The organism is Faecalibacterium sp. An77 (genome assembly GCF_002161315.1).
GTDB lineage: Bacteria > Bacillota > Clostridia > Oscillospirales > Ruminococcaceae > Faecalibacterium.
On the sequence record NZ_NFHK01000009.1, the window covers coordinates 1 to 85,117 of the forward strand.

At 60.3% G+C, this 85,117-nt stretch carries 71 protein-coding genes, 1 tRNA gene and 1 other annotated feature; of the genes, 49 read left to right on the forward strand and 23 right to left on the reverse strand.

The window, feature by feature from the left end; all coding sequences use genetic code 11:
- Positions 1 to 676: 676 nt before the first annotated feature.
- From B5G28_RS04870 to B5G28_RS04890, 6 genes are all read left to right on the forward strand, one after another.
- Complete coding sequence (locus B5G28_RS04870) at positions 677 to 925, forward strand: hypothetical protein (protein WP_087246601.1); 249 nt, start codon at positions 677 to 679, stop codon at positions 923 to 925.
- Positions 903 to 1,817: a hypothetical protein gene (locus B5G28_RS04875; RefSeq protein ID WP_087246602.1), complete on the forward strand. Its 915-nt coding sequence runs from the start codon at positions 903 to 905 to the stop codon at positions 1,815 to 1,817. Before B5G28_RS04870 ends, B5G28_RS04875 begins: the two co-directional genes overlap by 23 nt.
- A complete protein-coding gene (locus B5G28_RS04880) occupies positions 1,814 to 2,713 on the forward strand; it encodes a DUF6551 family protein (protein WP_158099580.1) in 900 nt (299 codons plus the stop codon). The genes B5G28_RS04875 and B5G28_RS04880 overlap by 4 nt, the downstream gene beginning before the upstream one ends.
- Positions 2,714 to 2,804: 91 nt before the next feature.
- Positions 2,805 to 3,164, forward strand: a complete 360-nt coding sequence (locus B5G28_RS04885; RefSeq protein WP_087246604.1) for a type II toxin-antitoxin system PemK/MazF family toxin — start codon at positions 2,805 to 2,807, stop codon at positions 3,162 to 3,164.
- 17 nt (positions 3,165 to 3,181) lie between these two features.
- Complete coding sequence (locus tag B5G28_RS14805) at positions 3,182 to 3,334, forward strand: hypothetical protein (protein ID WP_204228816.1); 153 nt, start codon at positions 3,182 to 3,184, stop codon at positions 3,332 to 3,334.
- A 128-nt stretch (positions 3,335 to 3,462) separates the two neighbouring features.
- Positions 3,463 to 5,193, forward strand: coding sequence for a recombinase family protein (locus B5G28_RS04890; RefSeq protein ID WP_087246605.1), 1,731 nt, complete (start codon positions 3,463 to 3,465; stop codon positions 5,191 to 5,193).
- Positions 5,194 to 5,250: 57 nt separating this feature from the next.
- Here the strand turns inward: B5G28_RS04890 and B5G28_RS04895 are convergent.
- The 4 genes from B5G28_RS04895 to B5G28_RS04910 form a co-directional block, all read right to left on the reverse strand.
- A tRNA-Ala gene (locus tag B5G28_RS04895) sits at positions 5,251 to 5,326 on the reverse strand.
- Positions 5,327 to 5,601: 275 nt separating this feature from the next.
- A complete protein-coding gene (locus B5G28_RS04900) occupies positions 5,602 to 6,486 on the reverse strand; it encodes a HAMP domain-containing sensor histidine kinase (RefSeq protein ID WP_158099581.1) in 885 nt (294 codons plus the stop codon).
- A complete protein-coding gene (locus B5G28_RS04905; RefSeq protein ID WP_158099582.1) occupies positions 6,461 to 7,294 on the reverse strand; it encodes a sporulation initiation factor Spo0A C-terminal domain-containing protein in 834 nt (277 codons plus the stop codon). The genes B5G28_RS04900 and B5G28_RS04905 overlap by 26 nt, the downstream gene beginning before the upstream one ends.
- Positions 7,291 to 7,587 carry a hypothetical protein gene (locus tag B5G28_RS04910; RefSeq protein ID WP_242956684.1) on the reverse strand — a complete coding sequence of 99 codons (297 nt, stop codon included), beginning with the start codon at positions 7,585 to 7,587 and terminating at the stop codon, positions 7,291 to 7,293. Before B5G28_RS04910 ends, B5G28_RS04905 begins: the two co-directional genes overlap by 4 nt.
- A 460-nt stretch (positions 7,588 to 8,047) precedes the next feature.
- Between B5G28_RS04910 and B5G28_RS04915 the strand changes: the two genes are divergently transcribed.
- Positions 8,048 to 11,017, forward strand: coding sequence for an acyl-CoA dehydratase activase (locus B5G28_RS04915; RefSeq protein WP_087246609.1), 2,970 nt, complete (start codon positions 8,048 to 8,050; stop codon positions 11,015 to 11,017).
- Between the two features lie 15 nt (positions 11,018 to 11,032).
- On the forward strand, positions 11,033 to 12,358 hold the full coding sequence (locus tag B5G28_RS15235) for a 2-hydroxyacyl-CoA dehydratase (protein ID WP_087246610.1): 1,326 nt from the start codon (positions 11,033 to 11,035) through the stop codon (positions 12,356 to 12,358).
- Between the two features lie 85 nt (positions 12,359 to 12,443).
- Here B5G28_RS15235 and B5G28_RS04925 read toward each other — a convergent pair whose 3' ends face one another.
- Positions 12,444 to 13,667, reverse strand: coding sequence for a 6-phosphofructokinase (locus B5G28_RS04925; RefSeq protein ID WP_087246611.1), 1,224 nt, complete (start codon positions 13,665 to 13,667; stop codon positions 12,444 to 12,446).
- A gap of 120 nt (positions 13,668 to 13,787) precedes the next feature.
- Positions 13,788 to 15,011 carry a 6-phosphofructokinase gene (locus B5G28_RS04930; RefSeq protein ID WP_087246612.1) on the reverse strand — a complete coding sequence of 408 codons (1,224 nt, stop codon included), beginning with the start codon at positions 15,009 to 15,011 and terminating at the stop codon, positions 13,788 to 13,790.
- A gap of 400 nt (positions 15,012 to 15,411) precedes the next feature.
- On the opposite strand from B5G28_RS04930, the gene B5G28_RS04935 reads away from it, so the two are divergent.
- Entirely contained in the window at positions 15,412 to 16,389 is a 978-nt protein-coding gene (locus B5G28_RS04935; protein ID WP_087246613.1) for a GDSL-type esterase/lipase family protein, read from the forward strand.
- A gap of 135 nt (positions 16,390 to 16,524) precedes the next feature.
- Here B5G28_RS04935 and typA read toward each other — a convergent pair whose 3' ends face one another.
- Positions 16,525 to 18,348, reverse strand: a complete 1,824-nt coding sequence (gene typA, locus B5G28_RS04940) for a translational GTPase TypA (RefSeq protein WP_087246614.1) — start codon at positions 18,346 to 18,348, stop codon at positions 16,525 to 16,527.
- 334 nt (positions 18,349 to 18,682) lie between these two features.
- Between typA and B5G28_RS04945 the strand changes: the two genes are divergently transcribed.
- On the forward strand, positions 18,683 to 20,293 hold the full coding sequence (locus B5G28_RS04945; RefSeq protein ID WP_087246615.1) for an MBL fold metallo-hydrolase: 1,611 nt from the start codon (positions 18,683 to 18,685) through the stop codon (positions 20,291 to 20,293).
- A gap of 108 nt (positions 20,294 to 20,401) precedes the next feature.
- Here the strand turns inward: B5G28_RS04945 and yfbR are convergent, their stop codons facing one another.
- A complete protein-coding gene (yfbR, locus tag B5G28_RS04950; RefSeq protein WP_087246616.1) occupies positions 20,402 to 20,992 on the reverse strand; it encodes a 5'-deoxynucleotidase in 591 nt (196 codons plus the stop codon).
- 194 nt (positions 20,993 to 21,186) lie between these two features.
- Between yfbR and B5G28_RS04955 the strand changes: the two genes are divergently transcribed.
- On the forward strand, positions 21,187 to 23,583 hold the full coding sequence (locus B5G28_RS04955; RefSeq protein ID WP_087246617.1) for a YfhO family protein: 2,397 nt from the start codon (positions 21,187 to 21,189) through the stop codon (positions 23,581 to 23,583).
- A gap of 78 nt (positions 23,584 to 23,661) precedes the next feature.
- Here the strand turns inward: B5G28_RS04955 and B5G28_RS04960 are convergent, their stop codons facing one another.
- A complete protein-coding gene (locus tag B5G28_RS04960) occupies positions 23,662 to 24,984 on the reverse strand; it encodes an MATE family efflux transporter (protein WP_087246618.1) in 1,323 nt (440 codons plus the stop codon).
- 91 nt (positions 24,985 to 25,075) lie between these two features.
- On the opposite strand from B5G28_RS04960, the gene B5G28_RS04965 reads away from it, so the two are divergent.
- The 4 genes from B5G28_RS04965 (at position 25,076) to B5G28_RS04980 (ending at position 29,153) form a co-directional block, all read left to right on the forward strand.
- Positions 25,076 to 25,846 (forward strand): MerR family transcriptional regulator, encoded by a 771-nt coding sequence (locus B5G28_RS04965; RefSeq protein WP_087246619.1) that lies wholly within the window; start codon positions 25,076 to 25,078, stop codon positions 25,844 to 25,846.
- Between the two features lie 406 nt (positions 25,847 to 26,252).
- Positions 26,253 to 27,335: an ABC transporter substrate-binding protein gene (locus tag B5G28_RS04970; RefSeq protein WP_087246620.1), complete on the forward strand. Its 1,083-nt coding sequence runs from the start codon at positions 26,253 to 26,255 to the stop codon at positions 27,333 to 27,335.
- A gap of 46 nt (positions 27,336 to 27,381) precedes the next feature.
- Positions 27,382 to 28,332 (forward strand): ABC transporter permease, encoded by a 951-nt coding sequence (locus tag B5G28_RS04975; protein ID WP_087246621.1) that lies wholly within the window; start codon positions 27,382 to 27,384, stop codon positions 28,330 to 28,332.
- A 5-nt stretch (positions 28,333 to 28,337) separates the two neighbouring features.
- Entirely contained in the window at positions 28,338 to 29,153 is an 816-nt protein-coding gene (locus tag B5G28_RS04980) for an ATP-binding cassette domain-containing protein (RefSeq protein ID WP_164488774.1), read from the forward strand.
- Between the two features lie 81 nt (positions 29,154 to 29,234).
- Here B5G28_RS04980 and B5G28_RS04985 read toward each other — a convergent pair whose 3' ends face one another.
- From B5G28_RS04985 to B5G28_RS05025, 10 genes are all read right to left on the reverse strand, one after another.
- Positions 29,235 to 29,468: a methylenetetrahydrofolate dehydrogenase gene (locus tag B5G28_RS04985; protein ID WP_087246623.1), complete on the reverse strand. Its 234-nt coding sequence runs from the start codon at positions 29,466 to 29,468 to the stop codon at positions 29,235 to 29,237.
- A 71-nt stretch (positions 29,469 to 29,539) separates the two neighbouring features.
- The gene (locus tag B5G28_RS04990; RefSeq protein ID WP_087246624.1) at positions 29,540 to 30,373 is read right to left on the reverse strand and encodes a TatD family hydrolase; all 834 of its coding nucleotides are present in this window, start codon (positions 30,371 to 30,373) and stop codon (positions 29,540 to 29,542) included.
- On the reverse strand, positions 30,370 to 31,320 hold the full coding sequence (locus B5G28_RS04995) for a DMT family transporter (RefSeq protein WP_087246664.1): 951 nt from the start codon (positions 31,318 to 31,320) through the stop codon (positions 30,370 to 30,372). Before B5G28_RS04995 ends, B5G28_RS04990 begins: the two co-directional genes overlap by 4 nt.
- Before the next feature lie 17 nt (positions 31,321 to 31,337).
- On the reverse strand, positions 31,338 to 33,332 hold the full coding sequence (gene metG, locus B5G28_RS05000) for a methionine--tRNA ligase (protein WP_087246625.1): 1,995 nt from the start codon (positions 33,330 to 33,332) through the stop codon (positions 31,338 to 31,340).
- Between the two features lie 109 nt (positions 33,333 to 33,441).
- Positions 33,442 to 33,703: a binding site (T-box leader), on the reverse strand.
- Positions 33,704 to 33,842: 139 nt separating this feature from the next.
- A complete protein-coding gene (locus tag B5G28_RS05005) occupies positions 33,843 to 34,337 on the reverse strand; it encodes a hypothetical protein (protein ID WP_204228817.1) in 495 nt (164 codons plus the stop codon).
- 539 nt (positions 34,338 to 34,876) lie between these two features.
- Positions 34,877 to 35,095 (reverse strand): hypothetical protein, encoded by a 219-nt coding sequence (locus B5G28_RS14400; RefSeq protein WP_144265480.1) that lies wholly within the window; start codon positions 35,093 to 35,095, stop codon positions 34,877 to 34,879.
- Between the two features lie 657 nt (positions 35,096 to 35,752).
- Complete coding sequence (gene argS, locus B5G28_RS05010; protein WP_087246626.1) at positions 35,753 to 37,567, reverse strand: arginine--tRNA ligase; 1,815 nt, start codon at positions 37,565 to 37,567, stop codon at positions 35,753 to 35,755.
- 72 nt (positions 37,568 to 37,639) lie between these two features.
- Positions 37,640 to 38,083 (reverse strand): DUF1934 domain-containing protein, encoded by a 444-nt coding sequence (locus tag B5G28_RS05015; RefSeq protein ID WP_242956685.1) that lies wholly within the window; start codon positions 38,081 to 38,083, stop codon positions 37,640 to 37,642.
- 13 nt (positions 38,084 to 38,096) lie between these two features.
- Positions 38,097 to 38,921 carry a glutamate racemase gene (gene murI / locus B5G28_RS05020; protein WP_087246628.1) on the reverse strand — a complete coding sequence of 275 codons (825 nt, stop codon included), beginning with the start codon at positions 38,919 to 38,921 and terminating at the stop codon, positions 38,097 to 38,099.
- The gene (locus B5G28_RS05025; protein WP_087246629.1) at positions 38,914 to 40,023 is read right to left on the reverse strand and encodes a D-alanine--D-alanine ligase family protein; all 1,110 of its coding nucleotides are present in this window, start codon (positions 40,021 to 40,023) and stop codon (positions 38,914 to 38,916) included. The genes murI and B5G28_RS05025 overlap by 8 nt, the downstream gene beginning before the upstream one ends.
- A gap of 364 nt (positions 40,024 to 40,387) precedes the next feature.
- Between B5G28_RS05025 and rpmG the strand changes: the two genes are divergently transcribed.
- The 9 genes from rpmG (at position 40,388) to B5G28_RS05070 (ending at position 45,283) form a co-directional block, all read left to right on the forward strand.
- Complete coding sequence (gene rpmG, locus B5G28_RS05030; protein WP_005920501.1) at positions 40,388 to 40,537, forward strand: 50S ribosomal protein L33; 150 nt, start codon at positions 40,388 to 40,390, stop codon at positions 40,535 to 40,537.
- Positions 40,538 to 40,552: 15 nt separating this feature from the next.
- Positions 40,553 to 40,804: a preprotein translocase subunit SecE gene (secE, locus tag B5G28_RS05035; RefSeq protein ID WP_087246630.1), complete on the forward strand. Its 252-nt coding sequence runs from the start codon at positions 40,553 to 40,555 to the stop codon at positions 40,802 to 40,804.
- 34 nt (positions 40,805 to 40,838) lie between these two features.
- Positions 40,839 to 41,369: a transcription termination/antitermination protein NusG gene (gene nusG / locus B5G28_RS05040; protein WP_087246631.1), complete on the forward strand. Its 531-nt coding sequence runs from the start codon at positions 40,839 to 40,841 to the stop codon at positions 41,367 to 41,369.
- A gap of 137 nt (positions 41,370 to 41,506) precedes the next feature.
- A complete protein-coding gene (rplK, locus tag B5G28_RS05045) occupies positions 41,507 to 41,932 on the forward strand; it encodes a 50S ribosomal protein L11 (RefSeq protein WP_087246632.1) in 426 nt (141 codons plus the stop codon).
- A gap of 54 nt (positions 41,933 to 41,986) precedes the next feature.
- Positions 41,987 to 42,679, forward strand: coding sequence for a 50S ribosomal protein L1 (rplA, locus tag B5G28_RS05050; RefSeq protein ID WP_087246633.1), 693 nt, complete (start codon positions 41,987 to 41,989; stop codon positions 42,677 to 42,679).
- Between the two features lie 228 nt (positions 42,680 to 42,907).
- Positions 42,908 to 43,423, forward strand: a complete 516-nt coding sequence (gene rplJ, locus B5G28_RS05055; protein WP_087246634.1) for a 50S ribosomal protein L10 — start codon at positions 42,908 to 42,910, stop codon at positions 43,421 to 43,423.
- Positions 43,424 to 43,511: 88 nt separating this feature from the next.
- Complete coding sequence (rplL, locus tag B5G28_RS05060; protein ID WP_087246635.1) at positions 43,512 to 43,886, forward strand: 50S ribosomal protein L7/L12; 375 nt, start codon at positions 43,512 to 43,514, stop codon at positions 43,884 to 43,886.
- 174 nt (positions 43,887 to 44,060) lie between these two features.
- Positions 44,061 to 45,083 carry an SPFH domain-containing protein gene (locus tag B5G28_RS05065; protein WP_087246636.1) on the forward strand — a complete coding sequence of 341 codons (1,023 nt, stop codon included), beginning with the start codon at positions 44,061 to 44,063 and terminating at the stop codon, positions 45,081 to 45,083.
- On the forward strand, positions 45,083 to 45,283 hold the full coding sequence (locus tag B5G28_RS05070) for a PTS ascorbate transporter subunit IIC (RefSeq protein WP_087246637.1): 201 nt from the start codon (positions 45,083 to 45,085) through the stop codon (positions 45,281 to 45,283). The genes B5G28_RS05065 and B5G28_RS05070 overlap by 1 nt, the downstream gene beginning before the upstream one ends.
- A gap of 77 nt (positions 45,284 to 45,360) precedes the next feature.
- Here B5G28_RS05070 and B5G28_RS05075 read toward each other — a convergent pair whose 3' ends face one another.
- Positions 45,361 to 46,710, reverse strand: coding sequence for a D-alanyl-D-alanine carboxypeptidase (locus B5G28_RS05075; protein WP_087246638.1), 1,350 nt, complete (start codon positions 46,708 to 46,710; stop codon positions 45,361 to 45,363).
- Positions 46,711 to 46,996: 286 nt separating this feature from the next.
- On the opposite strand from B5G28_RS05075, the gene B5G28_RS05080 reads away from it, so the two are divergent.
- Positions 46,997 to 47,689, forward strand: coding sequence for a metallophosphoesterase (locus tag B5G28_RS05080; RefSeq protein WP_087246639.1), 693 nt, complete (start codon positions 46,997 to 46,999; stop codon positions 47,687 to 47,689).
- A 91-nt stretch (positions 47,690 to 47,780) separates the two neighbouring features.
- Here B5G28_RS05080 and B5G28_RS05085 read toward each other — a convergent pair whose 3' ends face one another.
- Positions 47,781 to 48,644 carry a MurR/RpiR family transcriptional regulator gene (locus tag B5G28_RS05085; RefSeq protein WP_087246640.1) on the reverse strand — a complete coding sequence of 288 codons (864 nt, stop codon included), beginning with the start codon at positions 48,642 to 48,644 and terminating at the stop codon, positions 47,781 to 47,783.
- Between the two features lie 219 nt (positions 48,645 to 48,863).
- On the opposite strand from B5G28_RS05085, the gene murQ reads away from it, so the two are divergent.
- From murQ to B5G28_RS05110, 5 genes are all read left to right on the forward strand, one after another.
- Entirely contained in the window at positions 48,864 to 49,763 is a 900-nt protein-coding gene (gene murQ / locus B5G28_RS05090) for an N-acetylmuramic acid 6-phosphate etherase (RefSeq protein ID WP_144265481.1), read from the forward strand.
- Between the two features lie 64 nt (positions 49,764 to 49,827).
- A complete protein-coding gene (locus B5G28_RS05095; protein ID WP_087246641.1) occupies positions 49,828 to 51,270 on the forward strand; it encodes a PTS transporter subunit EIIC in 1,443 nt (480 codons plus the stop codon).
- Positions 51,263 to 52,324, forward strand: a complete 1,062-nt coding sequence (locus B5G28_RS05100) for a MupG family TIM beta-alpha barrel fold protein (RefSeq protein ID WP_087246642.1) — start codon at positions 51,263 to 51,265, stop codon at positions 52,322 to 52,324. The genes B5G28_RS05095 and B5G28_RS05100 overlap by 8 nt, the downstream gene beginning before the upstream one ends.
- Before the next feature lie 2 nt (positions 52,325 to 52,326).
- The gene (locus tag B5G28_RS05105) at positions 52,327 to 53,154 is read left to right on the forward strand and encodes an HAD family hydrolase (RefSeq protein ID WP_087246643.1); all 828 of its coding nucleotides are present in this window, start codon (positions 52,327 to 52,329) and stop codon (positions 53,152 to 53,154) included.
- 177 nt (positions 53,155 to 53,331) lie between these two features.
- Positions 53,332 to 54,612, forward strand: coding sequence for a putative ABC transporter permease (locus B5G28_RS05110; RefSeq protein WP_087246644.1), 1,281 nt, complete (start codon positions 53,332 to 53,334; stop codon positions 54,610 to 54,612).
- 69 nt (positions 54,613 to 54,681) lie between these two features.
- On the opposite strand, the gene B5G28_RS05115 is transcribed toward B5G28_RS05110, so the two are convergent.
- Together B5G28_RS05115 and B5G28_RS05120 are read right to left on the reverse strand one after the other, a co-directional pair.
- Positions 54,682 to 55,932, reverse strand: a complete 1,251-nt coding sequence (locus tag B5G28_RS05115; RefSeq protein ID WP_242967467.1) for an AI-2E family transporter — start codon at positions 55,930 to 55,932, stop codon at positions 54,682 to 54,684.
- A 48-nt stretch (positions 55,933 to 55,980) separates the two neighbouring features.
- A complete protein-coding gene (locus B5G28_RS05120) occupies positions 55,981 to 57,327 on the reverse strand; it encodes a butyryl-CoA:acetate CoA-transferase (protein WP_087246645.1) in 1,347 nt (448 codons plus the stop codon).
- Between the two features lie 695 nt (positions 57,328 to 58,022).
- Here B5G28_RS05120 and coaD point away from each other — a divergent pair.
- The 19 genes from coaD (at position 58,023) to guaA (ending at position 84,871) form a co-directional block, all read left to right on the forward strand.
- Positions 58,023 to 58,526 (forward strand): pantetheine-phosphate adenylyltransferase, encoded by a 504-nt coding sequence (coaD, locus tag B5G28_RS05125; RefSeq protein ID WP_087246646.1) that lies wholly within the window; start codon positions 58,023 to 58,025, stop codon positions 58,524 to 58,526.
- A gap of 107 nt (positions 58,527 to 58,633) precedes the next feature.
- Positions 58,634 to 59,821, forward strand: a complete 1,188-nt coding sequence (locus B5G28_RS05130) for an acetyl-CoA C-acetyltransferase (RefSeq protein WP_087246647.1) — start codon at positions 58,634 to 58,636, stop codon at positions 59,819 to 59,821.
- A gap of 100 nt (positions 59,822 to 59,921) precedes the next feature.
- Complete coding sequence (locus B5G28_RS05135) at positions 59,922 to 60,707, forward strand: enoyl-CoA hydratase-related protein (protein WP_087246648.1); 786 nt, start codon at positions 59,922 to 59,924, stop codon at positions 60,705 to 60,707.
- 52 nt (positions 60,708 to 60,759) lie between these two features.
- Complete coding sequence (locus tag B5G28_RS05140; protein WP_087246649.1) at positions 60,760 to 61,632, forward strand: 3-hydroxyacyl-CoA dehydrogenase NAD-binding domain-containing protein; 873 nt, start codon at positions 60,760 to 60,762, stop codon at positions 61,630 to 61,632.
- A gap of 116 nt (positions 61,633 to 61,748) precedes the next feature.
- On the forward strand, positions 61,749 to 62,918 hold the full coding sequence (locus tag B5G28_RS05145) for an acyl-CoA dehydrogenase family protein (protein ID WP_087246650.1): 1,170 nt from the start codon (positions 61,749 to 61,751) through the stop codon (positions 62,916 to 62,918).
- Between the two features lie 16 nt (positions 62,919 to 62,934).
- A complete protein-coding gene (gene acrB, locus B5G28_RS05150) occupies positions 62,935 to 63,729 on the forward strand; it encodes an acryloyl-CoA reductase electron transfer subunit gamma (RefSeq protein WP_087246651.1) in 795 nt (264 codons plus the stop codon).
- Positions 63,730 to 63,748: 19 nt separating this feature from the next.
- A complete protein-coding gene (gene acrA / locus B5G28_RS05155; protein WP_087246652.1) occupies positions 63,749 to 64,843 on the forward strand; it encodes an acryloyl-CoA reductase electron transfer subunit beta in 1,095 nt (364 codons plus the stop codon).
- 292 nt (positions 64,844 to 65,135) lie between these two features.
- The gene (locus B5G28_RS05160; RefSeq protein ID WP_087246653.1) at positions 65,136 to 65,756 is read left to right on the forward strand and encodes a YigZ family protein; all 621 of its coding nucleotides are present in this window, start codon (positions 65,136 to 65,138) and stop codon (positions 65,754 to 65,756) included.
- A gap of 110 nt (positions 65,757 to 65,866) precedes the next feature.
- The gene (locus B5G28_RS05165) at positions 65,867 to 66,868 is read left to right on the forward strand and encodes a deoxyguanosinetriphosphate triphosphohydrolase (RefSeq protein ID WP_087246654.1); all 1,002 of its coding nucleotides are present in this window, start codon (positions 65,867 to 65,869) and stop codon (positions 66,866 to 66,868) included.
- 57 nt (positions 66,869 to 66,925) lie between these two features.
- Positions 66,926 to 68,701, forward strand: a complete 1,776-nt coding sequence (gene dnaG / locus B5G28_RS05170; RefSeq protein ID WP_087246655.1) for a DNA primase — start codon at positions 66,926 to 66,928, stop codon at positions 68,699 to 68,701.
- Between the two features lie 47 nt (positions 68,702 to 68,748).
- The gene (gene rpoD, locus B5G28_RS05175; protein ID WP_087246656.1) at positions 68,749 to 69,825 is read left to right on the forward strand and encodes an RNA polymerase sigma factor RpoD; all 1,077 of its coding nucleotides are present in this window, start codon (positions 68,749 to 68,751) and stop codon (positions 69,823 to 69,825) included.
- 454 nt (positions 69,826 to 70,279) lie between these two features.
- Positions 70,280 to 74,107, forward strand: coding sequence for a DNA-directed RNA polymerase subunit beta (locus B5G28_RS05180; protein ID WP_087246657.1), 3,828 nt, complete (start codon positions 70,280 to 70,282; stop codon positions 74,105 to 74,107).
- A gap of 55 nt (positions 74,108 to 74,162) precedes the next feature.
- Positions 74,163 to 77,735, forward strand: coding sequence for a DNA-directed RNA polymerase subunit beta' (gene rpoC, locus B5G28_RS05185; RefSeq protein WP_087246658.1), 3,573 nt, complete (start codon positions 74,163 to 74,165; stop codon positions 77,733 to 77,735).
- Positions 77,736 to 77,979: 244 nt separating this feature from the next.
- Positions 77,980 to 78,408 carry a 30S ribosomal protein S12 gene (rpsL, locus tag B5G28_RS05190; RefSeq protein ID WP_087230386.1) on the forward strand — a complete coding sequence of 143 codons (429 nt, stop codon included), beginning with the start codon at positions 77,980 to 77,982 and terminating at the stop codon, positions 78,406 to 78,408.
- 164 nt (positions 78,409 to 78,572) lie between these two features.
- A complete protein-coding gene (gene rpsG / locus B5G28_RS05195; protein WP_087246659.1) occupies positions 78,573 to 79,043 on the forward strand; it encodes a 30S ribosomal protein S7 in 471 nt (156 codons plus the stop codon).
- Between the two features lie 18 nt (positions 79,044 to 79,061).
- A complete protein-coding gene (gene fusA / locus B5G28_RS05200; RefSeq protein WP_087246660.1) occupies positions 79,062 to 81,188 on the forward strand; it encodes an elongation factor G in 2,127 nt (708 codons plus the stop codon).
- Positions 81,189 to 81,347: 159 nt separating this feature from the next.
- Positions 81,348 to 82,553 carry an elongation factor Tu gene (tuf, locus tag B5G28_RS05205; RefSeq protein ID WP_087246661.1) on the forward strand — a complete coding sequence of 402 codons (1,206 nt, stop codon included), beginning with the start codon at positions 81,348 to 81,350 and terminating at the stop codon, positions 82,551 to 82,553.
- Positions 82,554 to 82,656: 103 nt separating this feature from the next.
- The gene (locus tag B5G28_RS05210; protein WP_087246662.1) at positions 82,657 to 83,163 is read left to right on the forward strand and encodes an AAA family ATPase; all 507 of its coding nucleotides are present in this window, start codon (positions 82,657 to 82,659) and stop codon (positions 83,161 to 83,163) included.
- 160 nt (positions 83,164 to 83,323) lie between these two features.
- A complete protein-coding gene (gene guaA, locus B5G28_RS05215) occupies positions 83,324 to 84,871 on the forward strand; it encodes a glutamine-hydrolyzing GMP synthase (protein ID WP_087246663.1) in 1,548 nt (515 codons plus the stop codon).
- Positions 84,872 to 85,117: the final 246 nt, after the last annotated feature.

Sequence of the window (85,117 nt, forward strand, 5' to 3'; positions counted from 1 at the left end):
CCCTTGTTTTCTGCTTAGCGTAAGTGGCTGACAGGGTCAAGAGCGGCGAAGCGGTGGTGAAAACCATCTACTCTTGACCCTGTTGGCCACTTATGCTATTGACTTTGCTTAATTGGTCTATATCGTTCTGGGGATTACGGCATCAGAAAGAGAACAGGCTATGCAGAAACAACTCCAGGAAACGCGTAGAGCATTAAAAGAAATGCAACAGCATATCCAAAAGATGCTTGAACTGTTGGGGGAGCCTGCCTAAATGAACTTCACTGTAATAAACCGGAACTACCAGCACCGGTAAAAATCGAAAAACCGGAACTACCAGCTCCTGTTGGAGCGTTCAATTTTCAGGTACACTATAGCCACCAGCAAGGACCTCCCCCAAAAAGGGAGGACAAGCCCAAAGCTGGCGGACCTTGAAAATTGAATAAGCAGCCTCCTGGTACTTCCAGACAATGATACTTCCGTAACTCGCGGCCCGGCCATAAAGAAGGCGGGGCGGCCGAAAGGCCGATGGAGCGGTGCAAATCCGCCGCCAGAAGGTTCCCAACCCTCCCCGGGATGTCGAGGACAAATGGGGGAGGAACCCAAAAACAATTTCAGCCCACCGCCCAGGATCGCAAGACCCAAGACGGTGGGCTTTTTACATACTAAATCTTTCAACACAAAGGAGGAAAACCCTATGAGCCGTAGTTACGCACGCAATGCCAATACCGCATCCCTTATGACTCTGTGCCCGGTCTGCCTGCACGCCTTCCAGGATGCCAGGAAGGCATTCCTGCGCCGGGCAGATATTCACCAGCAGACCAAGGAGGTCTGTACTTACTGCCAGACCCGCTATGGTTTCGACTATTACGTCCAACCTGCTGCGGCTCACCGAGACACCATCCGTCGAAAGGTAAGAACCTATGTTGCAGCATCTCACCATTGACCCGGAGTTCGCGAGCAAGATTCCGCCGCTTCGTGAGGAAGAGATGAAACAACTGGAGGAAAACATTCTGGCAGACGGGGTGGTTATCAATCCGCTGATCGTCTGGAACGGCGTGATCGTGGATGGTCACAACCGCTACCACATTCTTCAGAAGTACCCGGAAATCCAGTTCACCACCTATGAGAAGCAGTTTTCCGACCGGTACGCAGCCATCGCTTGGATCTGCAAGAATCAGCTCGGGCGGCGAAACCTGACACAAGAACAGTACAAATACCTCATAGGCGAACGATATGAGGCGGAAAAGAGAACGGAGTCTTTTTATGGGAACCGATTCACTTTAGCGGACAAAAGTAGCCGGATTCAAAATGAATCCGGCTACAGCGGTGAACGTACTCGTGAGAAAATTGCTCGTGAGAACAACATCAGCGTCAGTTATGTACAGCGTGCCGGGAAATTTGCCCAAGGTGTAGATGCTGCAGAAGAAGTTGCTCCCGGTATCAAGCAGGAAATCCTGACCGGCAGCATCAAGCCCACAGAGAAGGCCGTGGCAGCCGTTGCCAAGGCCCCGCCGGAGGAAAGGCCCGCTCTGGTTCAGCAGCTCCGGCAGGCTAAAGAACCTGAAAAAGCCGAAGAAAAGCCGAAGCCCAAACGCAGCGCCGCAGAAACCTTACAAGCCATTCAGGATATCTCAGACAATATGCTGCAGTCCAACGGGGAAATCGACGCAGACGATATCTGCGCAGAATTGGAAGACGCCCTGGACACCATGATTTTTCGCTGGGATACCTGCCTGGAAAACAACAGGGAACAACGCAGTGCCTGCCGGGACGGCATCAGAAGCCTTACACAGAAGGGGATTCAGTACCTGCAAAAGATGAGGAGGACTGCATGAGAATGAACAATACCAGCGCCTATCAGGAAATGATGATCAACAGCAAGTTTCTGGAAGTCCCCCGTGGCAGCTACCAGCGGGAGCTGAACATCCACCGGGTGCGCAAGATCGCAGCAGCGTTTGACCCCCGGCTGCTCAACCCGCCCAAGGTCAGCTACCGCAGCGGCCGCTACTATGTGTTCGACGGCCAGCACACCATCGCAGTCCTCAAGTTGCTCAATGGCGGCAAGGATTTGATGGTCCGCTGCATCGTGTACACAGGCATGACCGAGAGCGAAGAAGCCCTGCTCTTTGCCCAGCAGGCCGGCGAATCCGCCCCGCTGACACCCGGCGATAAGATGCGTGCAAAGATCTACGGAGGCGACCCGGAGTGCATGGCCTTCCTCAAGGCCACTGAATCGGTTGGCTTGAATTTGGACTACACCCAGCGGCGTGGAAAGCTGCGTATCGGCTGCATTGGCACCACCTTTGAAGAATTCAAACGGGTGGGAGCCGACCTTTATAAGGAAGCTCTGTCTCTGATTGTGGCCGCCTGGCAGCTGAGCCGACCGCATCCGGTGGATGAAACAGGGAGGCGAAGCTGGCGCCGCGCTCCGGTTTTTGCAAGGGAGCTCCGCCGACCGTCGCAAAAATCGGCTAAGCGCAAGAGGGATGGGGACCCCGAGTCCCTGCGGGCAGAAACGATCCAGAGCGTAACCCGCTTCATCGAGCTGTACCGCGATGAATATGACCCCCGGCGTCTGGTCACACGACTGCACAAGACCGATCCCCTGACCATCTACCGGGAGGGGCGGGCCATGGGCGTCAACATGGCCGGGTACAAGAAATACCTCTACCAGGTCTTCTGCATCTACAACGGCAGCAGCAAGAAGAAGGTGCTGCCTATGAAGTTCTAACCTGCCATTTCATCCCCCTTTTTGCACAGAAGCCGCCTGCAAACCAACAGGCGGCTTCTTACATAATGAAGCACAAGGGGGTGCATAGCCTATGATTCCCAAGAACTGGCGATACAGCCGGGGTGACATCTACTACGCCAACATGGACCCCAATGTTGGCTCCGAGCAGGGCGGGGAGAGGCCGGTAGTGGTGTTGCAAAATGACGCGGGTAATAAACATTCGCCCACACTCATTATTGCCACCCTTACATCCAGAGTGGACAAGAAGCGTCATCTGCCCACCCACGTCTTGCTGGACCACAACCCAGGACTGAAAGTCCCATCTATCGTACAGCTGGAGCAAATCTTCACTATCGACAAGCGCCGCGTACAGCGGTTCGCCGGTCAGACCAGTGAAGAAGAGATGAAGCAGATCGAGACGGCCATAAAGATCAGCCTGGGGATGAGCTGAGAGGAGGAAAAAGCCAGATGAAAGAGCAAAGCAATTTGGGCAAACAAGAAACTGTTAAAGTCAATGGTTGTACTGTGCGAATCACATATGCATCGGGCGGCGAAGGGATGGAGTCTATCCATCAAGTCATTCAGGACACGCTGCGCAGCAGTACGAAACTCGGCCCCTGATTCAACATCCTTGCTCCATTGGCCATGATGCATTAAAATGACGATAGGATGATGTGAAAGTCATCCGGCCTGTACCTTGAAAAACGAATAATCGTTGTTTTTGCATCCTAGAAAAGGAGAAAACAACTATGAAAAAACGAGTCTATACATTGTACCGCGTTTCGACACTGGGACAGGTCGAGAAGGACGACATCCCGATGCAAAAGGAAGCCTGCAGGACTTTCGCCAGGGAACATGGTTGGAACATCGTGAAGGAATTCTCCGAGAAAGGTGTCTCCGGCTTTAAAAAGTCAGCCAAGCAGCGTGATCAGCTCCAGCAAATCCAGAATGCAGCTATGGCTGGGGAATTCGATATTCTGCTGGTGTTCATGTTCGACCGTCTTGGCCGCCGCGATGACGAAACTCCCTTTGTGGTGGAATGGTTTGTCAAGCAGGGGATCGAGGTTTGGAGTACCCAGGAAGGTCAGCAGCGATTTGACAATCATGTGGACAAGCTGATGAACTACATCCGGTACTGGCAGGCATCGGGAGAGAGCATCAAAACCTCCGTTCGAACCAGAACTCGGATGGAACAGCTGACCGAAGAAGGACACTACACAGGCGGCATTGTAGCTTTTGGCTACCGCCGGGTCAAAAACGGCCGGGTGAATAAACGTAACCAGGAAGTGTGCGATTTGGAAATCGACGAACAGGAGGCGGCAGTTGTCCGCTTGATCTTCCAGAAATACGTTTATGAAGGCTATGGAGCACAGCGCCTGTGCAACTACCTCTGTGAGCACAACATCATGGGCCGCGACGGAAAGAACATTCCCAATGTCAGCATCGTCCGTATGATTAAGAATAAGAGTTATACCGGTTATCTTATCAACGGAAAAGTTGAAACTGAGTGCCCGCAGTTGCGAATCATTGAGCCGGAATTATTTGAGCGGGCGCAGGAAATGCGTAAGGCTCGAAAACGGGAAAAGGGGAGCACACCCCTCAAACACAGCAGTCGGGCACTTCTATGCGGAAAGGTTTTCTGTGCACATTGCGGTAACCGACTGACGCTTACATCCAGCGGACGTACCCGGACCCGTGCAGACGGATCGGAAGTTCACGAAACACGAGCCCGGTACAGCTGCCATTACAAAGTCCGGCATCCCGGCCAGTGTGATGGTCAGTCCGGCTACGGAGTTACCAAGCTGGACGGAATCGTCGAAAGCGTTGTCCGTATGAAATTTGCGGAGGTTCGGGAGTGTTCCAAACAGAAGCTTCTGGAAGAGATGCAGGCTGAGAACCTGGATCAAGCCAGAAAGCAGGTCGAAAAACTGGAACGCGATCTTCAGACCCGCAGACAGGAACAGGATGTTCTGAAAGAGGAAACCATCCTGGTCATCCAGGGCAAGAGTGCTTTGGATCGGAATATGCTGGCCGATTTGGTGGCTGAAAATAAAGCGGCCGTTGCTCAGGCCCACGAGGCTCTGAAGATGGCAAAGATTGAGCTGCAGGAAATAGAAACATCCATCCAAAAAGCCAAACAGACTTGTGACGATCTGTTCACCTGGGCCAACGTTTATGAGGATGCCGACTTCGGCCAAAGACAGGCGATCCTGCATCAGTTCATTAAAGAAATCCGAGTCGGACGGGATTACGATGTGGAGATCATCCTCAATGTGTCGCTGGATGAATTTGAGGAGTTCAAGGCCCATGCGTGGTTTCCGGAGGATGCAAAAAAGGGTCAAATGGAGCGTAAACAAGCACCCAAAAACGTGTCCAGCGGCTCGAATGCCAGCATCGTCGTAATGGATGAAATCAGCGGCCAATCTTTGAGCATTATGCCGAAAACCATTGCACACGCTTCGATAACCTATGGCGGCTAATTTGTCTAAAGAAATTGCAAAAAAATAAGCCGTAGCGCCAAAAACGCTACGGCAATTTGGTGGACCTAGTGGGATTCGAACCCATGACCTCTCGGATGCGAACCGAACGCTCTCCCAGCTGAGCTATAGGCCCATAAAATTAACACTTTGATCGAATGGGGTACCAAATGAGATACGGGCCCAAAAAGGTGAGGAGCATTTACAGTTCAAATGCTCTCCCAGACTGAGCTATAGGCCCATGAAAAAGCCCCCATCAACAGATGGGCAAGAATTTGAGATACAGGCCATCAGAGCAGGGGGCTGATTCAAGGATCGAATGCACTCCCAACTGAGCTATAGGCCCATAACAGAAGCCCGATCAATCGGAACTCTGCGACTTCACTACTATACCGCTTTTTGGGAGAGTTGTCAAGTGAATTCTGCCGGGAGGTCGAACTTGACGGTCTCCATGCCGGGGACGCAGTTGAGCTCAAAAACAAGGGCAAACCAGAGGCGGCGCTGGGCGTGCAGAGCGTCCTCCTCGCTGACAGAACGGAGGATGGGGGAGGAGTCGGTGCCGGATTTCGGCGGGATGGTCAGCAGGGCTTCGGTGCCGCTGCCGGAGGCGCAGGGACGCAGCTCCAGCGTCCAGCCGGTGAGTTTGCAGTATTCCTGACACAGCAAAAGGCCGCTCTTGGTGGTGCCCAGGAAGCGGCTGCGATTGTTTTGCTGGCTGCGGAAACTGCAGTCGGGCAGACCGCAGCCGGTGTCGGAGATGGACAGCACCGCGCCGCCCGAACCGTCGTCACGAAGGGTCAGGGTAATGGTGCCGCCGTCGGGGGTACAGGCCCGCAGGGCATTGGAGAGAAGCTGCAGGCAGATGCAGGTCAGGTATCGGACGTCTGCATGGACGTAGAGCTCGGTCAGGCCGCCGCAGTCCAGCACCAGGCGGGTGCCCAGGGCCTGCTGGATCTGAGCCTGTTCCGAGCAGATGGCCGCGACAAAAGAACACAGTTCCACCGGCTCCCAATAGGGCTTTTCGGCGTGCTGCATGCAGTGGAGCAGGGCCAGCATGTTGCTCAGGTTCCGGTCCAGACGGCCGGTGGCGACAGCAAGGTCCGACAAGGTCTGGCGCATCTCGTGGGAGTCGGGGTCCTCTTTCTCCGAGACAAAATGCGTCATGTACCGCTGGCACAGTTCGATCATTTCCAGCGAGCGCTGGCACTCGCTCTCAAAGGCATGAACAGGCAAGCGCTCCAAAAGCTCTTCTTGGGCGCCGGGCGTTAGCTCATACGGGCTGGAACTCTCGTTCATGGGTCTGCAGATCTCCTTCCGACAGGGGCTGTTCCGCCGGGTCCTGCGGCGGCATAAGCAGCTCATCCCTGACTGCATAGATGAATTTACCGGTGGTGAGGTGCTGATGCGGAGAACAGTGCCGCCGCTTGAACGACTGCCAGGCGGGTTTGTTCAGCGCATTCAGGGAGCGAATCAGACGGCGGATGCCGCTGTCCACCGCCGTGACCGAGACCTTGTGCCGCTCGCCGACCACCATCAGGACATCCTTCCGTATCGCAAAATGAGGGTCACACCGCAATGCCTGAGCAATGCATTCCCGCAGATACTGGGAGCCCAGCGCTCCCGGCGCTTCGCCCCAGCAGATCAGCAGACGCACCAGGGCGGCGTCGCTGTCGGTGGGAGCGGCCTGCGACTGAAGCATGGACTGCAGATCAAACAGCAGGCTGTTCAGGCTGGACAGCTTCATTTTGTGGACGGTATCGGATTCCGGCTGCTGGCCGCCCTCCTCGCGGATGAACCTGCACAGTTCATCCACGTCGCAGGCGGGAACCAGCAACAGCCACGGCCGGCAGTTGGGCGACATCTGCTGCAGCTGGCTGCAGAAGGCAGGCGCATCCATGTCGGACAGAGCGTTGTCCAGCAGGACCGCGCGGTAGGGAAAACCGCGCTCCAGTGCGGCCAACAGCTCTTTTCCCGACTGATAGATGTCGCAGCGAAATGCGTCCCGGTCCAGGCAGGAAATATAGTTCTGGCAGATGCGGAAAAACCGTGCGTCATAGCTGGCAATGGCAATCCGCAAACAGCCTCTGGAAGATTCGTCGTTCACCAAAGTCCCCCGCCCTTTCTGCAAAACTGTACAGCCGCGGGATAGCACTCCGCCACCACATCCCGCCAGATTTCGGGCTGGACACAATTTTCGTACAGGTACTGCAAGATGGAATAGCAGCATTGGGGCGGCGCATCCAGGACCAGACTGTCACTGCAGGCTGTTTCTCCGGTGCGGGACACCGTCAGCCGGCAGGCGCCGTCCGACTCATCCAGCGCATAGGTCAGCAAATAAGGCTGCTGCAGCATCTCGATGGCAGAAAATTTCCTGGTCAATGGTGTATATGGTTTCATGGCTCATATTCTCCTCCTGCAAATACCCATTTTGGATTTACCGCACGATCAGGCGTGGCGAAGCTTTAATCCTATTTTAATGAGACACCCGCCCTGATGCAATGCTAAAAATGCGGCAAAATGTGTCGTCAGGGGACGGATTGCGACGGAGAAGAAAAGATCTTCACAACATCTTAAGAATACCGCGGAAACCATCCGCGCGCAAGAGGATTTTGCAAAAATAGGGAAAACAAGTCTGCATTTGTCCGAATGAAGGGGCCAAAACGGGCGGCGTTCACAGAATGTTTCCTTTTTCGCTATAGATAAACTGTTTTTTTCGTTTAAAATCAAGGTGGCTGATTGCATCCAAGGAGAAAATACGATATAATATTAGTGTATGTGAACAAACAATACTGTTAGCTGTCAAACAAAAAATGAAAGGCCCGTTTTCCCGGGCATTCCATTGCAGGAGGATCAAAACTTGAGAATTGGTCTTGATATAGGCAGCACGACCATCAAGTGTGCCGTGCTGGATGAACAGGAAAACTTGCTGTATTCGACGTATGAACGTCATTACAGCCACATTCTGGAGAAAGCACAGGAGCTTCTGCGCCGGATTGATGCAGAGCAGCTTCATGGCGCCAAGGCGCTGCTGAGCATTTCGGGCTCGGCGGGCATGGGCCTGGCCGACAGCTGCGGCGTGCCCTTTGTGCAGGAGGTGTTTTCCACCCGGGTGGCGGTCAAGCGCTTTGTCCCTGAGACCGACTGCGTGATCGAGCTGGGCGGCGAGGACGCCAAGATTCTGTTCCTCACCGGCGGCACCGAAGTGCGTATGAACGGCAGCTGTGCCGGCGGCACCGGCGCCTTCATCGACCAGATGGCGACGCTGCTGAAGATGAGCGCCGACGAGATGAACCAGGCCGCCGAAAAGGCCCAGCGCACCTATACCATCGCCTCCCGGTGCGGCGTCTTTGCCAAGAGCGACGTCCAGCCCCTCATCAACCAGGGCGCCCGGGCGGAGGACATTGCCGCCAGCATTTATAAGGCCGTGGTCAGCCAGACCATTGCGGGCCTGGCCCAGGGCCGGCCCATCCAGGGAAATATCCTGTACCTGGGCGGCCCTCTGACCTTCAGCTCGGTGCTGCGCAGCAGCTTTGACGAGGCTCTGGGCGTCACCGGCACCTGCCCCCAAAACAGCCTGCTGTATGTGGCCCTGGGCGCAGCCCTGTACGCCGACAAGGAGTTCAACCTGTCGGAGGTGGCCAACGAGCTGGACCGCTATGCGGCCACCGCCACCTACGCCAGCGAGCCGCCCCTCTTTGCCAACAAAGAGGAGTATGAGGCTTTCCACGCCCGTCATATGTCCCACAGCGTGCCCTGCGTGCCCTTTGGGGTCCAGTGCGGCCGGGTACATATCGGCATCGACTCGGGCTCCACCACCGTCAAGCTGGTGGTGGTGGACGAGCAGAGCCGGATTCTGTACACCAACTACCAGCCCAACCTGGGCAACCCGCTGCCCCTGATCCAGGAGCAGCTGCTCAAGATTTATCACGCCCACCCCGGCCTGCAGGTGGGCAGCGTCACCACCACCGGCTACGGCGAGGACCTGGTCAAGAACGCTTTCCGCTGCGACTACGGCCTGGTGGAGACGGTGGCCCACTTCACCGCCGCCAAGTATTTTATGCCCGACGTGGATTTCATCATCGACATCGGCGGCCAGGACATGAAGTGCTTCAAGATCGAGGACGGCGCCATCAGCAATATCTTCCTGAACGAGGCCTGTTCTTCGGGCTGCGGCAGCTTCCTGCAGACCTTCGCCCAGGCGCTGGGTTATGACGTCAAGCAGTTTGCCGCGCTGGGCCTCTTTGCAGACCGCCCGGTGGACCTGGGCAGCCGCTGCACCGTGTTCATGAACAGCTCGGTCAAGCAGGCCCAGAAGGACGGCGCCAGCATCGAGAACATCAGCGCCGGCCTGTCCATCAGCGTGGTCAAGAACGCCCTGTACAAGGTCATCCGCGCTTCCAGCCCCGAGGAGCTGGGCCGCAAGATTGTGGTTCAGGGCGGCACCTTCTACAATGAGGCGGTTCTGCGGGCCTTTGAGAAGGAGATGGGGGTGGAGGTCATCCGTCCCGACATCGCCGGCCTGATGGGCGCCTATGGCGCAGCCCTCTACGGCCTGCGCCGCACCGCCAAGTCGGGCCGGGCCCAGTCCTCGGTGATGAGCCAGGAGGAACTGGAAAACTTCACCCAGAAGGTGGCCAACGTCAAGTGCGGCGGCTGCGGCAACAACTGCCAGCTGACCATCAATACCTTCGCCGACGGCCGCAAGTACATTTCGGGCAACCGCTGCGACAAGCCTGTCACCGGCAAAGGGGAGGACAACACCCTCAACCTCTACGCCTACAAGCAGGAACTGCTGGCCGGCTATAAGCCGGTGCCCGGCAAGCGGGGTTCCATCGGCATTCCTCTGTGCCTGAACTTCTATGAGCTGCTGCCTTTCTGGCACACCTTCTGGACCAGGCTGGGCTTCACCGTCCATGTCAGCCCGGTGTCCAGCCGGGGCCTGTATCTGGCCGGACAGGCCACCATCCCCAGCGACACCGCCTGCTTCCCGGCCAAGCTCAGCCACGGCCATATCAAGGCCCTGTCGGCCATGCAGCTGGACGCCATCTTCTATCCCTGCCTGACCTACAACATCGACGAGGGCCTGGGCGACAACCACTACAACTGCCCGGTGGTGGCCTATTACCCCGAAGTTCTGCTGGGCAACTGCCCCGAGCTGGAGGGCAAGAAGTTCATCTGCGACTATGTGGGCATTCATCGTCCCAAGGACTTTGTGCATAAGATGGCCAGGGAGATCCTGCCCAAGTACTTCGGCGGCATCTCCCGGCGGGAGGTCCAGCAGGCCGCCGATGCGGCCTACGCCGAGTACGCCTCCCACATGGCCAAGATTCGCGCCAAGGGCGGCCAGATCATCGACGAGGCCCGCCGCCAGGGCAAGCGAATCATTGTGCTGGCAGGCCGTCCCTACCATGTGGACCCCGAGGTCAACCATGGCATCGACCGTCTGATCGTCCGCCACAATGCGGCGGTGGTCACCGAGGACAGCATTTCGGACCGGGTGGAGAAGTTCCCCACCAGCGTCCTGAACCAGTGGACCTACCACAGCCGCCTGTACGCCGCCGCCAAGTACTGCACCACCCAGCCCGATATGGACCTGGTACAGCTGGTGTCCTTCGGCTGCGGCGTGGACGCCATCACCACCGACGAAACCCGTGAGATCCTGCAGGAGGGCGGCAAGCTGTACACCCAGCTCAAGATCGACGAGATCACCAACCTGGGCGCAGTGAATATCCGGCTGCGGAGCCTGTTTGCCGCTCTGGACGAGCGGGATGAACTGGCCCGGGAAAAGGCCGAGGCCAAGGCGGAACAGCCCGCCGCGGACCGCTGAACATAGGAGGCAACCGTGGAATACAATTATCCCAAATTCACCAAGGAGATGAAGGCCACCCACACCATCCTCATCCCCAATATGGCGGTGACCCAGTTCCGGCTGCTGAAATACGCGCTGGAGCACGAGGGCTATAAGTGTGAGATTCTGGGCAACTGCGGCAGCGCCGTGGCGCAGCTGGGCCTGAAGTACGTGCACAACGACACCTGTTATCCGGCGCTGCTGGTCATCGGCCAGTTCATCGACGCCCTGAACAGCGGCAAGTATGACCTGGACCACACCGCCCTGCTGATTACCCAGACCGGCGGCGGCTGCCGCGCCTCCAACTACATCCACCTGCTGCGCAAGGCCCTGGTCAAGGCGGGTTATCCCCAGATCCCGGTGGCCAGCCTGAACTTCTCCGGCCTGGAGAAGGACAGCGGCTTCCAGATGGACCTGCCCCTGCTGCGTCAGGCGGTGGCCTGTGTGTTCTATGGCGATATGCTGAGCGCCCTGCGCAACCAGGTAGCGCCCTATGAGAATGTGCCGGGCCAGGCCGACCGTCTGGTGGATACCTGGATCGGCCGTCTGGGCCGGGCCCTGCTGGCCGGCAAGAGCTATACCGCCCGGGAAATGAAGCACACCTTCCCCCTGATCGCCAAGGAGTTCGCCGCCATTCCGGTGACCCGGGTGCCCCGGGTCAAGGTGGGCGTCGTGGGCGAGATCTACGTCAAATACAGCCCCCTGGGCAACAATGACCTGCAGAAGTTCCTGGAATCGGAGGGCTGCGAGGTCAACTTCCCGGGCCTGATGGGCTTCTGTCAGTACTGCATCTTCAACATGGGCGAGGACCACGTCCTCTATGGCGGCAAGCTGGCCACCAAGTTCACCACCGACCGTCTGCTGGACTGGCTGGACGGTATCGAGCGTGCCATGCTGAAGGCCATGTCTTCCGCCGGCTTCTACGCCCCCGGCCCCTTCAAGGAGCTGATCGAGAAGCCCGAGGGCGTCATCTCTCTGGGCGCCAAGATGGGCGAGGGCTGGCTGCTGACCGCCGAGATGATCGAGCTGGTCCAGGGCGGCTATCCCAACATCGTCTGCGCCCAGCCCTTCGGCTGCCTGCCCAACCACATTGTGGGCAAGGGCATGGTGAACAAGATCCGGGCCCTGTACCCGGTGGCCAACATCACCCCCATCGACTACGACCCCAGCGCCACCAAGGTCAACCAGGAAAACCGCATCAAGCTGATGCTGGCGGTGGCCAAGGAGCGCCTGGAAAATCCTGCCCCCGCCCAGCCCCTCACCGCAGAGGAGATCGCCGGCGGCGCCCCCACCGTGGGCCGCCACCCCATGACCGTCTGATGCGGCAGGGAACACCCCTATAAACAATCAAAGCCCCGCGCAGCTTTTCAGGCTGCGCGGGGCTTTTTGGTTCATGGGTAAAGGGTTACTTCATGTAGATGTGGTGGGGCAGGCCGGCAATGTACAGCGGGGTCAGCTCGGCCTGGATCAGGGGACGTGCGTACTCCAGGAATTCATGGGTCATCTGGGTGTGATTTTCGTTCATCCAGCTGAGGGGGACCTTCTTCTCCAGGTTGGCCACTTCGCTGATGGGGTGCAGCTCGGTGGTGCACTGGTAGGGATTGTTGGAAATCCGCTTCAGAGCCACCATCTGGCCGGTGACGCCCTCAAAGGCGGCCTTGGCGGCAGCGCCGCCCACCTGGTAGGCCTCAGTGATGTCGGTGCGGCTGGTCAGATGGCCGGCGCAGCGCTGCAGGGTGGACAGCTCGATGCAGCGGGTCTTGGTGTCCAGAGAACGGGCCACCGTGTTGGCCAGGAACCGGGCGGTGCCGGTCAGGGCCTTGTGACCGAAGGCGTCCACCGCATGGACGTCGTCGGCCAGCTCACAGACGTAGCGGCCGTCCTCCAGCTTGACGCCTTCCGAGACGGCGATGACGATGCTGGGCTTCTTCTCCTGCATGGCCCGGACCTTCTCAATGAACCGGTCCACGTGGAAGGGCACTTCGGGCAGGCAGATCATGTCCACGCCCTCGCAGTCGTCGCCCTTGGCCAGGGCGGCGGCAGCGGTCAGCCAGCCGGCGTTGCGGCCCATGATTTCCACGATGGTCACGTACTTGGTGCCGTAGACGGTGGCGTCCCGGATGATTTCCTTCATCACCACGCCGATGTACTTGGCGGCGGAGCCGTAGCCGGGGGTGTGGTCGGTGACCATCAGGTCGTTGTCGATGGTCTTGGGCACGCCCATAAACCGGATGTCGCTGCCGGTCCGTGCGCCGTAGTCAGCCAGCTTGCCGATGGTGTCCATCGAGTCGTTGCCGCCGATGTAGAAGAAATAGCCGATATCCAGCTTTTCCAGGATGTCGAACAGCTTTTTGTAGACGGCCTCGTCGGCGTGCCAGTCGGGCAGCTTGTAGCGGCAGCTGCCCAGGAAGCTGGACGGAGTCCGCTTGAGCAGTTCGATGTCCAGATCATCCTTCAGGATGGTGCTCAGGTCCACCACCCGCTCCTCCAGCAGGCCGGCCACACCGTTGCACATTCCATAGACGATTTCCGCGCCGCGGTTTTTGCAGCTCTCAAAGACACCGGCCAAACTCGCGTTGATGACGGACGTGGGACCGCCGGACTGGCCGACGATTGCGTTTTTACCCATGATCTTTTTCTCCTTTACAGTACGTCTTGTGTTGGCTCTATCTTGACTGCACAGGGGAAACCCTGGCAGGGAAGAACGTGGGGGCCGGCCATCCGGGGCGGCGGAAAACAGCGGAAAAATTTACAGGTGGACGTGGCGGGGAGTGCCGTTCACATAGATGGGGGTCAGCTCGTCCAGAATCAGGGGACGGGCGTACTCCTCAAAGCTCTCGGTCACGTGCATGCCGTCGGGGGCGATCCAGTCCAGGGGGACCTTCTTTTCCAGGTTGGCCACCTGCTGCACGTCCACCGACTCGGTGACGCACTGGTAGGGATAACCGCTCATCCGCTTGAGAGCGATCATCCGGCCGCTCTCGCCCGCAAAGGCAGCGGCGGCAGCGGCGCCGCCCACGGCATAGGCCTCGGTGACGTCGGTGCGGCTGGCCAGATGGCTGGCGCAGCGCTGCAGGGTCGAGAACTCAATGGCCCGGCTCTTGCAGCCCAGATGGGTGTGGATCAGCTCGGACAGGTAACGGCTGGTGCCGCTCAGAATGGCCTTGTGGCCGAAGGCGTCCAGCTGGCCCGCAGTGGAGACCAGATCGCACAGATAGGTGCCGTCGGCGGTGCGGACGCCCTCGCTGGCGGCGATGATGACGTTGGATTTCCGGCTCTGCAGCTCGTCCACCCGGGCCAGGAACTTCTCCTGGTCAAAGGGAACCTCGGGCAGCAGGATCAGGTCGGGACCTTCGCAGTCCTCGCCGGCGGCCAGGCAGGCCGCACCGGCCAGCCAGCCGGCATGGCGGCCCATGATCTCGGCCACCGTGACGCTGCGGATATCGTACACCGAGGAGTCCCGGATGACTTCCTTCAGAATGGTGGCGATGTACTTGGCGGCGGAGCCGTAGCCGGGGGTGTGATCGGTCAGGCACAGGTCGTTGTCAATGGTTTTGGGCACGCCGATGAACCGCACAGGGCTGCCCACCCGCTGGCCGTAGCGGCTGAGCTTGGCGATGGTGTCCATCGAGTCGTTGCCGCCGATGTAAAAAACGGCGCAGATGTCAAATTTCTCAAAGAGGGTGAACAGCTGCACAAAGGGCACACTGTCTACATCGGGGTCGGGCAGCTTGTAGCGGCAGCTGCCCAGGAAGCTGGACGGGGTCCGCTTGAGCAGCTCAATGCTCATCCGGTCCCCCAGAACAATGTCCAGGTCCACGATTTCCTCTTTCAGCAGGCCCTCGATGCCGTACTTCATGCCGTAGATTTTGTCGGCGCCCAGGCTGCGGGCCGTCTTGTAGACACCGGCAAGGCTGGAATTGATGACGGCGGTGGGGCCGCCGGACTGGCCGACGATCACGTTTTTGCTCATAATTCGCTCCTTCTTATCATGGGTGGATGGTTTGACCGGGGCGGGCCCTGCACTGCGCCGCCCTGGGCGGGGACGTTGAAACCAATGAAACCTACACAAAAAACACTTTCACTGTGAAATCGCTTGATGCAGGTTGCCGGAATTTCGTCCCAACCCTATTGTAACCGTTTTGCGTGTTGTATGCAAGACCTAAGTTGGTTGCAGAGAGAAAAATTTTATGATAGAATCAGTACATTCCTACTTTGACGCAGGAATTTTCTTTCCGGGCCGTCCTGCCGGGAGGGCAGGGGTGGTCCGAGAACGTTTTTCCGGGGGCGGCGCAGAGCCGCCGGGCCGGAATTTTTGCCGGAAAGGGGGCACAGGAGACAGCCGGTGCAGACGGCGCTCCTGAGAAAAACAAATGGGCATTTCGCATGAGTACAACCACGCATACCGCCGGGCGCGGCAGCGGGGCAAATATACCAAGCTGAAGGTGGTGGCCAGCGTGGCGGCCATTCTGGTGCTGTCCCTGGGCATCACCGCCATCCTCGAGACCGCCGAACAGGAGAACAACGCCGCCTCGGAAATCCTGCCCAGCGGCACGGTGGAGGGAATCCTGGCGCCGCTGCCCATGCAGCCCGGCGAAGCCGGGGGCCAGGCGGGGGGACAGATCCTGAACTTTGGCCCGGTGCGCCAGACCGCCGGCGCCTATACCGTCAAGGCTTATGACAGCAGCGTCATCCGCCAGCCGGCGGTGGGCCAGGTGGACCTGAGCTACTTTGCCGATGCGGCTTTCCTGGGGGACAGCCTGACGGTGGGCTTCACCGACTACGACATCAACCTGTCGGGGGCGCTCATCTGCGGCTATATCGGCGCGGGCCCCGATACCATCGTCAACCGCATGACGGTGAATCACATGACCCGCGGGGATGAGGTGGCGCTGGACGTGCTGGCGGCCGCCCAGCCCAAAAAGCTGTATATCCTGCTGGGCACCAACACCCTGACCTCGGTGGGCGCTGAGGAGAAGTTCCTGACCTACTACGGGGCCATGCTGGACACCCTGCGGGAGACGCTGGGGGAGGATTGTATCATTTATGTGCAGTCTATCCCGCCGGTGCGGCCCGAGGCGGTGACCGACCGGCCCGGCCTGGCCAGCGACAACCTGCGGGCGGTCAATGAACAGCTGGCGCTGCTGGCCGACAGCAAGAGCTGCGTCTATCTGGACCTGTGGGAGGCTCTGGCCGACGGCGAGGGCAACCTGAAAGAGGTCTGCGCCGCGCCGGACGGTGTGCACCTGTCGGCGGGCAATGGATACGGCGCCTGGGTCAATTACCTGCGCAGCCACACCCTCTATGCCGCGGACAATCCCTGGACCGCCGGCAGCACCTACGCACAGTAACCGGTTTTCTCCGGCTTCACCCACCCGTCCGTTTTGGACCGGGTGGGTTTTGTTGTTTGGGCGGCCGGGCATAAAAACACCGGGTTCCCTCGGTGGGGAACCCGGCGTTGGATAGCGGGATGAAAAAGCCGGAGCTTACTTGTTCTTGCTGCGGGCCTTCATGCGCTGCTCGTGGTTCAGGATCTGCTTGCGGATGCGCAGGCTCTTGGGGGTGACCTCCAGCAGCTCGTCGGGAGCCAGGAACTCCAGGCAGCCCTCCAGGCTCAGGCGGCTGATGGGCACCAGACGCAGAGCGTCGTCCGAGCCGGAAGCACGGGTGTTGGTCAGGTGCTTGGTCTTGCAGACGTTGACGTCCACATCCTCGCCGGTGGGGGTGTAGCCGATGACCATGCCCTCGTAGACCTTCTCGCCGGGTCCGATCAGCAGGGTGCCGCGCTGCTGCGCGTTGAACAGGCCGTAGGTGACCGAGTCGCCGGTCTCAAAGCTGACCAGAGAACCGGTGGAACGGTTGGGGATCATACCGGCCCACAGATCATAGCCGTCAAAGATCTGGTTGATGACGCCCTCGCCGTGGGTATCGGTGAGGAACTGGTTGCGGTAGCCGAACAGGCCGCGGCTGGGCATACGGAACACCAGACGGACGCGGGTGTCGCCCAGGGGGTCCATCTGCTGCAGGATGGCCTTGCGCTGGCCCAGACCGGTCATGACAGCGCCCTGGTACTGGGTGGGCACGTCGATGACCACCTGCTCCATGGGCTCGTAGGTCTTGCCGTCGATGACCTTGGTCAGAACGTGCGGGGGAGAGACCTGCAGCTCATAGCCTTCGCGGCGCATGGTCTCGATCAGGATGGACAGGTGCATCTCGCCGCGGCCCATGACCCGGAAGGAGTCGGTGGTGGCGGAGTCCTCCACCTTCAGAGCCACGTCCTTCAGCAGCTCGCGCTGCAGACGGTCGCGGATCTGGCGGCTGGTGACGTACTTGCCCTCACGGCCGGCCAGGGGGCTGTCGTTGACCGAGAAGGTCATCTCAACGGTGGGGTCGTTGATCTTGACGAAGGGCAGGGGCTCCACCTTGGAGGGAGCGCACAGGGTGTTGCCGATGGTGACATCGGGCAGGCCCGAGAAGGCCACGATGTCGCCGGCGGTGATGTTGTCGCAGGGGACGCGGCCGTTGGCCTGGAAGTCATACAGCTTGGTCAGACGGCCCTTCATGCTGACGGAGGGGTCGTGCCAGTCGCAGACCACCACTTCCTCGCCCACGCGGCAGGTGCCGTTCTGGATGCGGCCGATGCCGATGCGGCCCACGAAGTCGTTGTAGTCAATGGAGGACACCAGCATCTGGAAGGGAGCCTCGGGGTCGCCTTCGGGGGGCTGGATGGTGCTCAGCAGGGTGTCGAACAGGGGGATCAGGTCGGTGCCGGGGACGTTGGGGTCCAGGCTGGCGGTGCCGGCGCGGCCGCAGCAGTACAGGATGGGGCACTCCAGCTGCTCGTCGGAAGCGCCCAGGTCCATCAGCAGGTACAGCACCTCGTCCACAACCTCCTGGATGCGGGCATCGGGGCGGTCGATTTTGTTGATGGCCACCACCAGGCTCAGGTTCTGCTGCAGAGCCTTCTGAAGAACAAAGCGGGTCTGGGGCATGCAGCCCTCGGCGGCGTCCACCAGCAGCAGAACGCCGTTGACCATCTTCAGAACGCGCTCCACCTCGCCGCCGAAATCGGCATGGCCCGGGGTGTCGACGATGTTGATCTTGACGCCCTTGTAGTTGCAGGAGCAGTTCTTGGCCAGAATGGTGATGCCGCGCTCACGCTCGATGTCGCCGCTGTCCATGACGCGCTCGGCCACGACCTGGTTGTCGCGGAATGCGCCGCTCTGGCGAAGCATGGCGTCCACCAGGGTGGTCTTGCCATGGTCAACGTGAGCGATGATGGCTACGTTGCGCAAATCGTTACGAATCATAAAATCAAACCTCTCTATATTTGCATCGCGATATGCCGTCAGAATGGATCTGATAAGCCGGCAGCCCGGCGGCCTGTAAATCAGGGAAAACCCTGCTGCGGACTTGTCAGATCCATCCTCTAAAAGGTGATGAAAGGACTTCAACCATATAAGTTTAAAACATAGCGGGGACTTTGTCAAGATTATCTAAAATAAACTTCGTGGTTTCGGCGTTTTGACGGAATACGGGTCGTATTTTGGGCGGAAAAGAAAGACAACCTTGTGGTACAATAATACTAAAATACCACAAAGAAAGCTGTCCCGGTCCTCCGGGGCGGTATGGAGGTACATAACGATGAAGCTCACGTTTTTAGGTGCGAACCATGAGGTGACGGGCAGCTGCACCCTGCTGGAGACGGGTGGGCTGCATTTCCTGATTGACTGCGGCATGGAGCAGGGCAAAGATGTCTATGAGAACCAGCCCCTGCCGCTGGGACCGGGGGAGATCGACGGGGTATTGCTGACCCATGCCCACATTGACCACAGCGGCCACCTGCCGCTGCTGGCCAAACAGGGCTACCGGGGCAAGATTTATGCCACCCGGCCCACCTGCCAGCTCTGTGATATTATGCTGCGCGATTCGGCCCATATCCAGGAGTCGGAAGCAGAGTGGAAGAACCGCAAAAACGCCCGTGCCGGCATTCCGCCGGTGGAGCCGGACTACACCGTCCGGGACGCAGAGGAAGCCATCCGCCTGCTTGAAGGCGTGGACTACAACAAGCGGGTGGAGATTGCGCCGGGGGTGGAGGTGCGGTTCACCGATGTGGGCCACCTGCTGGGCTCGGCCAGCATCGAGATCTGGGTCACCGAAGGGGAACAGACCACCAAACTGGTCTTTTCGGGCGACATCGGCAACCTGCACCAGCCGATTCTGCGGGACCCCACCTATCTGACCGAGGCGGACTATGTCATCATGGAGTCCACCTACGGCAACCGGAACCATCCGCCCCGCCCCGACTACATCGGCCAGCTGGCCGCCATCCTGCAGCGGACTTTTGACCGGGGCGGCAACGTGGTGATTCCCAGCTTTGCGGTGGGCCGCACCCAGGAGCTGCTGTACTTCCTGCGGGAGATCAAGGAGAAAAAGCTGGTGACCGGCCACGGCAATTTCCCGGTGTATGTGGACAGCCCCCTGGCCATCGAGGCCACCCGGATTTTCCGGGACACCGACGCCAGCTGCTTTGACGACGAGACCCGGGCCCTGCTGGCGTCGGGTATCGACCCCATCACCTTTGCGGGACTGCGGGTCAGCGTCACCAGCGACGAGTCCCGGGAGATCAACGCCGACCTGACCCCCAAAGTCATCCTGTCGGCCAGCGGCATGTGCGACGCGGGCCGCATCCGCCATCACCTGAAACACAACCTCTGGCGCAAAGAGTGCACCATCCTGTTTGTGGGCTATCAGGCGGTGGGCACCCTGGGCCGGGCCCTGCTGGAGGGCATCGAAGGGGTCAAGCTGTTCGGCGAGGAGATCGAAGTCCAGGCCGAGATTGCCCAGATCGGAGGCATGTCCGGCCACGCCGACCGGGAAGGCCTGCTGAAATGGGTGAACTCCTTTGAACCCAAGCCCCGGCGGGTCTTTGTCAACCACGGCGACGACGCGGTGGAGGATGAGTTCGTCAACACCCTGCAGAGCCTGGGCTATACCGCCTGCGCCCCCTACAATGGGGCTCAGTGGGCTCTGGGCGCCGACGGGGCCGTCTGCCTCAGCGAGGGCAGCCGGGAACGCACCGTCGCCCGGGCCTCGACGCCCACCCTCAGCCGGGCGGCTGCGGTCTATCAGCGGCTGGTCAGCGCCGGCCGCCGCCTGATGCGGGTCATCGAACACAACGAGGGCGGCGCCAACAAGGACCTGGCCAAGTTTGCCGACCAGATCAACGCCCTGTGCGACAAGTGGGACCGCTGACCGTACAGTGAGCCCGGCGGGCCTGACCGCCTGCCATGGCAGCAGATAAACCAAAACCGTGCGCTTCCGGAGAACTGGGGGCGCACGGTTTTCTGTTGGGGAGCCGGCTCAGCGGATGTGGGTCAGCTCGTCCAGATTCTGGGTGTAGCAGGGGAGACAGTGCTCCATGAACCAGTCGGCCTCGGGGCAGTGCATCTCTTTCAGGGACTTTTTCTGCTGGGCCAGGGCGGCGTCAAACTCGTGGTTGCCGCTGCGGGTCTCCTCCAGACACTTGATGAGGGCCGAGAGCCGGTCGGCCGCCTTGAGCAGCTTTCGCTCGGGGGCGGTGAGCAGGTCCCCGGTGATGTAGGGGGTGATTTCCTCCTCCAGTTCGGGGGGCAGCATGGAGGCCATGGCGGCGGCGCTCTCCCGCTCGATGGCCTTGTAGGCGTCCCGCAGCACGTCGCTGCGGTACTTGACCGGGGTGGGCATGTCTCCGGTGATGATCTCGGAGGCGTCGTGGTAGAGGGCCGCCACCGTCACCGTCTTGGGCCGGCAGGGGGTGCCGGTGTACCGCCGGGCAATCAGACAGAGGGTGTGGGCGATGAGGGCGGTGTCGCAGGTGTGCTCGCTGAGGGACTCGGCCCGCACCGAGTGCATCAGGCTCCAGCGGGTGATGTACTTCATGCGGGCCAGCAGCGCATTGAAGGGGTAGATCATAGACAGAAAACCTCCCGGCCGGCGGCGCGGCGCAGTGCCGCCGGTTTTTTGATACCAAAATACCTTTGCCGGGCCCTCTTGTCAAGACAAGGGCCAAACTTCGCCCTTTTCTTGCCCGGGCAAACATGCTATACTATCGTTTGATAACCGCTCCTCCGGGGCGGGAACCTTCCGGCAGAGAAAAGAGGAAAGCTATGGACTTTGCAAATCTGTCCCGGCGCCCGGTTCTGGGGCGACAGCGGGACCGCTTCTGGCTGACGGTGGGGCTGTGCGCTCTGACGGCCGCACTGATTTTCCTTCCGTTCCAGATCGTGGACGGCGGCTTTTTCCATTATGCAGGCGACTTCAACGGCCAGCAGATTGGCTTTTACCGCTATATGAACGGCTTTGTCAAGGGCAACGGCTACCCCGACGGCCTGACCTCCGTCAACGGCCAGCAGCTGCCCACCAACACCTTCTCCTGGGCCACCGACCTGGGCAGCGGCGTGATGAATGCCTATTCGTTCTACCTGTACGGTTCGCCCTTCTTCTGGCTGTCCACCCTGTTCCCCCAGAGCTGGCTGCCCTACCTGATGTGCCCGCTGCTGGTGCTCAAGTTTGCGGTGGCGGGCGGCGGCGCCTATCTCTACCTTCGCCGCTACGTGAAAAACCTGGACTATGCGGCGCTGGGCGCCTGCCTGTACACCTTCTCCGGGTTCGGCATCTACAATATCTTTTTCAACCACTTCATTGATGTGCTGGCCCTGTTCCCCTGGATGCTCTGGGCTCTGGATGAGTGCATCTACAACCGCAGACACGGGCTGTTCGCCTTCTTTGTGGCCATCAACCTGCTGAACAACTACTTTTTCTTTGTGGGGCAGGTGGTGTTCCTCATCATCTACTTTGTCTGCAAGGTGACCACCGGGGAAATCAAGCTGCCCCCCCGGCTGTTCGCCACCCTGGCCTTTGAGAGCCTGCTGGGTGTGGCCATGGGCTGCCTGCTGGTGTGGCCGGCCTTCCTGTCTCTGATGCAGAACCCCCGCACCACCGACGTGTCCTCGGGCTGGGGCTTTTTGACCTATTCCAAGGTGCAGCAGTATTTCGCCATCCTGTTCAGCTGGCTGCTGCCCCCCGACTCGCCCTATATCGTCTCCATCTGGTCGGAGGGAACCATCAAGTGGACCAGCATGACCGCCTACCTGCCCCTGTGCAGCCTGGCGGGTGTGCTGGCCTACTGGCGGGCGCGGCAGGGAGACAGCCGGAAACGGATTGTGGCGGTCTGCGCCGTTTTCGCCCTGGTGCCGGTGCTGAACAGCGCTTTTTATGCCTTCAACGCCAGCTATTACGCCCGGTGGTACTATATGCCGGTGCTGATTCTGGCGGCCATGACCATCAACGCATGGGAGGACCCCGACACCGACCTGGAACGCCCCATCGGGGTCATTGCCTGGCTGATGATGGCCACCCTGGCCTTCGCCTTGGTGCCGGTGAACAACGGGGAGGACGGCTGGAGCATCGGCGTGCTGGAGAACCCCGACCAGTACCTGGCAGTCCTGGGCTTTGGCCTGGTAGGCCTGGTGATTTACCGCTGGGTGGTGCAGGACCGGGCCCACGAGGGCCGGTTCCGCCAGCGGATGCTGGCCGCCGTGCTGGCCTTCAGCTGCGTGTTCGGGTGCGTCCATATCGGCATCGGCAAGTTTGGCCAGTGGACCTACGACAGCGACCTGGTGGACCAGTATCAGGCCTCTCTGGACCTGCAGGAGGCTTTCCCTGAGGGGGACTGGCGGGTGGACACCTACAACGCCCACGACAATCTGGGCCTCTGGATGGACAAGAGCTGCCTGCAGTTCTTTGACAGTACGGTGGCCCCCAGCATCCTCAGCTTTTACTCCTCCCTGGGCTTCACCCGGGACGTCCGCAGCAACCCCGACGTCTATTACTACGCCCTGCGGGGGCTGCTGAGCGTCCGGTTTACGGTGATGCCGGAGGACCAGCGGGCCAACTTTGAGGAGGCCGTGGGTCAGGGCTGGACCTACTGGGACACCGTCTCGGGCATGGCGGTCTATGAAAACGACAACTATCTGCCCATGGGATTCACCTACGACTACTACGTCAACCAGGATATCCTGGACGAGATGACCACCCAGGACGCCTGCGGCCTGCTGCTGCGGGCCATCGCCCTGTCGGAGGAGGACATCGAAAAATACGGCCAGTACCTGACCCCGGCCACCGATCACATCCTGACCGACTTCTCCTATGAGCGGTACGTCCAGGACGTGGCCGAACGGCGGGAGACGGCCTGCAGCGATTTCGTGATGACCAATTCCGGTTTCAGCGCCGAAATCCAGCTGGACCGGGAGAATCTGGTGTTCTTCTCGGTGCCTTACGACGACGGCTTTACCGCCTACGTCAACGGCCAGGAGGCTGAAATCCTCCGGGTGGACAACGGGATGATGGCGGTTCTCTGCCCCGCCGGGTGGAGCAATATTGACTTTGTCTATTCGCCGGCCGGGCTGTCCCTGAGCCGGACGGTGACTCTGATTGCCATTCCCGTCTGGCTGATTTATACCGGCTGGTTCTTCTGGGAGCGGAGAAAGAGCCGCAAGCACTGATTTCCTTTCACAAAACAAACGGGCGGCCCCCTGCGGCAAAATGCAGGAGGCCGCCCTTTTTTATAGGGAGGCAGCGGGTCACCCGGCGGCGCGCCTGGAGCCAACCCGAAGGAGGACGGTGGCCAGCAGGAAGCTGAAGGGTGCGCTGAAGAAGGATGCCATGTAGAAGCCACTGTACCCCAGCGCCGGTACCAGCAGGACGCAGGCCACCAGGTCGGAGGCAGTGCCGCCGATGTTGGAGGCCAGATACAGACCCATCTGCTGGCGGCCCCGGAGACTGGCCTCCTGCAGGTGTTTCATGGCGGTGAAGGTGTAGACGATGGACTGGCGGCTGAGGAGCAGGGCACCGTAGCCGATGGCGTCCAGATCGTTGGTGAAGAGCCGCAGCAGCGGCCGGGCCAGCAGGATGCAGCTGACCGAGACCGCCAGGGCATAGACCAGCATCATGCCCCGGGCCTGACGCACGCCGTCCTGAACCCGGTCGTCCTGGTGAGCGGCGGTGTTCTGGGCGATGAAAAAGACCAGGGCCTGGGTGAAACCAAAGACCGGCATCAGCAGCAGGGTGGACATCTTGCTGGCGCAGGAGAAGCCGGCGATGGCGGCCACGCCGATGCCGCCCAGCAGGCTCTGCTTGACCATGCTGCTGACCGGCCCGCTGGCCTGCTGGATGGCGTTGGGGGCGGACAGGCGGAAGACATCCCAGCAGTACTGGCGCTCCAGCATGGAAAAGCGGAAGGGGCCCGTCAGCAGGGTGCGGCGGAGATACCACAGGATGAACACGCAGCCCACCACCTGGGAAAAGGCGGTGGCCCCGGCGGCGCCCACCACCCCGAAGGGCCCCACCAGCGCCAGATCCAGCAGGACGTTCAGCACCGAGGTGCCCAGCACCGCAAACAGCGGGGTTTTGGAGTTGCCGCAGCCCATGATGAGCTGTTTGGACAGGTCGTAGAGCATCAGGAAGGGCATGCCCGCCATATAAAAGCGGATGTAGGCCGCCGCCTGAGGCAGGATCTCGGCGGGGGTGTGGATCAGCCGCAGCAGCCATTCGGCGCTGCCCAGGCCGGCGGCAGTCAGGATCAGGCCGATGACCCCGTCAATGAACAGCAGATTGTAGATGATGGCCGACAGCTGGTCGGGGGAGGAGGTGGGCCGCCGGGCGGCCAGCAGCAGGCCGCCGCCCAGTTCCATTCCGCCGGAAATAAACATAAAGACCATCAGGGCGGTGGAGGCGTTGGAGACGGCGGCCAGGGCGTTGGCGTCCAGACACAGGCCGATGATCATGGTGTCGGCCACCGTGTAGAGCTGGGTGGCCACCATGGTCAGGATCACCGGCCCGGCAAAGCGAAGCAGGGCAGGACGTACCGGCCCGGCCAGAAGATCGCGGTTGGATGCAGCAGACATAATGGATTCCCTCCGGTTGCAAAATGTGGGGATTTCTGATATCCTGAGCCTATCATAAACTATCCAGCAGCTGGACAGTCAAGGGGGAAATATGAAAGAGAGCTATCTGCAGGCGGCGGCTTTTGCCGCCCTGGCCGGGGTCAACAAAAAGACTCTGCACTACTACGATGAAATCGGGCTGTTCCGCCCGGCCTATGTGAACGAAAAAGGCTATCGGTTTTATACGCCCTTCCAGCTGGACCGTCTGGCCCTCATCATTACCCTGCGGGACCTGGGGGTGCCGCTGCAGGTGATCCGGGAGTATCTGGGGGAGGGAGATTTGGAGCGGCTGGACCAGATTTTCACCGCCCAGCGGGAGGAGCTGGACCGGCGAATCGCCCAGCTGGAATCCCGCCGGGCGCTGCTGGAATCCCTCCAGACCACCAACCGGGATTTTCTCGCGTGGTGCGACAAGGGCCCCCAGCGCCTTTACCGGCCGGAGGAGCGGATGGCCGTCCTGATGACTCACGAGGAGATGGAGCGGGGAAGCAATATCATCGTCAATTACCTGACCGACGGCCCCGGCACCGGGATGTGTGCCGAGGGGGAGAGGCGCTTTCTCTATCAGAAACAGAAAGACGGCCCCATCCGGGTGGAGGCGGGCGACTATCTGTGCCTGTATGAGACCACCAGCGGGCCGGTGTGCTGGGAGTGGCTGGACAGCCGCCGGAAGCTGCTGCGGGAGGAAGCGGCGGCCCATGGCTGGCAGCTGGAGGACCGCGCCCTGGTGGAATTCGACGATTTGGCCGCCGCCCAGGAGGCGCCCCGGTCCATTCGGATGCGTATATGTGAAGAGAACTCAACTGAAATTAATCACAGGTAAAAATTTGTATCTTGACTTTACGCCGTTAAAGTGTATAATGCAATCAAACCGATGAGGCGAAAGAGACTCTGGTTGGTGCTCCTTCAGAGAGCCCGGAATGATGGGAACGGGTGGTGCACGACAGAAGTTATGGGTCGCCGAGGGCCAGGCGAACGGGTGATGAACCCCAGTAGCTTAGGACGGGTGTCTCCCGTTACAGGGCAGGGGAGTGTTGGCTCCCCGTGAGAGGCTCTACATGGAAGCAGAGCAAGCAAGGTGGCACCGCAGAATCGTTTTAACCGATCCTGTCCTTGTGGTCGAACACAGGGACGGGTCGTTTTGTTTTAAGAGGCCCGTTCCGCAGACAAGGCGGAGCGGGCCTTTTGTATACCGCTCCCAGCCTTCACCCACGAAAGGAGCTTATACCATGAAACACAGCAAGATGATTTCCCGCCGCAGCTTCCTCCAGGCCGCCGTCTATTCCACCGCTGCCCTGTCCGCCCTGGCCCTGACCGGCTGCGGCGCATCCTCCAGCGGGTCCTCTGCAGCCGCAGGGACTTCTTCGGCCGCCGCTTCGGGCGACGTGTACAAGGTGGGCATTGTCAACTATGTGGATGACGCCTCCCTGAATCAGATTGTGGCCTCTCTGGAGGCCCGGCTGGATGCAGTGGGCGCGGAGCGCGGCGTGACCTTCAACTATGCGGACTACTACTCCAACGCCCAGGCGGACCAGTCCAACCTGAACCAGATCGGCGCCGACCTGGTGGCAGACGACGTGGACGTGATCGTGGCAGTGGCCACTCCCTCGGCCACCACTATGCTGGCCGCCGTGGAGGACACCGATATCCCCGTCATCTACTCGGCCGTCACCGACCCGGTGGGCGCCGGCTTTGACGGGCTGGACAACATCACCGGCACCTCCGACGCCCTGGACACCAACGCCATCATGAACTTGATCCTGGCGGTCAATCCCGATATCACCCAGATCGGCCTGCTGTATGACCTGGGCCAGGATTCCTCCACCCAGGCCATCGCCGACGCCAAGGCGTTCTGCGACGCCAACGGCATCTCCTGCATCGAAAAGAACGGCACCAACACCGCCGAGGTCCAGATGGCTGTGGAAGCTCTGGCCGCCAGCGGGGTGAAGGTGGTGTTCACCCCCACCGACAATACCATCATGACCGCCGAGCTGGCCATCTATGAGACCATGATCGAGGCGGGCATCCAGCACTACACCGGTGCAGACAGCTTCGCGCTGAACGGCGCGTTCATGGGCTACGGCGTGGATTACGTCCAGCTGGGCGAGGCCACCGCCGACATGGTGGTGGAGCTGCTGTGCGACGGCAAGAGCATCGCGGAGATGCCCTACCGCACCTTTGACAACGGCACCGCCACCCTCAACACCGAGACCTGCGAGGCCCTGGGTCTGGATGTGGAGGCCGTCAAGGCCGCCTTTGAGCCCTACTGCACCAGCGTGGAGGAGATCACCACCGCTGAGGAGTTTGCCTGATCCGGCCTCTGTGCCGGGAATCTGAGTGAGGGAGTTTTGAACAAACATGCTGGCTAGTATTTTTTCCGTCAACGTCCTGCAGTCAGCGCTGGAACTGGGCTGTATTTACGCTCTGGTGGCCCTGGCGCTGTTTCTGAGCTATTCCATCCTGAACATCGCGGACCTGTCCACCGACGGCTGCTTCACACTGGGCTGCGCCGTCTGCTGCCAGGTGGCCGTCACCGGACACCCCTTCCTGGCCCTCTTTGCCGCCATGGCGGCCGGGGTGCTGTCCGGCTTCATCACAGCCTTTCTCCAAACCAAGCTGGGGGTGGAGAGCATCATGGCCGGCATCATCGTCAACACCGGCCTGTACACCATCAACCTGGCGGTGATGGGCTTCTCGTCCAACATGAGCCTGGTGAAGGTGGACACGGTCTTTTCCCTCGCCAAAGGGGCGCTGACCTTTGCGGGCGGCTGGTATCAGCTGCTGCTGGCGGCGATCGTCATTGCCGTCGCCTGTGCCCTGATGATCTGGTTCCTGGGCACCCGGCTGGGCCTGTCCATCCGGGCCACCGGCGACAATTCCGCCATGGTCCGGGCTTCCAGCATCGACCCGTCCTACACCATCATGGTGGGCCTGTGCATTTCGGGCAGCCTGACCGCCCTGTCGGGCGCTCTGCTGGCCCAGTACCAGAAGAGCTGTGACATCAATGTGGGTACCGGCATGGTGACCATCGCCCTGGCTTCGCTGATCATCGGCGAGACCCTGCTGGGCAAGCGGACCATGGTCTGCCGGGTGCTGGGCGTGGTCTTTGGCAGCTGCCTGTACCGCTTTATCGTGGCGGTGGCCCTGCGGTTCAACGTCCCCGCCGCAGCCATGAAACTGGTGTCCGCCCTGATCGTGGCGGTGGCCATCTCGATGCCCGCCATCCGCCAGAAGATCGCCTTTGAAAAGCGCAAACAGGAGGCCCGGGTCCGTCACGCCCAGACCCACGGCAAAAAGGAGGCAGTCTGATGCGGATGCTGGAAATGAAGGGTGTCCGGAAAACCTTTAACCCGGGCACCGTCAACGAAAAAGTCGCCCTGGCCGGCGTGGATCTGGCCCTGGAAAAGGGTGATTTCGCCACCATCGTGGGCTCCAACGGCGCCGGCAAATCCACCCTGTTCAACGCCATCACCGGCGGGTTCATCGCCGACGAGGGCTGCATCCTCCTGGGCGGGGAGGACATCACCTTCACCCCTGAGTTCCGGCGCAGCAAGGTGATCGGCCACCTGTTCCAGGACCCCCTCAAGGGCACCGCCCCCAACATGACCATCGAGGAAAACCTGGCCCTGGCCTATCTGCGGGCGGGCACCGCCCAGCGGGCCTATTTCTCCCGCATCTCCCGCAAGGATAAGGAGTTCTTCCGGGAGCGGCTGTCCCTGCTGGGAATGGGCCTGGAAGACCGGATGAAACAGCCGGTGGGCCTTTTGTCGGGCGGCCAGCGCCAGGCCCTGACCCTGCTGATGGCCACCCTGGTGACCCCCAAGCTGCTGCTGCTGGACGAACACACGGCGGCCCTGGACCCGGCCACCGCCGACAAGGTCCTGGAAATGACCCGCAGCATTGTGGCCGAAAAGCAGATCACCTGCCTGATGGTGACCCACAATATGCACCAGGCTCTGGAGCTGGGCAACCGCACCCTGATGATGAACGGCGGACGGATCGTCTTTGACGTTCAGGGCGAGGAGCGCAGCAAGATGACGGTGGATGACCTGCTGGAACGCTTCCGCCAGAGCGCCGGCGAGGAGCTGGACAACGACCGCATCCTGCTGAGCAAGGTGGAAAAGCAGTAAATACAGAAACAAAATTCCCCGGCGAGTGCCCCCGCAGAAAAGCGGGCGGATCATTCGCCGGGGAATTTTTGTTTGGACAGCTTACTTCACGTACTCGATGGTGTACTCGAAGCCGTACTCCTCCTGGAGCTTCTTGACCTCGGGCTCACAGTCCTCGATGAAGGTGGGAGCGTAGACCGAAGCGCCGTTGTGGGCCTTCTTGTAGTCCTCGACGATCTGGGTCAGCTTGGCCCAGCCTTCGCTGGCCTTGGCCTGATCGACGCTGTCGGGGAAGTTGATGATGAATTCGCGATGCTGCGGAATACGAGCTTTCATAAGACAATCTCCTTTGTTTCTGACAATGAAATACATCAGCAGCCGGCGGGCCGGCCGCGGGTCAGTGGGTTTCAGTCCAGGCCAAAGACCTGGCGGGCGTTGGCGGCGGTCCGGGCAAAGACCTCCTCGGGGGCAACCCCCTTGCGCTGGGCGATATAGTCGCCCACGTAGGCGATGAGGGAGCTGTCGCACCGGGTGCCCCGGACCGGCTCGGGAGCCATGTAGGGGCAGTCGGTTTCCAGCAGGAGGGCGTCCAGCGGCAGGGCGTCGATGACCTTGGCGGCCCGCTTGGCCCCACGGAAGGTAGCCGCCCCGCCCAGACCGACCCGGATGCCCTGCTTCACCAGCCAGAGGGCGTCCTCGGCGCTGCCGGAATAGCAGTGGAGAATTCCCTTGGGCTGATACTTTTTCAGCAGGGCGTAGACGTCGGCGTGAGCCTCCCGGTCGTGGACCACGATGGGCTTGTCCAGCTCCAGAGCCAGACGGATTTCCGCCTCAAAGAGGGCCAGCTGGGCGTCTTTGGGCACCGGCCAGTGGTAGTCCAGGCCGCATTCGCCCACGGCTACCACCTTGGGGTCGTCGTAGTAGGGGGCCAGGGCCCGCATTTCCGCGGCCCAGTCCCCGCCGTAGACCGAAATGGTGGGGGCGGGGGGCTGGTCGCCGCAGCGGTCGGCGGGCAGAAGGCTTTCGGGGTGGATGCCGATGGCAGCGTAAACCCAGGGGTAGCGGTGGGCCAGTTCCAGGCACCGGGGGGCGTCCCCCGAGTGGGTGGCCTGTTCGCAGATCCCCACCACGCCTTTGGCGGGCAGGCTGTCCATCAGGTCGTAACGGTCGGCGTTGAAGGCGCCGGAAGAATAGTGTGCGTGGGTGTCAAAGATGGGCCCGGCAGAGGGATAAACGCTCATGCCCTGGCCTCCTTTCCCTTGCGGTTGACCAGCCAGATGCCCACGCAGACCAGCACCAGAGCGGCCAGGTACTGCCACTCAAACAGGGGCTCGCCGTTCAGCAGGGCGGACAGCAGGACGTTCACCACCGGGTTCACCAGACCAAAGACGCTGATCCGGCTGACGGGGTTGTTCTTCATCAGCAGGGCCCACAGCACGTACCCGGCCCCCGACACGAAGGCCAGATACAGCAGCACCGGGACGCCCATGGGGCTCTGGGGATGGAGGGAGCCGCCCATGGCCAGGCCCAGCATCAGCAGGGCCAGACCGCCCACGCCCAGGTTGAGGAAGCAGACCATAAAGCTGTCGGCCTTCTTGGTGACCGACTTGTTCCAGGGGCCTGAGACGGTGAAAATCACGGTGGCGGCCATCATGCAGAAGATGCCCCAGCCGCTGCCGCTGCCGTGGTTGCCGATGGTGGCCACCAGCACTCCGGCAAAGCCCACGGCACAGCCCGCCGCTTTGGCGGGGGTCATCCGGTCAGACTGGTAGAGAAAATGGGCCAGAATCACGCCCAGAAAGCTCTGGGTGCTGTTGAGGATGCCGCCGAAGGCGCCGGTCAGCAGGGCCACGGCTGCATAGTAGAAAGCGTACTGGGTGGTGGTTTGCCACAGGCCCAGAGCGCAGCACTCAGCCAGGACCTTGCCCTTGGGCAGGGAGGGCAGATGCCCTTCCAACAGGGCGCCGGCCAGCAGAACCAGCAGGCTGCCCAGCATGAACCGCACCCCTGCAAAGCAGAGGATGGAGGCGGTGTCGGCGGAGTCAATGGCGAAGAGCCGGTACCCCATCTTGATGAAGGGGAAGGCCGAGCCCCAGAAGCAGTTGCAGAGGAAGGCAAAGATCACAGCAAAGACCGGTGTGGCGAACAATGCGTCCAGCTTGGCAGTGCGTGAGGTTTTGTCAGTCAGCAAGATGGGCCCTCCTGTTAGTGGATGCGGCTGCCGGCGGGAGCTTCATCGGGGTAGAAGGCGATGGTGCAGCCGCCGTCGGCGGTATCGGCTGCCACGATCATGCCCTCGCTGACATACTTGCCCTTCATCATGGGACGGGGGGCCAGGTTGGCCACAATGCCCACCTTCTTGCCGATCAGGTCCTCGGGGCTGTACCACTTGGCGATGCCCGAGAGGATGCAGCGCTCCCGCTCGCCGTCAAAGACGGTCAGGTGCAGCAGCTTCTTGCTCTCCTTGATGGTCTCGCAGGCCCGGATCTCAGCCACACGCATCTCCACCTTGCAGAAGTCGTCGAAGTCGATCTCAGCCTCGTGCTCAATGGCGGCGGCAGGCTGGTCGGCCTTGGCGGCGGCTGCCTCCTTGGCTTCCTTGGCCTTCTGGGCGGCTTCGGCCTTAGCCTTGCGCTTCTCGTCCTCTGCCTTCAGGTGAGCGATTTCCTTGGCCACGTCGATGCGGGGGAACAGGGGATCGCCCTTGTGGACGGTGTAGCTCTCCTGGAGACCGTAGGCGGCCTGATCCAGCTGGAGATTATCAGCCGACAGACCCAGCTGCTCCATCATTTTGGGCGCAGTGGAGGGCAGATAAGCATTCAGCAGGATGGCGCAGACCCGCAGGGCCTCGCACAGGTGATACAGGACGCAGCTCAGACGGCCCTCGTTGGCGGGGTCCTTGGCCAGGGCCCAGGGGGCGGTCTCGTCGATATACTTGTTGGCGCGCTGGACCACGGCGAAGATCTCGGTCAGAGCCTGGGGAATGGTCAGGTTGTCCATGTCCTCGGCCACCTTGGCGGGCAGAGCGTTGATCATCTGCTCCAGCTCGGCGTCCAGAGGATCGGAGGAGACCGACTTGGCCACCGTGCCGCCGAAGTACTTCTCACACATGGCCACGGTGCGGCTGAGCAGGTTGCCCAGGTCGTTGGCCAGATCGCTGTTGATACGGTTGATCAGGGCCTCGTTGGTGAACATGCCGTCGTTGCCGAAGGGGATCTCACGCAGCAGGAAGTAGCGGATGGCGTCCACGCCGTAACGGTCGCAGAGGATGACGGGGTCCACCACGTTGCCCACCGACTTGGACATCTTGCCGCCGTTCATTAGCAGCCAGCCGTGGCCAAAGACGCGCTTGGGCAGGGGCAGATCCAGAGCCATCAGCATGGCCGGCCACAGGATGGTGTGGAAACGCAGGATTTCCTTGCCCACCATGTGGAGGTCTGCGGGCCAGAACTTGTCGTAGTCGTGGTAGGTGTCGTTGCCGTAGCCCAGAGCCGAAATATAGTTGCTCAGAGCGTCCACCCAGACGTACATGGTGTGCTTGGGGTCAAAGGGAACGGGGATGCCCCACTTGACCGAAGTACGGGAGACGCAGGTGTCCTGCAGGCCCTGCTTGATGAAGGCGATCATCTCGTTCTTGCGGCTCTCGGGCTGGATGAACTGGGGGTTCTCCTCGTACAGCTTGAGCAGACGGTCGGCATACTTGCCGGTGCGGAAGAAGTAGGCTTCCTCGTGGGCGTCGTAGACCTCGCGGCCGCAGTCGGGGCACTTGCCGTCCACCAGCTGGCTGTCGGTCCAGAAGCTCTCGCAGGGCTTGCAGTAGTGGCCCACATACTCGCCCTTGTAGATGTCGCCCTGCTCATACAGCTTGGTGAAAATCTTCTGGCAGGACTCCATGTGGTAGTCGTCGGTGGTGCGGATGAAGCGGTCGTAACTGACGTCCAGCAGCTTCCACAGATCCTTGACGGTGGCCACGATCTGGTCCACGTACTCCTTGGGCTGCATGCCGGCCGAAGCGGCCTTGTCCTCGATCTTCTGGCCGTGCTCATCGGTGCCGGTCAGGAACATCACATCGTACCCCTGCATCCGCTTGAAGCGGGCCAGTGCGTCACAGGCCACGGTGGTGTAGCTGTGGCCGATGTGCAGCTTGTCGCTGGGGTAGTAGATGGGGGTGGTGATGTAGAACTTTTTCTGTTCAGACATGGTTTTGATTCTCCCTTTCCCGTTGGAACCTGCCCGCCGGCGGCGTGCAGGCCCATTGCGTGTACATTAGAGGAAGTAAAAACTCCCGTCCTCGCGGGGGCCTTTGCCCAGCAAGGACGGGAGCGGAATACTTCCGTGGTACCACCTTGGTTCGCCGGCTCCTCGCGGGGCGCGGCCTCGATGCTGCATCCCGGCCCAAAGGGCAGGTACAGCCGGACGCTGTAACGGGCGCACCCGGCACAGGCTCAGGGAATCCGTTTGCCTGTGCGGCTCCGAGACCATCTTCGGCGCCCCGATGCCTGCCCGGTTCCACCGCCGCGGGCTCTCTGAAAGGATCACTGGACGCGTACTCTTCTCTTCACAGCCGATTGTGTATCATGGCTATTATAGGAGAAGCGGGGCCGTTTGTCAACAGGGGATTTCCCCGGCGGGGTCATCTGCCTTTCCGGCAGGGCGGGGAGAGCCCCTGCCCCGGACCGCCGGAAACCGCTTTTATACCGGCGGCGCCGGTTAAAGGTTGGCTTCAACGAATTGCAGCAGGTTTTCGGCGAGAGCTTGGATTTGGTCCAGCAGGGCGGCTCCGTCCGAGAGGTTGGCCGGCTCCTTCAGCGGGGCGCGCAGGATGTAGTCGGTTTGGGCGGGGCTGCCAGTCAGCTCGAAGGGGAGGGGCTGATCCTTCCACACATCGCAATAGTGGGCCTGATACCGCCGGTTGAACCCGGAAACCCACACCTGAAACTGAAAATCCCGGTGGACAAACACCACCGCCGCTTTCAGTCCTTTTTCCTTGAGCTCTGGACTGGTGAACTGGAAATAGGAGAAGTCCATGCCGTTTTCGGTGATGCTGCCCTGAAACTTGTATTCCGGCATCCTCTTTTCGAGCTCCACGCGAACCCAGCGGAACAGGCGGATGAATTCCCGGTAGCAGGCGATCAGCCGGGTGGTTTGGAGCAGTTCCTGGTATTCGAGCAGCAAGCCTGCGTCAAAGTGCATGGTCTCGTCCATGGTTGTTCTCAGTCCTTTTCTCTCTTGTGGGACCGGTCGGGGGCCGGCGTCAGCTTCGGATGCGGCCTCTCTGCCAAAGGCAGAGGCGGGGAAGCCCGGACAAAACAAAAAAACCTGGCGGATGAGAGCGGTTGCAAGCCTCTCATCCGCCAGGATACTTACTTCTTCGGAGTCATAGCCTCTTTGCCTCACATTTACCTATTTTTCGGAGTTGACCTTGCCTTTCATAAGATTGTTGGCCTTTCCTTATGCTTAGGAAATGATAGGGTAGGGGATCGCCGATTTAACTAGTACATTGGTTTCAAGCCTCATCCGAATCGTTGGATTGCGTCTTACGAAGCATCTTCATAGAAACACATTCTTTCGATTGAATCACTCCAGGGGACAAGTTACCTAAATCATTGGAGTACTCCCTCCGTGTTACTCAAATATCTGCATCCATACAGGGACTTTCATGGGGGATCATCCTCTCGGGGGTGCTGATTTATTTGAATGACCGTTGTTCGGATAGGGGAATTATTCAGCTTTGAAAGATTACCTCAAGGGCTTCTGTTGTTTTTCAGATCTTTCAGGGAAGGGTGTTTCGCAATCGTTACGGCATCCAGTGCATTTTGCTTCGATCCGGGGATGCTTTGTTGGGGCACATCGCCGCCAATCAAGCCAATGGATCTTTTTCCTGTCTGCAATTTCCAGATGGATTCAGACTCTGAACAGCGGCTCTTACTGGAACCACCTTTTTCAGATTCCGTCTCCTCCAAATTGACACCTTACAGGGAAGAGGTCTGCCTTCCGACTATGCTTCCGGCACTTTTGATCGATCGAATGCAGGTCCAGCCTTGATTTGCTGTGCATCCTTGCCAATCTGAGGGTTTACGCCTGCCTTGAGGCCACGACTACTTAAATCATTGGAGTAGCTCCTTCCGTGCTATTCAAATACAGGTATCCGTAAAAAGGCTTTCATCATATGAATCACTTCCTGCGGATCTATTTGAATCGCCAGGGGACTTTCTCGACAGACTGTTCGTAAATCGCTTAATATATGCTAAAGACTTCGCTTTAAATCTCTTAGATTTTTACTAAATGCGGGGGAAACATCCCGTACTGGTAAGCGGCTTTTCGCTTTTTCAGCAATTCCCGACAGTCTGTCCGAACTGTGCGGGTGTCGTATCAACCATCGGTCTTCGCTCCTTTCTCCTTTTAAGTCAGCGGGATTGGATCACCTTTGATCCTCTGCTGTACTTTCTTGGTTTCTGGCTATATTATATCCGAAAGGGTGGCCGCTGTCCATTCGCAGAATCCACAAGGAATATCTTGTGATTTTGTATAGTTTTGATTTTACTTGTGGATAAAACGTTGTATAAAGTGTGAACAGACCGAAAACAAAAATCCCCGCACACGAAGTGCGGGGAAAGGGCTTACATCTTGTCGGGGACGTTGATCTTGAACATGGTCAGCACGTTGCGGATCACGTTGCGCACGCCGATGCACAGGGCGATGCGGGCCTGCTGCAGGGCGGGATCAGCGCCCTGGATGCGGCAGCTACCGTAGAACCGGTGGAAGGCGCTGGCCAGGTCGATGACAAAGCGGTTGATCCGGCTGGGATCGTACTTTTCAGCGGCCATGACGATTTCCTGGGGGAAGGCGGCCAGCATCCGGATCAGATCCAGCTCGGCGGGATCGGTCAGCAGGGTGGCGTCGGTGTTCTCTGCGCCCAGGAACTCCACGCCCTCGCTCTCCAGCTTGCGCAGGATAGAGCAGATGCGGGCGTGAGCGTACTGGACGTAGTAGACCGGGTTGTCGTTGTCGGTCTTGACGGCCTGGTCCAGATCGAAGTCGATGCTGCTGCCGGCCTCGTGCATATTAAAGAGGAAGCGGGCGCTGTCGATGGGCACCTCCTCCAGCAGGTCGGTCAGGGTGATGGCGTTGCCGGTGCGCTTGGACATGCGGACGGGCTGGCCATTCTGCATCAGGTTGACCATCTGCATCAGCACCACGTCCAGACGGCTGCCGTCCAGGCCGATGGCGTCCATGGCGCCCTTCATGCGGGCCACATGGCCGTGGTGGTCGGCGCCCCAGACGTCGATGGCCTTGTCAAAGTTGCGGTCGGCCAGCTTGTTGTAGTGGTAGGCGATGTCGGCGGCAAAGTAGGTGGGGATGCCGTTGGCGCGGACCAGGACTTCGTCCTTGTCCTCCTCGGCGCCGTCGTCGGTCTTTTTCTTGTTGGCAGCGCCGTATTTGGCAGCGTACTGGGCGCTGCGGTACATGATGGCGCCGTCCTCGGCCTTGTAGCAGGCGCCCTTCTCCAGCAGCTGGTTCACCACGTTCATGACGGCGCCCGAGTTGTGCAGGGTGCTCTCAGGGAACCAGACGTCGTACTGAATGCGGTACTTGCCCAGGTCGGTCTTGAGGGCGGCGATGTTCTTGGGCAGGGCGTAACCCACCAGAGCGTCCTTCAGGGCGGCAAAAGCCTCGCTCTCATAGAGAGCCTCGTCCTTCAGGCCGCGGCAGGGAACGGCGTACTTGTCGCCCTCCTTGGCTGCGAACTCCAGAGCCAGCAGGGTGATGTCGCCGCCCTGGTAGCACTCCTTGGGCAGGGGATACTCGTTCTCCTCGTAGTAGTGCTGCAGGTAGCGGATGGCCAGGCTCTTGCCGAACTTCTGGATCTGGTTGCCGGCGTCGTTGATATAGAACTCACGGGTGACGTCGTAGCCGGCCCACTCCAGAACAGCGGACAGGCAGTCACCCAGAGCGCCGCCGCGGGCGTTGCCCATGTGCATGGGGCCGGTGGGGTTGGCGGAAACGAATTCCACGTTGTAGCGCTTGCCCTGGCCGTAATCGGTCCGGCCATAGCGGGGGTTGGAGCAGGCAGCCAGGGCCACGCCAGCCCAGAAGGCGGGAGCCAGGAACAGGTTGATGAAGCCGGGGCCGGCGGTCTCGGCCTTGGTGAAGCAGCTTTCCGACAGAGAGGGCAGGTGGCTCAGAATGGCCTCGGCGATCATCTTGGGGGCCTTGTGCCAGGTGCGGGCGCCGGCCATGGCGATGTTGGAGGCAATATCGCCGTTCTTGGTGTCGGCGGGAACCTCCACGATGAAGGCGGGCAGCTCGGCGGCAGGCAGGTCGCCGGCCTCCATAGCGGCCTGCGCAGCCTGAGTCAGCAGGTCGCGGGCCTGGGCCAGAGCGGCCTGACGGGGGTTGTAATTCTCAAAAGCGGGGTAAGTTGCATTGCTCATAGGGTAATGATTCCTTTCTCTTGGTCCAATCAAAACAGGCGGCGGGGAGCGGCAGAAACCGCGCCGGGCTCCTCAGTTGACATGGGTGACGGTGACTTCCAGGGAGTTTTTGCTGATGAGGGTGGAGACGTCCCCGTCCAGCAGATAGCTGAATCGGGCCACGCCGCCCTTGGCGTTCAGGCCGCACTCGATGCTGTCGGCCGTCACCCCCAGGGTGACCGAGCCGTAGCCGGTCTCGTAGTGGCAGAGGTTGCGCCGGCCCTTTTCGATGATGAGCTGGCTGCTCTGGGGCCCGAAGCGCAGCATGGCCACCCGGCTGGAATCGGCCGCCAGCTTGAGGGTGGTGACACAGCCCTCATAGCCGGTGGTCTCGGTCTCCCGGTAGGTGATATAGTAGCTGCCCTCCCGCATGGTGAAGCTGCCGCGGGTCATCAGCTCCACCTGCTCGGTTTCGCCGTCCTGCTCGATTTGACTTTTAATCCGAATAATATAGTTTTCCTTTAAGGCTTTGCTCACGGTGTTGATGTCCTCAGTATTTGTCGATGCAGATTTGTTCCGCGGTGCCGCCCCGGTATTCGCCCAGGAACAGGTCGGCGGTCTGGACGAAGCTGTCGGGCACATCGCTCACAAAGAAATGGGTGGTGCCCTGGGTGCGGTTGGCCCGCAGACCCTTGCTGCTGAGCAGCTGGCTCAGATCGTCGGCGGCGGCGCTGCCCGGGTCGATGAGGGTGACCGAGGGCCCCATGTACTCGCCGATCATCCCGGCCAGCAGGGGGTAATGGGTGCAGCCCAGCACCAGGGTGTCCACCCCGGCGGCCCGGATCTCCTCTAGATACTGGGCGATGACCAGGCGGGTCACCTGCTGGCGGTCGGGGGCGGAGCCGTCCACATAGCCGTTCTCCACCAGGGGAACAAAGAGGGGACAGGGCCGTGCGGTGATCTCCGCTCCCGGCACCAGACGCCGCAGCAGCTGTTCGTAGCTGTGGGAGCGGATGGTGGCCGCAGTGCCGATGACGCCGATCTTCCGGCTGCGGGTGGCGCGGGCCGCCCGGCGGGCCGCCGCCGTCACCACCCCCAGATAGGGGACGGGGAGCTGGGCAGCTTCCTCGGCGGGGTAGGTGCTGGAAACGGTGCCGCAGGCCGCCATGATGCACTTGACGTTCTGGGACAGCAGAAACGCGATGTCCTGGCGTGCATACTGCAGGATGGTTTCATGGCTGCGGCTGCCGTAGGGCACCCGGCCGGTGTCGCCGAAATAGACGATGTCCTCGCCGGGGAGCTGCTTGCGCAGTTCCCGCACGCCGGTCAGACCGCCCAGACCGCTGTCAAAGACGCCGATGGGGCGGTTATCCATGGTGGGCCACCGCCCTTTCCATGGCAAGGGCAACAAGGCGGTCGATGAGCTGGGGCAGGGGAGTGCCCTCGTGCTCCATCAGTTTCGGATACATACTAATAGAGGTAAAGCCGGGGAAGGTGTTGATCTCGTTGATCAGCACCCGGCCGGTGCCGCGCTCCACAAAGAAGTCGCAGCGGGCCAGGCCCTCGCAGCCCACGGCGGTGTAAGCCCGGGCGGCGTAGTCCTTGACTTCGTCCAGCTTCTCCTCCGACAGACGGGCCGGGATCAGGGTCTCGCTGACGCCGTTTTTGTACTTGTCGTCGTAGGTGTAGAACTCGGCGCCGGCCAGTATCTCGCCGGGACGGGTGGAGAAGGCGGGCTCGGAACCAATGACGGCGCACTCCACTTCCTGGCCGTCCACAAAGGACTCGAACACCACCTTGCGGTCGTTTTCCAGGGCCAGCTTGATGGCGTCGGCCAGCTCAGCCGCATTGGATGCCTTGCTGATGCCCACGCTGGAGCCGGCGTTGGCCGGCTTGACAAAGATGGGCCAGCCCAGTTTTTCCTCCAGAGCGGCGCGGATGCCGTCGGGGTCGGCCTCCAGCTGGGCCCTGGTGTAGGCGGCCCAGGCACAGTGGGGGATGCCGCTGGCGGCAAAGAGGGTGTTGGCCACAGCCTTATCCATGCAGACGGCGCTGGCCAGAACGCCGCAGCCCACATAGGGGATGCCGGCCAGCTCCAGCAGGCCCTGGACGGTGCCGTCCTCGCCCCACAGGCCGTGGAGCGCCGGGATCACCACGTCGATGTGGAGCTTCTCCACATGGCCGGCGGGGGTGAACAGGATGGCGCCGTGGTCGGCGCGGTCGGGGCTGATGGCACAGGGCATGTTGCCGGGCAGTTCCTCCCAGCTGCCGTCGGCCATCTGGGCCGAGGAAGCCTCGGTGTACAGCCATCGGCCGTCCTTGGTGATGCCGATCTTGATCAGCTCATACTTTTCAGGGTCCATATTGTCTGCGAACGTGCCGGCCGATACACGGCTGACCTCGTGCTCGCTGGACAGGCCGCCGAACAGCAGTGCCACGCACAGCGGATGGGCGGCGGAATTCTCCTCGGAATACATGATTCGCATTCCCTCCTCTATCTTAATAGAAGCCCCCGGGCGGGGGCGTTCAATCATAATTACACCCATCATACCATAAAAATGCGCCGGTTTCCATACACAACGGCAAAATGCCGCCCCAAAAAGATGAAAAACCCCACTTGATAAAACAGGCCGGCCCGGCGCAACGGGGCAAAAAAGCGGTCATTTTGCCGCCGGCGTGAAAAAAATCCGAAAGATGGGCAAAATACCGCTTGACGCGGCGGGAAAAGAGTGCTAAAATGATATCACCTCTTTTGCGGGATTATTTAGTGCGCCCCTTTTTGGGACGCCGCCCGGCGAACGAGGGAGGTTCAATAACCGTTATATATGGAGGTGTCAACAAATGACAGTGAAAATCACTCTGGCCTGCACCGAGTGCAAGCAGCGCAACTACAACACCACGAAGAACAAGAAGAACAATCCTGACCGCCTGGAGATGAAGAAGTACTGCCGCTTCTGCAAGAAGCACACGGTCCATCGCGAGACCAAGTAAGAAAGGCGGAGCACAATGGCAGACAAAACCGATAAGAAGCCGGGCTTTGTGGCCAGAGCTAAGAACGCCGTGAAGAACTTTTTCACCGGAGTGGCCAAGTTCTTCCGCGATACCAAAAGCGAGCTGAAGAAGGTCGTATGGCCCAGCAGGGAAGAGACCAAGAAGAACACGATCGTGGTGCTGGTGGTGGTCATCATCGCCGCCGTGGTCCTGTTTGCATTGGACGCCGTGTTCGGCGGCATCCTGGGCCTTGTCATCGGAGGCTGACCAAATCTTGTATGGAAACGGAGGCTGACCCATAATGGAAGACCAGTCGAATGAAGCTTTGTGGTATGTCGTGCATACCTATTCCGGCTACGAAAACAAAGTCGCGACCGATCTTGCAAAGATGGTGGAAAACCGCCGCCTGCAGGATCTGATCTGCGAGATCCGGGTTCCCACCGAGATGGTGCCCGAGATCAAAGACGGCAAGGAGCGGATGGTCGAGCACAAGCTGTTCCCCGGCTATGTGCTGGTCAAGATGGTTATGAACGACGATACTTGGTACGTGGTCCGCAACACCCGCGGCTGCACCGGTTTCGTCGGTCCTGCTTCCAAGCCGGTCCCCCTGACCGCTGAGGAAGTGGAAAAGATGGGCGTGGAGGCCAAGGCCCCGCTGACGGTGGATTTCGCCGCAGGGGACAGTGTCCAGATCACGTCCGGTCCTCTGGAAGGCTTTATGGGCGTTGTAGAGGAAATCAACACCGAGACCTTCAAGGTGAAGCTCAAGGTGAACATGTTCGGCCGGGAGACCCCCGCAGAGGTGGACATCGCCCAGGTCGAGCGGCTGTAACAAGCCGCGAACGCGTACAAATCATCAAGGTAAGACCGCGTGCGGTTCTTATAGAGCGTGCCTGCTGAGGCATGCTCGTGGGAGGTTCGCAGACAGCGGGCCGCAACTCACCACAGATTTTTGGAGGTGCATTTATCATGGCACAGAAAGTAACTGGCTACATTAAGCTGCAGATCGAGGCCGGCAAGGCAACCCCGGCTCCTCCTGTTGGTCCCGCCCTGGGCCAGAAGGGCGTCAACATCATGGCCTTCACCAAGGAGTTCAACGAGCGTACCAAGAACCAGATGGGTTATGTCATCCCCGTCGTCATCACCGTGTATGCTGATCGCTCCTTCAGCTTCATCACCAAGACTCCCCCGGCTGCCGTTCTGATCAAGAAGGCCGCCGGCCTGTCCACCGCTTCCGGCAAGCCCAACAAGGAAAAGGTCGCTTCCCTGACCGCCGCTCAGGTGGAAGAGATTGCAAAGACCAAGATGCCCGACCTGAATGCTGCTTCTCTGGAAGCTGCATGCAGCATGATCCGCGGCACCTGCCGCAGCATGGGCGTCACAGTCGAAGGCTGAGACATAAACAGTGGGAGGGCGCTGCGCCCGCAAGACCACATAGGAGGATAAACAATGAAACACGGCAAGCACTATGTCGACGCTGCCAAGCAGGTCGATTCTACCAAACTGTACGATGTGAACGAGGCGCTGGAGCTGGCCTGCAAGATCGCTTCCGCCAAGTTTGATGAGACCGTTGAGCTGCACGTCCGCCTGGGCGTTGATGGCCGTCACGCTGACCAGCAGGTCCGCGGCGCCGTCGTTCTGCCCAACGGCACCGGCAAGACCGTCCGCGTCTGCGCTATCGCCAAGGGCCCCGCAGCTTCTGCTGCTGAGGCTGCCGGCGCTGATATCGTCGGTGATGACGATCTGATCGCAAAGATCCAGGGCGGCTTCATGGATTTCGACGTCGTGGTCACCACCCCCGACATGATGGGCAAGGTTGGCCGCCTCGGTAAGGTCCTCGGACCTCGCGGCCTGATGCCCAACCCCAAGGCTGGCACCGTGACCCCCGACCTGGGCAAGGCTGTTAAGGAAGCCAAGGCCGGTAAGATCGAGTACCGCCTGGACAAGCAGAACATCATCCATGTCCCCGTGGGCAAGGCATCTTTCGGCGCCGAGAAGCTGTACACCAACCTCGACACCGTTATGGACGCTATTGCCAAGGCTAAGCCCGCCGCTGCCAAGGGCACTTACTTCAAGAGCGCTACCATCGCCACCACCATGGGCCCTGGCATCCGTCTCAACACCCTGAAGTACGGTGTCTGATTTTTCTGAAAAAATTCAGAAAAACACTTGACAAAACCACGTTCGCGTGGTAAGATATTCATGCTGTTTTTAAGACAGCAGGCGCTGGAGTCCAGTGTAAAGTGTATCCGCCTGCCGAGAAACGCGTAACGTTGTTTTATGCCTCTCTCTCGGCCTGTGTGCGCGGGAGAGAGGCTTTTTTCTATGACTCCGGCTTCCGATGTAGTTTTGAAACGAGGTGAAACCGAAATGCCCAGTGCAAAGATTCTTTCTGAAAAGCAGGCTTATGTCGCTGATCTGAAGGCAAAGTTTGAGAATGCGGTTTCCGGCTGTGTGGTTGCTTACGGCGGTATCAACGTCGAGAATGACACCAAGCTGCGTAAGGAGCTGCGTGAGGCTGGCGTTGAGTATATGGTTGTCAAGAACACCATGCTCCGTCTGGCTGTCAAGGGTACCTCCATCGAGGGCCTGTCCGAGAACTTTACCGGTGACACTGCCGTCGCATTTGCCAACGCTGAGGACCCCATGGCTGCTGCCCGCATCCTGTGCAAGTACCAGGACGGCGACCGTTCCAAGAAGTTCGTCGTCAAGGGCGGCTTCATGGAGGGCAAGGTGCTGAGCGCTGCTGAGACCAACGCCATCGCCAAGCTGCCCGGCCGCGAAGGCATGCTGTCCATGTTCGCCGGCGCACTCACCAGCACCCTGTCCGGTCTGGCTGTTGCTATGCAGGCTTACGTCGACAAGCAGGAGGAGCCCGCTGCCTAAGATGGCGCCGGCTGCTGCCTGACCCAAACTGTTTTTCGATACCACAACTACCGAAACAAAAATTAACTGAAATTGGAGGGTTATTACCATGGCTTCTGAGAAGATTACTGCCATTATCGAGTCCGTTAAGGGCCTGTCCGTCCTGGAGCTGAAGGAGCTCATCGACGCTTACTGCGAGGAGTTCGGTGTTTCTGCTGTTGCTGCTGCTGCTCCCGCTGCTGCCGCTGCTGCTGCTCCCGCTGAGGAGGAGAAGACCGAGTTCGACGTCATCCTGGCTGAGGCTGGCGCTACCAAGATGCAGGTCATCAAGATCGTCAAGGAGATCACCGGTCTGGGCCTGAAGGAGGCCAAGGCTATCGTTGACGGCGCTCCCAAGGCTGTCAAGGAGAAGGCTTCCAAGGCTGACGCTGAGGACATCAAGAAGAAGCTGGAAGAGGCTGGCGCTAAGGTCGAGATTAAGTAATTTCACCTCAAACCAAACACTTCGGACAGGGGGTTCCCGCACAGGGAGCCCCCTGTTTTTTGTGTGCCTTTCCAGGCCGCCCCAAAACCCTCTTGACAAAGCAGAGATAAAATGATATGATTTTGATATCAACAAAATACAAATCACTCGGGATACGTCAGGAGGTTGATGGATATGAGTGAGAAGATTCTGCAAACCAAAAAGAACGGCATGCTGGTTCTGCTGCTGATCCTGCTGGGGTATGTGGTGGCCATTGCGGCGGTCGTGGCCGATGCCCTGGCCGGTGTGCCGGGCATTCTGGGCGGCGTAGTGATGGCTCTGGCCATTCTGTACATGATCGTGGGCCTGTTCCTGCTGCCGGGCCTGAAGGTTCTGAAGCCCCAGGAAGCCCTGGTGCTGACCCTGTTCGGCAACTACATCGGCACCCTGAAAGGGGAGGGCTTCTACTGGGTCAACCCCTTCTGCACCGCCGTCAACCCCGCTGCCGGCACCCATCTGAGCCAGAGCGGTGATGTGCAGCGCAGCCTGGTGAAGACAGAGGGCGGCAATCAGCAGGTCCAGATCAATGTGGGCGAGCTGAATTCCAAGAAGATCTCCCTCAAGCGGATGACTCTGAACAACGCCCGCCAGAAGATCAATGACTGCCTGGGCAACCCGGTGGAAATCGGCATCGCCGTCATCTGGCAGGTGAAGGACACCGCCAAGGCCGTCTTTAACGTGGACAACTACAAGGAATACCTGTCCCTGCAGTGCGACAGCGCCCTGCGGAACGTGGTGCGGATTTATCCCTACGATGTGGCCCCCAACGTGGATACCACCGGCGACGGCAAGCCCGATGACGGCAGCCTGCGGGGTTCCAGCGAAGTGGTGGCCCGTCGCATCAAGGAAGAAATCCAGGAAAAGGTGGAGGACGCCGGCCTGGAGATCGTGGACGCCCGGATCACCTACCTGGCCTATGCCCCCGAGATTGCAGCCGTGATGCTGCAGCGCCAGCAGGCCTCGGCCATCATCGACGCCCGCAAGATGATTGTGGACGGCGCCGTGGGCATGGTGGAAATGGCTCTGGAACGCCTGAACGAGAACAAAGTGGTGGAGCTGGACGATGAGCGCAAGGCGGCTATGGTCTCGAATCTGCTGGTTGTCCTGTGCGGCAACCACGATGCACAGCCCATCGTCAACTCGGGCAGCCTGTACTGATGGCCGAGCCGAAAAAACAGATTCCGCTGCGTCTGTCCGCGAAGTTGTACGACGCCATCGCCGCCTGGGCAGAGGACGACTTCCGGTCGGTCAACGGGCAGATTGAATACCTCTTGACCGAATGTGTCCGCCAGCGGAAAAAGAACGGCAAATATGTGTCGGAGGAGCTGGACGTTCCCCCCGAACTGGATATCAAATAAGTGCAGCAAAAAGGCCCGTCGTGCGGATGCACGGCGGGCTTTTGGCTTGTCGTTTGGCTGGAAAGAGGGGCGGCGGCTCAGTGGCGGCGGATGTGGCTGCCGCCCCAGCTGCGCTGTTCCCGGATGGTGTTCTGCACCCACCAGATGCCGTAGATGGCCAGCGCAATGGCGCTCAGGGCCAGGACGACTTTCAGGTACAGACTGCCCAGGAAGGCCTGGAACTGGGCGATGGCGAACAGGACCGGGTTGCGGTTCACGTCCTGCCCGGCAATGAGGTCCACCACGCCGATGGTCTCACCGGCCAGCTTGATCTCCACCGTGCCGATCAGGTCGCCCTGCTTCACCGGCGCGGCCACCGACTCGGGCAGATGGAAGAACTTCTGGGTCACCGAACTGTCGGAGGAGGAGGGGAGAATGGTCATCATCTGGTCGGCCGGATAGAGCAGCAGGGTGTCGGTTTCGGAGGAATACTTCACCGGGATCTCGGCCAGGGCCTGGTCGGGGTCCAGCGCCGCCTGGACCGAGAAGCTGCTGTATACCCAGTCAATGAGCTGGGTGGTCTCGTAGAGGGCGGGACGCCGGTTGGAATAACCATAGGTGTCCACCGTGTCGGGACTGCCCATCACACAGAAAATATAGGTCTCTCCCTCGCTGGAAGCCCAGGAGACATAGCTCTGGGTGCCCGAGTCGTTCTTGTAGGCCATGACGTCGCACATGCCGCCCTTCATGGCCGAGCGGTAGAATTTGCCGCCGCTGGATTTGTTCAGGGCCACGTTCTGGTTGGTCAGGATGAAGGATTTGGAGTGCTTTTCCTTGGCGGGCATCTCAAAGGTGGCCGACCCGGCGATCTCCACAAAGGCGTCAAATCCCATCAGGTACCGGAGAATCAGGTACATGTCCACCGCGGTGGTCACGTTGCCCGAATCCAGCCCGCAGGCGTCGGTCCAGGTGCTGTTGGTGGCGCCGATCTGCTGAGACAGGCTGTTCATCTGGCTCACCCAGCCGGACAGATCGTTCCCCGACAGCTGATAGGCCATGCCCATGGCGGCGTCGTTGGCGTTGCGCAGCAGCATGGCATAGAGCGCTTCCCGCAGGGTGAAGGTCTCGCCCGAGCGCATGTCGGCGTTGTCGGTGCCGTAGACGTAGTCCGAGATGGCGAAAGGCATCTGGAACGTGCGTGTGTCCAGCTCGTCGCCGTAGTTGGTCAGTACCAGAGCCGCACACATCAGCTTGGTGAGGCCCCCGGCCTGGACCTGGGCGGTGCTGTCTTTTTCGTAGACGATGATGTTGGTGTCGGTGTTGACGATGTAAGCGCTTTGGGCCTGCACTTCGTATACCGGGCTGGGATCAAAGAGCGCGCTGGCCGGCATCACAAAGCAGCTGACCGTCAGAATCAGGGCAGAAAAAAGTGTAAAAAGTCGTTTCATGTGGACAATTCCCTCAGAACGCGATACAATAAAAGGGTTGATAAAAGATGTGGGGCGGTGCATCGTGGGTCCGGGCCGCGTGTGCCGGAGGGATGCAGGGCGCATTGTGCGCAGAAACCGGCAGATTTTGTCGGAAAAAGCCCCTGAAGGGAACCCGCGCTGTCCGCCTGGGGCGGAGGACGGGATTTCCCGCTTTGTGTGCACAAGCACGCTTCTATAATAACAGGTTTGCGGGTGGGTGACAAGGGCTAGCTGCCCCACTTTCACAAACCAGAGGGAGACATGGATGATCTATATTACAGGCGATACCCATGGCGAGCTGGACCGCTTCAAGGGCAAGGAGCTGCGCCATCTGGGGAAAAACGATTTTCTCTTTATTCTGGGGGACTTTGGCTTTTTGTGGGACGACAGCAAGGAGGAGCGCGCCCGGCTGGACTGGCTGCGCAAGCGGCCCTATACCATCCTGTTTCTGGACGGCACCCACGAAAATTATGACCTGCTGGACGCCTACCCGGTGGAGGAGAAGTTCGGCGGCCGGGTCCAGCCCATCGGCGGGAACGTCTACCATGTCTGCCGCGGCAGCATTCTGGAGCTGGAGGGCCTGAGTTACCTGTGCTTTGGCGGCGGCGAAAGCCCCGACAAGGAGGAGCGGGAAGCCGGCGTCAACTGGTGGGCCCGGGAGATGCCCTCGAAGGAGGAATATGCCCGGTGTGAGGCCAATGTGGCGGCCCACAATCATCATGTACAGTATGTGCTGACCCATGATGCCCCAAGCAGATTTTTGGATTTCACCATCCTGGCCCCGGGGGAGAACAACCAGCTTCACGGCTTTTTTGACAAGCTGGTCCGGGAGATGACCTATGATAACTGGCTGTTTGGCTGCTATCACCGGGATACCCAGCTTTCCCCCAAGGTTCGGTGCGTCTTTCACGATGTCATTTCCATCGGAGAAAAGCGCAGCTGGTGGAAGCGGAAGTGACCCCTTTCCCGGCCCAAAATCCACATAACCCAAAAACAAGACCGCTGCACCGAGCCCCCGGGGGCTTGTGCGGCGGTCTTTTTGCGTGACGTCAGGGGGCGGAGTCCTCCGGCTCGCCGGGCTTGTAGATGTGGGTGCGGGTGAGGGCGCGGAGGGTATCCTCGTAGTGGAGGCGGGCGTAGGCGGTATAAAGGATGTCGATGACGTTCAGCTGGGCGATGCGGGAGGACATGGCGCCGTTGCGGAACAGGGACTCGTTGGCGGCAATGTACAGATTGTAGTCGGCCAGCTCCGCCACCCGGGAGGGGGAATAGCGGGTGATGGCAATGATGGGGGTACCGTTTTTCTTGAGGGCTTCCATGCAGGTGATCACCTCGACGGTCTGGCCGGAGTAGGAAAAGGCGATGGCCACGTCCTGCGGGGTGGCGTTCTGGGCCGAGATAAGCTGGGCGTGCCAGTCGTCAACGATGAGGCAGGGTTTGTTCAGCCGGAGGAACTTCAAATAGGTGTCGTGGGCCACGCAGAGGGAGGACCCCAGCCCGAACAAAAGGACGCTGCGGCACTGGTCCAGCAGATGGGCGCACTGCTCCACCGTCTCGGGGGAGAGAAGCTTCTGGGAATCGGTGAGGGACTGGATGTTCTTCTGGGTCACCTTATAGACAATGTCCCGGATGTCGTCCTCGGCGGTGATCTCCTGCTCCGAGTGGCGGCCCTTGTCGCCCAGGGCTGCCAGTTCCCCCACCAGGGCGCGGCGCAGTTCCTTGTAGCCGTCAAAGCCCACCGACCGGCAGACCCGCACCACGCTGGAAGGGGAGGTGAAGGTGCGCTGGGCCAGTTCACGGACGGTGAGGAGGGTGGCTTCCTCGGGATTCTCGGTGATGTAGCGGGCGATCTGCTGTTCGGCTGCGCTGAGGGAGGGGCTGGCCTCCCGCAGGCGGAGCAATGCGTTTTTCATAACAGGCCTCCGGATGGGTGCGGTTTTCCGCATTCTTGGTGTGTTTGTACAAAAGTTTTCATGGGTTCCGCATGGATTTTCAAAAACATCCCTTTTCTGAAACATTATACCACAAGTTTGGAAAAATGTGGACATTTTGTTTTAAAAAATCTATAATGCACTTGTAAGTGCTTTTCACGCCAGTGAAGCCAAACACAGAGAAAGGCCGGGTAGTGAGTTATGGAATTGAATCTGAACGGAATGACGACCGAGCGGCGCAATCCCCGCACCATGCAGCTGGATATGATGTCCGAGCTGGAGATCGTCACAGCAATGAACGATGAAGACGCCCGGGTGCCCCTGGCGATTGCCAAGAAGCTGCCCGAGATCGCGCAGGCCGCCCGGTGGGCGGTGGAGGCCTTTGAGCAGGGCGGCCGGCTGTTCTATATGGGCGCCGGCACCAGCGGCCGGCTGGGCGTTCTGGACGCAGCCGAGTGCCCTCCCACCTTTGGTGTGGACCCGGGCATGGTGGTGGGCCTGATCGCCGGCGGCGAAGAGGCCTTCATCAAGGCGGTGGAAGGCGCAGAGGACAGCGTCCAGCTGGCCGAGGATGACCTGCGCAGCCACAACCTGACCAGCAAGGACTTTGTGGTGGGCATTGCGGCATCGGGCCGCACCCCCTATGTGCTGGGCGGCCTGGCATATGCTAGGAGCGTGGGCTGCCGGACGGCGGCCATCGCCTGCAACCCCGGCAGCGCCGTGGGCAAGGCGGCGGACCTGGCCATCGAGGTGGAGGTCGGCCCCGAAGTGCTGACCGGCTCCACCCGTCTGAAGTCGGGCACCGCCCAGAAACTGATTCTGAATATGATCTCCACCACCTCCATGGTGCGGACGGGCAAGGCCTACCAGAACCTGATGGTGGACGTGATGCAGACCAATGAGAAGCTGCACACCCGCGCAGAAAATATTGTGATGGACGCCACCGGCGTGGAACGGGCCGAGGCGCGGGCCGCCATTGATGCGGCGGGCGGAAGCGTCAAGTGCGCCATCACCATGCTGCTGGCAAACTGCACCGCAGCCGAGGCCCAGAGCCGCCTGGATGCGGCAAACGGCCATGTGCGCACGGCCATCGGCCTGTAAGGTTGGACCTGGCGGCGCAAGCCGCAAGTCATATACGCAAGATTTGGACAAGGAGGAACAAGCAATGACCAATGAGGAACTGGTACGCCAATCGCTGGAAAAGCTGGGCGGCAGAAGCAACGTCATTTCGGCAACCAACTGCATGACGCGGCTTCGCATCGAGGTCAAGGACGACAGCAAGATCAATGAGGACGCCATCAAGAAGATCGAGGGTGTTCTGGGGCTGGTCCATGACCGTCCCGGCTACGTGGAGATCGTGGTTGGCCCCGGTAAGTGCCGCAAGTGCGCCGACATCTGCCGCCAGATGGGAATTCCCGCGGCCGGCAGCACCGATACCCAGAATGACTGGCAGGCCAACAAGGCCGCCGTCAAGGCAGGGCAGAAGCAGAGCAAGGTCAAGTCCATGCTCAAGACCTTCGGCGACATCTTTGTGCCCCTGCTGCCCGGCGTCATCGCCGCCGGCCTGTGCTCGGGTCTGGCCACCCTGCTGACCCAGGTGATGCCCAACTATGCCGAGAGCTCGTTCTGGAGCATCGTCTACAACATGTTGGCCCTCATCAATGCGTCTTTCCTGAGCTACCTGACCGCCTGGGCAGGCTACCGTGCCGCCGAGAAGTTCGGCGCTACCCCCATCCTGGGCGGCATGCTGGGCATGATCACCGGCCTGGGCAACATCGACGCCATCTCCAAGATCCTCGGCCTGTACGATGAGGTTCAGCCTCTGGACTCCATCCTCCGCGCCGGCCGCGGCGGCGTTCTGGCCGCAGTCATCGGTGTGTGGTGCCTGAGCTATGTGGAGCGCTTCATCCGCAAGCATATGCCCGAGTCTCTGGACATCATGTTCACCCCGCTGCTCACCCTGATTATCTGCCTGATCCCCTACATCTTCGTCATCATGCCCATCACCGGCTACATTTCCACCGCTCTGTGCTGGATTGTGCAGCAGGTCTGCATGAGCAGCAATCTGTTCGTCCGCATCATCGCCGGCTACATCTCCACCGCTCTGTTCCTGCCCATGGTGGCCATGGGTATGCACCACGGTCTGGTGGCTCTGTACTCGGTCCAGCTTGAGACCCTCGGTTACGTCACCCTGTATCCGGCTCTGGCCATGGCCGGCGCCGGTCAGGTGGGTGCAGCCGTTGCCATCTACCTCAAGGCCAAGAAGGTGGGCAACACCCGCATGAAGGAAGTCATCACCGGCGCTCTGCCCGCAGGCGTTCTGGGCGTTGGCGAGCCCCTGATCTACGGTGTCACCCTTCCCATGGGCCGTCCCTTCATCACGGCAGGTCTGGGCGCCGGCTTCGGCGGTGCCTTCGTCATGGCCATGCAGGTTGCTGCAACCACTTGGGGTCCCTCCGGTCTGCTGGCCATCTTCGTGATGACCGCCGGCCCCGCAGGCGCCACCACCAGCGTCCTGTGCTATGTTGTTGGCCTGCTCATCAGCTACGTCATGGGCTTCCTGGTCACCAATGCTCTGGTGAAGCCTGAGGAGGTTGCCGATGCCTGATTTTCTCGGACGGTCGGTTTACCTGACAGAGTTTGAGAAACAGAAAGCACCGCTTGCCGCTGGTTCGGCAGGCGGTGCGCCTGTTTTCATCTCTTTGCACATCGGCGAGGAATTCGCACCCGATTACCCCGACCGGGTCCGGGCGATGTGCAGCTGGCTGCGGGAACATGGCTGGCGGATTCTGGCCGATGTGTCAGAACAGACCGCCATCCAGTTTGGCTGCGGCGATATCCTCCAGCTGGCCCGGGATCTGGGCCTGTGGGGCCTGCGTCTGGACGACGGCTTTACCCTGGAAGAAGCCTGCAGCCTGGCGGCCCGGATGCCCATTGCGGTGAACGCCTCCACCGTCACCCCGGAGGAGGCCGCCGCCCTGGCTGCCGCCGGCCCCGAGGTGATCGCTATTCACAACTTTTATCCCCGCCCTGAGACCGGTCTGGACCCAGAGTTCCTGCAGGAGAGTACCCGGATGCTCCAGGCGGCCGGGCTGAAGGTTTACGCGTTCATCCCCGGGGATGACCAGCTGCGGGGGCCCCTCCATGAGGGCCTGCCCACCCTGGAAGCCCACCGGGGCACGGCTCCGCTGGCGGCCTTTGCCGACCTGGCGGTCCACTACGGCCTGGAAGGCATTTTCGCCGGGGACCCGGGTGTCAGCAGCTATGAGCTGGAACAGATTGCCAGCTTCTGCGCCGATGGAGTCCTGCCGGTGCCGGTTCACCTGAAAGCGGGGCAGGAGGGCCTGTACGGCCAGATCTTTACCTGCCGCCCCGATTCCCCCAGCTGGCTGGTGCGGTATCAGGAGTCCCGCAAATACGCCCGTCAGGGCGGCCTGGTGGAGCCGGCGGACTGCGCCGCCCGACCCCGCGGCGCCATCACCATGGACAATCTCCGGTATGGCCGCTATTCGGGGGAGATCCAGCTCATGCGTCAGGATCTGCCCGCCGACGAGCGGGTCAATGTGATCGGCCGGGTGGACCCGCGGTATCTCCTGCTGGTGGACTGCATCCGGCGGGGCAGCCGCTTTAAGATGGTCCGTCCGCCCCATGAGGAGGAATAACCATGGTACATTACAAATTGCTGGCCTTTGACCTGGACGGCACCGCTCTGGGCAGCGACCCCAACGTGTTCTCGGAGGGTCTGCCCGAAGCCGCCGCCCAGGCCGCAGCGGCGGGGTGCATTGTGGCGGCGGCCACCGGCCGTCCCGCCGGATGCCTGCCGGCAGACGTGGAGAAAAGGCCCGACTGGCTCAGCTGGCTGGTGCTCTACGATGGGGCCCAGATTCGGAACGCCCGGACCGGCGAGTGCATCTGGAGCAAGCCTTTTTCCGCCGAGGCGCTGGCGCAGGTGCAGCAGGCTGCTGCCCGGCTTGAGCTGCCGGTGGAGTACATCGACCGGGACAGCCGCTACCACATGACCGCCGGGGACTGGCAGGCGCTGAATGAATCCAGCGTCACCCAGTTCCACAAGGGGGTTCTGGCCCGGCTGGGCTGCCCACTGGAAGGTTCTGCCGCAGATCTGGCCGAGCTGGAAATTTTGAAGATCAATATGCCCGTCGCCCCGCCGGATCTCCGGGAAGCTTTCCGGGAGGCCGTGGGGGAGGGGGTCCTGGTGCTGGACTGCGGCCCCGGCGGTCTGGAACTGACCGCCCCCGGCGCAGGCAAACAGACCGCAGTGGCCTTCCTGGCCGGGAAGCTGGGTCTGGGCATGGAGGACGTGATGGCGCTGGGGGACAGCGGCAATGACGCGGCCCTCCTGTCCAGCGCAGGGCTGGGCGTGGCCATGGACAACGCCCCCGACGACGTCAAGGTTGCGGCCAAAGTCGTAACCGGCCGCAACACCGAGGGCGGCGCCGCAGAGGCGATTCGCCGCTGGCTTCTGGCGGAATAACACAATCAAACAAAAAGGCCTGCCGCTTTGGATTGCGGCGGGCCTTTTTCGGTCTTTCTGCTTGATTTATGGAACAAAATAGCGGAAATACTTGTAATTTATGTGAAAGTCTGATAGGATGGGGCCATGCGCTACAGAAGGCGCATACAATGGAAAGCATGAAAAAAGGAGGCTTTCATGGAGTTTTTATGGTATGATCTGGCGCTTTTGTACATGGTTTATTCCTTTCTGGGCTGGATCGGCGAGACACTGGTCTCGATCGCCCGGGGCAGAGGCTTCGTCAAGCGCGGCTTTGCCGCAGGACCTTTCTGCTATGTCTACGGCTTTGCGGCCGTTATCATGACCATCGGCTTTGCCGATCTGCGGTCCTCGCTGCTGTTCCTGTTTGTGGGCTGTGCGCTGACCTCCACCATGGTGGAGTGGACCGCCGCCAAAATCCTGGAGCGGCTCCATCACCGCACCTGGTGGGATTACTCCCATCACCGCTTCAACATTGACGGCTATGTCTGCCTGCCCTACTCGCTGCTGTGGGGCGTGCTGGGCTGCATCGCCCTGCTGTGGGGCAATCAGCTGCTGCTGTCTCTGTTCCATCTGCTGCCGGTCTGGCTGATGAAAACTCTGGCCTGGGTGCTGGGCGTGCTGGCCGTGCTGGATCAGCTGGGCAGTGTGGCCATTCTGGCCCACCATCCCACCCGTCTGGAAGGGCTGAACCGTGAGCTGGAAAGCCGGTCCCGGAACCTGTACGACCGGATCAGCCAGTGGATGGAGCACCGCATCGAGGGCGCTTACCCCCATGTGGCCGAGAAGGCCGCCCGCGCCGAGACGGGCATGAGCCTGTCGGATGTGGTTTGGCTGTTCACGGTGGGCTCTCTGGCGGGCGACATCGTGGAGACCATCTTCTGCCGCCTGAGCGCCGGCATCTGGATGAGCCGTTCCAGCCTGGTCTGGGGTCCTTTCAGTGTGGTGTGGGGCGCCGCCCTGGTGATGGCTTCCGCCCTGCTGCCCCGGAAAAAGGACGGCACCGAGCGGACCTCCAGCGAGCTGTTTGTTTTGGGCACCGTCATGGGCGGCGCATATGAGTACATCTGCAGCGCCCTGGGCGAGCTGGTGTTCGGCGTGGTGTTCTGGGATTACAGCAAGATCCCCTTTAACCTGGGAGGCCGCATCAACCTGCTGTACTGCTTCTTCTGGGGCTTTGCGGCGGTGGCCTGGGTCAAGCTGTGCTACCCCTATGTGTCCCGCGGAATCGACTGGATTCGCCGCCACGCTGGCCGCTGGCTGACGGTGGTTGTGGGCGTCTTTATGGTGGTGAATATGTGCATTTCGGCTCTGGCCCTGATCCGCAGCGATGCCCGCGGCAACGGCGTCCCGCCGGCCAACAGCCTGGATCTGTTCCTGGATGAACATTTCCCCGACGAGCGGATGGCGCAGGTCTATCCCAACATGATCGACCGATAAACTATACAACAAAAAGCAACCCGGACCTTCTGGCTTTCCAGTTGGGTCCGGGTTGTTTTGTTGGATGGGTTATGTTGCGGGGTGATCGGAGGAATCAGGGGCGGGACTCTCAGAGGCGACCGGGTCGTCCGGGTTGCCGAAGGCGTCGTGATAGACTTTCAGCTTGTCGTTCTGACCGTTCCGGTTGAGGCCCCAGAGGGCAAATTTCCGCACCAGATCGTACAGCACCGCAAAGAGGGGGACACCCACGATCATGCCCACAAAGCCCCACAGGCCGCCGAACAGCAGGATGGAGAACAGCACCCAGAAGCTGGACAGGCCGGTGGTGTTGCCCAGAATCTTGGGGCCGATGACGTTGCCGTCCAGCTGCTGCAGGATGAAGATGAATCCCACAAACCAGAGGGCCTTGATGGGGTCGGTGATGAGGATCAGCAGGGTGGCGGGCACCGCGCCGATGAAGGGGCCGAAGAAAGGGATGACGTTGGTGACGCCGATGATGACCGACACCAGCAGGGCGCTGGGGAAACCCACAATGACGCAGACAATATAGCACAGCACGCCGATGATGGCCGAGTCCACAATCTTGCCGATGATGAATCCGCCGAAGGTGCGGTCAATATAGGCGATCTCCTCCAGAATCAGGTCGGCCCAGTGGGAGCGGAAGATGCTGTAGAGCAGCAGCTTGCCCTGGGCTGCAAACCGTTTGCGGGTGGAGAGGAAGTACACCGCCGCGATGACGCCGATCAGGACGTTTTTCAGAACCACCAGGACGTTCAGCACGCTGACGCCCACGCCGCTGACAATCTGGCGGATGGAGGGCATCACCGAGGTGCGCAGCCAGGAGGTGAAGGTGTCCCGCAGGGTGTCGTAGGAGTCGTTCAGGAAGCGGTACACCGCCTCGTTGTCTGCAAAGAACCGGGTCAGCCAGGCCATGAACAGGTCCAGCTGGGACTGGAAGTTGATGGACAGGGTAATGATGCTGTTGATGAGCTGCGGAATGATCAGCATGAACAGGGCATACACCACCAGCAGTCCGAACAGGACGCTGGCCGCCACGGCGATGCCGTCCACCGTCTTGCGGTAGCGGGCGGGCAGGTACCGGTTGAGAAGGTCCTCGATCCGGTTGCAGAAAGGCCGCAGCAGATAGGCGATCACGCCGCCGTAGATGAAGGGCATCAGGATGCCGGTCAGCAGCGAAATACCTTTTTGCAGGCCGTTGAAGCGGTAGAACAGGAAGAAAAGTGCGATGCTCAGGCCAATGGCGCCAAAGCCGGCCAGCATGCCATAGATATAGGGTTTCAGATGGGGTTTTTTATCCACGAATCAACCTCTTTCCCCCTGCCGCAGCAGGGATGTTGGGGTGCATCATCAGCGCTTGTTGCTGCGGCGCCAGATGTGCATGTTGGCGGCGTCGGCAATCAGCTGCTCCCGGAAATCGGGGTGAGCCAGGCTGATGATGGCCTCTGCCTTCTGCCAGGTGGTCAGACCCTTGAGGTTGACGCAGCCGTACTCGGTGCACAGATAGTGGATGTTGGCGCGGGTATCGGTGACGATGCTGCCGTTGGCCAGGGTGGGGCAGATGCGGCTCTCCATCTGGCCGGTCTTGCGGTTCTTGAAGGTGGAGGACAGGCAGATGAAGCTCTTGCCGCCGTTGGACAGGTAAGCGCCCAGGACGAAGTCCAGCTGACCGCCTGCGCCCGAAATGTTGCGGATGCCGGCGCTCTCAGCGTTGACCTGACCGAACAGATCCACATCCACGGCGTTGTTGATGGAGATGAAGTTATCCAGCGCGGCGATGGTCCGCACGTCGTTGGTGTAGTCCACCGGGGCAGACATGCACTCGGGGTTGTCGTTGAGGTAGTCGTACATCTTCTGGGTGCCGGCGCCGAAGGCGTACACCTGGCGGCCCTTGTCGATCTGCTTGCGGCTGCCGTTGATCTTGCCGGCCTTGGCGATGTCCACAAAGCCGTCCACATACATCTCGGTGTGGACGCCCAGGTCCTTCAGGTCGCTCTGGGCGATCAGGCTGCCGATGGCGTTGGGCATGCCGCCGATGCCCAGCTGCAGGCAGGCGCCGTTGGGAATCTGGGGAACGATCAGGTTGGCCACGGCCAGATCCACCTCGGAGGCGGGGCCTGCGGCGGCCATCTGGCCCAGGGGCGGGTTGTCACCCTCCACAATGCCGGTTACCTGGTCGATGTGGATGCCGTTCTGGAAGCCGCCCAGGCAGCGGGGCATATTCTTGTTGACCTCAACGATGATCACCTCGGCCTTTTCGCAGACGGCGGCCAGATGGCTGGCCGAGGGACCGAAGTTGAAATAGCCGTGCTCATCCATGGGCGCAACCTGGAAGACGGCCACGTTGACAGGGTCCTTGCTCTCGCGGTAGTAGCGGGGCAGCTCGGAATAGCGGATGGGGGAGTAGAAGGAGAAGCCCTGGGCCACCGCCTTCCGCTCGATGCCGCCCATGTGCCAGCTGTTCCAGGTCATGTGGGCAGCGGGGTCCTCAATCTGGAAGATGGCAGGAACCCACATCAGGATGCCGCCGCGGAAATTGACGTCCTCCAGCTGAGGCAGACGCTTGGCCAGGGCGGCGTCCACGGCCACCGTGGTGTTCACGGCCCAGCCATAGTCCACCCAGTCGCCGCTCTTGACCATGGCGGCTGCGGCGTCGGCGGTAATGAGCTTGCGCTGATATTCAGTCCTGTAGTCCATTCTTAGATCATCCTTTCCTGGGGGTCTGAGAAGCCCCGGCCGCGGCCGGAATCGCCAGGCTTATTATAAATAGGAAAGCAGGCGCTTCCGGTTTGGCGGCCGCTCCCTGCCTGAAAGGATTGGCAGGCTGGGGCTCTCAAATCCATCCCATTTCAACGTATGCGGTGTCGGTTCCAAACTCAAAGAAAGTTAAAAGGAAGTACATACTCTGCACACCCGTTCATCACATCCGGGTGATACAGTAACCTTGTGACAGGTCAGAAGGGAAGGCCGGCAAGGTTGTGCAGCCCAGCATTCCCTACACTGATAGTTATAACATTAACGATGTCGAGAATCAATAGAAAATCACAAAAAAACTCCCTCTTGGCAAAATGTACAAAAACTTGAGAGAATGTTTTCAATTGTTTGGGTCAAGAGAGCCGAAAAAATGCTCCAAACTACTTGATAAACTTTTGACAATGTGGTTTACTAAGTGTGTCAGGAGGCGCGGGACGCCGCCTTGGACCCAAAGTCGTTACGAAATTAACGACCGGGTGCGCCTGAAACATCAAAACGCCTGCCCCGGGGCCGGGCGCCGAGCCAAAAGCCCGGCGGGCCAGGGGAGAGCAGCCGACGGCTGCAAAGGGCGTGCTTGAGATCGTGCGCCGGGCCGCCGCAGGCAGTCGGGCGCGGAAAACAGGGAGGCAGTAGTTTCCATGGCAATCGCCATTTATCCCGGTTCTTTTGACCCGGTTACCCGTGGACATCTGGATATCATCAAGCGGGCAGCCAAGATCAACGACAAATTAATCGTCGCGGTGCTCATCAACAGCGCCAAGCGCCCCCTCTTCACCATTGAGGAGCGGGTGGAGCTCTTGACCGAGTGCTGCAAGGGCATTCCCAATGTCACCGTTCAGAGCTTCGACGGCCTGACGGTGGATTTCGCCCGGAAGTGCCACGCCACCGTCATGGTGCGGGGGCTGCGGGCGGTCACCGACTTTGAGAATGAGATCCAGCTGGCCCAGACCAATCACGCTTTGATGCCCGGCATCGAGACGGTGTTCCTCTCCACCAGCATCAAGTGGAGTTACCTGTCCTCGACCATCGTCAAGGAAGCGGCACGGTACGGCAGCGACATCAGCAAATTCGTCACCCCCAACGTCGAAAAGGCGGTGCGGGAAAAGATGGAGGCGCTGCGGACCGCCGGCCAGCAGCCGTAACAAGCAAAAGTCCCCGCGGGCGTATCCCAAAGGGTTTTTGATAGAAGGTTTTATCTGCTGCAAGAAACAAAACCACACATTTCATGCGAAACAGGAGGCAATTCAACATGAAAAAGATCGTTATCGCATCTGCATGCCGCACCGCCATTGGTAAGTTTGGCGGCACCCTGTCCAACGTCCCCGCTGCCGAGCTGGGCGCTGTGGTCATCAAGGAAGCTCTCCAGCGCGCCAACGTCAAGCCCGAGCAGGTTGACCAGGTCTACATGGGCTGTGTCATCCAGGCTGGCCAGGGCCAGAACGTTGCCCGTCAGGCTTCTCTGAAGGCTGGCCTGCCCGTTGAGGTCCCCGCTGTGACCGTCAACGTGGTCTGCGGCTCCGGTCTGGAGTGCGTGAACATGGCAGCCCGCATGATCGAGGCCGGCGATGCTGACATCGTGGTTGCAGGCGGCACCGAGAACATGGATATGGCTCCCTTCGCAATGATGAAGGCCCGCTACGGCTACCGCATGGGTTCTCCCATGGGCAAGAGCGAGCTGGTGGACACCATGGTCAACGACGCTCTGTGGGATGTGTTCAACAACTACCACATGGGCATCACCGCTGAGAACGTTGCAGATCAGTGGAACCTGAGCCGTGAGGACCTGGACAACTTCGCTTACAACAGCCAGCTGAAGGCTGACGCTGCCATCAAGAGCGGCGCATTCAAGGACGAGATCGTCCCCGTCGTCATCAAGAACAAGAAGGGCGACATCGTCTTCGATACCGATGAAGGCCCCCGTCTGAGCGCTCCCGAAGTTCTGGCCAAGCTGAAGCCCGCCTTCAAGAAGGACGGCAAGGTCACCGCCGGCAACGCTTCCGCCATCAACGACGGCGCAGCTGCTGTCGTGGTTATGAGCGAGGAGAAGGCCAAGGAGCTGGGCATCACCCCGATGGCTACCTGGGTTGCAGGCGCTCTGGGCGGCGTGGATCCCTCCATCATGGGTGTGGGCCCCGTTGCAGCTACCAAGAAGGTTATGGCCAAGGCTGGCCTGACCGTCGCCGATATGGACCTGATCGAGGCCAACGAGGCTTTCGCTTCCCAGTCTCTGGCTGTGGCTCACGACCTGGGCTTTGACATGGAGAAGGTCAACGTCAACGGCGGCGCCATCGCTCTGGGCCACCCCGTCGGCGCTTCCGGCTGCCGCATCCTGGTCACCCTGCTGTACGCCATGAAGCATCGCGGCGCCAAGAAGGGCCTGGCCACCCTGTGCATCGGCGGCGGCATGGGCTGCGCCACCATCGTCGAGATGGACTAATCCATCCGGCCTGCTGAATTGATTTGATCCGGGCGCGCCGGCGCGGGAACCTCCCCGCGCCGGCAGCGCGCCCGCCTTTGATAGGCTGAAAGGAAACACTATGGCTTTTGTAAAGACTGAAGTGCAGGGCGCTGTCGAGATCATTACCATCGACCGTCCCAAGGCACTGAACGCACTGAACCCCGAGGTTCTGGCTGATCTGAAGGCCGCTTTTGAGGCTGTGGATCAGAACACCATCCGCTGCATCGTCCTGACCGGCGAAGGGGATAAGAGCTTCGTGGCCGGCGCCGACATCGGCTCCATGAGCACCATGACCAAGGCAGAAGGCGAGGCCTTCGGCAAGCTGGGCAACGACATCTTCCTGATGATCGAGAGCTTCCCCATCCCCGTCATCGCAGCCGTCAACGGCTTCGCTCTGGGCGGCGGCAATGAGCTGGCTATGAGCTGCGACATCCGCCTGTGCTCCGACAACGCCGTCTTCGGCCAGCCCGAAGTGGGCCTGGGCATCACCCCGGGCTTCGGCGGCACCCAGCGCCTGGCCCGTCTGGTGGGCCTGGGCATGGCCAAGCAGCTGGTCTACTCGGCTCTGAACATCAAGGCCGACGAGGCTCTGCGGATCGGTCTGGTGAACGCTGTGTATCCCCAGGCTGAGCTGATGGAGAACGCCCTGAAGCTGGCCGGCAAGATCGCCAAGAACGCCCCCATCGCAGTCCGCAACTGCAAGAAGGCCATGAACGAGGGCATTTCGCTGCCCATCGAGAAGGCCGTCGAGGTGGAGGAGAAGCTGTTCGGCGACTGCTTCGAGACCCACGACCAGGTGGAGGGCATGGCTTGCTTCCTCTCCCGTGAGAAACCCAAGCCCAAGGCTGTCTTTACCAACAACTAAGTATTTGCAATCCATTCAATTATAATTCAGATTATAAAAAGGAGAAATTGCTATGAAAATCGGTGTTATCGGCGCTGGCACCATGGGCCAGGGCATCGCAAAGGCATTTGCTCAGGTTGAGGGCAACACCGTTGCTCTGTGCGATATCAAGCAGGAGTGGGCTGAGAATGGCAAGGCCAAGATCGCCAAGGGCTATGACCGTCTGGTCGCCAAGGGCAAGATGACCAAGGCCAAGGCTGACGAGATCTGCGCAGCCATCACCCCGGGCGTCAAGGAAGATCTGTGCGCTGACTGCGATCTGATCGTTGAGGCCGCTTTCGAGGATATGAAGGTCAAGCAGGACACCTTCGCCGCTCTGGACAAGATCTGCAAGCCCGAGTGCATCTTCGCTTCCAACACCTCGTCCCTGTCCATCACCGAGATCGGCAAGGGCCTGAGCCGTCCTCTGGTGGGTATGCACTTCTTCAACCCCGCCGACCGCATGAAGCTGATCGAGGTCATCGCTGGCTGCAACACCCCCAACGAGACCGTTGAGAAGATCAAGGAGATCTCTGTTGCCATCGGCAAGCAGCCGGTTCAGGTCAACGAGGCTGCCGGCTTCGTGGTCAACCGCATCCTGATCCCCATGATCAACGAGGCTGCCTTCATCAAGATGGAGGGCGTTTCGGACATCGAGGGCATCGACGCCGCTATGAAGCTGGGCGCCAACCACCCCATGGGACCCCTGGAGCTGGGCGACTTCATCGGCCTGGACATCTGCCTGGCCATCATGGACGTCCTGTACAAGGAGACCGGCGACTCCAAGTATCGTGCATGCCCCCTGCTGCGCAAGATGGTTCGCGGCGGCAACCTGGGCTGCAAGGCCGGCAAGGGCTTCTATGTCTACAACGCTGACCGCACCAAGACCCCGGTCGACAAGCTGTAAGATGCCGCAAGGGGTAATCCGGGCGTAACGGGTCGCTCCCCGCAGGTGAATAGCTCCTGCGGGGAGCGGTTTTGCCCGGCCCCATAATACTATGATTTCCAAGGGAGGAAGCAGTGATGGATTTTACTCTGTCCAAGCAGCAGCTCATGGCGCAGAAGATGTACCGCGAGTTCGCTGAGAACGAAGTCAAACCCCTGGCAAAACAGGTGGATGCAGAAGAATACTTCCCCAAAGAGACCGTCGAGAAGATGGGTAAGCTCGGTATGATGGGCATCTACTTCCCGACCGCTGTGGGCGGAGCCGGCGGCGACGTGCTGAGCTACGTCATGGCCGTTGAGGAAATGAGCAAGGTCTGCGGCACGACGGGCGTTATCCTGTCGGCCCACACCTCTCTGTGCGCCGCTCCCATCTACGAGAACGGCACCCCCGAGCAGAAGGCAAAGTACCTGCCCAAGCTGTGCAGCGGCGAGTGGCTGGGTGCTTTCGGCCTGACCGAGCCGGGCGCCGGCACCGACGCCCAGGGTCAGCAGACCTTCGCTGTGGAGCGTGAGGACGGCTGGCTGCTGAACGGCTCCAAGATCTTCATCACCAACGCAGGCTACGCCGATGTGTTCATCATCATCGCTGTCACCGGCACCGTGGTGGACAAGCGCGGCCGCAAGAGCAAAGAGATTTCCGCTTTCATCGTGGAGCGCACCGATCCCGGCTTCAAGGTCGGCAAGCCCGAGGACAAGATGGGCATCCGTGGTTCCTCCACCTGCGAGCTGATCATGGAAGATTGCCTGATTCCCAAGGATCGTCTGCTGGGCGTCAAGGGCAAGGGCTTCCAGCTGGCCATGGCTACCCTGGACGGCGGCCGTATCGGCATCGCCGCACAGGCTCTGGGCATCGCTGAGGGCGCCATCGACGAGACTGTCGCTTACGTCAAGGAGCGCAAGCAGTTCGGCCGCAGCATCGCTCAGTTCCAGAACACCCAGTTCGAGCTGGCCGAGATGAAGGCCCGCGTGGACGCTGCCAAGTATCTGGTGTACGCTGCTGCACTCAAGAAGCAGGACGCCATGAACGGCCAGAAGGTCCGCTACAGCGTGGAGGCTGCCGAGGCCAAGCTGATCGCTTCCCGCACGGCCAGCGACGTGACCCGCCGCTGCCTGCAGCTCTTCGGCGGTTACGGCTATACCCGCGACTATCCGATCGAGCGGATGATGCGCGACGCCAAGATCACCGAGATCTACGAGGGCACCAGCGAAGTGCAGATGATGGTCATCTCGGGCGCGCTGCTGAAGTAAGGAGGGCAATGTTACAATGAAAGCGATTGTTTGTGTCAAGCAGGTTCCCGATACCTCCGGCAAGGTTGCAGTCAAGCCGGACGGAACCCTCGACCGTGCCTCTATGGCAACCATCACCAACCCCGATGACCTGAACGCCCTGGAGGCCGCCCTCAAGCTGAAGGACGCCACCGGCTGCGAAGTCGTCGTCGTGACCATGGGCCCCCCGCCGGCCGAAGGCATGCTGCGCGAGCTGCTGGCCCGCGGCGCTGACCGTGCCGTTCTGGTTTCGGGCCGTGAGTTCGGCGGTTCCGATACCTTCGCCACCAGCCAGATCCTGGCTGCTGCCGTCAACAAGATCGGCGTCGGCCCCGAGGATATCGTCTTCTGCGGCCGTCAGGCCATCGACGGCGATACCGCCCAGGTCGGTCCCCAGATCGCTGAGAAGCTGCACCTGCCTCAGGTCACCTACGCTGCCGACATCCAGAAGGATGGCGACACCCTGGTGGTCAAGCGCATGCTGGAAGACGGCTACATGATGATCCGGGTCAAGACCCCCTGCCTGATCACCTGCATCAAGGAGCTGAACCAGCCCCGTTACATGAACATCAACGGCATCTTCACCTGCTACGACAAGCCGATGGAAGTCTTTGACTACGAGGCTCTGAAAGATGATCCCCTGATCGAGGTGGACACCATCGGTCTGAAGGGCTCGCCCACCAACGTCTTTAAGTCCTTCACTCCTCCCCAGAAGGGTGCAGGCACCATGCTCACCGGTGACGACGTGGCTGCTCAGCTGGCGTCTGTCCTGGCCGGCAAGCATCTGATCTGACGAAAGGAGCAGGATTACAATGGCTGATTTTAACGAATACAAGGGCGTGTGGGTCTTCTGCGAGCAGCGGCAGGGCACACTGATGTCCACCGACTTCGAGCTGGTGAGCGAGGCCCGCAAGCTGGCCGACGAGCTGGGCTGCGAAGTCACTGGCCTGCTGCTGGGCGATCAGGTTGAGTCCATCGCCAAGGAGCTGGGCGGCTACGGCGCTGACAAGGTCATCGTCTGCGAGAGCCCGCTGCTCAAGGATTACACCACCGACGCATACGCCAAGGTCGTCTGCGATATGGTCAACGAGTTCAAGCCTGAGGTTCTGCTGATCGGCGCAACCAACATCGGCCGTGACCTCGGCCCCCGCTGCGCAGCCCGTCTGCACACCGGTCTGACCGCCGACGCCACCCACCTGGACATCGACACCAAGAAGTACGTGGAATTCCTGGCTGAGAGCTCCACCATCGACCTGTCCAAGCAGACCTTCGACTATGAGGACCGCAACCTGAAGATGACCCGTCCTGCATTCGGCGGTCACCTGATGGCTACCATTATCTGCCCCCGGTTCCGTCCCCAGATGTCCACCGTCCGTCCCGGCGTCATGAAGAAGGCTCCCTTCGATCAGGCCAAGGCAGATGCCTGCCAGATCGTTAAGCCCGCTTTCAGCCTGACCACCGACGACATCAAGACCGAGGTCCTGAGCGTGGAGAAGGCCGCCACCAAGCTGGTTGACCTGATCGGCGCTGACGTCATCGTCTCTGTGGGCCGCGGCATCTCCAAGGATGTGGAGAAGGGCATTGCTCTGGCCGAGCAGCTGGCTGCTGCTCTGGGCGGCGGCGTTGTGGGTGCTTCCCGTGCCGTCACCGACGCAGGCTGGATGAGCGCTGACCACCAGGTTGGCCAGACCGGCAAGACCGTCCATCCCAAGATCTACGTCGCTCTGGGTATCTCCGGCGCCATCCAGCACGTGGCTGGCATGCAGGATTCCGAGCTGATCATTGCCGTGAACAAGAACGAGACCGCCCCCATCTTCGGCGTCGCTGATTACGGCATCGTGGGCGACCTGTTCAAGGTCGTGCCCGATCTGATCAAGGAGATCGAGGCCGCCAAGGCTGCAAAGTAAGTCTACTTTACACCTAAAACACTCGTAAAATCGCAACAAAAGCGCTCTGCCTTCGGGCAGGGCGCTTTTTGCATGCCGGGACATCCGATGAGGCGGGCAAGATCCCGTGGCATCAGGAGAGCCGGTGCATGCACTTTTTGGGGCCAGCGGTTTGCCGGCCAAGGCCGCCTGAAAACCGTATTTTGGATGCTCCGTCTTTGGACGGAGCATTTTTTGCGCCTGGATGTGCGCCCTTGCGCAAATGTCGATTTATGCTATACTCTAATAAAGACATAAAGGGGAGGACCGAATTTTGGAAGAATACCGCACCATCCGGGGCACCGCATCCGGGGAATATGAGGAGAAGAAGAGCCGCTTTCTGGCGTCTGCTGCCCACGTCGAGAGCGAAGAGGAGGCCGTGGCCTTTCTGGAACAGATCCGGGCGGCCAACCGGACCGCACGCCACAACGTCTACGCCTATAAACTCCGGGCCGGCAACCGGGAGCGCTATTCCGATGACGGCGAGCCTGCCAAGACCGCCGGCACCCCGGTGCTGGAAGTCATCGGCCACAGCGGCCTGACCGATTTGATCGTGGTGGTAACCCGGTATTTCGGCGGGATTCTGCTGGGGACCGGCGGCCTGGTTCGGGCCTACACCAGCGCGGCGTCCAGTGCATTGGAAGCCGCCGAAAAGGTGACGGTTCAGCCGGTGGTCCGCCTCTCCACCACGGTGGACTATTCCCTGTATGAGCGGGTGACCCTTCTGGTGGCCGCCGCCGGGGGCCGCCTGGCTGCCCCGGAGTTTACCGACCGGGTGTCTCTGCAGTGGCAGATGCGGGCCGGTACCCAGGGAGAACTGCTGGAACAGCTGCGGGAGCTGACCCGCGGACAGGGGAAAGTGGAGGTGTCCGAGCCCTTCTACGGGCCGGTCTGAATTGGAAAATTTTTCCATATTCCAGAATTCTTCCCCTTGTGACATGTCCTCTGTGCTAGAATAACCAAGGCGGACCTTGGGCCCGTGATGTTGAAAGTGAGGTATAGCCTATGGATGTACGTCTGCGAACCGAAGAAATTGAGCGCCTGACCTTTGCGTCCTGGGCCAGTTTTTCCGATCAGAGCCGCGGCCGGGCCCGGCCCGAGCCCCAGGACCCCATCCGTCCCGTCTATCAGCGGGACCGGGACCGCATCATCCACTGTAAAGCGTTCCGCCGCCTCAAGCAGAAAACCCAGGTCTTTCTCTCGCCGGAGGGGGACCTGTACCGCACCCGCCTGACCCATACTCTGGAGGTTTCCCAGATTGCCCGGACCATTGCCCGGGCCCTCCGCCTCAACGAGGACCTCACCGAGGCCATCGCGCTGGCCCACGATCTGGGGCATACCCCCTTTGGCCATGCAGGGGAGCGGGCGCTGAACCGGCTTCATCCCGGGGGCTTCAAGCACTATGAGCAGAGCCTGCGGGTGGTGGACCGCCTGGAAAAGGACGGCAGCGGCCTGAACCTGACCTGGGAGGTCCGCAACGGCATCGTCACCCACACCAAGGGAACCTGGGCGGCTACGCCGGAAGGACGGATTGTCCGGATGGCCGATCAGATCGCCTATGTCAACCACGACATCGAGGATGCGGTGCGGGCCGGGGTCCTGGACCCGGCCGTCCTGCCCAGAGAAGCCACCGATGTGCTGGGTCAGACCAAGTCGGCGCGGATTACCGCCATGATCAACAGCATCCTGCTTCATACTGAGCCGGGGAACATCCAGGCCGGTCCGGTGGAAGATGAGGCATTCCGGGTGCTGAAGGCCTTCATGTACAGCACCGTCTACGTGGACAAGGTGGCCAAGCACGAGGAACAGAAGGTGGAAAAGGTCATCGAGTCGCTGTATGAGCACTATATGGCCCACACCGAACAGATGTCCACCCTCTATCAGCAGATTGCAGAGGAGGAAGGGGACGACCGGGCGGTGGCCGACTATATCAGCGGGATGAGCGATGATTTTGCTATCCGCGCCTTTGAGGAGCTCTATGTGCCCAAGCGCTGGCATGTGCTGTAAGGGCCGGCGGCAGAATGACCGGGAAAACAAAAATCAGATGTTAGGGAAGTTCATTGCATGATATCGCACGAATACGTTGAAGAGCTGATCCGCCGCAACGATGTTGTGGATGTGGTGGGCAGTTATGTTCAGCTCAAGCACAAAGGCCGGCTGTACAGCGGGCTGTGTCCCTTCCACAACGAAAAGACGCCGTCCTTTTACGTCTACCCTGAAACCCAGAGCTTCTACTGCTTTGGCTGCGGGGCGGGCGGCGACGTCATTACCTTTGTAAAAAAGATCAGCTCCCTCAGTTATCCCGAGGCGGTCAAGCTGCTGGCCGAGCGGTCCGGCATGCCCGAGCCGGAGGAGGACGACGGCACCGGCCGGATGCGCAGCCGGATTCTTTCCATGAACAAGGAGGCGGCCCGGTTCTTCCATGCCTGCCTGAATTCCAGTGTGGACGAGGCCGCCCAGGCCCGGGCCTACTGGCGGCGGCGTGGTCTGGATGACCGGACCATTGCCCGGTTCGGCCTGGGTTATGCCCCCAACGATGGACAGGCTTTGTACCACCATCTGCGGGACAAGGGCTATACCCAGGCGGAAATGGATGCCAGCGGCCTGTTCAAGCGGAGCCAGTCGGGGCGGATCTACTGCCTGTTCTGGCGGCGGGTCATCACCCCCATCTTTGACCTGCGGGGGAATGTGATCGCCTTTGGCGGCCGCGTTCTGGATGACTCCAAGCCCAAGTACGTCAACAGCCCCGAGACGCTGGTGTATCACAAGTCGGAGACGGTGTTCGCCCTCCAGATCGCCAAAAAGAGCGCCTCCCGGCGGTATGTCCTCTGCGAGGGCTACATGGATGTCATCAGCATGCAGCAGGCGGGGGTGGACACGGCGGTCTGCGCCTGCGGCACCGCCCTGACCCAGGCCCAGGTCCGTCTGCTCAGCGAATACGCCGACGAGGTGATTCTGAGCTACGACTCGGACGAGGCGGGCCAGAAGGCTACCCTGCGCTCCCTGGAATTGTTCCGCAACAGTCCGGTTCAGGTGGGGGTGCTGAACATCCCCAACGCCAAGGACCCCGACGAGTACATCAAGAAGTTTGGCGCTGAGCGGTTCCGCCAGCTGTTGGACGGCGCCGGCAACGCGCTGGATTTCCGGCTGGCCCGCGCCCGGGCCAAGTATGACCTGTCCCAGGACAACCAGCGTCTGGGTTACATCCAGGAGGCGGTGGAGATCCTGGCCAACGGTTCCACCCCCACCGAAAAAGAACTGTACGCTGGCCGCCTGGCCGAAGAGACCAACATCGCCAAAAACGCCATCCTGGCCCAGGTGGAGGACGTCGCCCGCAAGCTGGGGGCCAAGCGCCGCTCGGCCCGGCGGAAAGAAATCCTGCACTCGGGGGAGATGGACACCATCAAAGTCCCCTATGACAAGAGCGGTCCCGGTGCCATCGGGGTGGCGTCCTCCCAGCGGCGGCTGGTGGCGGCCGCCCTGCGTCAGCCCGACTACCTGAAGAAGATCGCCCCGGCCCTGCGGCCCGAGACCATCCTGAATCCCGAGCTGCGGGAGGGGTATGAGGCCATTCTCCGGTGTTATCAGGAGGGGCACGAGGTGAGTCTGGGCGCAGTGGCAACGGTGATCAGCGAAAAGGCCATGAATGAACTGAGCGGCGCCGCGGCAGAATACAGTGATGTGAGCTGCACGCCGCAGGATATTGAAATGTATCTGGAACGGATCGCGCGGGGGGAGCCTCTCTCCGCCCGGGCGGCCGATAAGAGCGCCCAGGAGCTGAAAGACTACCTGGCGCAGATAAGCCGGCGCAAAGGGGGCGGCCAGCCGGAGGAAGAATAATCCTGCCGCCCTGGACTTTGGTTCACCGAAAGGAGAGACGCCCGTTTATGTCCCCAGAAATGCTTGCAGATTCTCTGGCCCGCAAGGCCCGCCGCCGCCCGCTGACGCCCGAGCAGCTGAGCCGCGCCATGGAGGCGGAGGACTTTGACCTGTCGGGTCTGGATGCGCTGTATGAGGCCCTCAAGGCCAAAGGGGTGAATCTGGCGCCCGAGGACGAGGAAGAACCCGACCTGCCCGCGCTGGACGAGGAGCAGATCGGCAGTTTGGAGAAAGAGCTGTCTCCCTCGGGGGTGACCCTGGACGACCCGGTCAAAGCCTATTTAAAGGAGATCGGCGCCGTTCCGTTGCTGGGGGCAGAGGAGGAGGCCGCCCTGGCCGCCGCCGCCCGGGCGGGGGATGCCCAGGCCCGCCGCCGCCTCTGCGAGGCCAACCTGCGTCTGGTGGTGTCGGTGGCCAAGCGGTACGCCGGCCGTGGTCTGCCCTTTCTGGACCTGATCCAGGAGGGAAACCTGGGCCTGATGAAGGCGGCCGAGAAGTTTGAGCCGGAACGGGGCTTCAAGTTCTCCACCTATGCCACCTGGTGGATTCGCCAGGCCATCACCCGGGCCATTGCCGACCAGGGCCGCACCATCCGGATTCCGGTCCATCTGGTGGAGAGCATCAACCGGGTGAAAAAGACTTCCTCCGAGCTGCTGCATCAGAATGGCCGGGAACCCACCCCCGCCGAGATCGCGGTCCGCCTCTCCCTGGAGCCGGACCGGGTCAGCCAGCTGCTGCAGCTGTCTCAGGAACCGGTGAGCCTGGAGGCGCCGGTGGGGGAGGAGGAAGACGCCCACATCGAGGACTTTGTCCAGGACGACACCGCGGGCATCCCCGCCGATGAGGCGGGCCGCCAGATGCTTCACCGGGAACTGGTGTCGGTGCTGGCCAGCCTGACCCCCCGGGAACAGCGGGTGCTCTCGCTCCGGTTTGGCCTGGAAGACGGCCAGCCCCACACCCTGGAAGAACTGGGCCAGGAATTCAACGTCACCCGGGAGCGGGTGCGGCAGATCGAGGCCAAAGCCCTCCGCAAACTGCGCCATCCCAGCCGCGCCAAGCGCCTGCGGGATTATCTGGAAGAATAAAACGGCCCCTGCTTTTCCTTTTGGGAAGGGCAGGGGATTTTTGTTTGGGCCCTAGCACGCGGGGCGCAAATTGCAAGAGACAAGATAGACAAAATCACCAAAGCCTTTTTTGGATGGAACGTGAAAAACCGAAAATGCAAGCCCTAAAAGCAACATTTGTAACACGCCTCCGTGTGTGCGAAGCGATTTGCGCGCAGAAAAAATTTTTGACTGAAAGCTGTAAAATGGCTTGACAACAGGGCTTTTTTGCGCTATACTGCAGTAGTATCACAAAATGGAATACTGCGCGAAAAATGGGGTTTCGCAGCTCGCTTGAAACGAAAAGTTTGTGAAAAACGACGAACCCGTTCGGCCTGCGCAGGGGCTGTTTCTGTGAGTCTGCCAGAAATCGGGCGGTTTCGCACCGCCTTGTTATCACGTCCGTGGAGTATAAAAGTAAGGAGTGGTCGATTTTATGATGAAAGTCAAGCCCGTAAAACTCGGCAAAACCGAGCGGATGAGCTTCTCCCACATCGACGAAGTCATTGAGATGCCCAACCTGATCGAGGTCCAGAAGAATTCCTATCAGTGGTTCCTGGACGAAGGTCTGCGGGAGGTATTTCATGATATCGGCGTCATTGAGGATTACACCGGCAACCTCGCGCTGAGCTTCGTGGATTACCGCCTCGACAAAGAGCCCAAGTACAGCATCAAGGAGTGCAAGAGCCGCGACGTCACCTACGCAGCACCCCTGCGCGTCACGGCCCGCCTGCTGAACAAGGAGACCGGCGAGGTCAAGGATCAGGAGATCTTCATGGGAGACTTCCCCCTGATGACCGATGCGGGCACCTTCGTCATCAACGGCGCCGAGCGCGTCATCGTCAGCCAGCTGGTTCGTTCCCCGGGCGTGTTCTATGGCGCCGCCAAGGACAAGGTGGGCAACGACCTGTTCAGCGCCACCATGAACCCCAACCGCGGCGCATGGCTGGAGTATGAGACCGACGCCTCCGACGTCTTCTACGTCCGCATCGATAAGAACCGCAAGCTGCCCGTCACCGTCCTGTGCCGTGCACTGGGCCTGTCCAGCAATGAGGACATCCTGAACTACTTCGGCGAGGATGAGCGCATCCTGGCCACCCTGGAGAAGGATACCACCAAGAACACCGAGGAAGGCCTGCTGGAAGTTTACCGCAAGCTGCGCCCCGGCGAGCCTCCCACGGTGGAGTCCGCCACCAGCCAGATCAACATGCTCTTCTTTGACCCCCGCCGGTACGATCTGTCCCGGTTCGGCCGTTATAAGATGAACAAGAAGCTGGCTCTGGCCCGCCGCATCATCGGCCAGGTCGCCGCTGAGAACGTGGTGGACCCTCTGACCGGTGAGCTGCTGATCGAGGCAGGGGAGAAGATCACCCGCGCCAAGGCCGAGCAGGCCGACGCCGCCGGCGTCAACCTGGTCACCCTGATGATCGACGACAAGCCGGTGAAGGTCATCACCAACGGCTGCGTGGACGCACAGGGCTTCTTCTCCTTCGACGTGAAGGAGTGCGGCATCAACGAGCGCTGCTCCTTTGAAGAGCTGCGCAAGATCCTGGACACCACCAGCGATGCCGAGGAGCAGAAGGAACTGCTCCGCCGCAACCATGACCTGCTGATCGGCCGCACCCTGACCGTCACCGATATCCTGGCCTCCATCAACTACCTGAATGGCCTGGCCCACGGCATCGGCACCACCGACGATATCGACCACCTGGGCAACCGCCGTATCCGCAGCGTGGGCGAGCTGCTCCAGAACCAGTTCCGGATCGGCTTCTCCCGCATGGAGCGCGTCATCCGTGAGCGCATGACCCTGCAGAGCCAGGATCAGAGCACTCTGACCCCCCAGGCCCTGATTAATATCCGTCCTGTGGTGGCCGCCATCAAGGAGTTCTTCGGTTCTTCGCCTCTGTCCCAGTTCATGGATCAGAACAACCCCCTGGCTGAGCTGACCCACAAGCGCCGTCTGTCGGCCCTGGGCCCCGGCGGTCTGAGCCGTGACCGCGCAGGCTTCGAAGTCCGCGACGTTCACTACAGCCACTACGGCCGCATGTGCCCCATTGAGACCCCCGAAGGTCCCAACATCGGTCTGATTTCCTACCTGGCATCTTATGCCAAGATCAATGAGTACGGCTTCATCGAGGCTCCCTACCGCCGCGTCGAAAAGACCTACGACGAGAAGGGCCGCGTCATCGACCAGGTGGTCACCGACGATGTGGTCTATATGACCGCCGACGTCGAGGACGAGTACGTGGTCGCTCAGGCCAACGAGCCTCTGGACGAGGGCCGTCACTTCAAGCGTCAGCGCGTTTCGGCCCGCCGCCGGGATGAGATTCTGGAAATCGATGCCGAAAAGGTGGACTTCGTGGACGTTTCTCCCCGGATGATGGTTTCTGTGGCTACCGCCATGATTCCCTTCCTGGAGAACGATGACTGTAACCGTGCTCTGATGGGCTCCAACATGCAGCGTCAGGCCGTGCCTCTGATGGTCACCCAGCAGCCGCTGGTGGCCACCGGTATGGAGTACAAGGCCGCCACCGACTCGGGCGTCGCAGTCCTGGCCAACAGAGACGGCGTGGTCGAGCGTGTGGATGCCGACCACGTGGTGGTCCGCAACGATCAGGGCGGTGTGGATGATTACAGCCTCATCAAGTTCGCCCGCTCCAACGCAGGCACCTGCATCAACCAGCGTCCCATCGTGGCCGTGGGCGAGACCGTCAAGAAGGGCCAGGTCCTGGCCGACGGCCCCGCTATGCGCAACGGCGAAATCTCTCTGGGCAAGAACGCTCTGATCGGCTTCATGACCTGGGAGGGCTACAACTACGAGGACGCCGTTTTGCTGAACGAGAAGATCGTCCGTGAGGACGTGTACACCTCGATCCACATCGAGGAATATGAGACCGAGTCCCGCGACACCAAGCTGGGACCCGAGGAAATCACCCGCGACATCCCCAACGTCTCGGAGGACGCCCTGAAGGATCTGGACGAGCGCGGCATCATCCGCATCGGCGCCGAGGTCAAGAGCGGCGACATCCTGGTCGGTAAGGTCACCCCCAAGGGCGAGACCGAGCTGACCGCCGAGGAGCGCCTGCTGCGCGCCATCTTCGGTGAGAAGGCCCGCGAAGTCCGCGACACCTCTCTGCGCGTGCCCCACGGCGAGTACGGCATCATCGTGGATGTCAAGGTCTTTACCCCCGAGAACAGCGACGAGCTGCAGCCCGGCGTCCGTGAAGTGGTCCGCTGCTATATCGCCCAGAAGCGCAAGATCAGCGTCGGCGACAAGATGGCAGGCCGTCACGGCAACAAGGGTGTTGTCTCCCGCATTCTGCCTCAGGAAGATATGCCCTACCTGCCCGACGGCACCCCGCTGGACATCGTGCTGAACCCCCTGGGCGTTCCTTCCCGTATGAACATCGGTCAGGTCCTGGAAGTCAACCTGGGCTATGCAGCCAAGGCCTGCGGCATCAAGGTCATGACCCCCGTCTTCGACTCCGCCCGTGAGAACGACATCGGCGACACCTTCGACACCGCCCGCGAGAAGTGGCACGGCGAGAATGCCCCCGAGTATCCCACCAAGCTGCCCAAGATCATGGGCGAGCAGGGCCACATCATCGACTTCTCCAAGATCGAGCTGGACCGCGACGGCAAGACCACCGTGTACGACGGCCGCACCGGCGAGAAGTTCGATAACCGCGTCACCGTGGGTTATATGTACTACCTCAAGCTGCATCACCTGGTCGACGATAAGATCCACGCCCGTTCCACCGGTCCCTACTCTCTGGTTACCCAGCAGCCTCTGGGCGGCAAGGCCCAGTTCGGCGGCCAGCGTTTCGGCGAGATGGAAGTCTGGGCCCTGGAGGCTTACGGTGCAGCCTACACCCTGCAGGAGATCCTGACCGTCAAGTCGGACGACGTGGAGGGCCGTGTCAAGACCTACGAGGCCATCGTCAAGGGCGAGCCGGTGCCTCAGCCCGGCATCCCCGAATCCTTCCGCGTCATGCTCAAGGAACTGCAGTCTCTGGGTCTGGACGTCATCGTCCAGGACAAGGACGGCAACGAGATCGATATGCGCCAGAACTTCGACGAGGAGGAGACTGGCTTCGATATGCGTGAGGTCGCCGGCGTGGAGAACGTAGTGCAGGAGAGCGAGCTGCTCAACGACTACACCATCAAGGATGCCGACGCAGGCTTTGACGATGCCGCTTCCCTGGAGGACAGCCCCGCAGCCGACGCAGGCCAGCCGGCGGACGAAGTTGACTTCGACGAATAAAAACAGCCGGTTTCGCATCGGAACTTGTTATAGAGATTAAGGAAGGGTTCGATTCATGGAAAACACCGTTTTCGATTCGATCAAGATCGGTCTTGCCTCTCCCGACCAGATCCGTAAATGGAGCTACGGCGAGGTGAAGAAGCCCGAGACCATCAACTACCGCACCCTGAAGCCCGAGCGGGACGGCCTGTTCTGCGAGCGCATCTTTGGACCCACCAAGGACTGGGAGTGCCACTGCGGCAAATATAAGCGTATCCGTTATAAGGGCAAGATCTGCGAGCGCTGCGGCGTCGAGGTCACCAAGGCCAAGGTCCGCCGTGAGCGGATGGGCCACATCGAGCTGGCCGCCCCTGTCAGCCACATCTGGTACTTCAAGGGCATCCCCAGCCGCATCGGCCTGATGCTGGACATCAGCCCCCGCCTGCTGGAGAAGGTTCTGTACTTTGCCAGCTATATCGTTGTGGATCCCGGCCTGACCCCGCTGGAGAAGAAGCAGCTCCTGACCGAGAAGGAGTACCGGGAGATGCAGGAGCGCTACGGCGACGAGTTCAACGCACAGATGGGCGCTGAGGCCATCCAGGCCCTGCTGGCCGAGATCGATCTGGACCAGCTGTCCGCCGAGCTGACCGCCGAGGTGGAGAAGGCCAGCGGCCAGAAGCGGATTCGCATTCTGAAGCGTCTGGAAGTGGTGGAGGCATTCCGCATTTCGGGCAACCGTCCTGAGTGGATGATCCTCACCGTTCTGCCGGTTCTGCCGCCTGACCTGCGCCCCATGGTTCAGCTGGACGGCGGCCGCTTCGCCACCACCGACCTGAACGATCTGTACCGCCGCGTCATCAACCGCAACAACCGTCTGCGCCGCCTGCTGGAGCTGGGCGCTCCCGACATCATCGTCCGCAACGAGAAGCGGATGCTGCAGGAGGCTGTGGACAGCCTGATCGACAACGGCCGCCGCGGCCGTCCCGTCACCGGCCCCAACAACCGCGCCCTCAAGAGCCTGTCCGACATGCTGAAGGGCAAGCAGGGCCGTTTCCGTCAGAACCTGCTGGGCAAGCGTGTTGACTACTCCGGCCGTTCGGTTATCGTCGTCGGCCCCGAGCTGCGGATGGACCAGTGCGGTCTGCCCAAGGAAATGGCTCTGGAGCTGTTCAAGCCCTTTGTCATGAAGGACCTGGTGGAGAAGGGCGTAGCCAACAACATCAAGTCCGCCCGCAAGATGGTGGAGCGGGCCCGTCCCGAGGTTTGGGACAGCCTGGAGACCGTCATCAAGGGCCACCCGGTTCTGCTGAACCGCGCACCTACCCTGCACCGTCTGGGCATCCAGGCCTTCAACCCGGTGCTGGTGGAGGGCCGTGCCATCAAGCTGCACCCCCTGTCCTGTACCGCATTCAACGCCGACTTCGACGGCGACCAGATGGCTGTCCATCTGCCCCTGGGCGAGGACGCCTGCCGTGAGGCCAAGATGCTGATGCTGGCTTCCGGCAACCTGCTGAAGCCCTCGGACGGCGCACCTGTTACCGTGCCCACCCAGGATATGATTCTGGGCAGCTACTACCTGACCACCGTCCGCGAGGACGAGGAAGGGGCAGGGAAGGTGTTCCGCGATGAGAACGAGGCCCTGATGGCCTACGCCGAGCACATCGTCACCCTGCACGCTCCCATCAAGGTCCGCCGCACCATGGTGCTGGACGGCGTGGAGCGCAGCGGCCTGGTGGACACCACCGTCGGCAGCATCATCTTCAACACGCCCGTTCCCCAGAACCTGGGCTACGTGGATCGTACCGATCCCGCCCACTGGCTGGACTACGAGATCAGCTTCCGGGTCACCAAGAAGACCCTGCCCGACATCATTTCCCGCTGCCTGACCCGCAACGGCAGCCGCGCTTGTGCCAAGATGCTGGACGCCATCAAGGCCCAGGGCTACAAGTACTCGACTCTGTCGGCCATCTCGGTCGCCGTCTGCGATGCCGTGATTCCGCCCCAGAAGGCCGAGCTGCTGGAGGAGGCCGACGTCAAGGTCTCCCAGGTCAGCAAGCTGTTCAACCGCGGTCTGATCTCCGAGGAAGAGCGCTACAAGAAGACCATCGATATCTGGCAGGCCACCACCGACAAGGTCTCCAAGGCCCTGGCCGACAACCTGCCCAAGGACAACGAGATCTATATGATGGCTGACTCGGGCGCCCGTGGTTCTATGAACCAGATCAAGCAGCTGGCCGGCATGCGCGGCCTGCTGGCCAACACCGCCGGTCAGACCATCGAGATGCCCATTCGCGCCAACTACCGCGAAGGTCTGAACATTCTGGAATACTTCGTTTCCGCTCGTGGCGCCCGTAAGGGTCTGGCCGATACCGCTCTGCGTACCGCTGACTCGGGTTACCTGACCCGCCGCATGGTCGACGTCTCGCAGGATGTCATCATCCGTGAGCTGGACTGCGGCACCTCCGACGGTCTGGAAGTCTCCGAGATCCACGAGGGCAAGGAGAAGATCGAGTCCTTCCGCGAGCGCCTGATCGGCCGTTACGCCGTGGGCGACGTGGTCAACCCCACCACCGGCGACGTCATCGTGCCCGAGGGCAAGATGATGGACCTGTACGACGCCGAGAAGATCGAGGCTGCCGGCATCACCCACCTGAAGATCCGCAGCCTGCTGACCTGCCGCGCCAAGACTGGCGTCTGCGCCCGCTGCTACGGCTCCAACATGGCCACCGGCGAGCCGGTCCAGCTGGGCGAGTCGGTCGGTATCATCGCAGCACAGTCCATCGGTGAGCCGGGCACCCAGCTGACCATGCGTACCTTCCACACCGGCGGTATCGCCTCTGCGGAAGATATTACCCAGGGTCTGCCCCGCGTCGAGGAGCTGTTCGAGAGCCGCCGTCCCAAGAGCATGGCCATCATGAGCGAAATCTCGGGCGTTGTCTCGCAGGATGACTCCAAGAAGAACGTGGTCATCAAGGTCACCGGCAAGGACGAGACCGGCGCCGAGGTGGTCAAGAGCTATTCGATTCCCTTCACCCAGCACGCACGGGTTATGCCGGGCGACCGCGTGGAGAAGGGCGACATCATCACCCGCGAGGGCGTCCTGTATCCCCAGGACATCCTGGCTGTCAAGGGCCTGTCCGACGTCCAGAACTACCTCATCAGCGAGGTCCAGAAGGTTTACCGTCTGCAGGGCGTTGAAATCAACGACAAGCACATTGAGGTCATCATCCGTCAGATGTGCCGCAAGGTCCGCGTGACCGACGCCGGTTCTTCCGACCTGATCGGCGGCGCTCTGGCCAACCGCCTGGATGTGGAGAACATCAACGAGGAGCTGTCCGCCCGCATCGCAGCAGGGGAGACCAACCTCAAGCTGGTGGAGTACCAGCAGGTGCTGCTGGGCATCACCAAGGCTGCCCTGGCCACCGAGTCCTTCCTGTCGGCTGCTTCCTTCCAGGAGACCACCCGCGTGCTGACCGAGGCTGCCATCAAGGGCAAGGAGGATAAGCTCTCCGGCCTGAAGGAGAACGTCATCATCGGTAAGCTGATCCCTGCAGGCACCGGCCTGCCGGAGGTCCGTGAGGATCTGGTCCGCCGCGAGCAGGAGCTGGATCAGGAGCTTTCCGCTGAGGCAGAGGCTGCCAACCAGTAACCTTTTTCTGTAATCAAAGCCCCATCTGCGGCCCGCCTGCAGGTGGGGCTTTTTGGTTGCCGACAGCTCATGTCAGAAAAAAATTTTATTTGTGGTATAAAACAAAAATTTTCTGGAAAAACTGTTGACATCGCAGAGGATTCTGTGTACAATAAACATGTTGCGCTCCACCTTAAGGGTGAAGTGCGGCATATTGTGCCGGACAAACCTCCGGCGAAGAAAACTATAGGAAAGGAGAAACACAATGCCTACTTTTAACCAGCTTGTACGCAAAGGCCGTGATGTCCTGGCTACCAAGAGCACTGCTCCCGCTCTGCTGAAGAGCTACAATTCTCAGAAGAAACAGTATTCTGATCTGAACAGCCCCCAGAAGCGCGGTGTCTGCACTGCCGTCCGTACCATGACCCCCAAGAAGCCCAACTCTGCACTGCGTAAGGTTGCTCGTGTCCGCCTGACGAATGGTATCGAGGTCACCTCTTACATTCCCGGCATCGGCCACAACCTGCAGGAGCACTCGGTCGTTCTGATTCGCGGCGGCCGTGTCAAGGACCTGCCCGGTGTGCGTTACCACATCATCCGCGGCACTCTGGATGCCCAGGGTGTTGCAGGCCGCAACCAGGCCCGCTCCAAGTACGGCGCAAAGCGTCCCAAGGCCGGTGCTGCTAAGAAGTAATAAAACCTTAAACCGCCATAAAAGGCTTTCCATATATAAATAACAAGTCTGCGCGATAACACGGTAGATGGCAACGGTTTATGTAAGGTCAGCTCTTTGTGACACAACGGGAGTTTTATACTTTCGAGTACCGATGATATCATTCTGTGAAGGAGGGAAGAAAGATGCCTAGAAGAGGTAACATTGCTAAGCGCGATGTCTTAGCTGATCCTATTTACAATTCCAAGATGGTTACTCGCCTTGTCAACAGCGTTATGCTGGACGGCAAGAAGGGCGTTGCTCAGAAGATCGTTTATGATGCTTTCACCATGATCCAGGAGAAAACAGGCAACGATCCCCTGGAGGTCTTTGAGAAGGCCATGGAGAACATCATGCCCAGCCTCGAGTGCAAGACCCGCCGCGTTGGTGGCGCCAACTACCAGGTTCCCCTGGAAGTCAGCCCCGCCCGCCGCGAGACCCTGGGTCTGCGCTGGCTGACCGCCTACAGCCGCAGCCGTGGTGAGAAGACCATGAGCCAGCGTCTGGCTGCTGAGATCATGGACGCCGCCAACAACACCGGCGCCGCCGTGAAGAAGCGTGAGGATACCCATAAGATGGCTGAGGCCAACAAGGCTTTTGCTCATTTCCGTTATTAATCTGCAGGAGGTACATTCATGGCTACACCCAGAGAAGTTTCTCTTCAGATGACTCGTAACATCGGCATCATGGCTCACATCGATGCCGGTAAGACCACCACCACCGAGCGCATCCTGTACTACACCGGTATTACTCACAAGATCGGTGAGGTGCACGAGGGTGCTGCTACGATGGACTGGATGGTCCAGGAGCAGGAGCGCGGCATCACCATCACTTCTGCTGCAACCACCTGCTACTGGAGCCACAGCGACCTGCAGAAGGACCCCGTTGCAGCTAAGAAGAATCGTCACCGCATCAACATCATCGACACCCCGGGCCACGTGGACTTCACCGTTGAGGTGCAGCGTTCTCTGCGTGTTCTGGACGGTTCGGTGACCGTTCTGGCCGCCAAGGGCGGTGTTGAGCCCCAGTCTGAGACCGTTTGGCGTCAGGCTGACGAGTACAAGGTCCCCCGCATGGTTTACGTCAACAAGATGGACACCATGGGCGCCGACTTCTTCAACTGCATCAAGATGCTGCACGATCGCCTGCACGCCAACGGCGTGGCGATCCAGCTGCCCATCGGCTCCGAGGACACCTTCAAGGGCATCATCGACCTGGTCGATATGACCGCTGAGGTTTACTACGACGATATGGGCAACGACATGCGCGTCGAGGAGATCCCCGACGACATGAAGGATCAGGCCGAGGAGTACCACAACATCCTGGTTGAGGCTGTTGCCGAGAACGACGAGGCTCTGATGGAGAAGTACCTCGAGGGCGAGGAGATCACCCGCGAGGAGCTGAAGGCCGCTATCCGCAAGGAGACCATCGCCAACACCCTGGTCCCCGTTGTCTGCGGTTCTTCCTACAAGAACAAGGGCGTCCAGAAGCTGCTGGATGCTATCGTGGACTATATGCCCGCCCCCACCGATATCGAGGACATCAAGGGCGTAAACCCCGAGACTGAGGAGCCCGAGACTCGTCCCTCTTCCGACGACGCTCCCTTCGCAGCTCTGGCCTTCAAGATCGCTACCGACCCCTTCGTCGGCAAGCTGGCATACTTCCGCGTTTACTCGGGTAAGGTCGAGGCTGGCACCACCGTCTACAACTCGGTGAAGGACAGCCGTGAGCGCATGGGCCGTATTCTGCAGATGCACTCCAACCACCGCAAGGATATCGACTGCTGCTACGCAGGTGATATCGCGGCCGTTGTTGGTCTGAAGAACACCACCACCGGTGACACCCTGTGCGACGAGAACCACCCCATCATTCTCGAGTCGATGAAGTTCCCCGAGCCGGTCATCCGCGTGGCCATCGAGCCCAAGACCAAGGCCGGCAACGAGAAGATGGGCATCGCCCTGGCCAAGCTGGCTGAGGAAGACCCCACCTTCAAGACCTACACCGACGAGGAGACCGGTCAGACCATCATCGCCGGCATGGGCGAGCTGCACCTTGAGATTATCGTCGACCGTCTGCTGCGCGAGTTCAAGGTTGAGGCCAACGTTGGCGCTCCCCAGGTTGCTTACCGTGAGACCATCCGGAAGGCTGCCAACCAGGAGACCAAGTACGCCCGTCAGTCTGGTGGTAAGGGCCAGTACGGTCACGTCAAGATCAAGATCGAGCCCAACGAGCCCGGCAAGGGTTACGAATTTGTCAACGCCATCGTGGGCGGCGCTATCCCGAAGGAATACATCCCGGCTGTCGACAACGGTATCCAGGGTGCTATGAAGGCGGGTGTTCTGGCCGGCTACCCGGTTGTTGACGTCAAGGTCACCCTGTGGGATGGTTCTTATCACGAGGTTGACTCCTCTGAAATGGCCTTCTCCATCGCCGGTTCCATGGCTTTCAAGGAAGCTATGCGCAAGGCCGATCCCATCATCACTGAGCCCATCATGAAGGTTGCAGTCATCGTTCCCGACGAGTATCTGGGCGATGTCATCGGCGACCTGAATGCACGCCGTGGTCAGATCCAGGGCATGGAGGCTATGGCCGGCACCCAGCGTGTCAACGCTATGGTTCCTCTGGCTCAGATGTTCGGCTACGCCACCGACCTGCGTTCCAAGACCCAGGGCCGTGGCCAGTACGTCATGGAGCCGTCTCACTACGAGCCGGTGCCCAAGAACATTGCCGACACCATTATTGCAGGCCGTACCAAGGCGTAAGGGCTGCATAAACTGCTGAAGTTTTGGCTTCTGCGGTAAAAAATCTGGAAAATCTCTTGATTTTGTAGGGATAATCTAGTAGAATAGCTTTGCAATGCAATTATGCAGGCGCGAGGCTGTTATAACCAAACGAAACCGATTTAAAGGGAGGATATTCCAATGGCTGAAAAGGCAAAATTTGACCGTTCTAAGCCGCATGTTAACATCGGCACCATCGGCCACGTTGACCATGGCAAGACCACTCTGACTGCCGCCATCACCAAGGTTCTGGCCCTGAAGGGTGACGCAGACTTCATGGACTACGCCAACATCGATAAGGCTCCCGAGGAGCGCGCTCGTGGTATCACGATCAACTCCGCTCACGTTGAGTACCAGACCGAGAAACGTCACTACGCTCACGTTGACTGCCCGGGCCATGCTGACTACGTTAAGAACATGATCACTGGTGCTGCTCAGATGGACGGCGCTATCCTGGTCGTTGCTGCTACCGATGGTCCCATGCCCCAGACCCGTGAGCACATCCTGCTGGCTCGTCAGGTCGGCGTGCCCTATATCGTCGTGTTCATGAACAAGTGCGATATGGTCGACGACGAGGAGCTGCTGGATCTGGTCGAGATGGAGATCCGTGAGCTGCTGAGCGAGTACGACTTCCCCGGCGACGACACCCCCATCATCCGTGGTTCTGCTCTGAAGGCTCTGGAGTCCACCTCTACCGACCCCAACGCCCCCGAGTACGCCTGCATCAACGAGCTGATGAACGCGGTCGACGAGTACATCCCCACTCCCGACCGTCTGGCTGACAAGGACTTCCTGATGCCCGTTGAGGACGTCATGACCATTTCCGGCCGCGGCACCGTCGCTACCGGCCGTGTCGAGCGCGGCACTGCTAAGGTTGGCGATCAGATGGAGATCGTTGGCATCCGTCCCGAGCGTCTGACCACCACCATCACCGGTCTGGAGATGTTCCGTAAGTCTCTGGACTTCGCCCAGGCTGGCGATAACATCGGCGCTCTGCTGCGTGGTGTTGATCGTACCCAGATCGAGCGTGGCCAGGTTCTGGCTAAGCCCGGCTCTGTCCATCCCCACACCAAGTTCGAGGCTCAGGTCTACGTCCTGACCAAGGAAGAAGGCGGCCGTCACACTCCCTTCTTCTCCAACTATCGTCCTCAGTTCTACTTCCGTACCACTGACGTGACCGGCATCATCAACCTGCCCGAGGGCACCGAGATGTGCATGCCTGGCGATAACGTCACCATGAGCGTTGAGCTGCTGACTGCTGTCGCTATGGAAGAGGGCCTGCGTTTCGCTATCCGTGAGGGTGGCCGTACCGTTGGTTCCGGCGTTGTTGGCAAGATCATTGAGTAATTTTGCCCAACCCTTCTGAGGAAGTAAAGCCTTAGAATCCAGCCCCTTTTCGCTTTCAAAGCGGGAAGGGGCTTTTTTGTATTGGAAAACAGGAGGGGAGTCCATGAAGAAACTGTATCTGATCGGCGGCCCCATGGGCGTCGGCAAAACCACTGTCTGTCAGATCCTGAAAAAGAAGCTGGACCGCTGTGTTTTTCTGGACGGGGACTGGTGCTGGGATATGGACCCCTTTGTGGTGAATGAAGAGACAAAGGCTCTGGTCCTGGATAATATCTGCGGCATGCTGGGACGGTTTCTGGGCTGTACTGCGTTTGAGAATGTGGTGTTCTGCTGGGTGATGCATCAGCAGGAGATTTTGGATACCATCCTCTCCCGGCTGGACACCAGGGGATGGCAGGTGATTTGTGTGTCTCTCACTGCCTCGCCCCAGGTGCTGACCCAGCGGCTGGAAAAAGACATTGCGGCGGGCAGAAGACAGGCGGATGTCATTCAGCGAAGCCTGGCGCGGCTGCCGCTTTATGAAGGACTGGCGACCGTCAAACTGGATACTTCCCGGTGGACCGAAGAGGAAACCGCAGAACAAATCGCAAAGCTGGGATCGGCTGTCTGAAATCAAAGAAAACAGTCGCTTTTCTTCTGAAACTATGGTATAATAGCCAGAGAATATTGTTTTCTAATGGGCGCACAGCGCCTGTTCTATGCCACAGAAGCACTGCGACTGTGGTAGTGGCAAGACAACATGTTTGGAATATCATGCAGGAGGATACAGCATGCAGCATGAAACGGTGATCGTACTGGACTTTGGTGGCCAGTATAATCAGCTGATCGCACGCCGGGTGCGTGAGAACAATGTTTACTGTGAGATCTATTCCTATAAGACCGACCTGTCGGTGATCCGCGCCAAGAATCCCAAGGGCATCATCTTTACCGGTGGTCCCAACAGCGTCTATCTGGAGGATTCGCCCAGTTGCGATCCCGAGATCTTTACCTGGGGCGTGCCCATTCTGGGCATCTGCTACGGCAGCCAGCTGATGACCCATCTGCTGGGCGGCAAGGTGTCCCGCGCTCCCGAGCGGGAGTACGGCAAGACCGAGGTCTTTGTGGACACCACCAGCAAGCTGTTTGAGGGTGTGCAGCCCTCGACCATCTGCTGGATGAGCCATAACGACTACATCGAGAAGGCCGCCACCGACTTCAAGATTACGGCTCACACGGCCAACTGCCCTGTGGCAGCCATGGAGAACGCCGAGAAGGGCCTGTACGCAGTCCAGTTCCATCCCGAGGTGCTCCACACCGCCGAAGGCAAGAAGATGCTGCACAACTTTGTTTACAATGTCTGCGGCTGCTCTGGCGACTGGAAGATGGACTCCTTTGTGGAGAGTAATGTCCAGGCCCTGCGCGAAAAGATTGGCAGCGGCCGGGTCCTGTGCGCTCTGTCGGGCGGCGTGGATTCGTCGGTGCTGGCCGCTATGCTGGCCAAGGCCGTCGGCAAGCAGCTGACCTGTGTCTTTGTGGACCACGGCCTGCTGCGCAAGAACGAGAAGGAAGAGGTCTGTTCGGTATTTGGTCCGGGCAACCCCAACTTTGACATCAACTTTGTCTGCGTGGATGCCCGCGCCCGCTACTTCAGCAAGCTGGCCGGCGTCACCGAGCCCGAGCGCAAGCGCAAGATCATCGGTGAGGAGTTTATCCGCGTCTTTGAGGAAGAGGCCAAGAAGATTGGCCAGGTGGATTTCCTGGCACAGGGCACCATTTACCCCGACGTGGTGGAGAGCGGCCTGGGCGGCGAGTCCACCGTCATCAAGAGCCATCACAACGTGGGCGGCCTGCCGGATCACGTTGACTTCAAGGACCTGGTGGAGCCCCTGCGCAACCTGTTCAAGGACGAAGTCCGCCAGGTTGGCCGCGAGCTGGGCCTGCCGGAGTATCTGGTCAACCGTCAGCCCTTCCCGGGCCCTGGTCTGGCTATCCGCATCATTGGCGAGGTGACCCCCGAGAAGGTTGCCATCGTGCAGGATGCTGACGCTATCTGGCGCGAGGAAATTGCCAAGGCCGGCCTCGACAAGGAGATCAGCCAGTACTACGCTGCCCTGACCAACATGCACAGCGTGGGCGTCATGGGCGATGAGCGCACCTACGACTACGCCGTGGCGCTGCGCGCAGTGACCACCACGGACTTCATGACCGCTGAGAGCTACAATGTGCCCTGGGATGTGCTGGGCACCGTCACCAGCCGTATTGTCAATGAGGTCAAGCATGTAAACCGCGTCCTCTACGACTGCACCGGCAAACCCCCCGCCACCATTGAGATGGAGTAATTGCACAAATTCGTTTTCAAACGCAAAATCGTCTGAATTTGTGAGAAAATCTCTATTATGGAGCTATTTTGGCGCTGCAATTTTGATACGCATTTGATTCTAAAAAAAGAGCTGTCTGGCCTGAAAAGGTGAACCGCCCCAGTAAAAGTAGACAGTGAAAAAAGAAGGCCTCCTGTGGTAGAATAAAACTACCATAGGAGGTCTTTGCTATGCCAAGAAAATACAGGCACATTCAGGAACACGAGA

What these genes read in the sequence shown, in the direction of transcription:
- murI (WP_087246628.1), bottom strand. Translation starts at nt 38,921, where the DNA reads ATGGATAACCGCCCCATCGGCGTCTTTGACAGCGGTCTGGGCGGTCTG.
- B5G28_RS05210 (WP_087246662.1), top strand. Translation starts at nt 82,657, where the DNA reads ATGAAGAAACTGTATCTGATCGGCGGCCCCATGGGCGTCGGCAAAACC.
- B5G28_RS05100 (WP_087246642.1), top strand. Translation starts at nt 51,263, where the DNA reads ATGCCTGATTTTCTCGGACGGTCGGTTTACCTGACAGAGTTTGAGAAA.
- B5G28_RS05180 (WP_087246657.1), top strand. Translation starts at nt 70,280, where the DNA reads ATGATGAAAGTCAAGCCCGTAAAACTCGGCAAAACCGAGCGGATGAGC.
- B5G28_RS04960 (WP_087246618.1), bottom strand. Translation starts at nt 24,984, where the DNA reads ATGTCTGCTGCATCCAACCGCGATCTTCTGGCCGGGCCGGTACGTCCT.
- B5G28_RS04955 (WP_087246617.1), top strand. Translation starts at nt 21,187, where the DNA reads ATGGACTTTGCAAATCTGTCCCGGCGCCCGGTTCTGGGGCGACAGCGG.
- argS (WP_087246626.1), bottom strand. Translation starts at nt 37,567, where the DNA reads ATGAGCAATGCAACTTACCCCGCTTTTGAGAATTACAACCCCCGTCAG.
- B5G28_RS05080 (WP_087246639.1), top strand. Translation starts at nt 46,997, where the DNA reads ATGATCTATATTACAGGCGATACCCATGGCGAGCTGGACCGCTTCAAG.
- typA (WP_087246614.1), bottom strand. Translation starts at nt 18,348, where the DNA reads ATGATTCGTAACGATTTGCGCAACGTAGCCATCATCGCTCACGTTGAC.
- B5G28_RS04935 (WP_087246613.1), top strand. Translation starts at nt 15,412, where the DNA reads ATGGGCATTTCGCATGAGTACAACCACGCATACCGCCGGGCGCGGCAG.
- rpmG (WP_005920501.1), top strand. Translation starts at nt 40,388, where the DNA reads ATGACAGTGAAAATCACTCTGGCCTGCACCGAGTGCAAGCAGCGCAAC.
- rpoD (WP_087246656.1), top strand. Translation starts at nt 68,749, where the DNA reads ATGTCCCCAGAAATGCTTGCAGATTCTCTGGCCCGCAAGGCCCGCCGC.
- B5G28_RS05095 (WP_087246641.1), top strand. Translation starts at nt 49,828, where the DNA reads ATGACCAATGAGGAACTGGTACGCCAATCGCTGGAAAAGCTGGGCGGC.
- B5G28_RS05070 (WP_087246637.1), top strand. Translation starts at nt 45,083, where the DNA reads ATGGCCGAGCCGAAAAAACAGATTCCGCTGCGTCTGTCCGCGAAGTTG.
- B5G28_RS04975 (WP_087246621.1), top strand. Translation starts at nt 27,382, where the DNA reads ATGCTGGCTAGTATTTTTTCCGTCAACGTCCTGCAGTCAGCGCTGGAA.
- rpsG (WP_087246659.1), top strand. Translation starts at nt 78,573, where the DNA reads ATGCCTAGAAGAGGTAACATTGCTAAGCGCGATGTCTTAGCTGATCCT.
- B5G28_RS05025 (WP_087246629.1), bottom strand. Translation starts at nt 40,023, where the DNA reads ATGTATTCCGAGGAGAATTCCGCCGCCCATCCGCTGTGCGTGGCACTG.
- B5G28_RS05130 (WP_087246647.1), top strand. Translation starts at nt 58,634, where the DNA reads ATGAAAAAGATCGTTATCGCATCTGCATGCCGCACCGCCATTGGTAAG.
- B5G28_RS04875 (WP_087246602.1), top strand. Translation starts at nt 903, where the DNA reads ATGTTGCAGCATCTCACCATTGACCCGGAGTTCGCGAGCAAGATTCCG.
- B5G28_RS05065 (WP_087246636.1), top strand. Translation starts at nt 44,061, where the DNA reads ATGAGTGAGAAGATTCTGCAAACCAAAAAGAACGGCATGCTGGTTCTG.
- rplJ (WP_087246634.1), top strand. Translation starts at nt 42,908, where the DNA reads ATGCCCAGTGCAAAGATTCTTTCTGAAAAGCAGGCTTATGTCGCTGAT.
- guaA (WP_087246663.1), top strand. Translation starts at nt 83,324, where the DNA reads ATGCAGCATGAAACGGTGATCGTACTGGACTTTGGTGGCCAGTATAAT.
- B5G28_RS04890 (WP_087246605.1), top strand. Translation starts at nt 3,463, where the DNA reads ATGAAAAAACGAGTCTATACATTGTACCGCGTTTCGACACTGGGACAG.
- B5G28_RS04910 (WP_242956684.1), bottom strand. Translation starts at nt 7,587, where the DNA reads ATGAAACCATATACACCATTGACCAGGAAATTTTCTGCCATCGAGATG.
- fusA (WP_087246660.1), top strand. Translation starts at nt 79,062, where the DNA reads ATGGCTACACCCAGAGAAGTTTCTCTTCAGATGACTCGTAACATCGGC.
- rplL (WP_087246635.1), top strand. Translation starts at nt 43,512, where the DNA reads ATGGCTTCTGAGAAGATTACTGCCATTATCGAGTCCGTTAAGGGCCTG.
- B5G28_RS05120 (WP_087246645.1), bottom strand. Translation starts at nt 57,327, where the DNA reads ATGGACTACAGGACTGAATATCAGCGCAAGCTCATTACCGCCGACGCC.
- secE (WP_087246630.1), top strand. Translation starts at nt 40,553, where the DNA reads ATGGCAGACAAAACCGATAAGAAGCCGGGCTTTGTGGCCAGAGCTAAG.
- B5G28_RS05005 (WP_204228817.1), bottom strand. Translation starts at nt 34,337, where the DNA reads ATGGACGAGACCATGCACTTTGACGCAGGCTTGCTGCTCGAATACCAG.
- B5G28_RS05165 (WP_087246654.1), top strand. Translation starts at nt 65,867, where the DNA reads ATGGATGTACGTCTGCGAACCGAAGAAATTGAGCGCCTGACCTTTGCG.
- acrA (WP_087246652.1), top strand. Translation starts at nt 63,749, where the DNA reads ATGGCTGATTTTAACGAATACAAGGGCGTGTGGGTCTTCTGCGAGCAG.
- dnaG (WP_087246655.1), top strand. Translation starts at nt 66,926, where the DNA reads ATGATATCGCACGAATACGTTGAAGAGCTGATCCGCCGCAACGATGTT.
- rplA (WP_087246633.1), top strand. Translation starts at nt 41,987, where the DNA reads ATGAAACACGGCAAGCACTATGTCGACGCTGCCAAGCAGGTCGATTCT.
- B5G28_RS04900 (WP_158099581.1), bottom strand. Translation starts at nt 6,486, where the DNA reads ATGAACGAGAGTTCCAGCCCGTATGAGCTAACGCCCGGCGCCCAAGAA.
- metG (WP_087246625.1), bottom strand. Translation starts at nt 33,332, where the DNA reads ATGTCTGAACAGAAAAAGTTCTACATCACCACCCCCATCTACTACCCC.
- B5G28_RS04870 (WP_087246601.1), top strand. Translation starts at nt 677, where the DNA reads ATGAGCCGTAGTTACGCACGCAATGCCAATACCGCATCCCTTATGACT.
- B5G28_RS04970 (WP_087246620.1), top strand. Translation starts at nt 26,253, where the DNA reads ATGAAACACAGCAAGATGATTTCCCGCCGCAGCTTCCTCCAGGCCGCC.
- B5G28_RS05105 (WP_087246643.1), top strand. Translation starts at nt 52,327, where the DNA reads ATGGTACATTACAAATTGCTGGCCTTTGACCTGGACGGCACCGCTCTG.
- B5G28_RS04965 (WP_087246619.1), top strand. Translation starts at nt 25,076, where the DNA reads ATGAAAGAGAGCTATCTGCAGGCGGCGGCTTTTGCCGCCCTGGCCGGG.
- B5G28_RS04885 (WP_087246604.1), top strand. Translation starts at nt 2,805, where the DNA reads ATGATTCCCAAGAACTGGCGATACAGCCGGGGTGACATCTACTACGCC.
- B5G28_RS05085 (WP_087246640.1), bottom strand. Translation starts at nt 48,644, where the DNA reads ATGAAAAACGCATTGCTCCGCCTGCGGGAGGCCAGCCCCTCCCTCAGC.
- B5G28_RS04925 (WP_087246611.1), bottom strand. Translation starts at nt 13,667, where the DNA reads ATGGGTAAAAACGCAATCGTCGGCCAGTCCGGCGGTCCCACGTCCGTC.
- B5G28_RS05145 (WP_087246650.1), top strand. Translation starts at nt 61,749, where the DNA reads ATGGATTTTACTCTGTCCAAGCAGCAGCTCATGGCGCAGAAGATGTAC.
- murQ (WP_144265481.1), top strand. Translation starts at nt 48,864, where the DNA reads ATGGAATTGAATCTGAACGGAATGACGACCGAGCGGCGCAATCCCCGC.
- B5G28_RS04945 (WP_087246615.1), top strand. Translation starts at nt 18,683, where the DNA reads ATGAAGCTCACGTTTTTAGGTGCGAACCATGAGGTGACGGGCAGCTGC.
- B5G28_RS04880 (WP_158099580.1), top strand. Translation starts at nt 1,814, where the DNA reads ATGAGAATGAACAATACCAGCGCCTATCAGGAAATGATGATCAACAGC.
- coaD (WP_087246646.1), top strand. Translation starts at nt 58,023, where the DNA reads ATGGCAATCGCCATTTATCCCGGTTCTTTTGACCCGGTTACCCGTGGA.
- B5G28_RS14805 (WP_204228816.1), top strand. Translation starts at nt 3,182, where the DNA reads ATGAAAGAGCAAAGCAATTTGGGCAAACAAGAAACTGTTAAAGTCAAT.
- B5G28_RS04985 (WP_087246623.1), bottom strand. Translation starts at nt 29,468, where the DNA reads ATGAAAGCTCGTATTCCGCAGCATCGCGAATTCATCATCAACTTCCCC.
- B5G28_RS04980 (WP_164488774.1), top strand. Translation starts at nt 28,338, where the DNA reads ATGCTGGAAATGAAGGGTGTCCGGAAAACCTTTAACCCGGGCACCGTC.
- tuf (WP_087246661.1), top strand. Translation starts at nt 81,348, where the DNA reads ATGGCTGAAAAGGCAAAATTTGACCGTTCTAAGCCGCATGTTAACATC.
- B5G28_RS05075 (WP_087246638.1), bottom strand. Translation starts at nt 46,710, where the DNA reads ATGAAACGACTTTTTACACTTTTTTCTGCCCTGATTCTGACGGTCAGC.
- B5G28_RS04930 (WP_087246612.1), bottom strand. Translation starts at nt 15,011, where the DNA reads ATGAGCAAAAACGTGATCGTCGGCCAGTCCGGCGGCCCCACCGCCGTC.
- B5G28_RS04990 (WP_087246624.1), bottom strand. Translation starts at nt 30,373, where the DNA reads ATGAGCGTTTATCCCTCTGCCGGGCCCATCTTTGACACCCACGCACAC.
- B5G28_RS05140 (WP_087246649.1), top strand. Translation starts at nt 60,760, where the DNA reads ATGAAAATCGGTGTTATCGGCGCTGGCACCATGGGCCAGGGCATCGCA.
- rpsL (WP_087230386.1), top strand. Translation starts at nt 77,980, where the DNA reads ATGCCTACTTTTAACCAGCTTGTACGCAAAGGCCGTGATGTCCTGGCT.
- acrB (WP_087246651.1), top strand. Translation starts at nt 62,935, where the DNA reads ATGAAAGCGATTGTTTGTGTCAAGCAGGTTCCCGATACCTCCGGCAAG.
- yfbR (WP_087246616.1), bottom strand. Translation starts at nt 20,992, where the DNA reads ATGATCTACCCCTTCAATGCGCTGCTGGCCCGCATGAAGTACATCACC.
- B5G28_RS05135 (WP_087246648.1), top strand. Translation starts at nt 59,922, where the DNA reads ATGGCTTTTGTAAAGACTGAAGTGCAGGGCGCTGTCGAGATCATTACC.
- B5G28_RS05110 (WP_087246644.1), top strand. Translation starts at nt 53,332, where the DNA reads ATGGAGTTTTTATGGTATGATCTGGCGCTTTTGTACATGGTTTATTCC.
- nusG (WP_087246631.1), top strand. Translation starts at nt 40,839, where the DNA reads ATGGAAGACCAGTCGAATGAAGCTTTGTGGTATGTCGTGCATACCTAT.
- rpoC (WP_087246658.1), top strand. Translation starts at nt 74,163, where the DNA reads ATGGAAAACACCGTTTTCGATTCGATCAAGATCGGTCTTGCCTCTCCC.
- rplK (WP_087246632.1), top strand. Translation starts at nt 41,507, where the DNA reads ATGGCACAGAAAGTAACTGGCTACATTAAGCTGCAGATCGAGGCCGGC.